Raw genomic sequence first — 88,220 nt, forward strand, 5'->3', positions numbered from 1 at the left:
GTTCGGGGTTCGGGGTTCGGGGTTCGGGGTTCGGGGTTCGGGGTTCGGGGTTCGGGGTTCGGGGTTCGGGGTTCGGGGTTCGGCAGAATTTTGCTTGGTATCAATTAAAACGCAATTGGTAATTTGTTTATAAAAAAGGCCGAGAAAAGCTGTATTTTTTATTTGCTCATTTGCTCTCATTCTTTGCTCTTTGTGCAAATAGGTTTTAAGTTATTTATTCACCACAGAGATTAAGAGGCGCTGCGCTGAAAGAGTAGGTTAAAGGTTCATTGCTGATACGACTAGGTGTCAAACTATTTGTACAAGCTCGCCACGCGAAGCCCGTTATCTTCTTACTCGCTTCTCTGTGCTCAAACAAGAAATTAGATTTAAACGTTAGATAAAATGCGCGAGGTAAACTCCCGCCTACGGATATGATTAACATCTGGATTTAACGTAGGTGGGGCTTTATGCCGCGCAAGACCATTATTCACAAAGAGGACATGAGACGCTGCGCTTTTAGAGGAAATAAAAAAGCCAACTACTATCCTGTAGCAGCGATTTTATAGACACTGCATTTTACCCGCTCCTCGCAGCCCGCAGCTCGTAACCTTTAACCTTTAACCTTTAACCTAAATAATATAAAAAAAGGAGCATTGCTGCTCCTTTTTAAATTTTACTTAGGTTTATTTAATATCAAACCGGTCGGCGTTCATCACTTTTACCCATGCGGCGACAAAGTCGTGTACAAAACGAGTTTTGTTATCGTCTTGAGCATAAAACTCTGCCAGTGCACGGAGTATTGAGTTTGAACCAAATACTAAATCAACCCGCGTAGCCGTGTACTTAGTTTTACCACTAGCGCGGTCAACTATGTTGTACTCGCCTTTAGCTGCAGGTTCCCAGCGGTTATTCATGTCGGTTAAATTAACAAAAAAGTCGTTACTCAGTACGCCTACCTTGTCGGTAAATACACCATGTTCACTATTGCCATAGTTAGTACCTAGTACGCGCATACCGCCTAGTAATACGCTCATTTCTGGTGCGGTTAGCCCCATTAATTGGCTGCGCTCTAATAATAGCTCCTCGGCGGATACAGCATAGTCTTTTTTCAGCCAATTTCTAAAACCGTCATGAATTGGTTCTAATGGCTCGAATGACTCTGCGTCGGTCATGTCATCACTAGCATCGCCACGCCCTGGGGCAAACGGTACGGTTATATCAACCCCTGCCTTTTTAGCAGCTTGCTCAACCGCAGCGGTGCCGCCAAGTACAATTAAATCGGCCATACTAACAGGCTTAGTTAAACTCGCTTGCAGTGTTTCAAGGGCGCTAAGTACTTTAGCTAAACGCGCAGGCTCGTTACCTTGCCAGCTATTTTGCGGAGCAAGGCGAATACGGGCGCCATTTGCACCACCACGGTGATCGGAGCCTCTATAAGTGCGGGCGCTATCCCATGCGGTATTAATTAAGTCGGTTTCACTTAATCCACAATTAAGTAGCTTCGCTTTTAAATCGGTTATTTCAGCGTCGCTTAGGGTGTAATCAACTGCAGGAATAGGATCTTGCCAAATTAAATCTTCGCTGGGTACATCGGCGCCCAAATAACGTGATTTTGGCCCTAAATCACGGTGGGTTAACTTAAACCATGCGCGGGCAAATACGTCAGTAAAGTACTCAAAATCGTCATTAAAACGCTCAATAATTTTACGGTACGCTGGGTCGAGCTTCATTGCCATGTCGGCATCGGTCATTATTGGGTTTAAACGAATCGAAGGGTCTTCCACATCGACGGGTTTGTCTTCTTCTTTAATATTAACCGGCTCCCACTGATGAGCACCTGCAGGGCTTTTGGTTAGCTCCCACTCGTAATTAAGCAACAATTTACAGTAGCCGTTATCCCATTTAGTTGGGTAGGTTGTCCATGCGCCTTCAATACCTGAGGTCATGGTATCGCGGCCAATTCCACGGGTTTTATGGTTATTCCAGCCAAGGCCTTGCTCGTGCACATCGGCGGCTTCTGGCTCTGGGCCTAAGTTTTCTTCTTTGCCGTTACCATGCGTTTTACCTACTGTATGGCCACCTACCGTTAGCGCTGCGGTTTCTTCATCGTTCATTGCCATACGTGCAAAGGTTTCGCGCACTTGTTCTGCGGTTTTAAGTGGGTCAGGTTTACCATTTACCCCTTCTGGGTTTACGTAAATTAAACCCATTTGCACTGCCGCTAATGGGTTTTCCATGGTATCGGGTTTATCTACTTGGGTATATCGCTCATCACTTGGCGCAAGCCATTCTTTTTCTGCGCCCCAATAAACGTCTTTTTCTGGATGCCAAATATCTTCACGACCACCGGCAAAACCAAAGGTTATTAATCCCATTGATTCGTACGCCATATTACCGGCTAAAATAATTAAATCGGCCCATGAAAGCTTGTTGCCATATTTCTTTTTAATTGGCCATAATAAACGGCGCGCTTTATCTAGGTTGGCATTATCTGGCCACGAATTAAGTGGTGCAAAACGTTGATTACCGGTACCACCACCGCCTCGACCATCAGCTAAACGGTACGAGCCCGCAGAGTGCCATGCCATACGGATCATCAGGCCTCCATAGTGCCCCCAATCAGCTGGCCACCAAGGTTGGCTTTGAGTCATTAAATCTTTTAAATCGGTTTTAAGTGCTTCTAGGTCGAGTGAATTAAAAGCGTCGGCGTAATTAAAGTCGCTGTCGTAGGGGCTGGTTTTGCTATCGTGCTGATGAAGAATGTCTAAATTAAGTGAGTTTGGCCACCAATCTGTATTGGTGTTTTCGGTTGTAGTATTACTGCCGTGCATAACCGGGCATTTACCCGCTTTATGATTATCCATATTGAGCTCCTTTTTAAGTATAAATAAAAACGCCCATGCTTACTGCTTTTGGTATTCACCAATTGGGAGCGCTGTTATTTTATTGCCATTAAATGAATGACGTTTATGGTCTCTGCTTATTCAATATACGTGTAGCTGCTTTGATACGCTAGGGCAAAGTAATGCTTTAAAACGATTACTCTCATTTATAAATATGATGATGCAGCCAATGTTTGTGCTTAGCGTAAATAAATATTAAAACTTTTTATAAAATAGATGATCGTTATTAAAAATAGCCACGTAATGTACGATGAAGGGTTTGAAAGTGACTTAGGTTTTCTTAAGTGCACAGTGGAATACCCCCCTTCGCCATGAAATTATAGTTATAAAAGGTGTATAAGTTACTTATGCACCTTTATTTCTTTTTTATTTTTATCTATTTGAATTTAGTTAAGTAAAAATTCAGGTAGGCAAACTTACAATAGCACCTATCTCCTATTGTTCCCTTGATATGTTGATGTAGTTTTTTCCAGCCCAACTTGGGCTGGATTTTTTTTGCCTGTAATAAAAGATTTTTGAGTTAATTCCAGCTTCCCTATCCTCACCCTAGTACCAATGATGTGCGCATGTTAAAGTTAACAAAGCGATTAACTAATTTTTTAACTAGGCATATCAATGCGTTTTTATTTTTTACTATTTATTGTATTTATTGGTGTTTTTTCATCTGCGGTGCAAGCTGCTGATAAAAACACCGCAGCACTCAACGAGCAACAACAGCGTGAATTAGCACAGCTAGAAGCCCCTTTGTACAAACCATTACTTGAACGTTATATTCTCGACGAATTAAAGTCGGTTCGCCAAGATCAACAAAAACTGCGTGAAGACGTGACCAAACAAGTTACGCATGCACAGTTAGACACAGCCGATCGGGCGCTTACCTACACCACAGATACCATTAATAATGTATTTTTCATAATTACCGCCACCGCGTCTATTTTGGTATTAGTGGGCTGGAACTCGTTACGTGATGTAAAGAACAAAGTAGAAGATATAGTAAACACCCGAGTGAGTGTTATTACTGATGAGTATGAAGATCGCTTGAAAATATTAGAAGAAAAACTGCGAGTACGCTCTGAAGAAATACTTAGTAACCAAGAACGCATATCAATCACTAATGAAGTTCATTCGTTATGGATGCGAGCCAACCTTGAAAGTGATATTGCGAATAAAATTGAAATATTCGATGAAATTTTAAAACGTAAACCAGAAGATGTAGAAGCCATTGCCTACAAAGCGGATGCTTTACTAGAATTAAATGAGACTGAGCAAGCTATTGAGCTTTGTAATCAAGCAATTGATATAGATAGCGACTATGGTTACGCATACTGGCAGCGCGCCTGTGCGTATGCTTTAACGCATGAGCATGCAGATGCCCTAGCCGATATAAAAATGTCGCTTGAATACTCACCCAACTTACGAAATGAGCTACTTCATGAAAGTGCCTTTGCCAGTCTGCATGATAACGACAGCTTTAATGCGATAGTTTCAAACGAAGCCTAAACTTCGTTGCCTACAGGGAGGGTGGTAAAAAGCGTGAGCAGAACGCGAAAGTTTTGCTCAGTTTTTACTTATTATTACAAGGATGTAAGCCAGTAGAATAACTTAGGCGCAGTTATCGACCCCACTAGGTTAGAAGCTCGCGCCGCAATTAAACTGCCTCTAGATTAAACAAATATCAATCTACAAAGGTCAATAGAGCTTAGCGTTTAAAGTATAAGTCTATTGACTTAGTAAGCAGCTCGTCGAGCTGCTCTTCAAAGTCTTCTATGTTGATTTCAAAATGATTTAAATACGCTTTAGCCTGCACTTGAGATAAGTTGCGGTTTTTAACGCTGTATTGCCGCTCATCTTTTTGCTTGTCGTATCGAGGTAAGAATAATAACTGCGCATAATAAGGCGACTTAATATGCTTGTTCGCAAAGCGACAAAAGTCTTCAATGTGGTCTGCGCCCTCAGGGCCTAAACAGCCGGGCTCTACACGATACATTACACGAATTTTTTTCTCGTCACTTAGCTGCATAATTAATAATTACCTAAAAAATAATACCCTAACCACTTTGCCATCTTTAATTTGATAGCTTGAAATAAGCTCTGAACGTTTATCTATCACGTTCGGATCGTTAGAGCAGGTTTCTGATAGCTCATGGTCAATCACAATGTCACCATGCACAATACGCTTAATAGGTGATGAGTGAAGACACTTTAGCTTTTTAAACATAATGCCATAACGCGCAATTAATTTTTCTTTACCTTTAAATAATAGCTCATTCGGGAAAATATAAAACTCAACATCTTCATCATACATACGAATAAATTCTTCAATGTTACGCGCGTTGTAGGCTTTAACTAATTGCTCGATAACAGCAAGTGACTCACGAGACTGTTTTGCTTTGGCTTGTTGCCTTGCTGTAAGTGCCTCTTTTGCTTGCGTCACTGCTTGCTCAGCCTCGACGACCGCTTGTGCTTTATCTACTTTACTTTTAGGCTGTTCAACCGGCTTCGTTGATTCGCTGCCAAGTACTTTAGAATCATCTGCAGTCACTTTCTTAACATCGGGTAGTTTAGGTATGTTAGCCTCTTGAGTTAACGTATCAAGTGCATCTTGTTGCGGCTGTACTTTTTCTGGCTGTGTCAGTTCAGCATTGTTTGATGATGCCGATTGCTCTATGGCATGACAGTTTAATGTGAAAGCGGCGAATAAACACGCATATATAATGAATGAAGGTTTCATGGTTTTCCTAAGTACAAAGACAAAATGCAATTAACGCGCAACATAGCAAATTTTACCCTCATGAGATAGTTATTATAGCGTTATAGCTCATTACCAATACTGCTCAACCGTAATATGCCCCGGCTCTTTTCGACGATTACGCTTATAGTTTTGAGCCACTAATAACTCACTGGTATCTTTAACCATTTGTGGATTACCACACAACATAAACTGTGCATTATTGGGGGTAGCACACAGCCCCACATGTTCAGATAGCGCGTTATTTTTTATCACTGTGGTTATTCGCCCTGCTAAACCTTGTAAAGGCTCCTCACGGCTAACTACTGGCACATAATTAAGCTGCCCAGGATGAGCCTTTAATAACTTATTAATTAGCTCCTGATAGCTTAAATCGCTATTTAGGCGCACCCCATGCACTAAGTTGATATGTTTGTATTTTTGCCATACCTCACTTTGCTGCAATATTGATAAAAACGGGCCAATAGCGGTGCCGGTGCAAAGCATCCAAAGTTGTTCACTCGCTGGCACTTCGTCAAGGGTAAAAAAACCGCTAGCACGGCGCTCTATTAGTACAGTGTCACCTGGGGTAAGTTGTGCTAAATGCGATGACAATTGGCCATCGACTACATTAATTAAATAAAATTCTAAATTTGGATCATCTGGTGCGTTAACATACGAGTAAGCCCGAGCAATGCGTTTTTCACCGTCCATAACAGAGAGCTTTGTAAATTGCCCTGCTTTAAACGGCTCTACATCGGCGTTAACCGTTAAGCTAAATAACGATTCATTCCACCATTTAACTGACTTTACTGTGGCATCAATCCAATTAGACATAATTACTCCAGAGTGTAAAACGTGTTTTAGCTATCAGCTATCAGCTATCAGCTATCAGCTATCAGCTATCAGCTATCAGCTATCAGCTATCAGCTATCAGCTAAAACCTTAAAGTGGTTCATTTTAAAAGCAAGTTTTATAACTTAAACATTAGCATTAAGTTATAAATACTGACAGGGAAATAAATGAGAAGGCAGCGAGCTTCGAGTGACGAGTATCGAGCAACGAGCTAGTGCTAAAACCTGAGACCTTTAATCTACTCTTTTAGCGCAGCGTCTCTTTGTCCTCTTTGTGAATAATGACCTTGCGCGGTATAAAGCTCCGCCTACAGTAAATTCAGAAGTTAACCATATCAGTAGGCGGGAGTTTACCTCGCGCATTTGTGTTTAATATCCTAGACCTGACGCGATATAAAATCGCTGCTACAGATCAATATTTAGGTTTTTCTTCCTCTAAAAGCGCAGCGTCTCTTCGCCCTCTTTGTGCAAAACTCACTAAAACTGTTTGAACAAAGAGAAGACAACGGGCTTCGAGTGACGAGCTGCGAGCTACTGCTAAAACCTTTGACCTTTAACCTTTAACCTTTGACCTTTGACCTTTAACCCAGAACCTGAAACCTAGGAACCTAAAGCCCGTAGCTCGAAACCCGTGGCCCGCACCCCGAGGCCCGAATCTCACACCTAAATTTCAGGCATAAAAAAAGCCGCATAAAATGCGGCTTTGGGGGTTTAGTCTCACTTCACTTTGGGCGTGTCTCCAAAACTTAGTGAATACGTTACCAAGGAACTGTTGTATTTAACCTGAACTCTGGATAATAAATCTATCTCAAGCAGCTATTTACAGCGCTAACTACGTTGAATTTACTTGCAATAGGCGAGCTATTGACGCGTAATTTCGCCTTGTTTTCACTGGAAATCTCTTGCTAGAGAAAATAAACATAAATATCAATTTTGATTCAATACGTTAGTAAATCTCTTAACCAAAGTTCAGGTTATTTAAATAGTTAATTAAATTGACTCTAGGGCAATTTTAACCATTTCGTTGAACGTGGTTTGACGCTCATCTGCAGGTGTTGCTTCGCCGGTGATTACATGATCACTGACGGTAAATAATGCCATTGCTTTTGCGCCGTATTCTGCTGCTACGCCGTATAAGCCAGCTGTTTCCATATCAACAGCGAGTACACCTAGTTTGTCTAGATCTTTATAAAACGTGTCGTCTGCTTGATAAAAAGTATCCGTAGTAAATACGTTGCCTACTTTTGCATCAATACCTAAATCTTTAGCTGCATTTACGCCGTTTAAAAGTAATTCAAAGTTAGCAATAGCAGCAAAGTCAGTGCCACGAACGCGGGCACGATTTACGTTTGAATCTGTGCTTGCACCTTGTGCAAAAATTACGTCGCGAATTTTAATATCGCTACCAATACCACCACAGGTACCAATACGAATAATATTTTTAACGCCAAAACTGACAATAAGCTCACGAGCATAAATTGACATTGAAGGAATGCCCATGCCAGAACCCATAATGCTCACTGGCTTACCTTTGTAAGTTCCAGTAAAGCCGTACATGTTACGTACGCCGGTTACTTGCACTGCATCATCTAAAAAGTTTTCAGCAATATATTGTGCGCGTAGCGGATCGCCTGGCATTAATACTGTTTCGGCAAAATCACCTACGTTTGCACTGATATGCGGAGTACTCATCGATTGTTTTCCTTTTGTTTGGCTAAAAGCCCTATTACTTTAAAAATAGCGAGCGTATTTTTAAGTTACTTAACTGTGTTCAGCTTATCAATAAAGCCATCACCATATTCTAACGCTTTAAGGTTAAACCATTGTGCAAGCGTTTGGCCAATATCGGCAAAGCTATTGCGTTCGCCCAGCGGGGTATTTTTCATCCCTGTCTGATAGGCAATAACCGGCACATATTCACGGGTGTGCTCAGACCCTGGAAAGGTCGGGTCACAGCCATGATCGGCGGTGATCATTAATAAATCATCCGGCTTTAATTGCGCTAAAATAGTGGGTAAGTAATCATCAAACTCTTTGAGCGCTTTCGCATAGCCAACAGGATTTCGGCGGTGACCAAACTTTTCATCAAAATCAACTAAATTGGTAAAAATCAAACTGTGATCCGGCGCAGTCGCCACCACTTCGCTGGTTTTTTCTAGCAAGTTCATTAACCCTGGCGCTTTATGCTTTTGGGTAATGCCTTGATGCGCATAAATATCTGAAATTTTACCAATACTGATAACTTCGCCACCGTCTTTTGCAAGTACATCAAGCAATGTTGGCGATGGCGGTAATACTGAATAATCACGACGATTACCTGTTCTGGCAAAATCTTGATTATTAGAACCCAAAAATGGCCGCGCAATCACTCGCCCTATATTCATTTCATCAAGCAGCGCCCGTGCGATTTCGCAAACTTGATAAAGCTTCTCTAGGCCGAATGATTCTTCATGCGCGGCTATTTGAAACACACTATCAGCTGAGGTGTAACAGATTGGTTTACCTGTTTTTACGTGCTCTTCACCTAGCTGCTCTAAAATCGTGGTTCCTGAGGCATGGCAATTGCCTAAAATGCCCGGAATACCTGTGCGAGCAATAAACTCGTCTACAAATTCTTGTGGGAAACTCGGCTGTGTTTTAGGGAAGTAACCCCAATCAAATAACACTGGCACGCCTGCCATTTCCCAATGACCCGATGGCGTGTCTTTACCGCTTGAAAGCTCTTTTGCGTAACCCCATGCACCTTGTGGTTCATGTCGCTCAGCAACTAAACAGGGTTCTTTACCAGCGGCTTCACATGCATCCACTAACCCTAATTTTGAAAGGTTAGGAAGCGAAAGCTTACTGCCAGTCTCGTCATAATATGCCTTGAGTAAATGTGCGAATGTATTAGCACCAACATCACCAAATTTATCTGCATCGGGTGCTGCGCCAATTCCTAAACTATCCGCCATTAAGATAATTGCTCTTGCCATTGTGACCTCACATCTGTTCTAGGTGGTTACTTTATCTGCTCTTCGAATTTTCCGTACAGGACATAAGTCCTGTTTCATAAAACCTAAACATTATAAATTTGCACTCTTAAGCGAAGCAAAAGAGATTAATCGTGTCTTTTTTGCTATTGTGATCTACCAACAATATATCCTTCTGTGTGGGTGAGAACTTTAGTGACACGAACTATTATAGCTATTGCAGGCGCATCGGCGTCCGGCAAATCTCTATTTAGCCAAACTATTTACAATGAATTGGTAAATGAGCTTGAACCAGGCGCTATCGCCATTATTGAAGAAGATGCTTATTACAAGGATCAATCGCATTTGCCGATGGCACATCGTACGCAAACGAATTACGACCATCCTGATGCATTTGAACACGAGCTATTGCTTGAGCATTTAACGCAACTTCGTAATGGCCACTCTGTTGAAGTACCAACTTATGATTATGCTCAGCATACACGTAGCGATAAAACGCGCCGTGTGGCTTCGGCTAAAATACTCATTGTAGAAGGTATTTTATTACTGAGTGATAAAGCGCTTAATAAAGAATTTGATATCAAGGTGTTTATAGATACGCCATTGGATATTTGTTTAATGCGCCGAATGCAACGCGACATGGAACAAAGAGGCAGAACATTACAATCTGTTGTTGAGCAATATCAAGCAACTGTTAGACCGATGTTTTATCAATTTATTGAGCCTTCAAAGCATAACGCTGACTTAGTTGTGACTCGAGGCGGTATGAATCGCGTTGCGATTGATATTATAAAAAGTAAAATAAAGTACATTTTACAAGAATAACAACGGGAAACGTTTGTATGACAACATTTATGAGCTTAGTAGGCATGCTAGTGCTACTAGGCATCGCTTTTGCGGCCTCAACTGATCGCAAAGCAATAAAACTAAGAACCGTGGGTATCGCATTTTTAATGCAAGTCATTATCGGCGGTTTTGTACTGTTTTTTGAAGCAGGCAAAAATGTATTAGCGAGTATGTCTCGCGCCGTTTCATCGGTTATTGGGTATGCCAACGATGGAATTGGCTTTTTATTTGGCCCATTAGCATCGCAAGATACGCTAGGGTTTATTTTTGCCATTCAAGTATTGCCAGTGATTGTGTTTTTCTCAGCACTTGTTGCTGTGTTATACCACTTAGGCATTATGGATTGGATAATTAAAATTTTAGGCGGTGGTTTACAAAAATTATTGAAAACCTCTCGCACCGAGTCGCTTTCAGCCACCGCAAATATTTTTGTTGGCCAAACTGAAGCGCCACTCATTGTTAAACCGTTTATTGCGACAATGACCAAATCTGAGTTATTTGCCGTAATGGTAGGTGGTTTGGCCACCGTAGCAGGCTCTGTAATGGCCGGTTACGTGATCATTGGTGTAGACCTTAAATATTTAATTGCAGCCAGCTTTATGGCAGCACCAGGTGGTTTCTTGATGGCAAAAATGATAGTGCCAGAGACAGAAACACCTAAAGATGATTTAGCCGATATAGATTTAGGCGACGACAAACCGGTTAATGTTATTGACGCAGCAGCATCAGGCGCAGCAAACGGTATGCACTTAGCATTAAACGTAGGTGCTATGCTTTTAGCATTTGTTGCACTGATTGCGTTATTAAACGGTTTATTAGGCGGTATTGGTGGGTTGTTTGATTACCCTACATTAACGCTACAAGAAATTTTAGGCTACTTATTTGCCCCTGTTGCATGGTTATTAGGTGTACCGTGGAATGAGGCAATTTTAGCCGGCAGCTTTATTGGTCAAAAGTTAGTAGTAAATGAGTTTGTTGCTTACTTAGACTTTATAAATTATCGCGATACGTTAAGTGCGCATACACAAGCAATTGTTACCTTTGCTTTGTGTGGCTTTGCTAACTTATCATCGATAGCCATTTTACTAGGTGGATTAGGCGGTATGGCGCCTAGTCGGCGAAAGGATATCGCACGCTTAGGGCTCAGAGCAGTGTTAGCAGGATCTATGGCTAACCTTATGAGCGCAGCAATTGCTGGGTTTTTCCTCTCGCTAGCTTAGAAACTTAATGAGACGATCCAACTGTTGCAAAACAATAGGATAGCGCTTTAAGGGGTTAAAGCACTATCTGACTTGAACGATACTTCACCAAGGGCCGCAAGGCCCTTTTATCGTTTTTATAGCCTCTACTTTCTAAATCCTCAGCAATTCATACCTAAAAATTCCTAGCAAAGCTTTCATTCACGCACTCCTTACGCCATCAAAAGCCATCATTGCACTCACTAAAAAATATAAACAACTGTGTAACTGCAGAAGCATTTACTTGTTAGCCCTTTACAAGGCACTTGAGAGTATAAAAGGTAGCGAAGTTAACAAGAATGAATGGCTGTGAAGAGGTAATATAGGCATTATTGAGTGGGAACTTTTTGAGTTTTTCTGTGCTTATGGTCTAAACGCTTAATTTTTTACATAACGTTTAATGTAAGCTTCATAGCCAAACTCAGCCTTAAGCTGCTCAAGTGCTTGATTAAAGCGTTTTACTACCACAGGTGAAGCGGCTTTGTTAAAGCCAATATAGTTGCCTTTAAGCTCATCCACATGAATTTGCTTGAGCTTCACCAAGTCATCCCTAGAGTACCCAAATGGCTCAGTTTGATGATCAATCGTAAAGTCAGAGCCAATAATTAAATCGATGCGTTTTTTAAAAAACAGTCGCATAAATGAGTCTGCTTCACTAAACAGTAGTAAGTTTTTATCGGTAACAAACCCAAGTCGACGCACCAGTATTTCATAAATGTCGCCTCGCACTATGCCCAACGAGTAGTTTTTAGCTTGTGAAATATCATTCATCACAATATGGTCGCTAGTTTTTAATTTAAAAAAGTAGGTTTGGCTCGATACCAAAGGTCCCACCCATTCAAAAAGAGGAATACGTTCTTGCGTTTTTGCTAGAGAAATGATGGCTGAGTGTGGGTTATTTTGCACTAACTGGTAAGCACGCTTCCAAGGTAACATAATAAATTCGCACTCTAGTGCGGCACGATAACAAGCGTCTTTCACTATGTCATGATTAATACCCGCTAGCTGCCCAGCTTCATTTTGAAAATTGTAAGGAGCAAAGCTTTCGGTATAAATAACCAATTTAGGCGCTTTAGCCTGGATATTATGGCTAAATAGCAACCCTAACGCTAATAATGTAAATTTAAAAATAAACACCCCCTATAATTTAAGTAATAACCTTAACCTAGAAAGCATGTAGAAACTATTAATTTATAGCACTTTTATAATGTTAAAAATAGCAGATCATTTGAGAATGACTATCGTTAATAATACCAATCCGCAATAATACTCAATCATTTTGCGGGGCTAAACGTGTCGCTACCTGTGTTAAAAAATTCTCATTTAGAACAACTAAATAGCGAATTTTTTGTCTAGCTATCAACCCGTTTTTCCTGCCTCAAAATAGACCGCTTAATTAAGCGAATTGGTATAAATTTACAGATGGTGGGGAGATATTCTTAAATTTTAGACACAAAAAAAGCGCCTTAAGCGCTTTTTTTCATTTTACTTAAAAGTAAAATTATAGAGCTGTGATGTTATCAGCTTGAGGACCTTTTTGACCTTGTGAAAGAGTGAACTCTACACGTTGGCCTTCAGCTAAAGTTTTGAAACCTTCGCTTTTGATTGCTGAGAAATGTGCGAAAACGTCTGGACCATTTTCTTGCTCGATGAAACCAAAACCTTTAGACTCGTTGAACCACTTAACTGTACCTGATACGATGTTAGACATAGTATTATTCCTGATATAAAAATTAAATTGTGCCCTAATGGGCGGTGTAGCAAAAAATGAGATGGTACTTAAAAACTTCAGGACGGCACTACAAGTATTACTTATACAACAACGAAATGGAGATTTATAAATTATCATGCTTTCTTTCTAGCTGCGGACTACTATATAGAGTTACAGACTCAAGTCAACCCTTAATGCGATTTAATTTATAAAATAGCTTAAGCAGCCCGCTTTATAAATTAAGTACTTGTTTAAAGAGCTTAAAATTCAAATTCTAGTGCCATTCTAAAGCTATGATTTTTCTCTGACTGGCTGATTTCGGTAATAAAACCGGCTTCCCACTTTAATTGTTTTTGCCCATCAAAGCGATGTAACCCTATAAATCCGGGGCCAATACCGACAAAGTCTTCGCCAAGGTAAACCTCAACCGCGGGCTGAAAAGCAGACAAATAGCGGTAGCGATATTGCGCTCTAAATTCGCTTTCCCACTCATTTTGTATATCTTGGCCCCACTCGTACACTAAAAATGCATTCATAGTGAGACTTGCACGACCAAACTCTTTTTCAATCACAAAACCGGTGGTTGCTTCGTATGCGTCGGCGTCATGCTGTTTTTCAAATTCAAATAACGCGCCCCAATCAGCCCATAGCCTGCCCTGCTCTATTAACTGCCAACGAAGTTCTAACTCATACGCTTGCAAGCCAAAGTCACCATTATCATCGCGCTCACCCACTAAATAGCCTTCCAATGCCATGGTGTCGTTAATTGCGCCGCCTAAGCCAACGCGCTGCGCTAAAATATTACCACTGTCGGTTTGATGTGACACAAGCCGCCACTCTAGCTCGCGCTCAAACGGCAACACATAAGGATGATAAACTTTATCAACCACTATGCCATCAGCATAAGCCAGCTTAGGTATTAATAAACAAAAACCAATTAATACAGTGGCTGCAAATAGGTTTATTGCTTTCATGATTGTTCCTTAGTTATTGATTTAGGAATAAAATAACAAACTGATAAAAATAACACGCTGCTCAGCACATAACTTAAAACACTGGTTAAATTAGGCGTAGCCTCATAACCGATAAGTGCGCGCAAAACCCGTCCAAACTCTGAGTTTTCAGTTAAAATAGCACGTAAATCCCATACGGTTGCCGTTGTTGCTATCAAATCAATTTGGCTCGCCAAATCAAGTGCCACAACCAGTTTTGCCGCACTGTTTAATGCTAACAATACCAATAAAGGGGTAAGCCCAAAGCGCTGTTTGATTGCACTCAATAAAAAATACAACAACACACTAAAGCTACTGCATATCCCCAAGCCTAAAAAAGTGCCAATAAATAAGCTTTGTGCTGCTTCGTTGTTTTGCCAAAAGCCAATCAGGTAAATAATGTAATGACTTAAATAAAGAGTCATTACACTGATAATCGCAATCATAAATGCAGGCGTTGCTTGTTTAATGGCGTAGTACAGCGCACTGATAAACACTAAAACACATAAAGCAATTTGGGTATATTCTAAACCCTGGTAGTCGAACAAGGGACTAATTAGCGGAGCACTTTTTACAAATAAAAATGATAACCCCACACCTAAAACAAGCATCCCCAGTACCTTCACTAAACTTTGCTTGGCAATCACTTGGAATAAAATAAGTAAAATGGCCACCGGCAATAACTGATTGAGGCTCATCACAAGGCTAGTTATTAGCATCAGAACCCTCCTTTTCGGTCGCTATTACAGCACCACGCGCCGTATTGGGCGAGAACTCGCCAAAAAATTCATAACGCCCAGGAGTTAACGGCCCAATATAAATAACGCTTTTGCGATTAGGGTAAAGTACTTTCTCTCGGTTGAGATCGAAACTGTCGAATTCTTCAGGCGTACTATCTTGATTTTCGATTAACAAGCGTACCTTTTTATTGGCCGGCACCACGATTTCTGCGGGATAAAATAAATGATCTTTAAGTACAATAAGATAGTCTTTACTGGCGGCGTTAAATGATAAAAATACGCAACAATATAAATAGGGGTGAATAAGTCGTTTAATCACATTTAGCTCCTGCAAAAACTACCTGTACTTTTAAGCCGCCCAAATCGCTGTCTGTTAAATTAATTTCAGCGCTATAAATAGCAATAATGTGCTGGACTATTGCCATGCCTAAGCCCGCACCTTGTTCACCCGAAGGATGTTGGTCACCGCCAACGCGATAAAAACGGTTAAATATCCGTTGTTTTTGATCGTCCGTCATACCTGGACCGCTGTCTTCTATTTGCCAAATACGCTGCCTGTGCATCTGCTTTAGGGTAATTTTTATTTGTCCGTTTGCAGGCGCGTACTTTATAGCATTACTCAGTAGGTTTGAAATCAACGTCACTAAGGTAAACTCATCACCGTTAATAGTAAAGTCATCTCCCTCAAGGCTAATAGTGTGATTTTTAGCCTCTAGTTTTTCATATAGTTGGCTAACTACTTCTTGCGTGATCGCTAATAATGACTGTTCTTTAAACTGCTTTTGCCACTGCTCTGGCTGAGTACGCCCTAGTATTAGCATTTGCTCCACTATATTGGTGAGTCGATTAATACCTTGAGTCATGGCTTGTAATTCTTGGTTATCGCCTTGTTGGGCGGCCAAATTATGCACATTAATTTTTAAACTGCTCAGGGGTGTACGTAATTCATGGGCGGCATCTGAGGCAAAAAAACGCTCTCGTAAATAGGCCGTTTCTACGCGTTTAAATAAGTCGTTTAAGCGGCTGATCACTGGTTTTATTTCTTCATCCGTCACCTGCCAATTGATCGCTGTGAAATCATTTGCTTGGCGCAGGGCTAACTGTTTTGATAAACGGGTTAACGGTGCCAGTGCATATTTAACAAAAAAGCTAATAAATAGCGCAAGCAAAGGAACCGCCCATAACATGGGTAACATGGCTGATAAAATCACCGCCTCGGCAAGCTCAAACCGCTTAGCAATCGGCTCGGCAACAATAACGGTGCGTAAAGAAGTAGCAAAAACGAATACCCGCATTCGCTGCCCTGCAATATTAAGCGTTTGAAAACCTGCTTGATATTGGCTCAAATCAAGATTTAATTCGTCAGAACCGCTAAGTAGCTCACCACTTTGCCAAATTTGATACAGTAACTGGGCGCTTTCTTGCATTTTTGGCGCCATAGCGTTTATAGATAGAGGCTGTTGCATCAAGACTCCAGCCACTACTTTTAGCTCACTATCGAGTAATTGCTCACCATGGCTCATACTTTTTTGATAGCCTTTTACTAAAGCTAAAAAGCAGGTTAACACCATCATTGACAGTAAGATAAGTGTTAAACGCTTACGAATTGACATAGTGCATGGTTACCTTTGTAAATTCAAGTTTGTGCAATCTAGGGGCGTTTTAATCACGTGAGCTATCTCTTTCCCACAACATAGCCAATACCACGGAGAGTTTTAATAAAATCGCTGGGGAATTTTTTTCGTAGGTGATGAATATGCACCTCAATGGTGTTAGAGCCAACCTCTTCACCCCATTGATAGAGTTTATTTTCTAACTGCTGCTTAGATTGCACGCGACCTTGGTTTTCCAGTAACGCTTTTAGCAGCATGTACTCTTTTCGCGGCAGAGAAAGCGGTTCATTGGCTAAAGTGACCGTGTGCGCTGACGTATCCATAGTAACATCACCACATTGTAATAAGCTCGACTGAGCTTGATTTACACGTCGGCTCGCTACGCGCAAACGAGCAAATAATTCGGCTGGTTCAAATGGCTTAGCTAAATAATCATCAGCCCCCATATCAAGCCCTTGCACTTTATCATCTATGCTACTGCGAGCGGTTAGTATCACCACCGGAATGACTTTTTTTTGTGCTTTTATGTGCTTTAAAATTTGCGAACCATCACCATCAGGTAAGCCTAGGTCAAGTATAACCAACTCTATTTCGCCACTGCCTAAACATTGCAACGCATGCTTAACCGTTGCGCTGTGTTCTACACTGTAGCCTTCTTGGCGCAATGAGCGGCAAAGCCCTTGCGCCACAAGATGATCATCTTCAACTAATAATAAATGCATTGTTTGTTTTGTTATCTCTTTAGTTTTTTATCAACTTTAGCTAATAATTGGCTAATTGCTTGCTGACGATATTTGTCCGCTTTAGCGCGAGTATCACGAATACCGGCCGCTTGTGCAACTAACAAATGGGCTTTGGCTTGCTTATATTCACGTTCGTCGTATAAAAACTCACCATACAAGTAATTAGTATCAATGCCTTTTTGATTAAATGCGAGTGCTTGCTTAAAAAACTTATCGGCGGTGTCATCATCACCAAAGCCAATTGGCCACCCTGGTACTTTACTGTATAAGGTTGCCAGGCTGGCATACGCTGAGCCACCTAAAGCACTGTCGTCTATTTTAAGGGCTTGCTCTAATGATGCCTTTGCATCTTTGGCATAACCCAACGCCCCTAAGCCGCCTTTTGCACCCGCAAAACTTGCCAGCACAATACCGTTCCACGTATAGCTATTTGCTGAATTAGGATAGTTTTCAATAAATTGAGCACTTTGCTCACTCAGTTGAGTAAAGGCTTTGATTTGTGCGTCATCTTTAAGCTCATAATTAGCGACCGCCCATTGCTGTTGAATAGCGAGTAAGTCGCTTTGTTCGTCTGCAAATACCGGCGATGAAAACACACTAACAATGCTTAAATAAGCTGCTAAAGTAAATTTTTTCATAATAAATCCTCTATTAACCTAAAAAGCTTTTTATTTTAGGGAGTTGTTTAGCAATTGCGTTATCTACAATACGTGGAAAAACGCCATTGATACGTGCAAAAAGTTTCTCAGGAAAACCAATAAATCGTCTGGTTTTATTTGAGTTTAATAACGCAACTAACTCATCAGCCACCAACTGCGGAGAGTCCATTTGATTACCAAGCGCTTTGTTCATTGCCCGCGTTTGAGCATCATTAATGTCGGTATCAGTTGCTCTAGGTGCCAAATAAGTAACTCTAACGCCAGTGTCTGAAAGCTCTCGTGATAACGCTTCGCTAAAACCACGCAAACCAAATTTACTGGCACAATAAAGTGTTTGATATGGGTAACCTATGCTGCCAAAAGACGACCCAACATTAACTATGGTGCCTCTATTCGCTTGCAGCTGCTCTAAAAACAGTTGGCATAGTTTCATCGGGACGGCTAAATTAGTGCTCAGTAGATTATCAATTTGTTCACTACTACAACTACTTAAGCTTTGCATAACATTAATGCCTGCATTGTTTATAAGTAATTTAGCACCGCCCAATTTTTTGGCTTTAATTGCCAATGCCAGCATGTTTTCTGCAACGGTTAAATCTCCCACAAAAGTCATACTACCTGGGCACTGGCTACTTAGCGCATTTAGCGCATCGCCATTACGCCCTACTAATAGTAATTGCCAACCTTGTGCGTGCAGTGTTTTGGCAATCGCTTGGCCAATTCCCCCTGTGGCTCCTGTTAAAACACATAAGCCGGTATTCATGCGTGTTGCTCTTGCGCTGATGCTTTAAAGAACGGCTCGTCATCTAAAGCGCGGAAAATATCACCGTACAAACGATAAAAACATTTTGCGCCATGTAAAATAGCTTGCTGATCGGCCTCATTAGTAATTTTGTTCATCAAGTTTTCAAAAAACTTTACGTGCTCTATATCAAGCGCACCATGAGAGGTTAAATAGCTAAATGCTTTTTTAGGTAAACCAACTGCATCAGCAATATTTGAAGCTGCGCCATCAGCCAGGGCAATTGAAGTCCCTTCGAGTACATGAACCATGCCAAAAAAGCTTAATGGATTTTTACGAGCGATACTGTCATAGGCATACGAGACCATCATTTCGGTAGCAAATTGTGGCTTACTATGGCGCACGCTTTCTTTATCAAAACCACACGCGGCAATATCGTTAAGCACCCATTCTTGATGGCCAATTTCCTCTTCAATGTATTCGGCTACGGCTTCACGTAACCATTCTTGTTCGTCGGTTAAACGGGCACCTAACGACATCATTAATGGCACAGTGTGTTTTACATGATGATAGGCTTGCGCTAAAAATGACGCATACTCTTCAAGTGATGCTTGGCCTTTAAAAACGCGCTGTATAATTGGCGCAGCTAATAAGTACTCACGCTCGTTTTGAGTTTGTGCTTTTAATGTATTAAAAAAATCAGTCATGGATCACTTCTCCAAGTCGGTAAAATTGTTCAAAAATAAGGTTAAATTGCTGGCTAATAGCCTGGCGCTTAGGACGATTATTGGTCGTTAGTAACCCTTGCTGAACACTTAAAGGCTGAGCTAACCGATGCCACTTTTTAACTTGTGCATAATCGGGTAACTGTTGATTTATAAATTTCATATGCTCACTGAGTTGTTGATCACTCAACTCAGGGATTGCATAAATAATCGCGGTTAAAAAAGGTTTGCCCTCACCAAAAACAACGGCTTGTACAATCGCGCTTTGGCTCAATATTAATGACTCAGGCCATTCAGCACTGACATTACGGCCCATGCTGGTAATAATCAGGTTTTTAAGTCGCCCTTTTATGAAGAGCTTATTGCCATGCTGGGTCACTAAATCGCCTGTTGCATACCAGTTATTTGGGTTATGCGGCGCTTGATTTAAATACCCTAAAAATAGCTCACCCTTTATGTACAACTGGCCTTTTTCGATTTTGGTTTGTATGTGCGGTAGTACAGTGCCGGCACTCTTTAAATCATCATTTTTGGGCGTATTTAAACTTACGACAGATGCCGCCTCTGATAATCCATACCCCTGATAAACAGGTAAATTAAGCTCTCTGGCGGTGGCAATTAAAGCATCACTCACGAGCGCTCCGCCAACTGCAATAAACTGTAATGACTTTGGCGGCTGCCAACCTTGTTTTGCAAACGCAATTAAACACGTTAATAACTCAGGCACTAAAATAAGGGTGTTAGGTTTTACACTGTCAATTGCCCTAATTAGTTTTTCAGGATTTTTTAACCCTGAGCCAACAAAACCCAATTCGTTTAACGGCATTAAATGTACACAACCGCCACTTAATAATGGTGCATAAATACCTGCAATATTTTCCAGTAATACAGGTAATGGCAGTAAACATAAGTGAGTTGGTTTACTTATACCTATTTGCTCACATAACGATTGTGCAACTTGCATTTGGCTATGAGTTGATAAACATACACCTTTTGGCTCGCCTGTAGAGCCTGACGTGAAGGTGATTTTTTGCGTGCCCTCAAAGTAACTAATCGATTCTTTAACGTTGAGCTGATAAATATATAAGGTGTAATGATCAAACAAAGTAATAGACAATGTATGCGCACCCAAAGAAAGCCTTGGCATATCACTTATAAACAGCTGTGCACCACACTGTGCCAACACATATTGCGTTTGTTGTTGACTAAAAAAATGGGCGATCGGTATAGCCACTTTATTAGCAACGCTGGTCGCAGCATCAAGTACCAACCATGCAGGTGTGTTATCAAGTTGAAATGCAATTGCATCAGCATCTGAATTAGCAAAAATTTCCGCTACTTTATTAATTTCGTGAAGCAGCTCTGCACCTGTGAACTGTTGTGTTTGATTCGCAAAATGCGCAACTACCGCCGACTGAGTAGCTAAATCACTTAAGCTATTTAACATACTCATACCGCCTCCAGCGCATTGATTAATGCCGTAATGCCATGTGTATTTTGTTGTTTAATATCAAGTAGCATTGGCGTATTAAGTACTTGTAGATGTGCTTGCTCTAAATTAACAATGCATACTGTAGGCTGGTTCGCGTAGTAACTTCCCCAGCTTTTTGGTTGCTCAACAACACTGCTGTTAGCCAATGCAATTTCATTACACGTTACCCCTAATAAACGCAATAAAGCGCGTACATGTTTGGTGGCACAAAAAACCAAATTAGTAGCACCAATAGCTCTTAAAGCTTCATTAACAATAATAAAATGCGATAACGTGGCTTTTCTGTGTGTTGAATAGAGATTACCTAACTCAAACACTTTACTGCGCTGTGTGCCCATTGGTAAAAACTGCTCAATGGGCGCTGCTAAATATTGTTCAATAAATAAAGGAGAAGTGGCGTTTCTAAGCCCTAAAGTGCAATGCCCTTGCTGAGTTTTATACTGACAGAGTAATGGCATAAATGAAGTTAGGCTGGCATTGTACGCAGCTAAAAAGCCTTGTTTTACTGTATCTTCAAGGCGCTGACGGTGTTCATCACATTCTCTGGCGCTCACAAACTGTGTGAACGACTGAAAAAGTGTTGATGATGACTGTTGTTGAGCTAATTGCATAAAAGCATCGCCTGTATTAAATCTATAGGTAGAATTTAATAGGCGAAACTTAAATAAAACTTAAGGTAAATTAATTTTTTAAAAATTTAATTTAGACTGGCAATAACGGTTTTATTTCGGCCCGTTTCTTTTGCATGATAGAGCGCTTTGTCAGCACATTTGTATACTTGATCAATATCATCACTGTGCTGCGGCCATGTAGCAATGCCGATGGAGACATTTATACAACCAACTTTGGCCATCGGTGTATTCGCCACTTCATTACGTAACCGCTCAGCAATAACAAACGCACTATCGCTATTTTCGTTCGGTAATATAAGTAAGAATTCCTCCCCACCAGTTCGCGCGACAATATCATCTTTGCGAGATACTTGCTTGATCACACACGTTAAAATTTTTAGTACCTCATCGCCCACATCATGGCCAAAGGTGTCATTAACCCGTTTAAAGAAGTCGATATCTATTTCTAGAACCGCAAAGGGGATCTGTTCTTGAATTAATTTATCTAACAATAAATACAAACCTCGCCGATTATGCGCACCAGTTAGCGGATCGGTGAGTGCATCTTGGCGTAATTGCCCCATTTTCGACTGCAGTATATTAACTCCTTCTAACATGGCTGCTTTAAGTTGCTGACTTTCAAAATACCAAGATTTAATACTTTTAAGATTCGCCACGTTTTGTTGATCAGTCGATAAATTTGCACTGTCAGCTAGTAACCTAAGGGGCTTAGCAATAAAATGCGCTAACACACCAATCAATACAAAAGTAATTAATACAATTGGTAGCATTCGCTTAAGCACCAGCCCTTGAAAAGTATCTAACGTGGCAAGTGTTGCCACCTCACTACGCTGGGCAACTACGCCCCAATTAGCAAGTTTAACGGGCGAATATCCAGCAAGCATAGACACGCCTTGGCTATTTAAAACCCGGGTGTATCCATCTTCGCTTTGCAAAACACGCTCTATTACTGGGTTATTAATGACTTGTTCGCCAATCCGCTCAGTCTCAGGATGATAAAGTAAGGTTTTATTATCAGCCACCACATAAAAGTATGCCCCGCCATCGTAACTATGCTGTTTTAATAAGGCGTTTAAAATGCTCTGTTGTTCTAAATAAAAGCTACCACCAATATAGCCATAGTAGTTACCCATCTCGTCAAATAAAGGATAAGAAAGTACAACAATTAAGTTATTCGCAAGCGATACATAAGGACGACTAACCAATGGACGCTGTAGTTTAAAGGCTTGTTTAGAATGAGGTGAATTAACGGTTTTATTAATAATATTTAATGAAACAGGTGAGGCCGCTTTAACGACACCTTGCATGTTAATTGCTACCGAATTAAAGCTATGTGTTTGGTTTAAAAGGCGGTTGGTTTCAGCTTGGAGTAACTCAGTATTGGTAATGTCTTTAGCAATAATTTTGGCTGAAAACTCAAGTTGCTGCATCGCGGCGGCTAAAAAGTGATCGGTCGCCGAGGCAAGCTTACTAGCAAATACATGGTTACTTTTGAGAGTATCTTCTATTACCCGTTCTTTTTGTACTTGGTAACTAATGTATAAACCACTGAACAAAATAGCGGCTGTAGCAGTGATAGCTAACAACAGAATTAATTGCCTAAGTTTAAAAGTAAATGGTGATCGAAAACGCAACTTATTATCATCCTAAGCAAATAAAAACGACTGCTATGTACTACATATATCCTAAATATAATACAGAAATTAAACTAAGTAGCCTAATTTTTGTTATTTTTGGAATAATAAAATGACATTTATTATATATGTCGGGTTTTGCAGTTAAGCTCAATAATAGTTAAGCTGCATGCACTTTATTTTTATTTAGCCTTGAGGTGTGTGTTGCTAAATAAGTACCTGTTGTCGTCTTCTCTTTTTTTAATCGGATGTTTCATGCCAATAAAATCTTCTTTTGCCGATTCTGCGCTGTCGCTTGAACAGCAACTTGGGCAAAAACTTATGCTCGATTTACGCTACTTTTGTCACCAAGGCAGCAGTAAGCGCTGCAGAACAGCATTAACCGAGTTACCAGATACACTAGCCAAAGCGATTAGCCGTTATGATATTGGCGGGGTTATTTTATTTTCTGAAAACACCCAAAGTATTGAACAAATAATTAGCCTTAATCAGCAACTGCAACAAGCTGCGTCTCACTCTAAATCAGGCTTACCGCTTTTTATTTCAATTGACCAAGAAGGTGGACGAGTAGCTCGACTGCCACGTGATGTGGCCACTTCATTTACTGGTAATATGTCAATTGGCGCCACCTACCCTGAGCATGGCACTTATTTCGCAACTCAAACCGCGAATGTTCTTGCCACGGAGCTTTCAGCATTGGGGATTAATGTAAATTACGCGCCAACCGTTGATGTAAACATGAACCCAGACAATCCTGTCATTAATGTCCGCTCTTTTAGTGAAAACCCCGATGAAGTTGCGGCAATGGGTGCAGCACAAGTTATTGAATTTGAAAAAAATGGCATTATTAGCGCACTAAAGCATTTTCCTGGGCATGGCGACACCAATGTAGATAGTCATACCGGCTTGCCTAAAGTGATGCATTCAAAAGAGGTGATTTACGCACAAGATTTAGCGCCCTTTAAACACATTATTGAGCAGCATAGTCCGGGCATGATAATGACCGCGCATATTCAATACCCTGAGCTTGATAGCAGTACATTAACCAATGTAGACGGTAAGCAAATGATCAAGCCCGCGACAATGTCGCGTAAAATCATGACCGATATTCTACGTAAAGAACTTAACTATCAAGGTGTGGTGGTAACCGATGCACTTGATATGGCAGGTATTAGTCACTTTTTTAGTCCAACTCAAGCAATTATAAACACCTTTGCCGCTGGGGTTGATATTGCGCTTATGCCAATAGAGATTAGAACGCCAGATGACATTAAAAAGCTCGATGCCCTCATTGAGTCATTAGTCAGTGCGGTTAAATCAGAACAACTAAACGCACAGGAAATTGCGCATTCAGCACAGCGTATTACCTCACTTAAAAGTAAATTTAAATTAAACGCTTTTCCTGATCCCATTAAAGCATTAGCCAATGCTAAGTACATTATAGGTAATAAAGCACATCGCGAATTAGAAGCGTCACTGGCATTAGCGGCGATCACCCAAATAAAAAATAACAACAACACCTTGCCACTTAAGCTTACTGCTGGCCAACACATTCATATTATTATGCCCGATACGCGTAAATGTATTGCCATACAACAAGCCATAATGGCACTGAGCTCACACGCATTAGTTTATAGCTGTAGCAGTTTACAAGGTTTTGACCCTGTTGATGCTCAGCGTAATATAAACCAAGCTGATATTATTATTGCCGGAAATGCCACGCCTAATCAAAGCGCGGTGGAAATTGGCGGGATGGATGATTTAGCCGATAACCCAGACTTTGCCCTCAATAACGCAGAGCAACCTAAAGCACTTGAATCATTACTTAAAATGGCTAACAAGCAACAAATACCCACCGTGTTTATTAGTTTGCGAGCCCCTTATGATATTGCTCAGTTTGGCGACTCTGCCGATGCAGTATTAGCTTCATATGCTTATAATATTGACGTAGACAAAAACGAGCAAGTATCTGGGCCTGCATTTACAGCACTTGCTAAAGTATTACTCGGTCAAGCCCCTGCTAAAGGCAGCTTACCGGTAACTATTAAACAATCAAAGAGCCACTAATATGAAACTCAATTGTGATTTAGGTGAAAGCTTTGGCGCGTGGAAAATGGGGCTTGATGATCAAGTAATGCCGCATATTGATATGGCAAACATTGCCTGTGGTTTTCATGCGGGCGATCCTAGCGTTATGGCCAATACTCTTAAGCTCGCTAAACAGCATAATGTTATGATTGGCGCTCACCCAAGCTACCCCGATAAACAAGGATTTGGCAGACGCTCAATGAACCTGAGTGTGGCCGAGCTCACTCAGTTTTTACACTACCAAATAGCTGCTCTTGATGGCATGGCAAAGGCACAAGGATTAACCCTTCGTTATGTCAAACCCCATGGTGCGCTTTACAACGACATGATGAAACACCAGCCACTACTTAGTGCTGTGATGGGCGCGGTTGCCAGTTACCCTGCTGATCTAAAATTAATGATACTTGCCACGGCCGATGCTAAACACTACCATACAATGGCACGTCACCTTGGACTAACGCTTGTTTTAGAAGCGTTCGCAGACAGGCTATATACAGATCAAGGGCACCTCGTAGCACGAAATATAGCAGGCAGTGTGCATGATAAAGCAGCATTATTGGCACAAGTTAAACAGCTTTTGGCCAGTAACAGTGTGACTACCCAGTCAGGAAAATCGTTAAAACTTAACGCCGATAGTATTTGTGTGCACGGTGATAACGCCCAAGGTGTTGCGCTTATTGAAGACATTAAGGCACTTTGCAGCGCAAGCGTATAACTTCCTCTAAGCTGTAAACCCCCTTTACAGCTTTTACTTTCTTTTATCACCTTCATTCATTGGTAGTTTTAAATACTGGCTTCGTCGCATCTGACTGTTAATTATCCCTCTCCTACCCTATAAATAGAGCAGTGATTTAAAACAGGGATAAATAATGAAAACGCTTTTAGCTATGAGTCTTATACTGGGCAGCAGTCAATTAGCTGTTGCCAATACCGATACATTACAACTTCAAGATATCTTCAATCTTGAATATGCCAACCAAATAGACATAACAGAAGACGGTAAAACCGTGTATTTTGTCCGCAACCGCATGGATATTAAAACCGACCGTAAAGTAGGCAATATTTGGTCTGTTGATTACAGCACAGGGCAACTACAACCATTAACTTCTGGTGTATATATGGATTACTCGCCAGTAGTCTCTCCTGACGGACAGCGACTTGCTTTCATATCAAACCGAGATGGTAGCAACCAAATATATATTAAATGGTTAAAAACAGGGGCTATCGCTAAGGTTAGTAATTTAACTAGCAATCCAAGCTCACTAACTTGGACTCCTGATTCAAACCAGCTGGTGTTTAGTATGTTTGTTCCAATGGCGGCGTCTGCGCCTGTCAGCTTACCTGGAAAACCAAAAGGTGCCACGTGGGCAGAGCCTGCTAAATATATTGACGATGTTTATTATCGTGCCGATGGAGGGGGTTATACTGAAAAAGGGTTTAGTCAATTATTTACACTTGATGCCAATGGCGGTAATGCTCAACAACTCACCAACGATAATTTTAATAATGGTGGGGAAGTCAGCTTTAGTAAAGACGGTAAAACATTGTATTTTTCTGCTAATCGCAATGAAAATAATGAATTGAAGCCCACTAACACTGAGGTATATCAACTCGATTTAGACTCGCTAGCCATTTTCCCTCTAACTGAGCGTAATGGGCCTGATCAACAACCTAAAGTGTCACCTGATGGCAAATACCTTGCCTATACAGGGTATGACGACAAGCGTACTAATTACGAAAACACCCAACTCTATATTCGCGATTTAAAAACAGGGAATACTCAAAGCCTAACCACCGATTTTGATAGAAGTGTTGGCCAAATTAAGTGGAGTGCGAACTCAAAAGGGCTTTATTTTAGCTATGCCGATGAAGGGCAAACTGCGCTGGCTTATCAACCTCGAAGTGGCAAACGCAAAGTGATTACCGAAAAAATAGGCAGTGTTGCGTTTGGTCGCCCTTATTCCGGTGGCGATTTCGATATTAGTGAAAATGGTCATGTTGCATTTACATTGGCCGATACCCAGCGCCCTGCTGATGTAGCCACAATAAAGCGCGGTAAAGCGCAGCGCTTAACCGATTTAAATTCTGATGCACTTGCAACCAAGCAACTCGCTAAGGTTGAAGAATTATGGCTTAAATCAAGCCACGATGAGCTGCCAATACAAGGCTGGGTTGCTTACCCACCGGGTTTTGATAAATCAAAAAAATACCCACTAGTGCTTGAGATTCATGGCGGCCCTGTCGCTAATTATGGCCCGCACTTTAGTGCCGAAGTACAACTATTTGCCGCTAAAGGGAACGTGGTTTTATACATGAACCCACGTGGTAGTGATTCATACGGTAAAGAGTTTGCGCAAACCATTCATCATAATTACCCAAGCAATGATTACGATGATTTAATGACTGGGGTTGATGCGCTTATTGCAAAAGGGTTTATTGATGAATCTAAGTTATTTGTAACAGGTGGCTCTGGCGGCGGTGTATTAACAGCGTGGATTGTAGGTCATACAGATCGTTTTGCTGCAGCCGTGGTTGCCAAACCGGTGATAAATTGGATCAGCTTTGTACTCACTGCCGATTTTTATCCATTCTTTGCTGACTATTGGTTCCCAGGTAAACCATGGGATCATATTGAGCATTACATGAAACGCTCACCAATCAGTTATGTTGGCAATGTTAAAACCCCAACCATGCTATTGACTGGTGAAGCAGACTACCGTACGCCTATTTCAGAAACAGAGCAGTTTTATCAAGCCTTAAAATTGCAGGGGGTTGATACCGCGATGGTGCGTATTCCAAACGCTTCACATGGTATTACTGCCCGTCCATCTAACTTAATGACAAAAGTGGCTTATATTCAATGGTGGTTTGATAAGCATTCGAAATAAAACGCAGAGTTATGAGTGACGAGCTATATAAGCTCGTTGCTCGTTGCTCGAAGCTCGAAGCTCGAAGCTCGAAGCTCGAAGCTCGAAGCTCGAAGCTCACAAGTGTAAACCCCCTTTACAGCAATAATGTAAGTAACCCCTTACATACTCAAACTAAATATCGGACTTAGCTTCAAACTGAGTTGGTAAAAAATCGGTTTATAGAAGAAATAGTGCTGTGAGTTAGTAAAAAATCGGTTTGAGTCACTGTTTATAAGCCCTCAGTTAGTAAAAAAATGTTTTATAAGCTGCAGCAGTTAGTAAAAAATCGGTTTATTACTTTCTAAACCCTAGTTAAAAATCTTTAAATTAAGCATTTAAATGCTCAAATTGAGGATTAGAAAGGCAAATCTACCCTTAATGATGAAGAGAATGGCTGTTTTTATCATGGTTAGTTAAAACCTGATCTGTATTTTAACTAGCTAGTTAAATCGTGATCTGCTTTCAGTATGTTAGTTAAACTCTGATCTATATGTGGTAAAAAGCGGGTAATTTATTGTGCTTACCAGTGTCAAAGCGTAATCAACATAAAGCCCTCACAGCCGAGCATAAACATCCTTTAAATTTATTTACACTTTTAACCTGCATTGCATCCCTGAATAACTAGCTAGTAAAATACTGATCTATTAAATTTTGCCTTTATGCAGGCATAAAAAAAGGGCCTTGCGGCCCTTAAGTAACACTATCTAGTTGAATTAAAATTGGTTCATGGTGTTAGCTTCACCACCGGCTTTAAGTGCATTCTCACCTGAGAAGTACTCTTTGTGTGTATCACCAATGTTTGAGCCTGCAAGGTCTTGGTGTTTAACAGACGCTTGCTCACGACGGATTTCTTGACGCTGTACATCACGTACATAAGCCAGCATACCTAAGTCACCAAAGTAACCTTCAGATAGAATATCTGTGCTTAATGCTGCTGTGTGGTACGTTGGTAACGTGATTAGGTGGTGGAAAATACCCGCTTCACGTGCACCATCGCGTTGGAAGTTTTGTACTAATAAGTCAGCGGCTGCTGCAAGCTCTGTTGCATCCATTTCTGGAGCCATAAGCGCTTTGTTATCATCAAGACTTGGATAAGCGCTCAGGTCACGACCTTCTTCCTGCCATTCTTGGTATACTTGCTCACGGAACTTCAGCGTCCAGTTGAACGATGGTGAGTTGTTGTATACTAATTTAGCATCTGGTACTTGCTCTTTTACGCGATTAACGAGTTCAGCAATTTGTTTTACGTGTGGTTTTTCTGTTTCAATCCACAGTAAATCAGCACCTGACTGTAGGCTCGTTACACAATCTAGTACTACACGGTCTTTTTCAGTGCCTTCGCGGAACTGGTATAAACCATTGTCTAGGCGTGTTGGCTTACAAAGCTGACCATTAAGCTTCATTGCTGTTTCGCCTTCATTTAAGTCATCAACACTGTTTACTGGGGTTGTTTCTAAAAATGCATTGTATTGGCTTGCTAAGTCACCTGGTTTTTTTGAAACCGGTACTTTTTGCGTAAGGCTTGCACCTAGTGAATCGGTACGCGCAACGATAATACCGTTATCAATACCTAGCTCTAGGAACGCGTAACGCACTGCGTTAATTTTTGCTAAAAAGTCTTCATGTGGAACCGTCACTTTACCTGCTTGGTGACCACATTGCTTAGCATCTGATACTTGGTTTTCGATTTGGATAGCACATGCACCCGCTTCAATCATCTTTTTAGCTAGCAGGTAAGTTGCTTCTTCGTTACCAAAACCGGCATCAATGTCAGCAATAATTGGTACAACATGCGTTTCAAAGTTATCAATTTTGTTAAGTACTGCTTGAACGTCGCCGCCGTTTGCTTTTGCGTCGTCTAATTCGTTAAATAAGTGGTCAAGTTCACGTGCATCCGCTTGCTTTAAGAAGGTATAGATTTCTTCGATAAGTGCCGGCACTGATGTTTTCTCATGCATACTTTGATCTGGAAGAGGACCAAACTCAGAACGAAGCGCTGCAACCATCCAACCACTTAGGTATACGTAACTGCGCTTAGTTGTTTTTTGATGGCGCTTAATTGCCATCATCATTTGTTGCGCAGTAAAACCATGCCAACAACCTAAAGACTGTGTGTACTGGCTTGTGTCTTTATCGTATGCAGCCATGTCTTCACGCATGATGTCTGCTGTAAATTGCGCAATATCAACACCAGAGCGAAAACGATTTTGTAAACGCATACGTGTTGCGTATTCAGGATTAATTGTTTTCCATGCACTGCCTTGTGATTGGCATAATGTTGCTAGTGTATCTGTTTCGCCTTGATATGTTGTCATAATAAAGTCCTTCGAACGGGTATTAATATTTATTGTTGAGAGAGTGACTACATCACGTTAGCTCTGTAGCGCTTAATTAAACATTAGGCTTATTTTTTAGATTTAGTAAATTTATAGTTTTTATTACGGCTATACATATTGTGAATGACTAAAAAGCATTCAAAGCCACTTTTTTGCGATATGGTAGGTGTACGCATATAAAAAATTGCACACTGTCGGACCGTTTAAGGATATTAATTATGAGCCACACTCTCACCCATTCAGGACTCAGCGTTGATAAGCAACTTGCTGAATTTGTTAAAAAACAATTATTACCTGGTACCCATCTTGATGAACACCAGTTTTGGAAAAGCTTTGCCAACATAGTGCAAACACTTACACCATTGAACAAGTCACTACTGGCTAAGCGTGAACAGCTACAAAAGCAAATTGATGACTACCACCTTGCAAATAAAAATGCTGACCAAGCTCAGTATCAAGCGTTTTTAAAAGATATTGGCTACCTAGTTGATGAGCCTGAAAATTTTAGTATTGAAACTCAAAATGTAGAGCCAGAAATAGCGTTGACTGCAGGGCCACAGCTAGTGGTGCCAGTTAGTAATGCACGCTTTGCACTTAATGCAGCTAATGCACGTTGGGGGTCGTTGTACGATGCTTTATATGGAACCGATGTATTAAGCGAAGACGACGGCGCCGAAAAAGGCAGCCAATACAACCCTGTTCGTGGCTTTAAAGTAATGGCTTACGCAAGGCAGTTTTTAGACAAAGCATTACCGCTTGAAAATGGCTCGCATATTGAAAGTACTAACTATTCTATTGTTGACGGCGCCCTTGCTATTACCCTGCGCGACAGTTCGCACACCACACTTAAAAACCCTGAGCAACTGATTGGCTATCAAGGTGAAGCACAAAACCCGAGTGTTATTTTACTTAAAAACAATGGATTGCATATTGAGCTGCAAATAGACCATCACCACCCTATTGGTCAAGCTGATAAAGCAGGGTTAAAAGATGTGGTGCTAGAAGCCGCACTAACAACCATTATGGACTGTGAAGACTCGGTTGCCGCAGTGGATGCAGAAGATAAAGTACAAGTTTACAAAAACTGGCTTGGTTTAATGCAAGGCAACTTGGTTGAAACGTTTAGAAAAGGCGACAAAATGGTCGACCGCACGTTACAAGCTGACCGACAATATACAGGTCTTGATGGCCAAAAACTGACCCTCAAAGGGCGCAGTATGATGTTTGTGCGTAACGTGGGACATTTAATGACAAATCCAGCCATTACCGATGTAAGCGGCAATGATGTGTTTGAAGGCATTATGGATGCCATGTTCACCGCAACAGCTGCTTTGCACGATTTAAACACTAAAAACACGATTAAAAATTCAACCGCGCAAAGTATTAATATTGTAAAACCGAAAATGCATGGCCCTGATGAAGTCGCCTTTGCTAATACCTTGTTTGGTATGGTTGAAGAGGCGCTGAGCTTGCCTAAAAACACCCTAAAAATGGGTATTATGGACGAAGAGCGTCGTACATCTGCTAACTTAAAAGCCTGTATTCATGCTGCTAAAGAGCGTGTTGTGTTTATTAACACTGGCTTTTTAGACCGCACTGGCGATGAAATTCATACCTCAATGCAAGCGGGTGTTGTGCTGCCGAAAGCGGCTATTAAAGCACAGCCTTGGATCAGCGCTTACGAAGATCGCAACGTTGATATTGGCCTAGCCTGTGGCTTAAGCCATAAAGCGCAAATTGGTAAAGGTATGTGGGCAATGCCAGATAAAATGGCGATGATGATGGAGCAAAAAATAGCGCACCCTCAATCTGGCGCAAATACCGCTTGGGTGCCCTCCCCTACTGCCGCCACATTACACGCAATGCATTATCATGATGTTGATGTATTTAGCCTGCAGCAAAGCATTGCCACGCGTCAAATAGCAAGCCTAGAGAGCTTACTTACACCGCCGCTCATGCCAAACCCTGAAACGCTATCAAAAGAAGATATTCAAAGCGAGCTTGAAAACAACGCGCAAGGTATTTTAGGCTACGTAGTACGTTGGATTGACCAAGGAATAGGCTGCTCTAAAGTGCCTGACATTAATCATATTGGTTTAATGGAAGACAGAGCCACCTTACGTATTTCAAGCCAACATATCGCCAACTGGCTACATCATGGTGTATGTAGCAAAGAGCAAGTACAAAAAGTGATGGCAAAAATGGCTAAGGTTGTTGATGGCCAAAACGAGCATGACAGCCTTTACACGCCAATGGCAACTAATGAGCAGACATTAGCTAAAAGTATTGCGTATCAAGCTGCTTTAGCACTGGTATTTGAAGGGGTTAGCCAACCGAGCGGTTACACAGAGCCGCTACTACACAGCTACCGCTTGAAATATAAAGCACAGCACTAACTTAAAACTTAACCTAAAAATAAAAAAATCAGCTTTACTAGGGTCTGTTGACCTTTCAAGGTTAAATTTGCAGCAGTCTGTTTGGTATTTAGGCAAGGCAAAGCCTATGTGGTGTGGTTATTCCCCATAAATAGGCGATAACGCAGCATCAATGCCAAACAGGCGCTGCCCGAAGAGTTCTGCCTAAGGGCGATTTACTCTTTGTTGCCTACATGGATGTAGGTAAGGGGCGTGAGCAGGACGCGGAAGCTTTGCTCGGTTTTTACTTAGCCCACTAGGTTACAAACCTCGCGCCGCGATTAAACCGCCCCTAGTTTGAACAAATTTTAATCCGCAAAGGTCAACAGACCCTAAGCTAATTTTTTATAACGCTAGTGAATAATCACTATTCAAATCACTACGAATTAATTTTTAATGGTCGCGTTGTGATAAACATTTTGTACGTCATCGCAATCTTCAAGCATATTGATAAATTTATCAAAGTTGGCAATAACTTCTTCATCAGTGATTTCAACATGTACTTGTGGCACAAAGGTAATTTCATCAACTTCAAAGTTAATGCCTTCAAATGCCTCTTCCAGTGCCGTTTTAGCTTTAAAATACTCAGTATGCGGTGCAAACACCGATACCTTGCCATCTTCGGCTTCTACATCGGTTACATCAACGTCAGCCATCATGAGGGCTTCTAACACAACTTCGTCGTCATCGCCCGCAAATCCTAAAACAGCAAGGTGATCAAACATATGTGCAACACACCCAGGCGTACCTATTTTTGAATCTGTTTTAGTAAACGGTAAACGTACATCTTTAATTGTGCGGTTTGGGTTGTCGGTTAAACAGTCAACAATCACCATACAATTACCAGGGCCGTAACCCTCGTAACGGGCTGAAGAGTAATCTTCCCCTGCCCCACCGGCTGCTTTTTCAATTGCTTTTTCGATTACGTGCGCGGGAACTTGGTCTTTTTTTGCTTTTTCAATTAAGCGGCGCAATGTTTGATTTACATCGGGATCGGGTTCACCACTTTTGGCTGCAACGTAAATTTCTTTACCGTACTTCGAATTTACTTTAGTTTTTGCGTTGGCTGTTTTAGCCATCGAACTTTTGCGGACTTCAAATGCTCTGCCCATCTTGTGCCTCTATTGAATACATTTGGTTTGCGATATTTTACCAATTCAAACCGTATTGGGCTAGTGGTTCAACATGCTATGCTGTGCAAAAGCAGCTGGGTATTAATTTAAATAATACCCATTATGTTATTAAATAAATAAAACAAAGCTCAATTTAACATAACTCAACTTTTTCAGCGTAATTATCAATTAATGACACCAACTCATCAAATGCATGAATAACAAAATCGGCTTGTTCGGCATACCCGGGGGTCACATCAGGTGCATACAAACAGGCACGCATATTAGCATTGTGCGCCGCTTGTATGTCGTATAAATAATCACCAACATAAATCACATTATCAACCGGCATTTCCCATTGAGTTGCAACCGTTAATAAAGCGCTCGGATCGGGTTTTGCTGGTGCGTCTGTTCGGGTGAGTACTGTTTCTATTGGTAGCGGGTTATTCTGTAACTTTAATGTCGCCGCCTTATCAAAATTACGTGTAACAATGGCCATAGGTATGTTTTTAGCTTGTAGCGCTTTAACAGCCTCTACAACGCCAGGTAGAAGCTTAGCCGATTGTGCATCTAACAACTCATGCTGATGCACTATATTCATTGCTTCTTCACGCATATAGGGGGAAGGCAGTTGTTCTATGTAATCGAGTAAGTCTTGCTCTGCAGGGCAACCTACTTGGGCTTTTATCAATGAAAAGTTTAATTCTGAAGATACTAAAGTTCCGTCTAAATCAAAAATAACACCTTTGATTGCCTCAATTTGCGTTTTCATTTCATTCCTTGCGCTAAATAATTAGCTCAGTATGCTAGGTTTGGCTTAGGTTATCTAAACCTTTAATAAAAAGTATATCAATAAACATATAAAAAACAGCTCAGTCCATTGAAATTTAATTATAGCTCATTTGATAACGTAATAGTTTGGGTTTGTATAACTGGTATAGTAAAGACTTTACGATGCAATTAATTAACTCGATCAGCTATAAAGGAAAGTGCGCACCCTCTAAAGGTGCGCAATAATAGTGGTTATTTCGGCTCAAATTTCGCTTCAAGCCAGGTATCGTCTTGGCTAAAGTTTAAGGTTTTTATCTGTCCTCGCCCTTCAACATTCACCATATTCACTTGTGCAGGCCACAAATCACGCAGTGCACCATGACTCATTCTAATGCCCTCAATCTCATCGGGAATAGCAGCTTCTTGGTACACCCAAAAAAACTTACCATCCACTTGTGCACCTACATAATTAAGAGTGAGGGGCTCACCGCTCAAGGTTTGTAAGGCAACATGAGATTCAACATACTTGGCAAAGCGTTTTTGGTCACGCTTGTTACTCATAATATCCACTTTGCCTTGAAACAAGTTACCAACAGCATGCTCTGTGTCATGTAAATAAAAACGATGCATCAATTCAATATTGTGCGTACGCTGATTAAATAACACGGTTGTAACGGATGATTTTAATTGATGCGCCATACTTGGCGCAGCAATTAAAAAACAAACAATAATAAGCAAAAAACGCATTATTATTGATCCTCGTCGTTATTTTTTTCGTTTTTTGGCTCGTCTTTTTTCAGCTCTGTTTTGATATCTTGCATAATATCGCGGCTTACTTTTGCCTTACTCTTTTCACGTTTATACACTTCAATACGCGAAGGAATAATACGACGTGGGTAGTGGTTATTTTCTACATCAACATCCGCTGTTTCCCAGCCTGGATCAACCGTTACTGAGGTAAGCGGTTTGTTTTTGTCGGTAATAATCAGCTTTTGTACGTTTTTGTGATTACGACGCCAAATTTCTGCAGGAATATAACGTTCCTCTTTAGTGCCATCTTCATACGTTAGCTCTAAAAGAATTGGCATCACTAAGCCACCGAGGTTTGAAAACTCCATCACGTAGTAGTTTTTGTCTTCTTCTAGCGCGCGATCAAGTGTTTTACGCTCCCACGGCTTTAAGCCTTTTAAAAACTTATTGTACGTATTACGCTCTTTGTTTGTAACGGTAAAGCGATCGTTTTCGTCATAAAAGTCTGTCACATCTGGATTTTGTTCAACCCACGTTTTTTTACCTTCAGCGCGATTACGCTCAACAAATAATGAACTTGGCTTATCAGCTTCAATATCACGTAACCGTTTAAAGTCGATATCTGGATTTTTGGTGTCTAAACGTAATTGATATACTTTATCAAGCGAGATATCAACATGGTCTGTGGTGTAGAACCAACCACGCCAGAACCAATCTAAATCAACACCTGAGGCTTCTTCCATAGTACGGAAAAAATCAGCGGGAGTAGGGCGTTTATACTTCCAGCGCTGAGCGTACTCTTTAAAGGCAAAATCAAATAATTCACGCCCTAAAATCACTTCACGTAAAATATTTAATGCCGCAGCTGGTTTAGTGTAGGCGTTAGGGCCTAAACGTAGCACGCTGTCTGATTGCGTCATGATAGGCACTTGAGTCTCTGACTTCATGTAAGCAACAATGTCACGTGGTTCAACGCCCCATGGAATGGTTGGATCCCATTCACGCCCAGCCACACCATCTAAAAAGCTATTTAAACCTTCATCCATCCAAGTCCATTGGCGCTCATCTGAGTTTACAATCATTGGAAAGTAGATATGACCCACTTCATGAATAACAACACCAATTAAAAAGCGCTTTTCTGCTTGAGAGTAAGTGCGTGTACCATCGTCTTGTAAATCTGTACGTGGGCCATTAAAAGTGATCATTGGGTATTCCATACCCCCTACAGGGCCATTAACTGACTGCGCAGTTGGGTATGGGTAATCAAATGAATACTGTGAATACACTTCCATCGTGTGTACAACCGCTTCAGTTGAGTATTTCTTCCATAAGTCGCCACCTTCTTTAGGGAAGAACGACATCGCCATAACGAGTGGTTGTTCATCACCACCTTGCTGGTAACCTTTAGCATCCCACATAAATTTACGTGATGATGCCCAAGCAAAGTCACGAACATTTTCTGCTTTAAAATGCCATGTTTTTGTTTTGTCTGTACCGGCTTTTTCGTTTTCGAGCGCTTCTTCTTCGGTAACAACAAACACAGGGCGTTTTGCTGTTTCAGCTTCTTTTAAACGCTTGCGCTGAGTGCTGGTCAATACCGAGCTTGGGTTATCAAGCTTACCAGTTGCCGATACAATATGATCCGCAGGAACCGTAATTTCAACATCGTAGTCACCAAACTCTAAAGTGAACTCACCACTGCCTAAAAACGGTTTGTTTGTCCATGCTTCGTAATCGGTGTAAGCCGCTAAGCGAGGAAACCACTGTGCAACTAAGAAAATATCGTTACCGTCTTCTTCAAAATGCTCGTAACCTGCACGTGCGCCTACCGCGTCTTCTTCAACGAGGTTAAACGCAAAGTCCATACTAAACTCAACATCTTTACCGGGTTTAAGTGGGGTATTTAAATCAATGCGCATTAAGGTATCAACCACAGTCACGCGCAGCGCTTTACCATCTTCATCTTTAACATTGCTGATGGTGTAACCCAGTTCATTATCATCCATAAATTGCTGACGACGTAAATCACCTAAGCTTAACTTAGCTGGTTTTGCATCTGGTTCGTTTTGTAGGGTACTTTTAAATGTTTGCGTGGTTTCTGCAATTGAGTCATTTTTAAAAATATTTTGATCAAGCTGAAGCCATAAATACTTTAATGTATGCGGAGAGTTATTTTTATATTCAATTGTTTGACTCCCCGTTAAGCGACGCTTTTGCTCATCAAGCTTTACATCAATATCGTAATCAACGCGTTGTTGCCAATAATTTTCAGCAGGGGCACCAGCTGCACTGCGGTAAACGTTAGGCGTAGGTAAAGCTTCATCTAGTTGACGAAACTTATCAACATAGCTGCCTTTAGTTTGCTCAACAGATGAGGCAAGCACAGAGCTTGCCATTGCCAAAGGCAATACAAACGCGCTCAGTGTAAATAAATTTTTCTTCATTGTTAATCCTGATCGATTTTAGTAACGCTACTGTGACAAATTTACAGCTTAGCTTCAATAAAATAGCGATAAAACCCTGCTTTTATAGGGTGATATTCCCCACCTTTTTGTAAATACAATAAATAGCGTTTTATACAACAAAAAAGAACGGACATTTCGTCAGAAATTGAATAAAAAAACAAAGGCAATTAATACGCCAAACAAAACTGTAAAGGGGGTTTACAAAACACACTGGCTATCACTAAAAGTAGAGATAAAAGCAAAAAACACAGCTATTTTCATTAAAAAAAGCTAAATAACGCAGTTTTAGGTTGATCTTTACTATGGTTTGTAATTAGAATCGCCCACTTTTTTAATTTGAGAGTATTTTTTTAGCGTTTCTCTCAAATATTTTTTGTTCTAACTAGTCGTAACAAGTGTGGTGAGTTTATGGATTTTTATGTCCTAAAAAAGCAGCAAAAACTAATTGCAATACCAGCAGACGTGCAAAATTGTAAGCAGTATATAAACTCGGGTTATCTGTATATTGATAAAGTCGCTGCTTGTAATGAAACTAATGCACTGCAAGTATTACAAGCTAAAAAAGCCAAAGCATTAAAGTGGCCTTTAACAATCGCGCTCGCTGCTTTGCCCGTTATTTTTATAGCTTGGTATACTTTAACCTAAAGCGATACTTGCATCTTTAATTGCCTTGGGTATATTGGCGCTCTTATGGTTTTTTAAGAGCGCAAAATGAAAGTTCTTCACACTTCAGACTGGCACCTAGGTCAGCAATTTTATGAACATGATCGCCGTCATGAACACCATGCTTTTTTCTCTTGGCTGTTAACCACCCTCGTTAACCAACAAATCGATTTATTGCTTGTTGCAGGTGACATTTATCATACTGCCACACCGAGTGCTAACGCCGAAAACCAACTCTATCAATTTATAAAAAACGCCAAAGCCCAGTGCCCACAATTACACGTTGTTATTATTGCGGGTAATCATGACTCCGCTAATCGTATTTTGGCTGCACAGCCCTTATTAGCCCAGTTTGATACTCATGTGGTAGGGCGGTTTGATCCTGCTAAATCCAGTGACGTTGTAATAACGATTAATAACGATGATAAACGCGCTGTGGTACTCGCTATGCCTTTTTTACGCACCAGTCACATAAGCACGCTTAGCCAAACCGAAAATGGCCCCAGTTACGCACAGGGCGTTGCAAAAGCCTATGAACTTGCTCTTGAACATGCGCTAACACTTAACGTTGAAAATACGCCTTTAATTGTTATGGGTCATTTGCATGCAAAAGGCGGTAATATTTCCGGTGACTCTGAACGTAATTTGGTCATTGGCGGTGAAGAAGCTATTTCAGCGTCGGTATTTGGTAAGCAAGCCAATTACGTCGCACTAGGCCACTTACATAAAGCACAACTAGTAGCTAAAAATGAGCAAATACGTTACAGCGGCACGCCTATTCCAATGTCGTTTTCAGAAAGAAAGTATACCCATCAAGTAAATGTGGTTGAATTTAGCGAGCAAAAAAACCAACCGTTAAACACCACTGTAAACCCCCTTTACATTCCGCGCTTAGCTGAAGTAATTGTACTTCCTGAAGGAGAATGTGTGCCTTTAGCGCAGCTGTGTGAGCAAATAAAAGCACTCGATACAGAGCAATACGACATTGCTCCTTACTTGCGAGTAAAACTTAAATCAAGTGATATCGATACCACCTTTCGAGAACAAATCGAGCAAGCACTTAAAGGAAAACAGGTTAATTTTTGTGGCATAGAGCGAGTTCGTGACCAGCAAATGAGTAATTCCTCAGAAACGGTATTTGAAGATTTAAGTTTTGTGGAAATGCTCAACCCAATTAGCTTACTCGAACAAGCATTTAATAATGATAAAGATATGGCCGCAGCGACCGTGCCCAATGAATTAAAAGCACTGTTAACCGACGTAATTGAAGAACTTGAACAGGAGCAACTGCTATGAAAATAACGGCTGTTCGTATTCATAATTTAGCCTCTATTGCCGATGCCGAAATCGACTTTTTAGCCTCACCACTCAAAGACGCAGGCCTCTTTGCCATTACAGGTGACACCGGCGCAGGAAAAAGCACCGTACTCGATGCTATCTGCTTAGCACTTTATACTAAAACTGCGCGTTTGAAAGGCGATAAAGGTAACCTAATTGATTTTAATGGCGATAACATTAAGCTTAACGATGCCCGCAATTTATTGCGCCGTGGCAAATGGGAAGGGTACGCCGAAGTAGATTTTAGTGGCCAAGACCAACAGCTTTACAGAGCTCGTTATAGTATTCAACGTACACATAAAAAAGTAACCGGCAAACTTAAAGTGGCCGAACATACTTTACATAGCCTACCCGATGAAACCTTAATTGCTGACAAAAGTGGCACCTTAAAAGCCATAGAAAATAAAATAGGTTTAACCTTTGAGCAATTCTCGCGTGCGGTGTTACTAGCACAACATGAGTTTGCCGCCTTTTTAAAAGCCACTGGCGATGAGCGCGCGCAGCTTTTAGAGTGCTTGACTGGCACCGATAAATTTAGTCGAATCGGGCAGCGTATATTTGAGCGCAACAAAGCTATTAAAGATAAATTTGAATTACTAACGGCAAGTTTAGCCAGTTATACGTTATTGTCTGACGATGAGCTGAGTGAAAAACAACAAACGCTGGCTGATTTAAAACAACAAATTGAACACACTAAAACAACTTTAGCAACGACAGAGCAAGGCGTTAATTGGTATAAGCAAGCACATAGCTTGGAGCTGGCATTAAAAAATGCTCAGCAAAACGAGCAACAAGCACATGCCGCACTTAATGCTGTTAAAGCGCAAACTGAGCAAGCAAAACAAGCGCAAAGTGCGCTTGAAATTAAAGATAATCGCCAGCGCTGTGAAAGCTTAACAGCGCAAAATAGCCAGTTAAATACACAAATAAAACAATTAAACGAGCTTGATCACAACGCGCTGATCACCGAGCAAGCAAGTAACGTTAAAAAACAGCAAAACGAATTAGATACAGCAAAACAACAAAAGCTAACGGCAGAGCCTCTGATTGCAAAAGCACGAGAGCTCGACAGCCAATTAGCAATATATAACCAAACTATAAAAAGTCTGACTCAACAAAGTGCCAAAGAGCAGCAACAATTAAGTGATTTACAACAGCAGCTACAACAAAACAAAATAAGTGCAGAGCAAGCCACAACGCAAATCACAGGGCATCAGCACTGGTTGAACGAGCAGAGTCAATTAAAGCCATTGGCAACTGATTGGAACTATTTTCATCATAGTTTTAAGCAGTTTTTTAATACTCAGACACAACTAAAAACAACCCAGCAGCAAGCTCAGGCTCACGCAGAGCAACAAACAATACTCACAGCAAAACTTAGCGAGCAAAATAAACAACTCGAACAAGCAGAGCAAACGCTTGCAACGCAGCAGCAAAGCCTAAATAAGCTAAACCAGCAGCACGCTCAATTTAATATTGAACAATGCGACAATAAGCTTAAAAACATTGATTATTTAAAAGATCAGCGCACACGCTATAAGCAGTTTAACCAAGAGTTAAAACTCACGGTGCAACAGCAACGTGATGTGGCAGAAAAGCTCAGCCACAGTGAACACACTAAAACCACGCTGCTTACGCAATTAACCAGCAAAGAGCAGGCACTTAAACACGCAGAGCAAGCGCTTAATCAAGCGAGGCTTCGGGCCAGTGAGCATGTTGAGCATTTACGCGCACAACTGGTTCCAAATGAGTCATGTGCCGTTTGTGGGGCTACAGAGCACCCGTTCGCGAGCAATCAAAGCCAACCTTTTACAAACCTAATAACCGACTTTGAAAATGCATATAATAGCAAAAAACAGCAACACCAAGATGCTCAAACACAGCTTCATCAGCACCAAACACAACACGCGGTTTTGGTGGCAGAGCATGCTCAGTACAGCCAAGCCATTAGTGACGCACAAGCCAAAATGCTGGAAATTAAAAATACCATGCAAGCGGCTAAAACCGAGATTAATGAGTTAACAGTTGAGCAGCTTGATGAAACTTATAAGCAATTAAGTGAACAAAAAACACAGTATTTTTCGGCGCAAAAACAGCTCAGTAATTTGCAAGAAACTGTTAACCAGCTGCAAAGCACAGTTAAAAAAGAACAAGCGACACAGCAACAATTAAACACACAGCATGTTGAGCTGAGCAATCAGCAATCTCAGCTTAATAACAAATGCGATGAACTAGCAACTCAAAACGAAGCGCTTATAAAAGAGCTCAATTTACATTTTGAACACAGTGATTTTTGGCACGCATTGCAAGCAGGCTCGTTACCGCTTAGCGATTTAGCTCAGCAGGTAGAACAATATCAGCAAATCCAAGCACAGCTTGAACAAAGTCAAAAACAATTCGACAGCGCCAATGTACAGTTACAACAACTAACACCGCTTATAACCAAAGCAGAGCAGCGAGTTAATACGCTCAATGAAGAATTAACTCAAACACAGCAACAGCACAATAATACGCAGCAACAGCGCTTAGCCTTATTTGATAACCAAACTATTAGCGCCGATGACTACCAAGCTAAACTGTCAGCACAGCTAGAGCACTGCCAAAACCAATTAAGTGCCAGCCAACAAGCACACGACAGTGTCGTAAAACAGCGCGATGAACACGCCATCACGCTTAAAAACCTTGAGCATCGTCTGGCAGATAACCACCAAGAGTTAGTGATGCTTGAAACGCGTTACAACGACTGGTTTAAAGAATTTAACATCCTTCATGGCGATATCAGTCATGAGCAAGTCACATTTTTACTAACTATCAGCAACGACGATATTAAAACTCAGTTAAAACAAGGCGAGCAACTATCGCAAGCAGTCGTTGATGCCAGTGCCGCGTTAAAGCAACAGCAACAAGCTAATGAACAGCATCAACAAAATAATCAGCCAACGCAAAGCGAAGCACAGCTAATTGAGCAACAAAACCACTTAAATACCCAGCAAACACAATTGCAAAATAGCTTACTCACCATCAACACCGCGATTGAGCAGCACAACCAAAATGCAAAAGCGCTTGAGGGCAAACAAGCTGAACTGAGCCAGCTCAAGCAACAGGTTGACCAATGGCATTTACTTAATAAAGTACTAGGTGATGCCACAGGTAAAACAATGCGTAATTTAGCGCAAACACAAACACTCAAAATATTGCTGCATTATGCTAATAGCCATTTAAAAACCCTTAACAAGCGTTATGAGCTCACTGCAATTGCTGAGTCACTTGATATAGCCATTATCGACCGCGATATGGCCGATGAACAACGATCGGTCAATACACTATCTGGCGGTGAATCGTTTTTAGTGTCGTTGGCATTAGCACTGGGACTTGCCTCACTATCTTCGAACAAAGTGCAAATTAACTCGTTATTTGTTGACGAGGGCTTTGGAACACTAGATAGTGAAACACTCAGTATTGCCATGGACGCGCTAGATTCATTGCAAGCGCAAGGTAGAAAGGTCGGTGTAATTTCACATGTAAGTGAAATGAGCGAACGCGTTGCTACGCAAATTCATGTCGCTAAAAAACCGGGTGGATACTCCACCATAAACGTAATTTAAGGAGACAGCATGCCCACTTTCAAAGGCGAAGAAGCACAAGAATATGATAACCGCATTACCCGTTTAGTCCCAGGCTATGAGCTACTTCATCAACTAACCAATGCACAACTGCAAACCACGTTAAGCGACGATGCACACATTTTAGTGATTGGTGCCGGCACAGGTAAGGAAGTATTAGCATTAGCACAAATAAATCCTAAATGGCAGTTTACTGCCCAAGACACCTCCAGTGATATGCTCGATATTGCAAAACAGCGCTTTGCAGAGCAAGGTATTGATAGCCGTGTCACTATTGAATGTAGCCCAGTTGCTGAAGTAAAAGCGAAAGCAGACGCCGTATTATGTTTACTGGTGATGCATTTTGTAGAAGATAACGGCGACAAAAAACAAATTCTTAAAAGCATTAAAACTAACCTTAAAAAAGGAGCGAATCTTTACATTGCTGATTTAATGCGCCCAGAAACAACATTTGAACGTGAGTCACAATTAAACACCTGTGCTCAATTAGGCTTAACTGAAGCTGGCAAAACTCAAATGGGACATAACCTCGAAAGAGAGTTTTACCCCCTAGATCGTATGCGCTTTAGTGAACTACTGAATGAATGTGGATTTGGTATTCCAAAGCTTTATTTTAAAGCACTTGGCTTTAGCGGTTACGTTGTATAAATTTTTGTCAAAAAAAAAGCTAATATCATAATGATATTAGCTTTATTGCTTAACACGAGTTTAAGCGGGGTGAGTGCGCTTTAAAGCCCACTCCCTCTGTAATTAGATGCAAACGATGTTTTCAGCTTGCGGGCCTTTTTGACCTTGAGTAACAGTAAACTGTACACGTTGGCCTTCAGCTAATGTTTTAAAACCGTCGCCAGAGATAGCACTGAAATGTGCGAAAACGTCTGCGCCAGATTCTTGCTCGATAAAACCAAAACCTTTTGCTTCGTTAAACCATTTTACTGAACCAGTAGTTGTATTAGACATAATATGTATCCTAAAAATTAATTAAAGTGTGCCTGAAAAGAGGCGATTGAGCCGAAAAAATAGTTAACTTGAGGATATCGCGTAGGATTATTACTAAAACAACTCGGTACTAACAAATAAAACAAAACTTCTTTCAAACTTATAAATATTGATGGGTTAACACTAACCCATCAATTAAAACTATTTAGATGCAAACGATGTTTTCAGCTTGCGGGCCTTTTTGACCTTGCGTTACAGTAAACTGTACTTTTTGGCCTTCGGCTAATGTTTTGAAACCGTCGCCAGAGATAGCACTGAAATGTGCGAAAACGTCTGCGCCAGATTCTTGCTCAATAAAACCAAAACCTTTTGCTTCATTGAAAAATTTTACTGTACCAGTAGTTGTATTAGACATAATAATATCCTAAAAAAATAATAAAAAATTTGCCTTAAAATAGGCGTTTAACAGGAAGAAAACAAACATTTAACTTGAGGATATCGCGAAGGATTATTACTAATAACAACGAGGTACTTACAAATAAACAGGGCTTTCTATCAACCCGATGGCAAGCAGAATAACAGCAATACACTTTATAACAAGCTTTATTTACACTTTATTTTTACCTATTTAGGCAAAGCCCGCTGCCATAGGCTTTGCAGCGTCATCGCCTTAACTTTTTAAAGTTCGTGTAAAACATAACCTGTTAAAAGTGCAAGTTACGCGCTCTTACAATATCTTTCATCACAATGGTTGAGGTTAAACGTTGTACACCCGGTAAGGCTGATAGCTTGTCATCGTAGAGTTGCTGAAACGCGGCTAAATCTTTAGTAACGACGTGTAATAAGTAATCAGGGGTGCCAAATAAGCGTTGTGCATTGGTGATCTGAGGAATAGCATCCACTGCTTGCTCTAATTTGCTTAACGACGCTTTATCACCTTCTTTAATAGTAATAAATACTAACGCAGAAAAGTTTAAACCCACTTTTTCAGGTGATATTTCAGTTCTGTAGCCAACAATTGCTTTGCTTTTCTCAAGCTCTTTTACACGACGATGACAAGGTGACACGCTTAACCCAACACGATCAGCCAATTCAGAGAGGGTGAGCCTGCCATCGACTTGCAACTCAGCAAGAATTTTCCTATCTATGGTATCCATAGTTGATTATTTCCTAAAATGAACGCTTATATCAGTAAAATACAGCAACTTTTACTCATCAGAAAGAAATAAAATAGCAGCTCACTTATTTTGGGTTTTAGCGCATGGATACGTATGGATATTAATATTATTTTTTCTTTTTGGCTGATATCAATCTTGTTTGTACTTACCCCCGGTGCCGATTGGGCTTATACAATCAGTGCAGGTATAGCGGGTGATAAAATCATTCCTGCAGTAGCGGGGTTAATACTTGGGCATTTAATGGCCAGTTTAATAGTGGTGGTAGGTTTAGGCGCGTTATTAGCATCGCATGCCATGTTTATAAAGCTGTTAACCTTATTTGGTGCTTTGTATATCATTTGGATTGCCGTATCACTGTACCGATTTCCTCCAATGCCTGCAGCCTATAACGATGGCCAAGAACACACCTCAGACACGCCTCTAAAGTGGATGAGAAAGGGCTTTATAATTAGTGGCTTGAATCCCAAAGTGATGCTGTTATTTTTAGCCTTATTGCCGCAGTTTGTTTTACCAACACTGTCATTTTCTATTACTGAACAATTGCTGGTACTTAGCATTATTCATTTAGTTGGCTGTGCGCTGGTATATTGGTTAATAGGGGTAAGTGCCAGAAAAATCCTCAGCAATAATCCGGCGCTCTCACTAAAATTTGGCCGTGTATCGGCCTGCATCCTATTTATTTTGGGCTCGCTCATGCTAGTTGATAGCGCTAACACACTGAGCGTAACACTTACCTAAAAAACGAAAGTGGCTTAGATTATTCGCAACTGAGCCACTAATTCACTCAAACGGGCAATTTTAATATTACTCAGCTGCCTATAATCAAAATAGGGGCATACAATAATATTCTGGCTTTTATCTATAGCAAACTCATCATCAAGCCAATCAAGTTGGGCGTTTAACTTACCTTGTTGTATCAAGTTTTTAGCGTGAGTTCTTCCTGCTATAATGTGCAATTGATTTTTATGCTCAGTAAGCACCGGCGCACTAAAGAGTAATGCAGTCCCGCTATGCTGCTGTAACAACAGCTCATCTCGATATGCTTGCCAACTCACTGCTTGTTTAGCAAATGAGTAATACTCGCTTGGCAGCGCAAATAACACTTTGGCGTACACATTAAAAACTTTTCGCCAGCCATTGCCACAGTGCTGGTTTATGCTATTTATTTGCCCACTAACTACAGGCTCTAGCTGCGCAAGTGTTTCAAAGTAAGGCATAAGGGGCGCTTTTGCTACATACACAGCAATACTGAATGAGTCATCACCTAACCCTATTAACTGGCTGCTCACTTTAACTGCTCTTATTTTGCGCTAAAATACGATCAAGATTGTTAGCAAAGTTTTGTCTGTCACTTTGGCTTAATGGAGGCGGCCCACCACTCATTTCTACACCACTTGAGCGCATAGTATCCATAAAATCGCGTACATTTAGTAATGAACGAATGTTTTCAGTGGTGTAAAGCTCACCGCGCGGATTAAGTGCTTGGCCGCCATTATCAATCACTTCACTTGCCAGCGGAATATCTCCTGTGATCACTAAATCGCCTTTTTCTATTCGTTTTACTATTTCATCATCAGCCACATCAAAGCCCGATGACACTTGTAGTCGGCTAATAAATTTTGACGGTGGGATTCGCATGGCATGATTTGCAACCAGTATAGTTTCTGTTTGCGTACGCTCTGCGGCTCTAAATAAAATTTCTTTTATTACCACCGGACAAGCGTCAGCATCAACCCAAATTTTCATGCTAAGTTCTTTAAATTGCTTTAGTATTAAGACGATCCTATAGCAATTTCTAAAGAAAAGGAAACAACATGAAACTCGCTTTTAAAACCGCATTATTTATTACCACCGTGTTTTTACTCAGTGCCTGTACCAGCGCCCCCGAAGGAATAACCCCTGTTAAAAACTTTGATTTAGAGAAATACCAAGGCAAGTGGTATGAAATAGCACGATTAGACCACTCTTTTGAACAAGGAATGGAGCAAGTAACAGCCACTTATTCAATTAACGATGATGGAACGGTAAAGGTATTAAACAAAGGGTTTATTAGTAAAGAACAAAAATGGGACGAAGCTGAAGGCTTAGCTAAATTTGTAGAAAACGCCGATACAGGGCATTTTAAAGTGTCATTTTTTGGCCCGTTTTATGGTGCCTATATTATTTTTGAGCTCGACCAACCTGATTATCAATATGCCTTTATTACCAGTTATAGCAAAGATTACTTATGGTTTTTATCGAGAACACCTACAGTGAGTAAAGAGCTCAAGCAGCACTTTTTAAGCCAAGTAAAAGCGCTTGGTTTTGCAACAGATGAGATTATTTGGGTAAATCAAAAATCGCTGTAAAGGGGGTTTACATGCCCCTAGGTTGTAATAAAACGTTCACCTTACTGTAAGGTAAACTAAATAAAGAGGGGCTATATTAGCTCTACTTGCAAAAGGAAAGGCAAGTACAAGACATAATGACAATCCCCCTTTTTTATTGGCAAGCCTGATGGCTTGCCATTTTTTTACCTCAATTTAGCCTATTCTTTGGGATCAGGTTTTTACTAACTAAAGCCCATTTAAACCAAAAAATAACGTACTCGTGGCCAATATCAATAATACAAGCAAGTTAAAAAGCTTAGTTAAATTGACTAAAAAACTATAAAAAATCATTATAATTAAAGCACTTAACGACATAAACCCACAAAACTGTAGAGCGCCATAGCCGTGTAATTCGCTAACGCAAAGCAGCAAACTTAGTAAAATACTGATCCAAGCAACACTCAATAAAATTAAACGCTGCTGATCAGTCGGGCGCTTGTTAAAAACATCCTTAAAATGATTAAACTTAGCCAGTGCAAAGCAGTTAAAAGCCACCAAACATAAACTAAAAGGGAGCAATGCCATCATACTTTTTGCTCCTGAGTGTTTATCGGACTAGGTTTTTTAGCTTGCAGTGCAGTACGTAATTTTTCGGTTTGTAACAAAAACAGCAAACCAAACAGTAAAAAGAGACTATCAAACATAAATAAAGCCCACTGTTCATTACGTAAATAACTGATTATATTCCCTTGTGTTGTTAGCGCATTAACCACTGGCACACTAAAACAAGCAATGCTATTTATGGCAGCCATAACACACCACTGCAACTTGTCACGCTTTACAAAAGCGATAATAAGTACACACAGCCAAGTTAAAAAGAAGGCAAGTATCTCTTTATCCGCGCGCTCCATTGCGCGTGTGCTGATTAATCGGTTTGCTAAAAAGAACGCAGACGTTGCCAAGGGCAATCCCATTAAAGTTCCTAAATTAAGCGCTTCGACGAGTTTTAAACCCCATGATGGCCGGGCATTTTTTTTCATTCGCTCCCGAATGCGCTTTGCCCACATAATACAGCCCGTGGCTATCATTATGCAGCCAGCAATGCCGCCTAAAAAGTATAAAACACGTAATAATGGCTCTGCTAAACGCCCAGTGTGCATTGAATTTAGTGACTCATACAGCGCTTTACTGCCGGTAAGTTCATCATCAGTTTGAGCAACAAGCTCACCACTCGCTCCACTAAATATCAAACGCGGTGCTTGATCCCTTAATGTTTTTCCAGGACTGACCAAAACCATGATAGTCGCAGCGGCCTTATTCGGCTTATTTATAATCACCCGAGTTATATCAGCCTCTGGCCACTTAGTATAAACCTGATCCAAAACAGTATTGATAGGCACTAACGGCGCAGTGCCTTGCAACGACTCTGTTGCAGGACTACTTGGCGAAACATCATTAAAAAAGCCTCGTATTCCATCCTCATAAACGGTTTGCGCGGGGTAGGGGAAAATCATAAATATCAGGGTAATAATGCCCGTATAAGTAATCATTAAATGAAACGGTAAGGCAAATACCGAACTTAAATTATGCACATCTAACCAGCTACGGCTGCCTTTATTAGCTCTAAAAACAAACATATCTTTAAAAATACGTTTGTGAATAACGACGCCAGATATCAACGCAATGAGCATAAATAAACTAGCAAAACAGACAATCCAACGCGCCGTTTTTACATCGATATAATGCAAATCAAAATGCAGGCGATAAAAGAAATTCCCCCCTCGAGTATCTACAAAGGGTGCTAAAGGCTGCATATTATTTGGATCTAAACGGGTATTTTCAAACTGCGCTCTGCGTTGTCCAGGCTCTTTTGGTTTTGCATAACCATACGTTAAATAAGGTATACGCTCCTCAGGAAGCGTTATACGCCAATTAGGCGCATTAGGTGCTTGCGCATTTAAATACTCAACACCCGACACGATTTGTTGTTTTTGCGCGCCAATACGAACTGCCTGCTGCTCAATATTATGGACACTTGGCTGATTCCATAAGCTCACTTCATCTCTAAAAAAGCTAATAGTGCCTGCAAAAAATATTAAATACAGTAACCAACACACGAGCAAACCCACCCATGTATGTAACCACGTCATTGAACGAAAAAAACTCCCTTTCATAACCATCCCTTCAATAGCGATAACAAGACAAGTTGCGCTGCAATACTTAGTAAAATACTGATCCAAACAGTTTTTAATGAATGAATATAAAAGCTATAAATAAACACCAGGGCATAAATTAAAATACTCGCAGACACACTAAGCAAAACCGCGTCAACTTTAGGCACAGGCACTACTGCACTTAATAGCGACACACTAACGGCTGTAAAAAAATACCCGCCAACAATAGCAATAAAAAAACGCGATAAAACCGCTAATTCATAGCTAAAGCGTTGCATAAATTGCCATAACATAGAAAAAACGGGTTTGGGAAAGTCTAAAAGACGGTTGGAGGCCTGCATAAACTGCAAATTCCTTTTAAACATAGCTAAAAAAAGATGGCGATATTATAACGCCAACAAATACAAAAGATAGTAATTCTTATTTGTATTTAAATGCAGTGATAGGCATTTAATTGAGTTAGTTAAATAGTGATCTATATAAAGATTAAAAGTCAGCTATAAAATAACCTATCTAAGTGAATGCTTACTCTGGATGCATTGCTGTTACCGGCTAAATACATAAAGACACAGTAAACACACGTCCGTGTATGAAATTAAAAGTTAAATAAAGCACTCTATTTAATAAGTTTTTCCATAGCCTTAACAGGTAATTTTGATATAAGAAGCTAATAATTAGAGACCTTTTAAGCTATAAATTTCTCTCAAATAACACTGGATCAGTATTTTACCAACAAGGCATAAAATACCGCTGGCATAAACCGATTTTTTACTAACTTATTACCAAAGAAAGCTAAAAAACAACCAAAACGATGAAAAAACAGGCTTGAAAAATTAAATTTTATACTTTTAAACCGACATGTTAGTAAAAATCTGATCTTTGATAAATGCAGTTTAATCCGTAATGATTTTAATTGGGAAGGTAACAATAGAGATACAACGCGTAAATTATGCTCAAAAAATAAACATTTCGCATAGATGTTGCAGTCACTTTATTTCACCGCTTAAGCACAGAGCGACTGCCATAAAAAACTACAAAGTGGATATGAAAGATTAAAAATAGTTTATAAACATTCATATAGGCTCAACATCAATTAAGTCGCTTTGACTATGCCTTAAAATAACTCCCTCTAGCGTTAAGAAATAATTAACATCGGTGCTATTTTTCTTGTTGCATTTTGCTGGTCAAAATTAATAACTTCATACTAATTATCTCTTTTAAAAAGCCTTAATGTTAACAAAAGATTTCATTTTGATAACAATTGTGTTTAAATCCGAAACAATGGACTGAGATAACCCTCAAAACTAATTTGCACGGAAGTAAAAAAATAATAATTTTTAAAAATGGAAAAACTATGAATAAAAAAATCTTTGCTGCTTCCGCTTTGCTAGCAATTTCATCAACTTCTTTACTTGCATCTAACCAAACATTTCAAGCAAGTGTAAATGGTTGGACTGAGCCTACTTTTGCAGAAGATAGCCCACTGCACTTTGGTAAAATTCGCTTATCTACAAGCTCAACCTGTACGATGGATAATGCAGGCGCTGTATCGGGTGACTGTGATGCGTCAGATGCAAACATTCAATTAGGTGGAATTACTGTATCTGGTTTAGCGCCAAATTCAGCAATGAATATTACTGTATCTGGAAGCACAGGCACTAACTTAACTTTTGTTCCAGTAACAACGGCTACAGATGGCACAACCAGTGTAACAACTGCTGACAATGTTGCGTCTGCTTTCACTACTGATGCAAGTGCAACCGATATTACTGTTAGTGTATATGGTGATATGACAGTTGATTCTACACTGACAGCGGGCGCTGCTTACACTGTAGATTACACTGTAGATGTGTCTTTCCAATAAGACTATGAAAGCTGAGGCTAACTTACTAAGTTAGCCTCAGTTTATTTTTTTGCGCAATTGCGCATTAAAAATAAAATGTGTGGAGCAACGCGCTCCACTTTTTATTATCATGTTGTTGAGTTGTCCCATGATTCTTAAACTTTTTTGTTGGGCCGCCCTTTGCCTAACTCTTTTACTACCTGAAATTTGTAGTGCCAACCTTGCGTTGTCTGAATACCGTTTATACTTTGATGGACGTACTAAAAATAATTCACTACTTATCAGAAATACCTCTAATAAAAATCTCGATTTTAAACTTGTTGTTACCCATAAAGATATGACCGAAGAAGGAGCACTTATAGATGTTACTCCGCAACAAGTTGAAGGACGCTCTGCCAAAAACATGCTACGGTTTTCTCCACGTCGCGGCACTATTGCCCCAAAAGGGATGCAAGCTATCAGAATGACCGTTCGCAAAAAAGCTGAGCTTGCTGTAGGCGAATACAGGGCGGTGCTTAAAATCATAGCCTCTGAGTCACAAAACCCCGACATTGATGGAATAAGCATTAGACCTAAAGTTGCTTACAGCGTGCCTGTTATTGTTCGTCATGGCCAATTAGAGGCTGACTCAGAATTAATAAACCCGCAATTAATTACTCAAAATGGGCGTCCGACTCTAACATTTTGGCAAACACTCACAGGGAATCGCTCTGTGTATGGAAACTTTGAATTAGTCGATGAGAATAATGTAATGATTGGTGAAATAGCCAATGTGGCCGTTTATACCCCTTTATCACGTCGCAAGGTATACATCACTTTACAAGCCCCTGTGACAGGGCCTGTGACACTCAATTACAAAGAAAACGAGCTTTACGGCGGTAAAATCGAGTTAGCGATCCCTATTAATATCAAATAACAAATGCTACACATTAATGCCTTATACTATGGTATAACAGCTCGCTTGTTACTTTGTACATTACTATTAATTGTACCCAAAGCAATCATCGCAAAGCAGTTACCGACTCTTTATCAATGGCCTATTGATGAGGAGTCTTTTGTGATTATAAATGTAAGAGTTAATGGCCGTTCTGTTGTCTCCGACTTAGAAGCTTACTACTCAAAATCAAATAAGTTGCTACTTCCCATAAGCGGCCTGAAATCGACCATGGGAATTAGCTTAAACGTGTCACAAAATACACTGTCTGCTAACGTTGACTCAAGTGAGCAGGTGCTGAATGCTGAGCTTTCCTCAACTTTAGCCCCCTCAGAAAATGTTTCATTGTGGGCTGTCGATGACTACGACCACTATGTTGATTTATCTGTTATAAATACACTTTTAAATACCGACTCGCGCTTTGATTACTCACTGATGCAGGTTTCATTTTCTAGTAACTTGCTTACTTATAATAACAACCAAGTAACGAGTGGTATTACAAAAAAAATTAAGTCCAAAGCACTGCAATACGACCACTTTATAGACGACCAATACCAAGCGCTAACCTACCCCGTGTCTGAATATTCGCTATCAGCAAGCTATAAATCGTCTAATAATCGTTATAAGGGACTACTCAGGCTTAATAGCTACTTTGACTTATTTCATCATCGAGCTGAACTACGATTCAACAAAAACGAAAACACCGCTAATACCTTTTTAAAAATAACTAAAGACTTTAACTTAAGTGAACAAGATCACTCACTGGCACGCATTCACTACCAATTGGGAGATATTCAATCCCAGTCAGATCAGCTTATTACTAGCTCAAACCAAGGCCGGGGATTTTATATTTCAAATGCTAACCCGCATTCGGCACAAAATTTTTCAACTATCACCATTGAAGAACCGGCACTACCTGGCTGGCAAGCAGAGCTGCATCGAAATGGCCAATTTATTGCCACGACTCAAGCTAACGACGAAAATTTGGTTCGATTTACCGATGTTGAAACTTTTTACGGCAACAATATCTTTGAAATTAAACTTTTTGGCTCACAGGGTGAGCAAATTACACGCACTCAAAAATATACAATAGGGCAAGACGCACTATCGCCCGGAAAAATAAGCTATCAGGTGGAGTTTTTAGAAACAGATAAAAGCTTTTTTAATCAATCCAGTAACTCCTCAACGGCGATGAGTAATGCCTTTAAAAGTAATCTCTCTTATGGCATTAGTGAGTTTATTACTTATGACGCTCAAATTACTCATTTGCAAACTGAACAAAATAACAGCAGCTATCTATCATCTGGGCTAAACACACTTACAGATCACGGCAGTTACCGTTTTTTAGCCACAAAACAACTCGATGCTGGCTATGCTTATTTTGCCGGTTTTAGAGGCCTACTTTCTAATAAACTTTATAACGATATTAATGTTAATGTTGAATACAGTGCCCTTAATAACTTTTCTAGCGCTTTATTTGTAGCAAAAGAGAACTCACTCAAAAATAGGCTGTCACTGAGCCTCAATGGCCGCACTGATTTTTTTAACTCCCTTAACTGGAATATGAGGTGGAACAATGAAGTACGTAAAAATACTAACACTAAAAATCGGTTCTCATTAGGCATCAATAAAAGTTATGTCGCAGGAACATGGTCAAGCCAACTATTTTATGATGACGATACAAATAACCTGATAAACCGGCTTTATTCTTCAATAGATATTGCCTCTTGGAAATGGACCAACACCTTAGATTGGCAGGCTAATAATGGCGCAGAACTCACTCGTTTGAGAAGTAGTTTACGCTGGCCACAAACACAAAGCACCTTTAATCAAACCCAGCTGACGTATCAGTCTAACTCTGCGGCAAGTACGCTTTTAAATCATCAATATACTTACCGCCATGAGATATTTAATATACAAGTATCAGGGCAAGTTGATAATCAAGGAGATTGGCGCTTATCTTTAGGCTTAAATGGCACATTTAGTTTTGATCATTTAGAAGCAGACTTTAACTTTGACACTCCTCGCTCATTAAATTCCGGGCAAATAGAAGTTAGTTCGTTCATAGATTGGAATGAAAATGAAATCTTTGACCAAGGCGATGAGCCAATTCAAGACGTTAATTTTACTGGCAACTACCTATGGCGAGATAAATACACCAATAATGACGGAAAGGTCTTGCTACCAAGCAGTTACGGTGGCCAGGTTTTAGATGTTAATTTACGCTCGTTGTCTAATCCTTACTTGCAGCCCTCTTTAGGGAAAATTAAAACATTGGCTCATAGAGGCGGACAAACCAAAGTAAATATTCCTTTAGTGGTCTACAACGAGGTTGAGGGGACTATTTATCTATCGAGCAATGAAAAGAGTAAACCTATCGCAGGACTCACGGTTGTACTTAAAGAAAAAGACGGCGAAAAGCATTATTCAACGGTCACTGAATATGATGGTTATTATTATTTCCCCAATGTTTCTCAAGGAAATTATATGCTTGAAATAGAAAAAAATGAGCAACTCTCAGAAAACATAACTATAAAAAATCTTCCTGAGCAGGTCATCACTGAAAAAAGCGGCGATACCATAATATTGCAAGATATTATTGTATACACAAATAACGCTGATACCTTAACTGAACAAGCTACAATAGCGGCTGAATCAAACCAACAAACACCTTATTTTGTGCAATTAGGCGTATTCAAAAAGTTTCAATCGGCACTTACTGTTGCGAATGAAATTGATAAAGCAGCCTATGCTTTGCAGTTATATAAGCATGAACGTCGTGATAGCTATTACCTCGTTGCAGGCCCATATAACAATGCAGCTAAAGCACAACAAACCATTAATGATGTTTATTCAATACCAGCGCTTCATGATAGCTTTATGGTTGATGCAAGGCGATATGCCTCACCACAGTGGCGAAAAATAGGGGAGTGGAGCGATATGCAAACCAAAAATACTGAGACTTATTTTTGCCAGTATGGTGCATATACCTCTAATAAATCCGTTAACAAAAAACTGCTAAGGGAAAACCCATCACTGTTCATAGCAGAACGAGCAATAAAAGGTAAAGCCCACTATTTGATGCTGTCAGGACCTCATAATGCAAAGCAAACAGCTTGTGATACGCAAGTGATTAAACAAATAAAAGGGCTCACCACCGCGATAAAGAAACCTTGGCACAGCATTTTTACTATAAATCAGTAGTAAAGTACTGCGCCTGTGTTTTGCCATCACTGTTTAAATGCGACTCACATTTTATTTCACAACGCGCTCCCGCAGATTCAGCAACCCAAATCGATTGCGCGCTCTTTTTGATATAACACGCAGAATACAGAGCATCTTCTTTTTGCGCAGCAACAACAAAGCAACGCTGAAAATCACCCAAAGCTAATACTTTGATTGGATAAACTTGTTCTTGTGCAATTACACCAGCACTAAATGTTTGTGATGATTTAGCATAAACAGCATATGAAATAGCGAGCATACACACCAAAAACATTAAAATAGATATTTGTTTCATATAATTAAAGCGAATTAAAAAGCAATATAGTAAGTGTAGAATAAATTAGTTTTTATGTGTTTATTTAACAAATATTAGACTGTAAATAGCAATGACCGCTTGATTCACCACAAGTCAATGTACTGATGATATAATACATTTTTTGCAAAAAGAGCGGGGCACTATGTTAACTATTTCAAATACCGTAACCATTGATGAATGGGAAGTAGAGCTCAGCGCTATTCGCTCGCAAGGCGCAGGCGGGCAAAATGTTAATAAAGTAGCCAGTGCTATACATTTACGCTTTGATATTAATCGCTCTAAATTACCTGACTTTTATAAAGAACGATTACTTGCTTTAAAAGATTCAAGGATCACCAAAGAAGGGGTATTGGTTATTAAAGCGCAAAGCCATCGCACCCAAGAGCTCAACAGAGAAGATGCGCTAAAACGGCTAAAAGATTTAATTTTAAGCGCCACTAAGGTTAATAAAGCACGTCGTGCTACCAAACCTAGCCGTAACTCACAGCGTAAACGCATGGACAAAAAAACCAAACACGGCCAAACCAAAGCCCTACGCGGTAATATTAAGCTATAACTTTAGTAACCTGTACTGTGGTTAAGTATATAAAAAGGCTGCGGATGCAGCCTTTAATTTAATCATAAGTATGATGGCGGGTGACGCTAAATCGGTTGAGGATTCGATGCACTACATACACTGCACTTAAGCTTACTGTTACTGCAACAGCCACCGAGCTAAATCGATACATGGCGCTGTATATTAAATCTTGCCCTGGGCCTAACGACTGACCAAATAAAATGCCAAACGTGGTTAATACCCCAAACCCAACACCCGGTGGACCACCGCCTAAAATATGAAAACGACTGAATATAAAAGACAAAATCCATAATATAGCCACCGGAAAAAGCAAAACGTCAGTATGGTTATACAAAAACAATTGCGCAACTAAGGCAGCATTACAGCCTATCAGTGTACCAATAATACGTTGCCAACTTGCGGTGCCCGCAGCCTTAAAACACAACGAAAACAAAATTAAAATAGACGCCGCTTGCGCCGAAATTGAATCTTGTAAGTCAAGTACCTGAAAAACCACGAATGATAAAGTCGCAACGCTAGCGCATAGCAACACCTCGTGACGAATACTTTCTTTATCCTTGTGTGGCACAGCCCGCATGGGCCGCGCTGTCACATCAGGAAACAAACCATGCATCAAGAGCGCAATAATAATAGTAATAAAAATAGCCATACCATTACTTAAAATAAGCGGGTAAATGCTGCTTCCTTGATCAACATGGCTGGCAAAGTGCAACTGAATCGATAAACTCACCGCACCTAACGCACCAAATAAAAACGCACCACCAGAGCTCATTAAGTAAAACAATATACAAAAGCTGGCAAAAATAATGAGCGTCATTAACACCGGCAAGTGTGAAAATAAGCCCTGTAAAATAAGCACTATAAACGCACTGTAGGCAGCACTGGCAACAAATTGACGGATCACGCCTTTGTTAATACTTGGCACTAAACCGAGTAATAACATAGGGTAAACTGTAAAAAATATTCCATTGGGCCAATTCATTAACTTGCACAAAGTAAAACCAATAGTGCAACCACCGGCAATCCGCAGCGCTTGGCGTAAGCCATTTGAATCGAGTTGTGGCGCTTGGCTAACATGTTGTGTCATTACTCGCCCCACTAATAAATGTAATGTAACCAACTAATAAAGCGGATCTGTACTGATCCCAACCATTGACCTATAGCCGATTGTGGAAGTAACTGCACAGTGGCACGCGCACCACTGGGCATATTATTTATAAGCTGAGTGTTATTTGGCAGCACTAAATGAATACGTTGACGCTGAGCGTCACGAACCCAGCGGTTGCTGGTTTCGGTGGTGCTAAGTAATCCATTCGCACTAAGTTGCCCGTCACTAACACCTGCTTCAAAGGTTTCAATTTTAGCGTCGAATACTTCACCAGGTCGGCTATCAAATACCACTTTTGCTAAACTGCCTGGCTGCATATTTAATAGTGACTTTTCACGAAAATCAGCCACCAAATCCGCTTTCTTTGCCACAACCGCGAGTAATGGCTTACCCGCAACCGCATAGGAACCTTCAAGTAACTGTAAATTAGCCACAACGCCATCACTTAAAGCGCGCACTTGCGTATAGGATAAGTTAAGCTCGGCTTGCGCTAACTGATTGGCCGCATGGCGCAGCGCTAAATTATCTTGCCCCGAGTCGCCTCGCGCCAAAAGAGCTTCTGCCAACTGTGCTTCAAAGGCGGCTAAATTAGATTGGCTTGCTGCAAAATTAGCCCGAATGCTTTCAAGCTCTTGTTCCGAAATAGAGTTTTGTTTATAAAGCGTTTCGCCACGCTTTTTTAATAGCTGCTGCTCATGCAATTTAGCGTTAGCTGCACTTATTTGTGCCTCCAGCGCTTTTACATTGGTATCAAGGCGTTTATTTTGCAGTTTAGCATCGTCAAGGGCAAGCTGTGCTTGCTCAAGTGCTAGTTGGTAAGTATTTTTATCTATCTCAAATAATACATCACCCGCTTTAACCGCTTGGTTATTACTGATCAATACATCGGTAACACGGCCATTTATTTGCGGTGATATTTGCACAACCGGATGGTAAACCCGTGCTTGTGGCGTAACCGGCAGCCATACATCGGCAACAATATAATAGAAAAATACAACAATAAAACCAACGAGCGATACTTTAACGTAGCGGGCAAATTTTTGATCGGGTGTCATACTTATTTATCTCCAGATAAGCTTGCAATACAACGCCGCGCATTTTCTTCCATTTGCACTAAACTATGCGCCATACCGTCAAGCTGCTCCGTGCTTAAGCCTGCATATAAACGCTGTTTAATATCGCTTGTTAGCTCTTTTAAGTGTTCTAATAACTTTATACCCTCATCGGTAAAGTACAATTTTTTACTGCGTTTATCGTGCTCATCAACTTGTCGAATAACCAGATTTTGCTGCTCTAATTGCTTAATGGTGCGCGTTAATGAGGGCATTTCAATACCTAAGCTAGTCGCCAACGCTTGTTGTGTTGCCCCTAAAGGTAAATGATGTAAGTGGATCATTGCCGTCCAGCGCGACTGAGTTAAACCTAGCGGCTCAACCGCCAATGTCACCGCTTCTCGACATAAGCGATGCACTCGGCCCATATTGCCGCATAAGGTTAAATCGAGTGTTTCATGAAAAGGAATAGTGCTGCTCATAGGAACTCTTGCTTGTGAATATCCAGCAAATTTTAGCATTAGTTAGCAGGCTAAGTAAATAATTGGTATTTTAGCTTCACGTCAATAAGTATTATTCAGATAAATAGTGTACGGCAAGCTTATCTAAGAAAGTATAAAGCTTAGCGTTCATTTCACTATAGTCATGGCTTAAGAGCTTTTCGGGCTGTTCAACAAAGCAGTAATTATGAGCATTGCTTAAATCATCGTTGGCAATGAGGAGGGTAACCACCTCGGTAGTCAATTCCATGTGGCATTGAAAACCAAATACTAAATCGCTATAAGCGACTATTTGCCTTGGACAACCTTCACTATAGGCAATAATACTGGCTGTAGCAGTTAGCCCTGGCATGTCGTTATGCCAATGCCCTACATTAAGCTCACTACCAAAATGGCTAAATAAAGGATGATTCAAGCCTGTATCGGTGAGGGTAATCGCAAACTTACCAATTTCTTTTTCTGGACTGGGTTGATAGGCCGCGCCTAACGCTTCACCAATTAATTGTGACCCCAAACAAACGCCCAATACCACTTTGTTTGCAGTGATCGCGCTGGCAATAAAGGCTTGTTCTTTTTTACTATCAAAATAAGGGCATTCTGCAAGCGATGTAGCGGGCGATTGTGGCCCACCCATTACGATTAAAAAGTCTATATTATCGGTGTGTTTTGGTAAGGGTTCAGCTAAATAAATACGGGTATAAGACAACGTGTGGCCATTCATTTTAGCCCAAGCTTCATAAGCGCCTGGTGCTTCAAAATGTTCATGAATAATAAAGTGAATGTGCATTGCCGTTTCCTTAAAATATTATCTGTTTAATAATACCCTAGGGTCACCGGATATAAGTGACCATGTGATATCAGCCGCTAAAAGTTAAGTAAATTAGCTGGAGAGTATTGATCAGTCAGCACCTTAGTATCACTTGGCCAGTCCTTTCCATCTTTAGTGAAAAACATACGTTTACTAATTGCCTCTATATCGACATCATAAGGGGCAAGTAACGGTGTTAGCTGCTTAACTCGCTGTGCTATTTGTTGCTCTGTAGGGGTTTTGTTATAACCGGCTAAAATAATACGATTACTATTATTATTGGCTGTTACATTAATAAAATCGCCAAATACCGCATGATAAGTTGCCGATTCATGTTCATAAAGTTTACTTGATGAAAACGTGTTAGCAGCAACAATTCCGCCTTCGGCTAATACGCTTTTTATTTCTTCAAAAAACTCTTTTGTGAGTAGGTGCTCAGGAATGTAATCGCCATTAAACGCATCTAAAATAATCCAATCAAATTGCTGGCTTTTAAGCGCCGCACGTTTAATAAAAATACGCCCATCTTGTACTTTAGCAGTTACGTTATCGGTTTCTATAAAGTTAAAATAATCGCGCGCCACTTTAATTACCGAAGGATCTATTTCAACATTTTCAATGTGTGCCTTTGGGTATAGCTCATGAATCATATTAGAAAGCGTACCGCCACCTAAACCAATAATGAGCACATTTTTAGGGTTATCAATCAGTAATAAACTAGAAAAAGCCAGCTTAGTATAATTAAATACCAGTTTTTTAGGAGAGCTTATGTACATGCAACTTTGGCTGCTTTGTCGGGTTTTTTCATCAAACTTTAAACAGCGTAAATCGCCAGTTTCTTCAACGAGTAAATTTCGATATAAAGAGCGCTCTTTATGCACAACATTACTCATACTGTGAGCTGAAAATAGCAGCGCTATTATACTAATAACCAATAATTTAAGCTTGTGCATAAACGGCCTCTCGCACTTTAAGTTTATCAAAGCTAATAGCAATTAGCCCAAGCGTGCCTAACACACCAGCAAAACCTAAAATAATGGTGTTAACATCAAACGCCAGTACCATATAAAAAGAGGTAATAATGGTGCCCAGCGCACTGCCTAAGGTACTTACAAAATAAAGGCCGCCAGCCACTTGGCCGCTGCGCTCACTATTGGTAACCAGCAAACGTACAGAGTAGGGCGAGATCATGCCTAAAATAATGGTGGGTATAAAAAATAACGCGGTTGAGGCGAGTAACGAGCCATAGCGGCTGTCTTCAATATGCGAAAAAATAAATGCCATAATTGGCTCAGCAAACAAAGCAATGGGCACCACCATAATACTGGCAACTAAAAAGATTAACCCATATTTGGTCAACGAAGGATGACGAATAGACAGCTTCCCTCCCAGTAAATACCCGAATGATAAGCTAAGCATAAATACCGTAATAATACTGCCCCAGATATGTACGCTACTGCCAAAGTAAGGCGCTAAAATGCGCCCACCTAACAGCTCTATTCCCATAATACTAAAGCCACTGCTAAAGGCTAAAAAGTAAATTAATGCATTTGTTTTTGTTAACATTATATTATTCTTATTGTGTTATTTTCATCCATCTTAACGTGATAGCTGTATAGCCGCTAGTATAAAAATTAGACGCACACATAGAGCGCAAAAAAACATTTTGTTATAAAGTAACACATGTTATAGTTTTGGTTATAATATAACGTTACCAAAAGCATTTTATGAAGTACTCATTAATTTACTTAGCCTGCTTAAGTGCAAGCGCACAAAGCATTGCCCAAAGCCAACCAATAGAGAAAATTGCGGTTACATATAAACAAGCTTACCGAGGCGATATTCCTCAAAAGCAAATGCCACAATCAATCGAAACCCTCGATAACGCGATACTTGATCAAAAAGGAATAACTCAATTACAAGATGCGCTGGATTTTTCTGCCAGTATTTCACGTAAAAATAACAGTGGCGCATTGTGGGATAGCTTTTCGATTCGTGGATTATCGGGTAACGAAAACATGCCATCGGGTTACTTAATTAATGGTTTTAGCGGTGGACGCGGATTCAGCGGCCCTCGTGATGTATCAAACATTGAGTACATTGAAGTATTAAAAGGTCCAGGTTCTGCACTATACGGGCGCTCAGAACCCGGCGGTACAGTAAATATCGTAACCAAAAAACCTCAATTTGAGCAACAGGGTGAGCTAAAACTTAGCTTAGGTAGTGATAATTTTAATCGCGTTGAAGGTGACTATACAAACGGCATTAACGATAACACAGCATTTAGAATAAATGGCGCATGGCAAGATAGCGATAGCTACCGCGATGAGGTGTACACCCATAAAAAGGTGGTTACGCCATCTATTTATCATCAAATAAACGCTTCAACCAGTATCACTTATGAATTTGAATACGTTGATTTAGCCCAGCTATTTGACCGTGGGGTTGTTGTACTTAATGATAATTTTAATACTGTTCCTAGCTCACGCTATTTAGGCAATCCAAACGATGGTGACACGCAAGTATATTCTCGTGGTCACCAAGTAACTTTAAATCATGACATAAACAATGAATGGTCACTCGTTGTAGGCGCAAACTACCGTAGCTCTACACTAACTGGGTTTTCGTCTGATGCTGAACTTGCACCCTCGCGCCAATCATTATTCGATGATGGCCGCACACTTACCCGCCAACAGCGCTACCGCGATTATGACGTTGATGATACTAGCCTTAAATTTGAGCTAAGTGGGCATTTTGATACCGCAGGCATTACCCATCACTTATTAATAGGAGCAGACGCATACAAATACGACTTACGAACTGGACTTTATCGTTATCGCGGCGGTAATGGCACTTACACAGTTGATATTTTTCAACCGAATTATAACGTTGCTCGTCCTGAGGTAGGTTTGCTCTACGAAAACAACGAACAACAAGATGCTTATGGTATATACGTTCAAGATCAAATGGATCTGACTGATAAAATTAAGCTATTAGTTGGCCTTAGATTCGATAGCGTAGATCAAGACATTTTAGAAACCAAAAGTGGTGTGCTTTCAAGCAGTTCACAAAGCCAGGTAAGTCCACGAGTAGGCTTAGTATATGAACTAAACAACGCTGTAACCTTATACAGCAGCTACTCCGAAGGCTTTTTACCATTAAGTGGTACAGATGCAAATGGCGACCCATTTGGCTTTGAATACAGTGACTCATTTGAAGTAGGCGCTAAATTTAGCTACCAAGGCATAACGGGAACCCTAGCATTATTTGATGCCACTAAAAGTAATATGTTAGTAGCCGACCCTGTAAACGTTGGTTTCTCAGCGCCTATTGGTAAAGCAAATAGTAAAGGTGTTGAACTCGATTTAAGTACTTATATTACTGATGATACAAAGTTTAATTTATCTTACGCTTATATAGATGCCAGTACGGCAAACGACATAATAAATGCTGATTGGGGCGTGCCAATCAAAAAAGGCAGCCCATTAGTCAATGTGCCTAAAAATAACTTAAATCTAACGCTTAGCCATCAAACGGCCGTTCTTGGCAAAGAGCTAGAACTAGGTGCCAGTTATCAGTACACCAGTGAGCGATTAGGCGATGCCGCCGATTTAACATTTAACTTACCGAGCTATCAACTAGTTGGTATTTTTGGGCAGGTAAACTTAACCGAGCGCACCAAGTTAAATATCAGTGTTAACAATATTCTTGATGAAGAATATGCTCAAAGTAGCTACAACGCATTATGGGTTTACCCCGGTGCGCCTACTCAATTTAAGATGTCATTGGCATATCAATTCTAACAATTTCATAGTCCCGATTAGCTATTTTAACCCGACTTTTGTTATTTAGCTTTTCATCCAAAGCGTCTTAATGTAGTGGTTAAGGCGCTTTTTTTATTGTTTTGTATAATACATAGCAGCTGTTAACCCCCTTTACAGTTATTCTTCAATTGATATGAAGGCAATTAAAAAAGCCGTATAATTTATATACGGCTTTTGTTTTTAATTAAAACTGATAGCTTATCCGAGCCGAAACATTACGTCCTGGTTGGCTATATTGGCTAAAATCAGTACCTTTGGATTGACCAGCAATAAGTTCAAACGGTACGTACTCTTTATCGAGTAGGTTAAGTAAACCTACATTCATTTGCCATGCTTTCCACTGATAATTTGCATATAAATCAACAACACCATAACCGTTACCTTGTGTTGTTTTATTACCATTAGTATCAAGTACTACATCAGACTGCGCCTTAGCTAAACGCCAAGCAGCGGTCCAATTAACATTGCCAAACTCAGTGCTTACTAATATAGAACCATTTAACGGGCTAATACTAGTAAGTGGCTGATCAGAGTCTTTGTTTTCACCATCTACGTAAGCAACATTGGCTTCTAATAAAATATCGTCGGTGACATACATAGCAATACCAGCTTCTACACCGCTGATCTGGGTTTCGCTAATATTTTGGTATTGGTAAAATGTTTTATTTACATTAGGAATATAAGTTGGCTCAACACCCGCAATGGTTGTTTCGATAAAGTCATCATAGGCAGCATAAAAAGTACTTAGATTTACACTAATATCGCTACTTGCGTATCTTAATCCGATCTCGAATGAGTCACTGCTTTCAGGGTCTAAATCTGCGTTTGGTAATATTTGATAAAATGGCTCAACACCATGGCTTTGATAGGCTTGGTCGTGTGGCGGTATTTTAAAGCCTCGAACATATTGCCCATACCAAGATAAATTATCGTCTACCTGATAAATCACACCCAGCTTTGGTGAAAACGCAGACTCGGTAATATCATCAAGCTCGGTGTCAGCGTATAACGCATCTTTTTTGGCTTCAAGTGCATAATAATCGTAACGAATACCCGCAACTAACGACCAATCAGTCTCGTTAAATTTAATACTGTCTTGCATATATACACCAACTAAAGAAGTATCGGCACCAGGAAATGCTTTTTGTTTTTCATTCGTAAAATCAACAGTACCATCATTTAATACACGGGTTTTTAAGCGTGGTCGAGTAGTATCATATAAATCAATATCTACTCCATAGACAAATTCATGCTCGGTATTTTCTCCTTTAACTTCCTTACTAAATACCGCTTTTAAGCCTAAAATATCTTGCTCAAACCCGTAGTCATTATAATCGATGTAATTTCTAGCTGCGCTTATTTGGTCACTTTGTTGCTCGTATCGACTATAAGATAGTTGCCCATACCATTTATCAAATATAGCTGTTGCCATATCTGAATCATAATCGAGTGCAAATGAGATATTTGTATCTTCGTCTTCGGTTTCTTGAATGGATGGAGTGATTACTTGCTCTGTTGTTTGATTAAAGTAATCTAAGGTGTATTTAAGGGTCCGTTTTTCATCAAGTTTTTGCTCAACTTTAAGCAGTAAAGCATCAGAGCGGGCATCGTAACCTGGTAAATCTTCAACGTAGTTTTGTACTTCTTCACTATCGCGATGGCTATAAACAGCGCTAATAGCAAAGTCACCTAAATCTTTTGCTGCTGTAATATCAGCAGCAACCTGATTGCTTTGGCCTTGATAACCTAACGCTACCTTTACTAAGCTTTGTTGATCCGCTAAATAATCACTCGGGTCTTTAGTTGTTATTACTACAATTCCCCCAAGTGCATCAGAACCGTATAGCGATGATGCCGCCCCTTTTGCAACTTCAACTTGTTTAACACCCGCAACATCAAAGTAGTTTCGACCCACTAAATAACCGCCGCCGCCAGCGTAGCCATCGTTTGTGCGTCTTCCATCTTTAATAAAAACAACTCTGTTGCCACCAACACCTCGTACAGTTAGTGTTTGCGCGCCTGCGCCACTGCCAGTACTTGAGATACTTGGATCGTATTTAAACATAGTTTGTAAATCTACAGCGAGCTGACGCTCAATATCTTGTTCGGTAATAACCGTTACTGAGCCAGTCACATCTTCAAGCTTTTGTTCAAAGCGAGAACCACTAACCACAATATGATCGTCAATAACATTTTCGGCCAGTGCGCTACCAGAGCTAATTAACAAAGAGGCTAATGCTGTAAATTTAAAAGAAAAGGGATTCATCTCCACTCCAAATGATAATAGTTATTATTTACTTTTAAATGGTACAACTAACCCAAAACAAGATCAATTGATTATGATAATCATTTTCATTTAGATTAAAGTGGTTATAATACTAAAAAATAAAATCGGAGTTTGTTATGAAGTACCTAATTTTTTTTCTGGCTTTAGCCACTCAATCAGCACTCGCGAAAGAGCGTGTGATCAGTGCTGGCGGCACATTAACTGAAATAATCTACGCACTAGAAAAACAAAATAGTTTAGTCGCGGTTGATCAATCAAGTATGTATCCGCAACAAGCAACACAGTTGCCACAGGTAGGTTACTATCGAGACCTAGCCGCTGAGGGAGTGCTTTCAATGCGCCCAACTACGTTACTTGCACTTGAAGGTGCAGGAAGAGAGCAGGCGCTAAAGCAAATAGAAGCGACCGGAGTGAAGGTTATTCACTATAAAAAGCCGACATCTGTAAATGAACTGCTTGCGCTAATTAAGCACCTTGGTAGTGATTTAGATGCAAACCTAAAAGCTCAAAACCTAATTACTAAAATAAAAAAATCGTTACCTACTAAAGCAAAAACACAGACTCATAACGCTTTGTTTTTACTTTCAGCTAATGAGCGTGGGCTCGTCGCAGCAGGGCAAGAAACGGTGCCCAACTTGCTGTTTAATTATGCGGGCATTACCAATATAGCTGCTACGCATACAGGCTTTAAAACAATTAACAGTGAAGTACTGGCTGTAAGTCAGCCCGATTTTTTAGTGGCGCCAGCGCATGTTGTGCAAAGCCTTGGTGGGAAACAAGCCTTTTGTAAACAGCCTACACTTCGTTTATTAAAAGCAGCGCAAGAGTGTCAATTACTGGTCATGGACAGCTTACTTTCACTGGGCATGTCGCCGCGTATTGCAACTGCGATTCAAGCATTGCATGAGTATAAAACACGCTTATGAGCACGTTAACTTTGAATCGTTTTAACGCCATAACACTGAGTAACCCGCATAAGTGGATGCTATTAAGTTATGGCTGCATTTTTGCTTTAGCATTACTTAGCATAGGCTATGGAGCCGCAGGATGGGATTGGCGCTTAGCGATTGCATGGCTAGCCCCTGAGCATTTTAGTCAATTTGATGCGCTACAAATTAATGTAGTTACACAAATACGCCTGCCTCGTTTTGTCCTTGCAGTGATGGTGGGTTTAGTACTTGCACAAACAGGGGCTGCAACTCAAGCGCTGTGCCGTAACCCGCTTGCCGATCCCTCTATTATTGGTATAAGCGCAGGCGCTGCAATGGTCGCGGTTGCTTTTATTGCCCTTAGCGCACAATTTAATTTTAACGCTCAACACTACTTACCTTATGCCTCATTTTTGGGCGCATTATCAGTAACGTCGCTGGTATATTTAGTCTCAAAACAACAAAAACAAATTAATATAAATACGCTTATATTAGTCGGTGTCGCTATTAATGCATTGGCATTTGCTGTTATTGGGTTATTAAGTTTTTATGCTGATGACAGCGCACTGCGGTTAATTAACTATTGGACCATGGGCTCATTAGGCGGTGCGAGTTGGGATAATATAAAACAAGCGAGTCTTTTGCTTTTACTGAGCCTTATCGGGCTATGGCGATTAAAAGAGCCAATGAATCTACTTCTTATTGGTGAATCACAAGCTCAATACTTAGGAGTCGATACCAGCAAGCTTAAATTATACGTCATTATATTAGTGGCATTGGGCGTAGGTGCGGTAGTTGCGCTAACAGGTTTAATTGGCTTTGTTGGTTTAGTTGTTCCTCACATCGCACGCCTCATGGTTGGGCCACATTTACGAAATATGCTGCCACTTTGTATGCTTTTAGGTGTCATAGTGTTGCTACTTTCAGATTGGTTGGCACGCTTGGTTGTTATGCCTGCGGAGCTGCCAATTGGCATTATAACGGCGTTACTTGGCGCTCCACTATTTATATATTTGATCATTAAAAATAAGCGAGATTGGTCATGATCACGTTTAACAACCTCAATATAGGCTTTAACACCCATCGTGTTTTAGAGGGTATTAGCGGCAATATCCAAGCAGGACAACTTGTCGCACTGATAGGCGAAAATGGCGCAGGTAAATCGACCTTACTGCATACTTTGGCAGGCATGCATCCCTTTGAGGGAGATATACTATTTAATACCAAACCTTTGCATTCATTTTCTAAAGAGCAATTAGCTAGCAAGCGCGCTGTAATGATGCAAAGTAACCATGTTGGCTTTGATTTTAGTGTATTTGAACTCATTGCTATGGGCCGCTATCCCTATACAGAGTCTCTTAAAACACAAGCCAATAAAGTTCAAAAATATGCCTCAATTATGGATTTAACCCATTACCTAACACGTCGAATGACTGCGCTTTCGGGCGGTGAACAACAACGTGTTCATATGGCACGCACATTAGCCCAGTTAGATGCTTTTACTGCGCAAACTGAGCCTAAATTAATGTTGCTCGATGAGCCAACATCAGCGCTAGATATGCGTCATCAACATACTTTACTTAGCTGTGTTAGAACCTTTGTAGAGCAAGGAAACAGCGCCATTATTGCTATACACGATCTTAATTTAGCAAGCCTTTATGCAACCAACGCTATTTTATTACACAACCAAAAAGTGCTGCAAAGCGGGTCTATAAATACCGTTTTAACAGCACAAAACTTACAACAAATGTACGCCATGAAATTGCACGTTAACCCTCATCCTTATAACGATGCGCCCATGGTTTTTTCTCAACGTCAGGAGTTTTCATGAGAGAGCAAGCATTAAACGACGCACGTACGCTCGTTTTTAAAACCCATGCCGGCGTAATGTCGACCATTTCAAATAATTTACGCGGCTATCCGTTTGGCTCTGTTACACCTTATATGTGTGACGAACAAGGCCGCATCTACTTTTTTATTAGTGACATAGCTCAGCATACCAAAAATTTAAAACAGGACTCACGCATGAGTCTAACTATTTTTGATGCCGCCGATTATGGCGATCAAAACGAACATGGGCGAGTAACACTCGTAGGTGATGGCTCTATTGTGGCAAAAGAGCAAAGCGAAGTGCTACTTGATAAATATATAGCTTTGTACCCTGAGGCTGCAAGCTATCGCAATGCGCATGATTTTCAGCTTTGGCAATTAGATGTAGTACGGGTGCGTTATATTGGCGGTTTTGGAAAAATATTTTGGCTTGAGCAAAACGAGTGGCAAGCTCAGCCTAAAAAGTGGGATGAAAGCCAGCAGCAAAGCATGATCACTCATATGAATGAAGATCATCAAGATGCTATGTCGCTGATATTAATGCAGCACTATAACGTAGCCGATAACACTCCAATAATGAGCGGCCTACTACCCACAGGCTTTTATATACAAAGCCACAAGCGTAATTACTTTATTAATTTTGCGAACGAGTGCGATAGCCCATTAGCCGTGCGAAAAGCACTTGTAGCCTTAACAAATCAAGCTCGAAACAGCTCAAACCAACTAGCGGAGACAGTATGAAAAAATTAATAGCCTTACTCAGCACTACACTGCTACTGAGTGTCAATGCTGCATATGCAGACGAATGCACACTAAATATAGATGCAAACGATATGATGCAGTTTTCAACTAAAACACTAAGCGCCCCTAAAAGCTGTAAGCAAGTGACCGTTAAACTTAGGGCGTGTTGAACTTTGCGGATTGTAATTTGTTCAATCTAGGGGCGATTAAATTGCGGCGCTTGATTTGTAACCTAGTGGGCTAAGTAAAAATCGAGCAACAATGAGTTTATCGCCCCTAGGCAGAACCCGAAGGGCAGCGCATGTTTGGTATTTATGCTGCGTTATCGCCTATTTATGTGGAATAACCACACTTCATAGGCTCTGTCTTGCCTAAAAACCAAACACACTGCTGCAAATTCAACCATCAAAGATCAACACGCCCTTGCCACACCGGTAAATTACCTGCCAATGTAATGGGTCATAACTGGGTGCTATCTACTGAGCAAAACATGCAAGGTATCATCACAGATGGCAACGCTGCAGGGCTTAGCAACCACTACATAAAGCCTAATGATAGTCGCGTGATTGGTGCTACAGACATTATTGGCGGCGGCAAAACAACCGAAGTTACTTTTAAAACCAGCGGCTTAACCGCCGGAACCGATTACACTTTCTTTTGCTCTTTTCCTGGCCATTACGCCATGATGAAAGGCACATTTACGCTTAAGTAAATATTAAAAAGTGTATTACACAAACACAGTGCCAACCTATTATTGGCACTGTGTTTTCTCCCCTCGTTTGGCTAAAGCTTTAAATGCAGCTTGTTGATGTGCTTTTTGCACATAGCGAGCAGGCAAAGCGTTAACTTCTAATTGATAACCACTTTGCTCAGATTGTACTTTTGATACTGGCGAAACCCATACAACATTAAGCTCTGGGGCAATTCGCTTAATTACCCGCGCTATGCCTTCACCATTTCTCACATGAAAATCACCGGCTAAATGTATAACCTGCTTGCCCTTATTTTGACTAATATAGTTAACGATAGACTCAGCCATGGTTTCATCCCAAGTAACTTGCGCGGCGTAAAGTTTTTCGTTTTTACTCGCCGTTCCATGATGCATGGATTGCATAAAGCGTTCTTTATAAAGGCTTGGAGAAGTATCTATCTCTTTTGCAATAAAACTACGCTGTTGTGGGTCAAGCTTATTAATATAATTAATACCTTGGCGACCAATACAGGTAACAATGTGTTTAGGCGCATTTGCAGCTATTACATCGCTATTTTGTATCTTCGCCAATTCCACTAACGCACGATAATCGCTCTTATAATTAGGCCAAGCCTTAGTATTATCAATTAGGTATTGTTCACCTATTTTACTCTCAACGTAAAGGTTTAGTGTTTGCTGATCAGCGCGGCTAAATTGCTCAAGCGATAGAGCAATAGGCTTATTTTGCGTGCTTAATTGCTGAAACAGCTCAGCCTGAAATAAGTGCACACCGGGGTGTGTATGCCATTCACCGACTAAAACAACATCGGCATTCAAAAGCGTGGATTCTGACAATATTGAATTAACTCGCTGGCCATTTGCATTATAAAGCCCGTAATTATACAAGGATGAACTTTGAGATACTGATACTGTGTTTATACTGCAGCCTGATAATCCACTGAGTAAAACAAGTGCTAAAAATGGGTTTTTCATATCGGTTTTTATAAAAATAAGAATCAAAACAATGAAGTTAGTATACACAACAAACTGCTTCAAACCTACAAATGCAAATAAAAACAATTATCATTTGATATTTTGGAGTTTCTGTTTTACAGTCTTAAAAAATAAACAGATATGGAACGTACCATGGCATTACCTTTTTTATGTGCTCGACACAAACAACATGTTTTATGTCAACCAGAACAAGCAATTATAGATATTCAAAATGCGCAGCTAAGTGGCGAAGCGCTGTTTAAACGATACCAATTTGCACAAGCATTGCCGTATTTGGGGTGTGCACTTGAAAGTGCGTCCTTATTAGCTCAAATGTATAACTGTGCGAATAAACAGCAAATCATACAAATTACCTCACTTACAGAGCGCCTTTATTCCACACTTCACTTTTTAGACGAACAAAGTGCTGCGCACAATGCACTCATACAATCTATTAATCTGCTAAACGAGATATTGTATAGCGATGATGAATATCATGACTTAGCGCTTTCATGCATTACACAGCTAAAAAAATTAGCACTGCAACATCCTCCACACCTTACTAAGCACTAATCTTTATGGCAATAAGCAACGCGCTAAACAAAATTGGGTTAACTTTTTATATTAATAATGGCTAACATATCTTCTTCGTCTTCATCTAGGCCAACTTCTTCAAACCCAAAACTAGAATAAAAATCCTTAGCAACAGGGTTTTGCGGGTTATAACAAATCTCGATTTGTTCAAGCTTAGAAGTCGTTTTAATCTCTGCAATTGCCATTAATAATGCTTGGCGGCCAATACCTTTATTTTGATGATGTTCATCTACCATAAAACGCCAAATAGAAACTTTTGTAAGGGTTTCTTGTACCCACATAAAAAAGCCTACAGGCTCATTATTTTGGTAAATAGCTTTACAGGTATACCCAACATTATAATGAGACTCAACTAACGACCACATATTACACGCTACGTATTCTTGTTGCGCTTTGGTAACGTCTAAATCGCATACCTCTTCGTAATTAGCAGAGGTGACATCTTCCAATGAAATGTTCATTATTGTCCTTAATTTAAAACATGGAGTTATAAGTAGTTTTGTTTTATCACGTTATCAGCACTAACATATCTAGGCAATGTATTCTTTTTAGGCACAAAACCACAGTAATAAATACTGCGGCTTTGTGTATATGACACGTGTAATTCTTTATTGATAACAAACAATAATACTGTGCTTTTGAAGCTTTTACAGAATTGTTATGCTCTTAAGCTGGTGTTACTATTATAGAAACGGATTTTTAATTATCAATAAATGGAATTAAGGTTATGGCTATTCAATTAGCAAACTACGAAATTAATATATGCTCATTTCACCCTGAAAAAGACTTTGGCTGGTCTGGACCAATGTTTGAAGGAGATAAATCGAGGGTTTTCGCTAAAACCTAGTGGTATTAAACCTACGACCTCAAGGATTTGGCATCGTCTACGGCTTTCTACAAAAAATAGTAAAATTAGTATCTATTGATACAATATCAGATCCATCAAAAGCACCGTGGGAAGATAAGAAAAGAATATATTCTGGTAACCTAGCACCAGTGTTACCCTCAAAGAAAAACCTCCAACTAATAATAGTATTTATCAGTATCGGTTAGACGGCCAATACGGGGGAGTTAATCACGCAATGCCTGGCTCACCTCAGATGCAAGAAAGATTAGACTTTTCATACGTGCCAACTTTAAATGTTAAGTATAAAATTATTATAGACATTGATACTGTTAGCGGTCACATGGATATAGTTACTTATATCACTGGCGATGCTTTTCCTAATTGTGAAGCATTTATTGTTGGTCCTGGTGGGCGAGCTATCTCTCTTGGTATACATGTTCGCAAAGGTGCGCCACCACTAAGTTTATCTCTCAACGCTGATTACCCAATGATTGTAAGTGCACTCCGCTTGCCTCTCAACAATAATGGTAGTTTTAAAGGGACCGTAGGCGATGAACTATTTAGACAGGCAAATAAATACCCTAAATTAAGCTTTCATAAAATAGCGGATTGGAATTATCGTTTTACTTCTATTCCAGCAAATAGTGGTCATTGTATGCTGCTTGAAAAAGCGAGTTTAGAAAACTGTTTTAATGGCTTACTTAAGTAAAAAGGCGACTCGATGAAACTCATCTTTAAAGCACACTTTTTTAAAATATTGTTTTTTGGTTCAATGATATCGTTATTATCAGCCTGTACAGAGGTTAAAAAAAGTGAACCCGTAATTTACCTTATACCTGAAAATTATGTTGGCTCTCTATACATAATATTTAATGCACCAAACGGGCATCCACCGAAATACGAAGACGGCTCTCGGGTATATGAAATACCACCATCAGGTATACTGGTTACACAAATGGATGCCAACGAGGGCTGGATTGAAAACAATCAAATACAATACTTTGAAGTGAGTAATGCGAATGAAAGAACACCCATAAGCGAAGACTCTTCATTAAAAGATAAAGATACTACAGACGATGGAGAAACAAGAACTGTGTATGTGGGTGGCCTAGGTGAATCGGGTCCAATATATGGCTGTACTGTGATTAATCAAAATTTTACGGTTGGTACAGACGCAGAACAAACCGACAGGAAAAATTTATTCAGTATATACAATGCTATTAAGCACAAAAATATAGATGAAAAACTTTTCAAAGGTATGTGTAAGAATAGTAAAGATGTTACATCACACCAATAATAAAATGTAGTTACTTTTTCAAAATGCCAATATCCGACGTATTACTTAGCTAATTACTAAAGCTATTCAAATAAAAAAGCCGCAGTAATAAATACTGCGGCTTTTGTTTTTAGCTAAATGCTTTTAATAAGCACCAGCGCTATATATAAGCTCGTAGCTGTGGCTGTAAATCTCAAGGATGTTACCAAACGGGTCTTCCATGTAGATCATGCGGTACGGCTTTTCACCAGGGTAATAGTAGCGTGGCTCTGGCATACGTTTTTTACCACCTGCAGCAACAATACGATCCGCTAAGCCTTCTACATCTGGGTCTTGTACACAGAAATGGAAGATACCGGTTTTCCAGTATTCAAAGTTGTCTTTAGGGTTTTCTTGGTCTTTAAATTCAAAAATTTCTACACCAATTCGGTCGCCTGTTGAAAGGTGCGCTATTTTAAATTTTTCCCAATTTGGACCAAATACATCGGTACACATTTCGCCAATTGGGCTGTTGTCTTCAGTGATCACGGTAGGCTCCATTATGGTGTACCAGCCCATCACCTTAGTGTAAAACTCTACGGCTTTTTCAACATCCGGTACTGAAATACCAATGTGCGAAAAACTACGTGGATATGTATGACTCATAATAAATACTCCTACTTAACTATGTTTAGTTGATGGAGTTAGTTTACGAATTGACCAACATTAAGTAAAATTATCATTAATCATCATTTTGAGTATATTTTGTAATGATAAATCCTACATGGTTAAACACGTTTTGTACTTTAGTTGAGGTAAACCATTTTACCCAAACCGCCGAGCGCCTTTATATGACCCAGTCAGGCGTAAGCCAACATATAAAAAAGTTAGAGCAGCAACTAGATTGCGCCTTGCTTGAGCGCCACGGTAAACAATTTACCCTTACCGTTCAGGGTCAAAACTTATATCAGCAGGGGAGTCAGTTACTCAAAGAATGGCAGTTTTTAGAGCAGCAATTAAAAGATGATTCACCTTACAGCGGTTTAGTTAAAATACAGTCGCCAGGCAGTTGCGGGCTGCAGTTTTACAATCAACTATTAGCACTGCAAGTAGAGCACAAGGAGCTAATTATAGATTACCGCTTTGCTCCAAATACCAGTGTTGAACAAGCAGTGGCAAACCATAGTGCCGATATTGGCTTTTTAACTCAAGCGCCTACCCTAAGCGAGGTAACCAGCCATAAAATAGGCCAAGAGCCTTTACTATTGGTAACACCGGCCGCAATAAAAAGCCCAACCTGGAGCGCATTAAATGAACTGGGTTTTATTAGCCACCCCGATGCAAAACATCATGCACAGCTTTTACTTAGCGAAAACTACAGTGAATTTGAACATGTTGATCAAATAAAGCAAACGGGGTTTTCTAACCAAATAAGTTTAATACTGGAGCCGGTAAGTTTAGGGCTGGGTTTTACAGTTTTACCTGCGCACGCCGTTAGCGCATTTAATAAACCTGCGCTTATTAAAACGCATCATTTAGCTAATCCAATTAGCGAAAATATTTATGTGTGCCATCATCGAAATAGGCCGTTAGCAAAGCGTATGCATAGCGTTATTGACGCAATAAAAGCAGGCTAGGGCACCCAAATCAGCGCCCGTAAAGCCCCTTTACAGCTTAAGCTGTACGCTTGGTTTTTTGCGTAATATCTATGAAGCTTTGTTTGCTTTTTAAATAAACCTTGTGCACAGCAAAAGTAAGTAAAGTCATCAGTACCATCATACAAAGTGTCGGCCAAAGGCTGAGAGTATGATAACCAAGCGCCCCCATAAACCAGCAAATAAGTACCCATTGAATAACATAAAGCGCGGTTACATGTTTACTGGCATATAAAAGAGCACGTGTAATAGGGCCATTATATTTATCAGCAAAAATAAACTGTATAGCCGCTAGTGCACATAAATTTAAGCCAATTAAATAGCTAATACCGCCGCCATTTAAATGGAAAAAGTTGCCAAACTGCCCTTTAAAATCAATGGCTAACCATATGCCGCCAATAACAAGTAAAGCAGCACCGAGTTGTGCACATACTTTATATAAGTAATCGGCATTTTGTTGGTTACTAAGGTATAAACGACCAAGTACATATCCCGTTAATATCGCACTTATCCAAGGAAATACCGGAAAATACACCTGATAGTTATTAGCAAAAAACAAATCACTGATATAAGGTGAAAGCGTAAATTGCTGCCCCCTTACAAACTGGCTCATAACTGCAATTGCAATGGCTAAAACCGCAATCCATGTTGTTTTCCAACGGGCAATATTAAGTACACCAAACAGCAATAAGCTAACTCCAGCCAGTTGTAAAATATCACCTGTTAACACCATAAATTGTAACTGCCCAGCACTGAGCGGACTTTGCCAGCCATACGCATTTATAAACGCCTCAGGCATAGTATTAAATACTTCAATAGGTAGCCAAAACTTGGCCGCATTCATTAAATAGGCAAGCAGTAAAAGCTGTAAACCTCGCTTAATTAAAAGTAAGGGTGTTTGCCTACGCGAAAGTGCCATAGACAGTCCCATTGCCACCAAAAACGAGGCGGTGCCTTTGCCAAGTATATGCACAACCGTACCAAATGCGCTTTCACTTTGAAGCGCTGTGTTGGCATACATCCATAAGGTATGCACAATAATCATAATAAAAACGCTCGCACCACGCGCAAGATCAATCGTTTTAAGACGTTGGTTCATTGGTTTTAATGTCCTTTTTAGGGCAGGTTTGGCATTTGCTATAACCGGCTAAATAATAGCGGCAACAGGTTAAACGCTGGGGTTTTTCAGTAAATGGCGTATCAAGATTAAAGTGTTCACAAATAAGGATGTGCAGCTGACGATGGCAATTGTTGATATGTAAAGTAGTAGCAAGGTCTAAGCTATGAGCTCGCTCAATGGCGCTACTTAATGAATCGAGTAATAACCGAGCTTGTTCTTTTTTACCAAGTGCATAGTCGGTATTTACCCATTCACCAACTTGGCTTATAAAATGAGTAAACGCTTTGGTTTGCTCAGTTTTACTTACTAACACGCCATTATTCAGGTTAAACCCACGACAATAAGCGCCATTTACCGCTAACGGCATGTTAATGGGAGCAGCCGTACTTTGCTTGCAAGCAAACCAATAGCAATAAGCGTAAATAGCTTGCCAGCAAAGCTGTAAATACAAATGCCGACTAATAAATTGCTTAGGCGCAGTAGGGTACTGCGCCTTACAACGAACTGTTAAAGCGCGCACTAATAATAAGCTCGGTTTAAAAGTTCGTTGCACGGGTTGTTGGCAATATAAAAACTGCGCAAGGGTAATCGGTTTAGCCATACAGCTTTGCCGATACGGGGTTGTTTAAGTTACCAGCAAACTGCAAACTACCTGCCGGATCCGTTAAATCAACCATTTGCTCATTATTACCCAGCTGTAAGCGGTTTAAACAAGAGTGAGCAAACTCATCACTAAAAAAGTCATACTCTTTAAATCGCTCATTTAAAGCAGGATTAGCATGTTGATATGCTTTAACACTTTGGGTAACACACTGCCAAAAGTCATGCTCTGTAATACGCTCTTCTCGCACTAAAATTGCTACTAAGTATCTAAAGAAGCAGTCAAATACATCGGTAAATATACTTAACAACTCAAGCTCTTTAGGCATAGAAACATGAATACGTTCAACCCCTGCAGGCAATACTTCAGTGCTATTAAGTAAAGCAACCTCTTCACCTATGTCTTTCATATATGCGCCCACTGGCACCGAATTTTTAAGCTTTAAAATGAGGTTTTCGCCGTGAGGCATAAACACTAATTTATGCGCGTAAAAGCAATGTACTAGCGGAATTAAATAAGCATTAAAGTAGGCACGTAACCACTGCTGCGTGCTCAAACCACTTTGCGTTATCCATTCGCCCACTAAACTTTGGCCATTATTATCTAAGTGTAATAACGCTGCCATGGTGGTCAGTTGTTCATCACTATTTAAATTATGATTTTGGTTTTCTCGCCATAAGCAGGCAAACATTTTACGATAGGGTGTATCTCCCAGCGCGCTTTGCTCAAACGTATGATGGGCATAACCTAAGGTGGCGTATTCTCTAAGCGCTGTAAAATTAGCACCTGCGAGTTGTTGATCTTGGCTAACCTTTTCAAATACCCAATCGTTAATGGCAGGAGTCACCGCCATGTAAGCACGCGATAGGCCACGCATAAATCCCATATTTAAAATCGACAACGCCACTTTTAAATACGGCTTATGCGGGTGCGAGCAATTATATAAGGTACGAATTGATTGTTGCGCTTGATATAAATCGTCACCTTCACCTAAATACACTAATCGCTGATTTGCCAACTCATTTGCAAATACCACACTCAATTTGTGTTGGTACTGCCAAGGGTGAGCAGGAATGAGTAAGTAATCATCGGGGTTTAGGTTTTGAGCTTTTAGCGCTTTGTTAAAAGCATCTCGGGAGGTTAAATCTAGCTCATCACTTATATGGCTTGTGTAGTCGGCAAAGTATTCACTATGGGCAAAGTCGCATACCGCTTTATGCGCTGCTAACCACAGTACTTTAAACGGTTTGCCTACTTCTGGCGCATAACGTAAAAAGTCAGCTTTACTAAAACCAATGCGGCCATTATTAGCAACAAAGGCAGGATGCCCTTCACTCATTGCGGCTTCTATTTTTTGCAGCCCTAAATTAGCTAACTGCGCCGCTGTTAAGGTGTTATTTTCGCGTTTGAAGCACGCACTGGCTAAAGTAGCATTTAGCTCTTCAAGGTAGGTGGCAAGGCGCTTACCCGTTAAGCCTAGCGCAGGCCCTTGCATACTAAAAAAGTGCAACACATCTAGCGGCTGCAGCTCTTCGTTAAGGTTGTAAAAGCATAAGCTTGGCTCGTCTATATCTATATGATTCAGTGCCATAGCACGGCCATTAAAAATAAAGTAACCGCCTTCAACGTTTACTTTAAAGCCTTGCTTTGTTGTCTCTGCAGCCAATAAACGCTCGTGCACTAGCTCAGTCAGGGCTTTAGCTTGTAAATGTCGGTTTGCCCATTGCCAATGTGGCTGTATCACGTAATCAGTTTGCAAAGGTGCTAACGAATCAGTAAATAGTTGGCTGTGCCTATCAAAGGCTGCTTTGTCACAAAAGCCTAAATAAGCCGCTTTTTCGCCCAGTTGAATTTGCTTGGTGTGCACAAATCCCAAACGCTTATTTAACGTATGAATTTTACTATTAGCAATGTCGGGCTCAACCACAACACGGGCGGCACTGTTTTGAGCAAAAATACTTTGCAACACGCACTGCATCATTTCAAAACTAAAATGGCGCTTAGGTGCCGAGTTAGGCGCTAATAAAATATGCATACCTACATCATTCGGTTCAACCTCGTACGCCGCTTTCATTAAGCTTTCGTGCTCTGGGCTATAAAGCTCAACTAAAGCCAATAGGTTATTATTTTGCTCGATCACGTATGCCTGATGATGAGGCGTAACAAAAATATCTTGATACGCTTTAGTTATTTGTTGCTCGGTTTGCTGCTGCATACCCCAAAAGTGCGCATACGGTTGCTTAAGCCAATCGCAAACTGTTGGCATATCTGTTTGTTGTAATAACCGCATCGTCACTTTGCCGGTATGCTGTAGGGTGGTTACAAAAGATGAAAAATACATAAAAACTCCAATAAATCTTAAAAACTAAGACGCTGAACGCGCAGTTCGAGCAACAGCCTTAACCCGCCAAAGCAAAATAAAGGCAAGGCTTGCAAAGCCAATGGCAGCAAAGTAAAACACAATCGTTGTTGAAAGGTGCTCTACGCTCATACCCACTAGTAACGACGCTAAAATAACCCCGATATTTTGAGCAATGTGCACTTTGGCAAAGTCGCTGCCGTAATGTGCAGGCTCACTTTTAGCAAATAGCATTACCTCTAGCAGTACCATCACTTGAAATAGCGCAAAGCCATATAAAACACGTGATAAAATCACTAACCCCACCGACTCCTGCGCTTGTAAATAAAGCCCAAACGCCCCCAAAATAAGTGCACATAACAAAGTGCTCGTGCGGCTTAATGTTGGAAGTGGTAAATGCTGCCTGAAATGGTTAAAAACCAGCATAACAAGCGCTGCAAAAGCAGGAATGGCGTATACAACAGCACTTTGCAACGTGCTGCTTTGTGCGTTTAATGCTTGCCAATGAGTTGTAAAGAAGGGACGAATTAAAAACGCGCTAAAATATACCACCACACTTAAAAAGCAAAATTGCCAAATAAAATAGGGAATACGTTCTCGCGGTTTTTCAGTCGCTATTGCTTGCTGATAAATACCTGTTTTTAATGAATACATTAAGTAGGCGCATAATAAAACCTGAACTAGGTCACCGGCACTACTGAGTAATAACGCATAGCGTGGCTCTGCTAAACTAAAGAAGTAACCACCAATTAAAGCACCACCAATCGCACCAAAATGCATCAATACAGAAAACAAACCAATAATAGATAAATGCTTAGTTTGTTGCTCTAATCGCAGTGCAAATGGGTATATAAGTAGGTAGCTTGCCTTTAGCACCAACATAAGTTGGTAGTAAATCCAAAACTCCCACACATTGGTCGCAAAGTAGCAAAGCAGGCCAAAACCAGCGGCTACTACTTGGGTTACTAACCACAAAGCCAATTCATTGTATTTTTTAGCGACCTTAGCCCATAGCGGTAAAGCCAGCATTACAGTAATACAACAGTTAGCCACAAAGAGGCCGATTAGAGTGGCGTTACTAATAGCAAATTCACTAGCAAAAAATTGCGGATAAAACGGTAGCAGCAAGGTATCGCATACCACCGAAATAACCGTCAGCAAAATTAGCGCTAAACGAAGACTCATGCGGCGCTACTCTGCTGTTGTGTTGATAGGGTAACATCACTTAAATCAAAGTTTTGAAAGGCAATTTTTTGCTCAACCTGATAAGGCGCATAACCTAAAATTTCACGTAAAATAATACTATTACGGTAGCAAGCCATACCTAAATCTGGGGTTACAAAACCATGAGTATGCTGCTCGGCATTTTGTACAAAAATACGTTTTTGTTCGCTATCTACCGCATATTCACGGCTTACTAAATAACGACCTTGCTCATCTTGGGGTAATTGATGGGCAATATTATTTAAAAAAGCAGGGCGCTGATATTTAAAGCCCGTGGCGCAAATTAAAAAGTCGGTTTCTATTGAAAAGGGCTGCTCAAGCTCCTGATGATAAAACTCAGTCAGTAAACGCTTACCTACTTTTTGAGTGCCTGTTAGCCTACTGTTAGTTTTAAATGTAGTAGAAATTGACCCATCAAGGCTTTGCGCGTAGAGGGTGTCGAAAATGTCGTTAATTAAATCGCCATTAATGCCTTTAAATAGATTTTTTTGGTTTTGATTGAGCCAATCTCGCTGCTCAGTTTTTAAATTATAAAAGTAATCTACATACTCAGGAGAGGTCATTTCAAGGGTGAGCTTAGTATACTCAAGCGGAAAATAGCGCGGTGAACGTGCTATCCAATCTAACTGCAAGCCTTGCGGTACTGCTTGCTGCAATAAGGTGTGGTAAATTTCTGCTGCACTTTGCCCAGCCCCTACCACAGTAACCCGTTTAGCTGCCTTTAATTCATCAAGCCGATGACAAAAATCGCTACTGTGCATTACCTTATTTGAGTTACTTTGCACAGCGCAATCAGGAATATACGGTGCAGGCCCTGTGCCCAAAACAATATGGCGAGTTACATAATGTTGCATACCATTAGGGGTGTTACAGCTAACGGTATAACACTCACTTTGCGGGCAAAATTCAACTTGAGTGACTGTTTGTTCAAAGTTAACATTTGAAAGCTGCGAGCAAACCCATTGGCAATATAAGTTGTATTCACGGCGCAATAAAAAAAAGCTTTCGCGAATATAAAACGGGTATAAGCGATTATTTAATTTGGCATAATTTAAAAAGCTATATTGGCTGGTTGGATCTGCCATGGTTACTAAATCCGACATAAACGGAGTTTGTAATGTAACGCCTTCTAGCATCATTCCAGGGTGCCAATCAAACTCACTGCGCTGTTCTAAAAACAGGCTTTTTACATCTTCGAGCGGTTCACTTAAACACGCTAAAGATAAGTTAAATGGGCCAAGGCCAATAGCTATAAAATCGTAAGGTTGATTATCCATTATGCAATTTCCCTATAAGTTTGCCATGCAATGTGGCTAATTTGCTCAATAACAGCGCGTACATCAGATAATTGGCACTGCGCATTAAGCAATGTAAATTTAAGATAATGGCGGCCATTTATTTTTGTGCGGGCAACCATGGCTTCACCGGTTTGTAAAAACGTTTGTCGTACATGCAGGTTTAAAGAGTCGAGTAAATCAAGGTCATGTTTTAAATCATCAGGAGCAAATCTAAATACCAAGGCACTAAGCTCGGGGTAGTTAACTACTTCAAAGTCGGGATGGTCGTTAAGTACAATATGCGTTTGGCGCGCAAGACCAATAACTTTATCGAACGCGCGACCCAGCGGTGCTTCTCCTGTGGTGCGCAGTGTTAGCCATAACTTTAAGGCATCAAAACGGCGAGTGGTTTGCAGGCTTTTATCAACCAAATTAGGCGTGCCATTTCCGGCCTCTGCTAATGGGTTTAAATAATCGGCATACAAAGTAATGTGGCTAAAATGACGTTTGTCGCTTAATAAAAAGGCACTACAACTAACCGGTTGCATAAATGATTTGTGATAATCAATAGTTATTGAATCAACCAACTCAATGCCATTAAGCGCATTGCGGTGGTGCTCGCTTACCAACAAACCGCCACCATAAGCGCCATCTACGTGGCACCATAGCTGCTCTTCTTTAGCTAGCATGGCAATATTATGGATTGGATCGATAGAGCCAAAATCGGTTGTGCCTGCGGTAATAACCACTGCAATGGGTAAATCACCTTGCGCTTTGCTTGTTGCTATGGCGGTTTTAAGTGCCTCCATATCCATTTGCATTTCGCGGTTTGTAGCCACCGGCACCACGGCGTTGTAACCTAAGCCCAGTAACGCCGCTGCTTTTTGAATACTAAAATGGGCCACCTCAGAGCAATAAATTTTAAAACGCGATGCAACAGCCGGTAAGCCCTGAAGTTTTACCTGATGCTCTGGCGCATATCGGCTTACTGCTACTTCACGAGCAACCAACATTGCCATTAAGTTTGATTGTGTGCCGCCACTAGTAAATACTCCATCGGCAGTGCTTGGCAATGCTGCTTTTTGGCATGTCCAATCAATCAGCTTTTGCTCAATTAACGTCGCGCCTGCGCTTTGATCCCACGTATCTACCGAGGTATTAATAGCAGCAATAATGTGTTCGGCCACCACAGCAGGATAGGTTACAGGGCAGTTTAAATGCGCCATGTAGCGAGGATGATGAAAATACACGGCATGATCTAAATACACGCCTTTTAGTTCTTCAAGCACCGCCGGAAAGTCAGCCAAAGGCTTTGATAAATCAACATCGTTTACTACTTTTGCTAACGCATTTACCGACACACCTGAAAATGGCTTTTGGGCTTTAGCCATCGCTTGCTGTACTGCCGACAACCCTTGCAATGACGCTATTTGATAATTAATGAACTGCTCTAAATTGAATTGTGGGGGCAAGCCGCTTTGTTCAAATACAGCCTGTTTTTCAATGGTATTAATATTTAACACGTGAGATTGAGACACATCAACATTCCTTGAGTACACTTTTTAGGTGCAAGGATCTTAATGATAATGATTTCTATTTACAATAATGAAAAAAGGTTAGATAGCAACTTTTTTTAAATTAGAGCTAATAAGCTTGTCGTATATTTTTAACAAAAATCGATAAGCCATATTATTAAACGACAAGCATTACATGCAAAAATAAAGTTAAAAAAGAGGGAAGTTGAGCAATTATTTTAGCGGTAGCAAAGCCACGTTTAGCGATTGGCACCTATTTAAACATGAGCAATAAACACGCAATTGAGCTTAATTACCACTGTTTATGAAATATTTAATACAAAATTTAAAGTATTGGCGGTTTTTCTGTTACGTTGGTGTTTGTATTAACGCTAAAGGACGTCATGATGGAAGTAAAACAATTAGCAAGTCAGACCTTAATCGGCTTAAAAGTAAGAACCTGCAACGCCAATGAAATGAACGCTGGCACTGCAAATATAGCTGAACTTTGGCAAAAATTTGGTGAAAAGTTTGCCAACAGCCTTACAAAAAACACCAAAGTGTATGGTGTGTATACTAATTACGAAAGCGATCTCACTGGGGACTTTGACGTAATTGCCTGCTGCGATAATTTATCAATTAAACTCCCTGAAGCTAAAAAAGTAACCACCCAAGCGGGGCGTTATTTGGTATTTAAAGGTGAGGGTGAAATGCCCGATGCAGTAATAGATTTATGGGGCGAAATTTGGCAATACTTCAGCTCAGACGATTGCCGTTATGCCCGCACCTACACTAGCGACTTTGAGTACTATAAAAGCAGTAACGAAATAGAAATTGCTATTGCAATAGAAGACTAAAAACGGCTAGGTTTGTAAGCGCAAACCTAGCCTTTCATTGCTGTAATTCAACCCCTGCCAACTAAATCATTGGTTATTACTGGCCAGCTTGGTTTTTAAATCATGTAAATCGCACGCCGTTATTGTAGGCTCAAGCTCCCAGGGATCAAAAATAGCCTCATTTGAGCGCTGTATCCACGCAGCACGCATACCGTGCGATAACGCCCCAATCACATCAAATGGATTACTCGATATCAACCAGGTATTAGCACCGGTTGAATGTGCCTCGCGTAAAAAATGACTATAAACACCGGGGTTGGGTTTAAAAGTTTTAATGTCATCGGCGCTCACCACGCCTTCAAAGTAATCACTTATGCCTGCCGCTTCGAGCAAGGTATTTACCGCACTGGCCGCACCATTAGAAAACGCAAATAACCGATAGTTTTGTGCTTTTAAGCTCTCAAGCCCTGCTTTAACATCATCAAATGCGGGGAGTGTTTTATAGCGTGCTAACAACTGTGCTTTTTGCTCATCGCTTAAAGTTACCTTGTGCAGTAAACACGCATAATTAAGTGCCTGCTCAGTACACACCGAAAACGGCACGTAGTTTTGCATTAAGCCACGCCTAAACGAATATTCGAGTTGTTTTTCACGCCAAGTAGTTGAAAATGCGTGCGCGTTATCACCAACCATATTTTCAAGTAACGACACCACGCCATGGGTGTTTATAAGCGTACCGTATACATCAAACGCCAGTGTAGTTGCCATTAATGACTCCTGTTTAAATCGTTACTAAAGCGCAATTTTATTGCTTCGCTTAATTACCTTATCAGTTAATAAAGTACAGTAAAAGCGCCCGCATTTTAAGCCGTTACTGTAAACCCCTGTTACGGTTTGGTTAAAAATACCGCACAGTATATGCGGTATTTTTATATGTAAATATTATTGATTACTTAACTGTAGCCCTAGCGCTGTTGCGTGGCTATAAGCATTATCGAGCGATAGTTGATGGCGTACATCGGCAAACTCTTGATATTCTGAGGCAATTTCATGAATGGTGCTCACGCCTAAATATTTACTCAACGTACGTAAGTGCGGCACTAAATGGCTCATATGCTCACGTATACCACCTTGCTCAAAACCAAACTCACCGGTTGAGGTGATCACAACTAATGTTTTACCTCCAAGTAGAGGTTGTAGCGGAAAATCCCCACGGGAAAGATCAAAATCAAAAGTTTGGTTAATACGTATTACTTGATCAAACCATGCTTTTAACTGTGCGGGCATACCGTAGTTATACATAGGCGAGGAAATCACAATAATATCGGCAGCGGCAATTTCAGCGATTAATGTGTCTGACAAGGCCAGTAACTGATGTTGCTCAGCAGTCTTTTTATCATCAGGTGTAAATACTGCGCCTATCCAGTCTTGGGTAATAAAAGACGGAGGATTCACACCAACATCACGATAAAAATACTCATCTATAGCTTGGCGCTTTGCAAAGCTATCAATAAAATGCTTAGCAATATTTTTAGAGATTGAATCGTGATCTGGGTTGTCGTTTTTAACAGCTCTTACGCTTGCATCAAAGTGAAGTAGGGTAGTCATACTGTTTATCCTATTAGTAAATGTAGGTTAATCATCTTACTAATAGGCATATTTCACAAACGAGTAAACCTTAACTATAAATAAGTTATACTCATCTATAAGTTAATTCTATTTGGTGTGAATAATCCCCCATGCAAGTATCACTACAAGCACTCAAAGCCTTTGAAGCTGCGGCGCGTTTAGGCAGTTTTAAAGCCGCCGCGGATGAACTATCGCTCACGCCAACCGCGATTTCGCATCATATAAATAACCTTGAAAACCGTTTAAACGTCGATTTATTTTACCGCCAAGTTAGAAAAATCACTCTTACCCCCACAGGTGAATATTTAAGTGAAGCAACAAGCAATGGCTTTAACCTTATTAATCAAGCGCTAGCTACCGTACAAGCTAAAGGCACCGCCGTTAAAATAACCACTACGTCATCACTGGCCGCACTGCGTTTAATACCCGCATTACAGGAACTATCAAAAAGTCAGCCCAATCTTGAAGTAGATATATCAACCAGTGAAGCCGTTGATAAGCAATTACACACCTTACCGATTCGCTTTGGCCAGCAGCGCAATATAAACGCTGATGACATTATAAAAACCGAACAATTTAACGTATTCGGCTCATACAAAGCCGCGGTTATCCCATGGCAAAACGGCCCAGTTACGCTCTATACCACTAAATGGAAAAACAATGCGCTGAGTGAGCCTCCAATTAAACAATGGCTTACTCAAAACAACTTAGATCCTGCGTTATTTAGTATTAAAACCTTTGACCAAGAGCTATTTGGTATTCAAGAAGCTATGGCAGACTCAGGACTGGTTTTTTGCTCAACCACGCTAGTACAACGATTATTAGACACCGAGTTACTTAAAAACTTTAATACCCACGTAGTTGAATCTGACTTTTGCTACTACATACCTAATAAGCAGCGCTTTCAAACCCGAAATACTCGCCTCGTTTTAGAATGGGTAGAAGGGTTGTTGAGTTTATAAGGGCTAGTTATAAATCTAATTAAGTAATAGCTAAAAGTAGGGTTTATTAGCCTACCTTTTCGGGGTAGGCTTGTGAGTAGTCAAATTTGAGCAAAAAACGATCATTGAGATTGGATAAATATAATAGCTAATCAATTCATCAAACAGCTCTTTGCTCACATATTTTTAAAAATGAGCAAAGAGCGCATCTTGTTCTATTTAACTTTACTTTAAATTTTTAGAAAACTTAATGATCGTAATACCTTAGGTTATTTGCTAAAACTATATAAATTAGAAAAATGAGCGTGACGTCGGCAGAAATATGCGCGATGAGCGCACTATTAAATTGTTGAACTAAGCCGCTACGCGGAGATCCTATTCTGACCATTTGAGCCACACTTACCTTGGGGTTATCCCATAACTTGGAGGTAAGTC

80 protein-coding genes and 2 pseudogenes are annotated in these 88,220 nt (G+C 40.3%); 30 read left to right on the top strand and 52 right to left on the bottom strand.

The genetic code is table 11. The annotated features are described in order from the left end of the window. Positions 1-665 precede the first annotated feature (665 nt). Entirely contained in the window at positions 666-2,846 is a 2,181-nt protein-coding gene (katG, locus tag BM380_RS16360; protein WP_090495221.1) for a catalase/peroxidase HPI, read from the bottom strand. 654 nt (positions 2,847-3,500) lie between these two features. Between katG and BM380_RS16365 the strand changes: the two genes are divergently transcribed. Then, positions 3,501-4,385 (top strand): tetratricopeptide repeat protein, encoded by an 885-nt coding sequence (locus BM380_RS16365; RefSeq protein ID WP_008467888.1) that lies wholly within the window; start codon positions 3,501-3,503, stop codon positions 4,383-4,385. 199 nt (positions 4,386-4,584) lie between these two features. Here BM380_RS16365 and BM380_RS16370 read toward each other — a convergent pair whose 3' ends face one another. The 5 genes from BM380_RS16370 to BM380_RS16390 all read right to left on the bottom strand — a co-directional run bounded on the left by BM380_RS16370 (position 4,585) and on the right by BM380_RS16390 (position 9,442). Beyond that, complete coding sequence (locus BM380_RS16370) at positions 4,585-4,905, bottom strand: hypothetical protein (RefSeq protein WP_008467890.1); 321 nt, start codon at positions 4,903-4,905, stop codon at positions 4,585-4,587. Between the two features lie 9 nt (positions 4,906-4,914). Next, positions 4,915-5,616, bottom strand: coding sequence for a nuclear transport factor 2 family protein (locus BM380_RS16375; RefSeq protein WP_090495223.1), 702 nt, complete (start codon positions 5,614-5,616; stop codon positions 4,915-4,917). Between the two features lie 90 nt (positions 5,617-5,706). Continuing rightward, positions 5,707-6,450, bottom strand: coding sequence for a ferredoxin--NADP reductase (locus BM380_RS16380; RefSeq protein WP_090495225.1), 744 nt, complete (start codon positions 6,448-6,450; stop codon positions 5,707-5,709). Between the two features lie 1,007 nt (positions 6,451-7,457). Beyond that, positions 7,458-8,159, bottom strand: coding sequence for a purine-nucleoside phosphorylase (gene deoD / locus BM380_RS16385; protein ID WP_036955453.1), 702 nt, complete (start codon positions 8,157-8,159; stop codon positions 7,458-7,460). A 65-nt stretch (positions 8,160-8,224) separates the two neighbouring features. Beyond that, entirely contained in the window at positions 8,225-9,442 is a 1,218-nt protein-coding gene (locus BM380_RS16390; protein ID WP_028834670.1) for a phosphopentomutase, read from the bottom strand. Positions 9,443-9,634: 192 nt separating this feature from the next. Between BM380_RS16390 and udk the strand changes: the two genes are divergently transcribed. Together udk and BM380_RS16400 are read left to right on the top strand one after the other, a co-directional pair. Then, the gene (gene udk, locus BM380_RS16395; RefSeq protein WP_013462847.1) at positions 9,635-10,264 is read left to right on the top strand and encodes a uridine kinase; all 630 of its coding nucleotides are present in this window, start codon (positions 9,635-9,637) and stop codon (positions 10,262-10,264) included. A 17-nt stretch (positions 10,265-10,281) separates the two neighbouring features. Continuing rightward, a complete protein-coding gene (locus BM380_RS16400; RefSeq protein ID WP_013462846.1) occupies positions 10,282-11,505 on the top strand; it encodes a NupC/NupG family nucleoside CNT transporter in 1,224 nt (407 codons plus the stop codon). A 396-nt stretch (positions 11,506-11,901) separates the two neighbouring features. Here BM380_RS16400 and BM380_RS16405 read toward each other — a convergent pair whose 3' ends face one another. The 13 genes from BM380_RS16405 to BM380_RS16465 form a co-directional block, all read right to left on the bottom strand. Next, positions 11,902-12,585 carry a substrate-binding periplasmic protein gene (locus BM380_RS16405; protein ID WP_254772078.1) on the bottom strand — a complete coding sequence of 228 codons (684 nt, stop codon included), beginning with the start codon at positions 12,583-12,585 and terminating at the stop codon, positions 11,902-11,904. A 439-nt stretch (positions 12,586-13,024) separates the two neighbouring features. After that, a complete protein-coding gene (locus BM380_RS16410) occupies positions 13,025-13,234 on the bottom strand; it encodes a cold-shock protein (protein ID WP_008467029.1) in 210 nt (69 codons plus the stop codon). Between the two features lie 260 nt (positions 13,235-13,494). Next, the gene (locus tag BM380_RS16415; protein ID WP_028834668.1) at positions 13,495-14,208 is read right to left on the bottom strand and encodes a hypothetical protein; all 714 of its coding nucleotides are present in this window, start codon (positions 14,206-14,208) and stop codon (positions 13,495-13,497) included. Next, entirely contained in the window at positions 14,205-14,945 is a 741-nt protein-coding gene (locus BM380_RS16420) for an FTR1 family protein (RefSeq protein WP_090495228.1), read from the bottom strand. The genes BM380_RS16415 and BM380_RS16420 overlap by 4 nt, the downstream gene beginning before the upstream one ends. Continuing rightward, positions 14,932-15,285, bottom strand: coding sequence for a cupredoxin domain-containing protein (locus tag BM380_RS16425; protein ID WP_028834667.1), 354 nt, complete (start codon positions 15,283-15,285; stop codon positions 14,932-14,934). The genes BM380_RS16420 and BM380_RS16425 overlap by 14 nt, the downstream gene beginning before the upstream one ends. Further along, positions 15,278-16,579, bottom strand: coding sequence for an ATP-binding protein (locus BM380_RS16430; RefSeq protein WP_090495229.1), 1,302 nt, complete (start codon positions 16,577-16,579; stop codon positions 15,278-15,280). The genes BM380_RS16425 and BM380_RS16430 overlap by 8 nt, the downstream gene beginning before the upstream one ends. A 62-nt stretch (positions 16,580-16,641) precedes the next feature. Further along, positions 16,642-17,301: a response regulator gene (locus BM380_RS16435; protein WP_090495231.1), complete on the bottom strand. Its 660-nt coding sequence runs from the start codon at positions 17,299-17,301 to the stop codon at positions 16,642-16,644. A gap of 11 nt (positions 17,302-17,312) precedes the next feature. Then, positions 17,313-17,960 carry a hypothetical protein gene (locus BM380_RS16440; protein ID WP_013462837.1) on the bottom strand — a complete coding sequence of 216 codons (648 nt, stop codon included), beginning with the start codon at positions 17,958-17,960 and terminating at the stop codon, positions 17,313-17,315. A gap of 13 nt (positions 17,961-17,973) precedes the next feature. Further along, the gene (locus BM380_RS16445; protein WP_013462836.1) at positions 17,974-18,744 is read right to left on the bottom strand and encodes an SDR family oxidoreductase; all 771 of its coding nucleotides are present in this window, start codon (positions 18,742-18,744) and stop codon (positions 17,974-17,976) included. Continuing rightward, positions 18,741-19,430: an iron-containing redox enzyme family protein gene (locus BM380_RS16450; protein ID WP_016900001.1), complete on the bottom strand. Its 690-nt coding sequence runs from the start codon at positions 19,428-19,430 to the stop codon at positions 18,741-18,743. Before BM380_RS16450 ends, BM380_RS16445 begins: the two co-directional genes overlap by 4 nt. After that, complete coding sequence (locus BM380_RS16455) at positions 19,423-20,901, bottom strand: AMP-binding protein (RefSeq protein ID WP_090495232.1); 1,479 nt, start codon at positions 20,899-20,901, stop codon at positions 19,423-19,425. Before BM380_RS16455 ends, BM380_RS16450 begins: the two co-directional genes overlap by 8 nt. Continuing rightward, positions 20,898-21,551, bottom strand: a complete 654-nt coding sequence (locus BM380_RS16460) for a thermostable hemolysin (RefSeq protein WP_016899999.1) — start codon at positions 21,549-21,551, stop codon at positions 20,898-20,900. Before BM380_RS16460 ends, BM380_RS16455 begins: the two co-directional genes overlap by 4 nt. An 86-nt stretch (positions 21,552-21,637) precedes the next feature. Beyond that, positions 21,638-23,158, bottom strand: a complete 1,521-nt coding sequence (locus tag BM380_RS16465; RefSeq protein WP_028834662.1) for a sensor domain-containing diguanylate cyclase — start codon at positions 23,156-23,158, stop codon at positions 21,638-21,640. Between the two features lie 303 nt (positions 23,159-23,461). Between BM380_RS16465 and BM380_RS16470 the strand changes: the two genes are divergently transcribed. From BM380_RS16470 to BM380_RS16480, 3 genes are all read left to right on the top strand, one after another. Further along, the gene (locus BM380_RS16470; RefSeq protein WP_090495234.1) at positions 23,462-25,273 is read left to right on the top strand and encodes a glycoside hydrolase family 3 protein; all 1,812 of its coding nucleotides are present in this window, start codon (positions 23,462-23,464) and stop codon (positions 25,271-25,273) included. A 1-nt stretch (position 25,274) separates the two neighbouring features. Continuing rightward, positions 25,275-26,009, top strand: a complete 735-nt coding sequence (locus BM380_RS16475; RefSeq protein ID WP_090495236.1) for a 5-oxoprolinase subunit PxpA — start codon at positions 25,275-25,277, stop codon at positions 26,007-26,009. Between the two features lie 154 nt (positions 26,010-26,163). Further along, complete coding sequence (locus tag BM380_RS16480; protein WP_033103228.1) at positions 26,164-28,182, top strand: S9 family peptidase; 2,019 nt, start codon at positions 26,164-26,166, stop codon at positions 28,180-28,182. Positions 28,183-28,916: 734 nt separating this feature from the next. Here BM380_RS16480 and BM380_RS16485 read toward each other — a convergent pair. Further along, on the bottom strand, positions 28,917-30,518 hold the full coding sequence (locus BM380_RS16485) for an isocitrate lyase (protein ID WP_013462827.1): 1,602 nt from the start codon (positions 30,516-30,518) through the stop codon (positions 28,917-28,919). Positions 30,519-30,757: 239 nt separating this feature from the next. Here BM380_RS16485 and BM380_RS16490 point away from each other — a divergent pair, with 239 nt between their 5' ends. Then, complete coding sequence (locus tag BM380_RS16490; protein ID WP_090495237.1) at positions 30,758-32,935, top strand: malate synthase G; 2,178 nt, start codon at positions 30,758-30,760, stop codon at positions 32,933-32,935. A gap of 404 nt (positions 32,936-33,339) precedes the next feature. On the opposite strand, the gene BM380_RS16495 is transcribed toward BM380_RS16490, so the two are convergent. From BM380_RS16495 to BM380_RS16510, 4 genes are all read right to left on the bottom strand, one after another. Beyond that, a complete protein-coding gene (locus BM380_RS16495) occupies positions 33,340-34,065 on the bottom strand; it encodes a YebC/PmpR family DNA-binding transcriptional regulator (protein ID WP_013462824.1) in 726 nt (241 codons plus the stop codon). A gap of 154 nt (positions 34,066-34,219) precedes the next feature. After that, positions 34,220-34,837, bottom strand: coding sequence for an HAD family hydrolase (locus tag BM380_RS16500; protein WP_013462823.1), 618 nt, complete (start codon positions 34,835-34,837; stop codon positions 34,220-34,222). Positions 34,838-35,088: 251 nt separating this feature from the next. After that, positions 35,089-35,583, bottom strand: coding sequence for a DUF6702 family protein (locus BM380_RS16505; RefSeq protein ID WP_033103224.1), 495 nt, complete (start codon positions 35,581-35,583; stop codon positions 35,089-35,091). Positions 35,584-35,585: 2 nt separating this feature from the next. Continuing rightward, complete coding sequence (locus BM380_RS16510; RefSeq protein WP_090495239.1) at positions 35,586-38,030, bottom strand: M1 family metallopeptidase; 2,445 nt, start codon at positions 38,028-38,030, stop codon at positions 35,586-35,588. Positions 38,031-38,459: 429 nt separating this feature from the next. Here BM380_RS16510 and BM380_RS16515 point away from each other — a divergent pair, with 429 nt between their 5' ends. The 4 genes from BM380_RS16515 (at position 38,460) to BM380_RS16530 (ending at position 44,323) form a co-directional block, all read left to right on the top strand. Beyond that, positions 38,460-38,696 (top strand): hypothetical protein, encoded by a 237-nt coding sequence (locus tag BM380_RS16515; protein ID WP_013462818.1) that lies wholly within the window; start codon positions 38,460-38,462, stop codon positions 38,694-38,696. Positions 38,697-38,762: 66 nt separating this feature from the next. Next, positions 38,763-40,010, top strand: coding sequence for an exonuclease SbcCD subunit D (locus BM380_RS16520; protein ID WP_090495240.1), 1,248 nt, complete (start codon positions 38,763-38,765; stop codon positions 40,008-40,010). After that, positions 40,007-43,657, top strand: a complete 3,651-nt coding sequence (locus BM380_RS16525; RefSeq protein ID WP_090495241.1) for an SbcC/MukB-like Walker B domain-containing protein — start codon at positions 40,007-40,009, stop codon at positions 43,655-43,657. The genes BM380_RS16520 and BM380_RS16525 overlap by 4 nt, the downstream gene beginning before the upstream one ends. Positions 43,658-43,666: 9 nt before the next feature. Then, positions 43,667-44,323: a class I SAM-dependent methyltransferase gene (locus BM380_RS16530; protein ID WP_090495243.1), complete on the top strand. Its 657-nt coding sequence runs from the start codon at positions 43,667-43,669 to the stop codon at positions 44,321-44,323. A 102-nt stretch (positions 44,324-44,425) separates the two neighbouring features. Here BM380_RS16530 and BM380_RS16535 read toward each other — a convergent pair whose 3' ends face one another. The 3 genes from BM380_RS16535 to BM380_RS16545 all read right to left on the bottom strand — a co-directional run bounded on the left by BM380_RS16535 (position 44,426) and on the right by BM380_RS16545 (position 45,771). Further along, positions 44,426-44,635, bottom strand: a complete 210-nt coding sequence (locus BM380_RS16535) for a cold-shock protein (RefSeq protein ID WP_007377377.1) — start codon at positions 44,633-44,635, stop codon at positions 44,426-44,428. A 184-nt stretch (positions 44,636-44,819) separates the two neighbouring features. Next, positions 44,820-45,029, bottom strand: a complete 210-nt coding sequence (locus tag BM380_RS16540; protein WP_008463923.1) for a cold-shock protein — start codon at positions 45,027-45,029, stop codon at positions 44,820-44,822. 289 nt (positions 45,030-45,318) lie between these two features. Continuing rightward, positions 45,319-45,771: an Lrp/AsnC family transcriptional regulator gene (locus tag BM380_RS16545; protein ID WP_013462814.1), complete on the bottom strand. Its 453-nt coding sequence runs from the start codon at positions 45,769-45,771 to the stop codon at positions 45,319-45,321. A 114-nt stretch (positions 45,772-45,885) separates the two neighbouring features. Here BM380_RS16545 and BM380_RS16550 point away from each other — a divergent pair, with 114 nt between their 5' ends. Then, entirely contained in the window at positions 45,886-46,530 is a 645-nt protein-coding gene (locus BM380_RS16550; RefSeq protein ID WP_090495244.1) for a LysE family translocator, read from the top strand. 14 nt (positions 46,531-46,544) lie between these two features. On the opposite strand, the gene BM380_RS16555 is transcribed toward BM380_RS16550, so the two are convergent. Together BM380_RS16555 and BM380_RS16560 are read right to left on the bottom strand one after the other, a co-directional pair. After that, a complete protein-coding gene (locus BM380_RS16555; RefSeq protein WP_090495246.1) occupies positions 46,545-47,081 on the bottom strand; it encodes a DUF6942 family protein in 537 nt (178 codons plus the stop codon). 1 nt (position 47,082) lies between these two features. Further along, positions 47,083-47,538 carry a YaiI/YqxD family protein gene (locus BM380_RS16560; protein WP_008110780.1) on the bottom strand — a complete coding sequence of 152 codons (456 nt, stop codon included), beginning with the start codon at positions 47,536-47,538 and terminating at the stop codon, positions 47,083-47,085. Between the two features lie 68 nt (positions 47,539-47,606). On the opposite strand from BM380_RS16560, the gene BM380_RS16565 reads away from it, so the two are divergent. Further along, entirely contained in the window at positions 47,607-48,140 is a 534-nt protein-coding gene (locus tag BM380_RS16565) for a lipocalin family protein (RefSeq protein WP_016899982.1), read from the top strand. Between the two features lie 207 nt (positions 48,141-48,347). On the opposite strand, the gene BM380_RS16570 is transcribed toward BM380_RS16565, so the two are convergent. Genes BM380_RS16570 through BM380_RS16580 form a run of 3 tightly spaced genes read right to left on the bottom strand, consistent with a single transcriptional unit; the run spans position 48,348 to position 50,616 of the window. Next, a complete protein-coding gene (locus BM380_RS16570; protein WP_016899981.1) occupies positions 48,348-48,689 on the bottom strand; it encodes a DUF3325 domain-containing protein in 342 nt (113 codons plus the stop codon). Continuing rightward, the gene (locus tag BM380_RS16575) at positions 48,686-50,275 is read right to left on the bottom strand and encodes a PepSY-associated TM helix domain-containing protein (protein ID WP_090495247.1); all 1,590 of its coding nucleotides are present in this window, start codon (positions 50,273-50,275) and stop codon (positions 48,686-48,688) included. The genes BM380_RS16570 and BM380_RS16575 overlap by 4 nt, the downstream gene beginning before the upstream one ends. Beyond that, the gene (locus BM380_RS16580; RefSeq protein ID WP_090495249.1) at positions 50,272-50,616 is read right to left on the bottom strand and encodes a hypothetical protein; all 345 of its coding nucleotides are present in this window, start codon (positions 50,614-50,616) and stop codon (positions 50,272-50,274) included. The genes BM380_RS16575 and BM380_RS16580 overlap by 4 nt, the downstream gene beginning before the upstream one ends. Positions 50,617-51,629: 1,013 nt before the next feature. Here BM380_RS16580 and BM380_RS16585 point away from each other — a divergent pair. The 3 genes from BM380_RS16585 to BM380_RS16595 all read left to right on the top strand — a co-directional run bounded on the left by BM380_RS16585 (position 51,630) and on the right by BM380_RS16595 (position 56,256). Next, positions 51,630-52,139 carry a hypothetical protein gene (locus BM380_RS16585; RefSeq protein ID WP_036955510.1) on the top strand — a complete coding sequence of 170 codons (510 nt, stop codon included), beginning with the start codon at positions 51,630-51,632 and terminating at the stop codon, positions 52,137-52,139. A 127-nt stretch (positions 52,140-52,266) separates the two neighbouring features. Beyond that, positions 52,267-53,034: a fimbrial biogenesis chaperone gene (locus tag BM380_RS16590; protein WP_232311369.1), complete on the top strand. Its 768-nt coding sequence runs from the start codon at positions 52,267-52,269 to the stop codon at positions 53,032-53,034. A 141-nt stretch (positions 53,035-53,175) separates the two neighbouring features. Beyond that, positions 53,176-56,256: an SdrD B-like domain-containing protein gene (locus BM380_RS16595; RefSeq protein WP_254772079.1), complete on the top strand. Its 3,081-nt coding sequence runs from the start codon at positions 53,176-53,178 to the stop codon at positions 56,254-56,256. Here the strand turns inward: BM380_RS16595 and BM380_RS16600 are convergent. After that, positions 56,243-56,572: a hypothetical protein gene (locus BM380_RS16600; protein WP_013462804.1), complete on the bottom strand. Its 330-nt coding sequence runs from the start codon at positions 56,570-56,572 to the stop codon at positions 56,243-56,245. The two genes, BM380_RS16595 and BM380_RS16600, sit on opposite strands and share 14 nt — an antisense overlap. A gap of 163 nt (positions 56,573-56,735) precedes the next feature. Between BM380_RS16600 and arfB the strand changes: the two genes are divergently transcribed. After that, positions 56,736-57,149: an alternative ribosome rescue aminoacyl-tRNA hydrolase ArfB gene (gene arfB / locus BM380_RS16605; RefSeq protein WP_028834645.1), complete on the top strand. Its 414-nt coding sequence runs from the start codon at positions 56,736-56,738 to the stop codon at positions 57,147-57,149. Positions 57,150-57,207: 58 nt separating this feature from the next. Here arfB and BM380_RS16610 read toward each other — a convergent pair whose 3' ends face one another. The 6 genes from BM380_RS16610 to BM380_RS16635 all read right to left on the bottom strand — a co-directional run bounded on the left by BM380_RS16610 (position 57,208) and on the right by BM380_RS16635 (position 62,204). Further along, positions 57,208-58,257, bottom strand: a complete 1,050-nt coding sequence (locus BM380_RS16610; RefSeq protein ID WP_013462802.1) for a DUF2955 domain-containing protein — start codon at positions 58,255-58,257, stop codon at positions 57,208-57,210. Between the two features lie 11 nt (positions 58,258-58,268). After that, complete coding sequence (locus BM380_RS16615) at positions 58,269-59,333, bottom strand: HlyD family secretion protein (protein ID WP_090495252.1); 1,065 nt, start codon at positions 59,331-59,333, stop codon at positions 58,269-58,271. A 2-nt stretch (positions 59,334-59,335) separates the two neighbouring features. Further along, positions 59,336-59,812: a MarR family winged helix-turn-helix transcriptional regulator gene (locus tag BM380_RS16620; protein ID WP_008110790.1), complete on the bottom strand. Its 477-nt coding sequence runs from the start codon at positions 59,810-59,812 to the stop codon at positions 59,336-59,338. A gap of 91 nt (positions 59,813-59,903) precedes the next feature. After that, positions 59,904-60,617 carry a type 1 glutamine amidotransferase gene (locus tag BM380_RS16625; protein WP_090495254.1) on the bottom strand — a complete coding sequence of 238 codons (714 nt, stop codon included), beginning with the start codon at positions 60,615-60,617 and terminating at the stop codon, positions 59,904-59,906. Between the two features lie 77 nt (positions 60,618-60,694). Then, the gene (locus BM380_RS16630) at positions 60,695-61,591 is read right to left on the bottom strand and encodes a spermidine synthase (RefSeq protein ID WP_090495256.1); all 897 of its coding nucleotides are present in this window, start codon (positions 61,589-61,591) and stop codon (positions 60,695-60,697) included. Further along, positions 61,578-62,204 (bottom strand): fused MFS/spermidine synthase, encoded by a 627-nt coding sequence (locus BM380_RS16635; RefSeq protein ID WP_010388742.1) that lies wholly within the window; start codon positions 62,202-62,204, stop codon positions 61,578-61,580. The genes BM380_RS16630 and BM380_RS16635 overlap by 14 nt, the downstream gene beginning before the upstream one ends. Positions 62,205-62,365: 161 nt before the next feature. Between BM380_RS16635 and BM380_RS16640 the strand changes: the two genes are divergently transcribed. Continuing rightward, positions 62,366-64,441 carry a TonB-dependent siderophore receptor gene (locus tag BM380_RS16640; RefSeq protein ID WP_090495257.1) on the top strand — a complete coding sequence of 692 codons (2,076 nt, stop codon included), beginning with the start codon at positions 62,366-62,368 and terminating at the stop codon, positions 64,439-64,441. 205 nt (positions 64,442-64,646) lie between these two features. On the opposite strand, the gene BM380_RS16645 is transcribed toward BM380_RS16640, so the two are convergent. Continuing rightward, positions 64,647-66,728: a TonB-dependent hemoglobin/transferrin/lactoferrin family receptor gene (locus tag BM380_RS16645; RefSeq protein WP_090495259.1), complete on the bottom strand. Its 2,082-nt coding sequence runs from the start codon at positions 66,726-66,728 to the stop codon at positions 64,647-64,649. A gap of 137 nt (positions 66,729-66,865) precedes the next feature. Here BM380_RS16645 and BM380_RS16650 point away from each other — a divergent pair, with 137 nt between their 5' ends. From BM380_RS16650 to azu, 6 genes and pseudogenes are all read left to right on the top strand, one after another. Continuing rightward, positions 66,866-67,675, top strand: a complete 810-nt coding sequence (locus BM380_RS16650; RefSeq protein ID WP_090495260.1) for a heme/hemin ABC transporter substrate-binding protein — start codon at positions 66,866-66,868, stop codon at positions 67,673-67,675. After that, positions 67,672-68,724, top strand: coding sequence for a FecCD family ABC transporter permease (locus BM380_RS16655; protein ID WP_090495262.1), 1,053 nt, complete (start codon positions 67,672-67,674; stop codon positions 68,722-68,724). Before BM380_RS16650 ends, BM380_RS16655 begins: the two co-directional genes overlap by 4 nt. After that, entirely contained in the window at positions 68,721-69,509 is a 789-nt protein-coding gene (locus tag BM380_RS16660; protein ID WP_090495263.1) for a heme ABC transporter ATP-binding protein, read from the top strand. Before BM380_RS16655 ends, BM380_RS16660 begins: the two co-directional genes overlap by 4 nt. Next, entirely contained in the window at positions 69,506-70,249 is a 744-nt protein-coding gene (locus BM380_RS16665) for a HugZ family pyridoxamine 5'-phosphate oxidase (RefSeq protein ID WP_090495265.1), read from the top strand. Before BM380_RS16660 ends, BM380_RS16665 begins: the two co-directional genes overlap by 4 nt. Then, positions 70,246-70,407: pseudogene (locus BM380_RS16670) on the top strand (azurin); the annotation flags it as partial. The gene BM380_RS16665 and the pseudogene BM380_RS16670, both read left to right, overlap by 4 nt. 269 nt (positions 70,408-70,676) lie before the next feature. After that, positions 70,677-70,961: pseudogene (gene azu, locus BM380_RS16675) on the top strand (azurin); the annotation flags it as partial. A gap of 39 nt (positions 70,962-71,000) precedes the next feature. On the opposite strand, the gene BM380_RS16680 reads toward azu, so the two are convergent. Continuing rightward, on the bottom strand, positions 71,001-71,933 hold the full coding sequence (locus tag BM380_RS16680; RefSeq protein ID WP_090495287.1) for a ChaN family lipoprotein: 933 nt from the start codon (positions 71,931-71,933) through the stop codon (positions 71,001-71,003). Between the two features lie 153 nt (positions 71,934-72,086). Here BM380_RS16680 and BM380_RS16685 point away from each other — a divergent pair, with 153 nt between their 5' ends. Continuing rightward, a complete protein-coding gene (locus BM380_RS16685; RefSeq protein WP_010388755.1) occupies positions 72,087-72,506 on the top strand; it encodes a hypothetical protein in 420 nt (139 codons plus the stop codon). Between the two features lie 38 nt (positions 72,507-72,544). On the opposite strand, the gene BM380_RS16690 is transcribed toward BM380_RS16685, so the two are convergent. Further along, positions 72,545-72,988: a GNAT family N-acetyltransferase gene (locus BM380_RS16690; protein ID WP_090495266.1), complete on the bottom strand. Its 444-nt coding sequence runs from the start codon at positions 72,986-72,988 to the stop codon at positions 72,545-72,547. Positions 72,989-73,627: 639 nt separating this feature from the next. Between BM380_RS16690 and BM380_RS18445 the strand changes: the two genes are divergently transcribed. Together BM380_RS18445 and BM380_RS16700 are read left to right on the top strand one after the other, a co-directional pair. Beyond that, positions 73,628-74,083 carry a hypothetical protein gene (locus BM380_RS18445; protein WP_254772080.1) on the top strand — a complete coding sequence of 152 codons (456 nt, stop codon included), beginning with the start codon at positions 73,628-73,630 and terminating at the stop codon, positions 74,081-74,083. Between the two features lie 12 nt (positions 74,084-74,095). Next, complete coding sequence (locus BM380_RS16700; RefSeq protein ID WP_090495268.1) at positions 74,096-74,671, top strand: DUF6843 domain-containing protein; 576 nt, start codon at positions 74,096-74,098, stop codon at positions 74,669-74,671. Between the two features lie 123 nt (positions 74,672-74,794). Here BM380_RS16700 and BM380_RS16705 read toward each other — a convergent pair whose 3' ends face one another. Then, positions 74,795-75,295, bottom strand: a complete 501-nt coding sequence (locus BM380_RS16705; RefSeq protein ID WP_008130525.1) for a lactoylglutathione lyase family protein — start codon at positions 75,293-75,295, stop codon at positions 74,795-74,797. Positions 75,296-75,399: 104 nt separating this feature from the next. Between BM380_RS16705 and BM380_RS16710 the strand changes: the two genes are divergently transcribed. Further along, positions 75,400-76,266: a LysR family transcriptional regulator gene (locus tag BM380_RS16710; protein ID WP_090495269.1), complete on the top strand. Its 867-nt coding sequence runs from the start codon at positions 75,400-75,402 to the stop codon at positions 76,264-76,266. Positions 76,267-76,303: 37 nt separating this feature from the next. On the opposite strand, the gene BM380_RS16715 is transcribed toward BM380_RS16710, so the two are convergent. Genes BM380_RS16715 through BM380_RS16740 form a run of 6 tightly spaced genes read right to left on the bottom strand, consistent with a single transcriptional unit; the run spans position 76,304 to position 84,403 of the window. After that, on the bottom strand, positions 76,304-77,383 hold the full coding sequence (locus BM380_RS16715; protein WP_090495271.1) for a heparan-alpha-glucosaminide N-acetyltransferase domain-containing protein: 1,080 nt from the start codon (positions 77,381-77,383) through the stop codon (positions 76,304-76,306). Continuing rightward, the gene (locus BM380_RS16720; protein WP_090495272.1) at positions 77,367-78,005 is read right to left on the bottom strand and encodes a hypothetical protein; all 639 of its coding nucleotides are present in this window, start codon (positions 78,003-78,005) and stop codon (positions 77,367-77,369) included. The genes BM380_RS16715 and BM380_RS16720 overlap by 17 nt, the downstream gene beginning before the upstream one ends. After that, entirely contained in the window at positions 77,998-80,346 is a 2,349-nt protein-coding gene (locus tag BM380_RS16725) for a GNAT family N-acetyltransferase (RefSeq protein ID WP_090495274.1), read from the bottom strand. The genes BM380_RS16720 and BM380_RS16725 overlap by 8 nt, the downstream gene beginning before the upstream one ends. Positions 80,347-80,370: 24 nt before the next feature. Beyond that, positions 80,371-81,549 carry an MFS transporter gene (locus BM380_RS16730; protein WP_090495276.1) on the bottom strand — a complete coding sequence of 393 codons (1,179 nt, stop codon included), beginning with the start codon at positions 81,547-81,549 and terminating at the stop codon, positions 80,371-80,373. Next, positions 81,546-82,865: a lysine N(6)-hydroxylase/L-ornithine N(5)-oxygenase family protein gene (locus BM380_RS16735; RefSeq protein WP_090495277.1), complete on the bottom strand. Its 1,320-nt coding sequence runs from the start codon at positions 82,863-82,865 to the stop codon at positions 81,546-81,548. Before BM380_RS16735 ends, BM380_RS16730 begins: the two co-directional genes overlap by 4 nt. Next, positions 82,865-84,403, bottom strand: coding sequence for a pyridoxal phosphate-dependent decarboxylase family protein (locus tag BM380_RS16740; RefSeq protein WP_090495279.1), 1,539 nt, complete (start codon positions 84,401-84,403; stop codon positions 82,865-82,867). Before BM380_RS16740 ends, BM380_RS16735 begins: the two co-directional genes overlap by 1 nt. Before the next feature lie 383 nt (positions 84,404-84,786). On the opposite strand from BM380_RS16740, the gene BM380_RS16745 reads away from it, so the two are divergent. After that, positions 84,787-85,236, top strand: a complete 450-nt coding sequence (locus tag BM380_RS16745) for a GyrI-like domain-containing protein (RefSeq protein ID WP_090495280.1) — start codon at positions 84,787-84,789, stop codon at positions 85,234-85,236. Positions 85,237-85,302: 66 nt separating this feature from the next. Here BM380_RS16745 and BM380_RS16750 read toward each other — a convergent pair whose 3' ends face one another. After that, on the bottom strand, positions 85,303-85,983 hold the full coding sequence (locus BM380_RS16750; protein WP_090495282.1) for a haloacid dehalogenase type II: 681 nt from the start codon (positions 85,981-85,983) through the stop codon (positions 85,303-85,305). A 174-nt stretch (positions 85,984-86,157) separates the two neighbouring features. Then, complete coding sequence (locus tag BM380_RS16755; RefSeq protein ID WP_090495284.1) at positions 86,158-86,823, bottom strand: FMN-dependent NADH-azoreductase; 666 nt, start codon at positions 86,821-86,823, stop codon at positions 86,158-86,160. Between the two features lie 131 nt (positions 86,824-86,954). Between BM380_RS16755 and BM380_RS16760 the strand changes: the two genes are divergently transcribed. Next, on the top strand, positions 86,955-87,806 hold the full coding sequence (locus BM380_RS16760) for a LysR family transcriptional regulator (RefSeq protein ID WP_090495285.1): 852 nt from the start codon (positions 86,955-86,957) through the stop codon (positions 87,804-87,806). Between the two features lie 226 nt (positions 87,807-88,032). On the opposite strand, the gene BM380_RS18365 is transcribed toward BM380_RS16760, so the two are convergent. Next, positions 88,033-88,220 (bottom strand): hypothetical protein (locus tag BM380_RS18365; protein ID WP_217644062.1); only part of this gene is annotated, 188 nt, incomplete at its 5' end.

The sequence above is a fragment of the Pseudoalteromonas sp. DSM 26666 genome, from assembly GCF_900116475.1.
GTDB classification, from domain to species: Bacteria; Pseudomonadota; Gammaproteobacteria; order Enterobacterales; family Alteromonadaceae; genus Pseudoalteromonas; species Pseudoalteromonas tetraodonis.

Coding starts and splice junctions, on each gene's coding strand:
- katG (WP_090495221.1), bottom strand. CDS start 2,846: ATGGATAATCATAAAGCGGGTAAATGCCCGGTTATGCACGGCAGTAAT.
- BM380_RS16365 (WP_008467888.1), top strand. CDS start 3,501: ATGCGTTTTTATTTTTTACTATTTATTGTATTTATTGGTGTTTTTTCA.
- BM380_RS16370 (WP_008467890.1), bottom strand. CDS start 4,905: ATGCAGCTAAGTGACGAGAAAAAAATTCGTGTAATGTATCGTGTAGAG.
- BM380_RS16375 (WP_090495223.1), bottom strand. CDS start 5,616: ATGAAACCTTCATTCATTATATATGCGTGTTTATTCGCCGCTTTCACA.
- BM380_RS16380 (WP_090495225.1), bottom strand. CDS start 6,450: ATGTCTAATTGGATTGATGCCACAGTAAAGTCAGTTAAATGGTGGAAT.
- deoD (WP_036955453.1), bottom strand. CDS start 8,159: ATGAGTACTCCGCATATCAGTGCAAACGTAGGTGATTTTGCCGAAACA.
- BM380_RS16390 (WP_028834670.1), bottom strand. CDS start 9,442: ATGGCAAGAGCAATTATCTTAATGGCGGATAGTTTAGGAATTGGCGCA.
- BM380_RS16400 (WP_013462846.1), top strand. CDS start 10,282: ATGACAACATTTATGAGCTTAGTAGGCATGCTAGTGCTACTAGGCATC.
- BM380_RS16410 (WP_008467029.1), bottom strand. CDS start 13,234: ATGTCTAACATCGTATCAGGTACAGTTAAGTGGTTCAACGAGTCTAAA.
- BM380_RS16415 (WP_028834668.1), bottom strand. CDS start 14,208: ATGAAAGCAATAAACCTATTTGCAGCCACTGTATTAATTGGTTTTTGT.
- BM380_RS16420 (WP_090495228.1), bottom strand. CDS start 14,945: ATGCTAATAACTAGCCTTGTGATGAGCCTCAATCAGTTATTGCCGGTG.
- BM380_RS16430 (WP_090495229.1), bottom strand. CDS start 16,579: ATGTCAATTCGTAAGCGTTTAACACTTATCTTACTGTCAATGATGGTG.
- BM380_RS16435 (WP_090495231.1), bottom strand. CDS start 17,301: ATGCATTTATTATTAGTTGAAGATGATCATCTTGTGGCGCAAGGGCTT.
- BM380_RS16440 (WP_013462837.1), bottom strand. CDS start 17,960: ATGAAAAAATTTACTTTAGCAGCTTATTTAAGCATTGTTAGTGTGTTT.
- BM380_RS16445 (WP_013462836.1), bottom strand. CDS start 18,744: ATGAATACCGGCTTATGTGTTTTAACAGGAGCCACAGGGGGAATTGGC.
- BM380_RS16450 (WP_016900001.1), bottom strand. CDS start 19,430: ATGACTGATTTTTTTAATACATTAAAAGCACAAACTCAAAACGAGCGT.
- BM380_RS16455 (WP_090495232.1), bottom strand. CDS start 20,901: ATGAGTATGTTAAATAGCTTAAGTGATTTAGCTACTCAGTCGGCGGTA.
- BM380_RS16460 (WP_016899999.1), bottom strand. CDS start 21,551: ATGCAATTAGCTCAACAACAGTCATCATCAACACTTTTTCAGTCGTTC.
- BM380_RS16470 (WP_090495234.1), top strand. CDS start 23,462: ATGCCAATAAAATCTTCTTTTGCCGATTCTGCGCTGTCGCTTGAACAG.
- BM380_RS16475 (WP_090495236.1), top strand. CDS start 25,275: ATGAAACTCAATTGTGATTTAGGTGAAAGCTTTGGCGCGTGGAAAATG.
- BM380_RS16480 (WP_033103228.1), top strand. CDS start 26,164: ATGAAAACGCTTTTAGCTATGAGTCTTATACTGGGCAGCAGTCAATTA.
- BM380_RS16485 (WP_013462827.1), bottom strand. CDS start 30,518: ATGACAACATATCAAGGCGAAACAGATACACTAGCAACATTATGCCAA.
- BM380_RS16490 (WP_090495237.1), top strand. CDS start 30,758: ATGAGCCACACTCTCACCCATTCAGGACTCAGCGTTGATAAGCAACTT.
- BM380_RS16495 (WP_013462824.1), bottom strand. CDS start 34,065: ATGGGCAGAGCATTTGAAGTCCGCAAAAGTTCGATGGCTAAAACAGCC.
- BM380_RS16500 (WP_013462823.1), bottom strand. CDS start 34,837: ATGAAAACGCAAATTGAGGCAATCAAAGGTGTTATTTTTGATTTAGAC.
- BM380_RS16505 (WP_033103224.1), bottom strand. CDS start 35,583: ATGCGTTTTTTGCTTATTATTGTTTGTTTTTTAATTGCTGCGCCAAGT.
- BM380_RS16510 (WP_090495239.1), bottom strand. CDS start 38,030: ATGAAGAAAAATTTATTTACACTGAGCGCGTTTGTATTGCCTTTGGCA.
- BM380_RS16515 (WP_013462818.1), top strand. CDS start 38,460: ATGGATTTTTATGTCCTAAAAAAGCAGCAAAAACTAATTGCAATACCA.
- BM380_RS16520 (WP_090495240.1), top strand. CDS start 38,763: ATGAAAGTTCTTCACACTTCAGACTGGCACCTAGGTCAGCAATTTTAT.
- BM380_RS16525 (WP_090495241.1), top strand. CDS start 40,007: ATGAAAATAACGGCTGTTCGTATTCATAATTTAGCCTCTATTGCCGAT.
- BM380_RS16530 (WP_090495243.1), top strand. CDS start 43,667: ATGCCCACTTTCAAAGGCGAAGAAGCACAAGAATATGATAACCGCATT.
- BM380_RS16535 (WP_007377377.1), bottom strand. CDS start 44,635: ATGTCTAATACAACTACTGGTTCAGTAAAATGGTTTAACGAAGCAAAA.
- BM380_RS16540 (WP_008463923.1), bottom strand. CDS start 45,029: ATGTCTAATACAACTACTGGTACAGTAAAATTTTTCAATGAAGCAAAA.
- BM380_RS16545 (WP_013462814.1), bottom strand. CDS start 45,771: ATGGATACCATAGATAGGAAAATTCTTGCTGAGTTGCAAGTCGATGGC.
- BM380_RS16550 (WP_090495244.1), top strand. CDS start 45,886: ATGGATATTAATATTATTTTTTCTTTTTGGCTGATATCAATCTTGTTT.
- BM380_RS16560 (WP_008110780.1), bottom strand. CDS start 47,538: ATGAAAATTTGGGTTGATGCTGACGCTTGTCCGGTGGTAATAAAAGAA.
- BM380_RS16565 (WP_016899982.1), top strand. CDS start 47,607: ATGAAACTCGCTTTTAAAACCGCATTATTTATTACCACCGTGTTTTTA.
- BM380_RS16570 (WP_016899981.1), bottom strand. CDS start 48,689: ATGATGGCATTGCTCCCTTTTAGTTTATGTTTGGTGGCTTTTAACTGC.
- BM380_RS16575 (WP_090495247.1), bottom strand. CDS start 50,275: ATGAAAGGGAGTTTTTTTCGTTCAATGACGTGGTTACATACATGGGTG.
- BM380_RS16580 (WP_090495249.1), bottom strand. CDS start 50,616: ATGCAGGCCTCCAACCGTCTTTTAGACTTTCCCAAACCCGTTTTTTCT.
- BM380_RS16585 (WP_036955510.1), top strand. CDS start 51,630: ATGAATAAAAAAATCTTTGCTGCTTCCGCTTTGCTAGCAATTTCATCA.
- BM380_RS16590 (WP_232311369.1), top strand. CDS start 52,267: ATGATTCTTAAACTTTTTTGTTGGGCCGCCCTTTGCCTAACTCTTTTA.
- BM380_RS16600 (WP_013462804.1), bottom strand. CDS start 56,572: ATGAAACAAATATCTATTTTAATGTTTTTGGTGTGTATGCTCGCTATT.
- arfB (WP_028834645.1), top strand. CDS start 56,736: ATGTTAACTATTTCAAATACCGTAACCATTGATGAATGGGAAGTAGAG.
- BM380_RS16610 (WP_013462802.1), bottom strand. CDS start 58,257: ATGACACAACATGTTAGCCAAGCGCCACAACTCGATTCAAATGGCTTA.
- BM380_RS16615 (WP_090495252.1), bottom strand. CDS start 59,333: ATGACACCCGATCAAAAATTTGCCCGCTACGTTAAAGTATCGCTCGTT.
- BM380_RS16620 (WP_008110790.1), bottom strand. CDS start 59,812: ATGAGCAGCACTATTCCTTTTCATGAAACACTCGATTTAACCTTATGC.
- BM380_RS16625 (WP_090495254.1), bottom strand. CDS start 60,617: ATGCACATTCACTTTATTATTCATGAACATTTTGAAGCACCAGGCGCT.
- BM380_RS16630 (WP_090495256.1), bottom strand. CDS start 61,591: ATGCACAAGCTTAAATTATTGGTTATTAGTATAATAGCGCTGCTATTT.
- BM380_RS16635 (WP_010388742.1), bottom strand. CDS start 62,204: ATGTTAACAAAAACAAATGCATTAATTTACTTTTTAGCCTTTAGCAGT.
- BM380_RS16640 (WP_090495257.1), top strand. CDS start 62,366: ATGAAGTACTCATTAATTTACTTAGCCTGCTTAAGTGCAAGCGCACAA.
- BM380_RS16645 (WP_090495259.1), bottom strand. CDS start 66,728: ATGAATCCCTTTTCTTTTAAATTTACAGCATTAGCCTCTTTGTTAATT.
- BM380_RS16650 (WP_090495260.1), top strand. CDS start 66,866: ATGAAGTACCTAATTTTTTTTCTGGCTTTAGCCACTCAATCAGCACTC.
- BM380_RS16655 (WP_090495262.1), top strand. CDS start 67,672: ATGAGCACGTTAACTTTGAATCGTTTTAACGCCATAACACTGAGTAAC.
- BM380_RS16660 (WP_090495263.1), top strand. CDS start 68,721: ATGATCACGTTTAACAACCTCAATATAGGCTTTAACACCCATCGTGTT.
- BM380_RS16665 (WP_090495265.1), top strand. CDS start 69,506: ATGAGAGAGCAAGCATTAAACGACGCACGTACGCTCGTTTTTAAAACC.
- BM380_RS16680 (WP_090495287.1), bottom strand. CDS start 71,933: ATGAAAAACCCATTTTTAGCACTTGTTTTACTCAGTGGATTATCAGGC.
- BM380_RS16685 (WP_010388755.1), top strand. CDS start 72,087: ATGGCATTACCTTTTTTATGTGCTCGACACAAACAACATGTTTTATGT.
- BM380_RS16690 (WP_090495266.1), bottom strand. CDS start 72,988: ATGAACATTTCATTGGAAGATGTCACCTCTGCTAATTACGAAGAGGTA.
- BM380_RS18445 (WP_254772080.1), top strand. CDS start 73,628: ATGCAAGAAAGATTAGACTTTTCATACGTGCCAACTTTAAATGTTAAG.
- BM380_RS16700 (WP_090495268.1), top strand. CDS start 74,096: ATGAAACTCATCTTTAAAGCACACTTTTTTAAAATATTGTTTTTTGGT.
- BM380_RS16705 (WP_008130525.1), bottom strand. CDS start 75,295: ATGAGTCATACATATCCACGTAGTTTTTCGCACATTGGTATTTCAGTA.
- BM380_RS16710 (WP_090495269.1), top strand. CDS start 75,400: ATGATAAATCCTACATGGTTAAACACGTTTTGTACTTTAGTTGAGGTA.
- BM380_RS16715 (WP_090495271.1), bottom strand. CDS start 77,383: ATGAACCAACGTCTTAAAACGATTGATCTTGCGCGTGGTGCGAGCGTT.
- BM380_RS16720 (WP_090495272.1), bottom strand. CDS start 78,005: ATGGCTAAACCGATTACCCTTGCGCAGTTTTTATATTGCCAACAACCC.
- BM380_RS16725 (WP_090495274.1), bottom strand. CDS start 80,346: ATGTATTTTTCATCTTTTGTAACCACCCTACAGCATACCGGCAAAGTG.
- BM380_RS16730 (WP_090495276.1), bottom strand. CDS start 81,549: ATGAGTCTTCGTTTAGCGCTAATTTTGCTGACGGTTATTTCGGTGGTA.
- BM380_RS16735 (WP_090495277.1), bottom strand. CDS start 82,865: ATGGATAATCAACCTTACGATTTTATAGCTATTGGCCTTGGCCCATTT.
- BM380_RS16745 (WP_090495280.1), top strand. CDS start 84,787: ATGGAAGTAAAACAATTAGCAAGTCAGACCTTAATCGGCTTAAAAGTA.
- BM380_RS16750 (WP_090495282.1), bottom strand. CDS start 85,983: ATGGCAACTACACTGGCGTTTGATGTATACGGTACGCTTATAAACACC.
- BM380_RS16755 (WP_090495284.1), bottom strand. CDS start 86,823: ATGACTACCCTACTTCACTTTGATGCAAGCGTAAGAGCTGTTAAAAAC.
- BM380_RS16760 (WP_090495285.1), top strand. CDS start 86,955: ATGCAAGTATCACTACAAGCACTCAAAGCCTTTGAAGCTGCGGCGCGT.